This window comes from Peteryoungia aggregata LMG 23059 (assembly GCF_030814435.1).
Taxonomy (GTDB): Bacteria; Pseudomonadota; Alphaproteobacteria; order Rhizobiales; family Rhizobiaceae; genus Allorhizobium; species Allorhizobium aggregatum.
In genome coordinates this window covers 281,956-397,298 of the sequence record NZ_JAUSUW010000004.1, presented here as the reverse complement: position 1 = coordinate 397,298, position 115,343 = coordinate 281,956, and the positions used below count along the sequence as shown (strand labels likewise).

The window sequence follows — 115,343 nt, the reverse complement described above, 5'->3', positions numbered from 1 at the left end:
CACCAAGAAGACCCTGTTCATCGCCTATCTCATCTGTGCCTTCCTGGCCTCGGTTGCCGGCATCCTGCTCACGGCACGTGTCGAGAGCGGCGAAACCAATCTCGGCGGCTCGATTGCGCTCGAATCGATCGCCGCCTGCGTCATCGCCGGCGTGTCGCTGCGCGGCGGGATCGGTCGTGTCGAAAGCGTCGTGCTTGGCGCCTTCTTCATCGTGCTGGTGCAAAACGGCATGAACCTGATGCAGATCGGCTCTTATATGCAGATGGTCCTGCTCGGCTCACTTCTCATTCTGGCCGTGGTCATCGACCAGTTCCGCTATCGCATGCTGGTGGGCGGGCGATGACGAGTTGCCGCTGTTCGGGCGGAATCATCAACCGAAGGCGCGGTAGCGGTCAGTAGACGTGTAGCAGCGCCTGAGGCTACTCCGCGTTCACGGTGCGGCGCCGACCAGGTGGGCGGCGCTGTCTCGGGTGGCGGGCGTGCCTCATTGTCGGCTTGGCACCTGGGGGGGCCGTAAAGGCTTGGAAGGCTTCCTAACCCGGCGCGAGTCGGTTAACCCTTGCCCATGATATCGGGGCCGTTCAGAACAACCAGACACGATCCTCTCCTGGTTTTGCTGAAAAGCAGGGGAGGATCGTGCGCGTCCTGGTTCCGCTGGCGGTGATGTACAACGGCGCGCTTGCCATCATCAACGCGCATGTCATGCCCCTCGGCTTTGCTCATGTCGCGCTCGTCGAAATCACGCTGGTCGGCTTTTTTGCTTTGGCGACGGTCTATAGCTCGACCGCAAATGGCATGCTGTTCGCGGCCTCTTTCCCCAACGTGCGGATCGTCGCAGGCCTTCTGCCAACTCGGCATTGATAACCAATTGGCGGAGCCTTGATGTCGTCATTCGAATCTCGTGTCTCTTCATCCGCTCGATGTTGCTGGTCGAGATTTTTGTCACCTATGGCTGTGGGATCCTGTTAAATCCGGCGCTCTGTTGGACTAACACGCGCAGTGTCGAGCAGAGTGGTTAAGACCGCTACCTCTGATATGCAGCAAAGATCTGGTATAGTTCTCGCGGAGAGATTCGTTCGCATTGGGTGCCGTGATAGACAAGTACAGCACAGAGACACGCAACAGCTATGTGATCATCGTCGCGGCTTCGTCTGTGCTTTACAACTGCGTGCTCGCAATCATCAACGCACATGTGGTGCCGCTGGGTTTCTCTCATGTGGCTCTGGCGGAAATTCTGGTCTTGTTCGCGGGCCTCGTCTTCATTCTGCGGAAGGGCCTTGGTGAGGAGGATGCTGGCGCTCTCTTCTTCACGGCCTTCACGCTGGTGATGGCGATCTACATGTCGGCAATCAACCTCATGGTCTTCGTCGATTATCTCCGGAACATACTGATCATTTTTTGCTTTGCGACCCTGGGGTCATGGGCGAACCGGAGAACGGTCAAAGCTGCGTTCATGTTTTCGCTGGCGGCGGTCATGCTTGTGCTCATGTGCGAGATATTTGCGCTGGCGCTTTATGCTGACATCTTCGAGCCCGGATATTACTTTGAAACGACACGTGGGCTAAAGCCGCCGGAGTGGGATACCACTGGCCTATTCGGCAATGCGCTCGGCTTTGAGGGACGGCTCAGCTTCGGCTTGATTGGGCACCGGGCTTCGTCCCTTTTCCTGGAACAGGTATCGCTTTCCAACTTCGCTGGCATCGTCATGATGTATATGTTGTATTTCTGGGATGAAATGAAACGCGGAATGAGAATCGTGCTCATCGCCTGCGTGGCGCTCATTCTGCTGACAACAGCGTCGCGCACCATGCTGACCTTCTCGGCCATTTGTGTCGTGGGCTACTTCCTATTTCCGTTGGTGCCGAAGCTTGTCAATCTGTTGACCATGCCCCTAATCCTACTTGCCGGCACTATGATGTATGTGTTGCAGCCAGACGCGAAAGGCGACAATCTTAGCGGACGCATTGTTCTCACCATGCGTCACATATCCGAGATGGATCTCTATGGGTTTCTTGGCTTTTACGCCGACAAGGCTGCCTTCTTCGCCGATAGCGGCTACGTTTACATCGTATATGCTGGTACGGTTTTCGGGATGCTAGCCTTCTGGCTGTTTGTATCGCTTTATCCGGCGGGCGATACTCCCGCACAGCGACGGTTGGCACAGGCGTTGCCGATCTTCATGTTCTTCAACCTGATGATCGGCGCAACGCCTGTATTTACAGCTAAGATTGCCGGGCTGTTGTGGCTCCTCGTCGGTCACGCTCGCCACCAAACGGCACCGCGAGCAGTTTCCCTGTCGCAGTCTGCGAATACTGCGCTTCCGCGACAAAGCTTCCAACGTCTCGACTACCCTTGACCTCTCTGGCCTCTGTCGTCGTGCGATACAATTTTGGGGGATGCGTTGCCGTCGGCGGGTGGTTGGACTTAGTCGTCCTAGGATCTCAGCGGCCTGCTAAGTGACCATGCCTGCTTTGTTTGATGGCGAAACCGAGCGTCGAGCATTTCGCAATGTTCGTCCGGGGCTACGTCTCATTGCAGGCTGCAGATCATGAGAACTCGACGTTCTCCAAGACTTGTCACTTTATCCGTTCCGCTTTTCCATTGTATGACGGTGTCGCCAGCTGGTTGACTGTCGTGTTGCCATGTAGGTTGTTGGACATGTTTCAGTTGCACACACGTGATGGTGGGGAGGCTTGAGTGAGCGCCGGTCACTGGGCCGGGTCTTCCCGCTGGTCCTGCTCTGGGGCTGTTGCAACTTCGTATGCTGAGTTACACACATCAAATCAACGCGTTTCAGGCAGCTCGTGAGGCAGAATCTGGGATGAACGCCTCCGTGATGATGATGGCAGGACTTAGACGCATGCTTCTCTGCAGCAGTCTAGCGTCACTGATCGCCGCTCCCGGGCAGGCTGGTCCTGCCGACCTCTGTTTTCGAGGGCTAAATATTTCGGGTGCCGAGTATGGCGAGATCGACGGTGTCGAAGGGGTGAACTTCATCTACCCTTCCGCTGCAACGGTTTCCTACTTTGCCGGCAAGGGCTTCGACACCGTGCGTTTGCCGTTCAAGTGGGAACGCCTTCAGCCGTTCCTCGGCGAAGCCTTCCAGCGCGACGAGCTGGAGCGTCTGAAGGCGAGTGTCGCAAGTCTGAGGGCTAAGGGCTTCACCGTTATTCTTGATCCGCACAACTACGCCTATTACTCGGGCCACAAGATCGGTTCACCGGAAGTCTCCGCCCGACAGTTCGTGCAATTCTGGATCCGGCTGGCCGCCGAGTTCGCGAACGAGGATGGCATCGCGTTCGGGCTGATGAACGAGCCGCATGACGTTGCCCCCTCCGTGTGGCTTGATGCAGCGAACCAGGCGATTGCCGGCATTCGTGCGGTGGGCGCACGCAATCTCGTTCTCGTACCCGGGACCCACTGGAGCGGTGTCGTCACCTGGGGCGAGGATTTCGGTCGCGGTTCGAACGCCAGCGTGATGCTCGGTGTCATCGATCCGATCGACAACTTTGCCTTCGAAGTGCACCAGTACATGGACAAGGACCTGTCTGGCACGAACGAGGCTTGCGTGAATGCGGACCTCGCCGTTGATGGTATGGTCAAGCTGTCCGAATGGCTGCGAAGCCATGGTAAGCAGGCCTTTCTCGGTGAGTTTGGTGGATCCAAGGATCCGCAATGTCTCGAAGGTTTGAAACGCATGACAGACCAGATGGCCAAGGATTCCGATGTCTGGCTTGGCTGGACCTATTGGGCCGGCGGCGACTGGTGGTCTGAAGAGGAAGGCAACAATATCCAGCCGACGGCGCAGGGCGACCGCGCACAGCTCTCCGTTCTACTTCCCGCGCTTGAGCCGGCTTCCCCAGATCCCGGTTCCTGCGTGCGTATTCCGCCTGCGGGCTAAGACTTAATTAACCGTAAATACTCATAGTTCGGCAAGAAACGGGCGTCTCGCGGACCTCCGCGGGACCTCTGCATGCATGGGCAAGACAATCGTGAAGGATTCAATCCAAGGGATGGCCGAATTCATTTCCCGACACCGTGACACGGTCGCGCCGTCCATGTCCCAGGTCGGTGGGGCATCTGTCAGCTTGCGTCGCTATCTCGACACGACCCTCGAAGAGGAGGGCAGCCCAGATCGCCGCGCTCGCCGCCCGCTGACCATGGACGACATCGAGCGGCGCACCCGGGAGCGGTTCGGATGGCACGATGCGGACGAGACTGAAGCCGGTGAGAATGAGCCCCGCCTATCTGCTCGCGATACCTTGCCCGTCGATCGCCCGACCGTGTCAGAGCGTGTGGATGCCAGTTCCGGTGAGCCGCCTGTCATCGACCTGAAATTCGTCGCGCTTGCCGCGTGGAAACATCGCAAGGCCGTGCTTGCGGCCGCGCTTGTCTGCGCCCTTCTCGGCGGTGTGATGACGACACTTCTGGCCAAGCGCTACAGCGCGACCGCGACACTCTATTTCGATCCGCAGAAGCTCGCGATCGAGCTCGTGGAAAGCGACAGGCCCACGTCGCCGGAAGTGCTCAATGCCACGATCGACAGCCAGACCCAGATCATCACCTCGCGCACCGTTCTGGAGACGGTTGCCACCAATCTGAAGCTCACGGCGGATCCCGAATTCCTCGGCCGGCCTTCCGACAATGCCGCAATCGATATGAACAGGGTCATTTCCGGTTTGCAGAAACAGGTCGTGGTGTCGCGTCAGGAAGGCACCTTCATCTTCCAGGTCAAGGTGACGACTGCAGAGGCGGATAAGTCGGCGGCGATCGCGAACGCCCTCGTTGCTGCCTATCTCAAGGATAGCCGCGTCAACGCCGAAGATAGCTTCGGCAGCGTCAATACGAGCCTGGTCAACCAGCTGACCGAGCTTCGCAAGGCTGTCATCGCCGCCGAGGCCGAGGTTCGCGACTTCACGTCGAAAAACGACCTCTTTGCCGTGGGGGGCGACCAGATTGCGGACAAGCGTCTGCAGTCCCTTGATGACCTTCTCGTCGCGGCGCAGCAGAAGATCATCGAGGCCAAGGCGCAACTCGACACCGTGTCACGGCTCGACATCAACGATGTGCTCGTGGGTGACGCGGCAGCCTCCCGGACGCTTGGAGATCTGCGGAACCAGTATGCGAGCCTCTCTGCCAATGTGAGCAGCCTGACGGAGCGTCTCGGCCCGCGGCATCCTCAGTTGCAGTCGGCCAAGGCCTCGTTGACGGATATCGAGCGTCAGATCCGTCTGGAACTGGAGCGCATGGTGGTTGCAGCCCGCAGCGCCTACGAATCGGCCCAGAAGGAAGAAGCCGACCTGCTCAAGGAACTCAATGTTCAGAAGGCATCGCAGGCCACCAGCTCGACAGCGCTCATCGAACTCAGCGAGCTCGAGCGCAAGGCCAAGGCCGCGCGCGACGTCTACGAGGCAGTGCTCAAGCGCAGCGAGGAAACAGCGGCCGAAATGAGCCTCTATTCCAGTAATGTCCGCATCGTCGCCGAGGCCTTCCCGCCCCAGGTGCCCGATGGCCCTGGCCGAAAGGTGCTGCTCGTGGCCGGCACCTTCGGTGGTGGGCTCTTTGGCCTTGGCCTGGGGATTTTTGCGGCGGCGGCTTTCGCCCTCTACCGGCAGGTCAAAACGCGGTCGCAATCCTTCGGCGCTTAGCGAGACCTATCTTTCGCTCGCGGCCTCACTGATGGCGCCGCTTCGGTCCGCAAATCGTTCCCGGCGCTGTCGATCCGTCCTTCTGAGCGTTACTCGATGACTATGGCCCTGAAATCGTTCACGTTCGTGCCGGTTGGCCCGGTTATGAACAGGTCGCCGATCGCTTCGAAGCCGCTATAGCTGTCGTTTTCCATGAGGAGTCTGCGCCCGTCGAAGCCTTTTGCCGTGAGACGCCGGATCGTCTCGCCGTCGACGAAGGCACCGGCATGGTCTCCAACACCATCGATGCCGTCCGTATCGGCAGCAAGAGCCGTGACCGGCAAGCCGGCACTCGCCGTTGCAAAAGCCAATGCGAACTCGCTGTTGCGTCCGCCGCGTCCGCCCTTGCCGCGCAGTGTCACAGTGGTTTCTCCGCCGGACAACAGAACAGCTGGTGTTTGGAACGGGCGTCCACGACTGACGATTTCGCGTGCTATAGCTGCATGGACGAAACCGACGTCCCGGCTTTCTCCTTCGACCGAATCCGACAGGATATGGGCTTCAAAACCGTGATCGCGCGCCACTTTCGCGGCAGCTTCAAGGGAGACGCTGGCGGACGCGATGACCCGATGTGTATTGCGGGCGAAGGCGGGATCCTCCGGGACTGGTGCGTCGGCGGCTGGTGATGCCAAATGCGCGAGCATCTTTGGCGTGAGTGGAAGCCGATAGTTGTCCACGATCGCCAGTGCGTCATAGCGTGTCGTGGGATCCGGAACGGTTGGGCCCGATGCGACAAAGGCTGGATTGTCGCCGGGAATATCCGATACGATCAAGCTTGCCACCCTTGCTCGCGTCGCAAGCGCGAGGCGGCCTCCCTTGATGGTAGAGAAATGCTTGCGCAGCACGTTCATGGCGGAGATCGGCGCGCCGGACGCAAGGAGTATCTGGTTCAAGGCGATTTCATCATCGAGGGCAAAGCCCGCAGGAGGGGCGGGCAGGAGCGCCGAGCCCCCGCCGGAAATCAAGGCAATGACGAGGTCGTCCGGACTGAGAACTGAAACGAGCTCAAGCAGGCGTTGAGAAGCCGCAAGTCCAGCTGCATCGGGAACCGGATGTGAAGCCTCGACCACTTCGATGGAGCGGGTTTGACATGCATACCCGTAGCGGGTGACGACGAGCCCCTCGAGTGGCCCCTGCCAGACCGTTTCGAGCGCTGCCGCCATTTGGGCTGCGCCCTTGCCGGCACCGACCACGACGGTGCGTCCGCCTGCCGGCTGCTTTGGCAGATGGGCTCGAATCCCGACGAGGGGATCCGCCGCGTCCACCGCAGCGCTAAACAGTTTCTCCAGCAGTTCGCGATGCTTCATCGTGCCATCGTCCTGGTCTCATCATGAGGGTTAAAGATGCCAAGGCCTATCCTAGCCGCAGGCTGCTCCCCCCATCCTTTATAGAGGAGCCTTGTCCGCTGAGGAATGACACATGCAACTGCTGGAGGCTATTTGCTGGGCAAGTCCCAGCGCGGTCAGCGGCGTCAGCTCCGCAGGTTTCAGCACCATTGTCGAGCCGGCCGCCAGTGCGGGAGCAGACTTCCACGAAGCCATGAGAAGAGGAAAGTTCCACGTGGTGAGCGCACCTGCCACTCCTACGGGTTCCGGCTGCGCGCTTGACTCCTGATGCCTGAATAGTTACGACTGATGAAATTCATTTTTCGTCAGTCGTAACAATCATGATCCAGAACGCTCTATCATCAGTCGACACTGCGGACACCGCCACGCGCATTCTTGAGGCTGCGGAGGCGCAGTTTCGCCATTACGGCTACAGCAAGACAACGGTTGCCGATGTCGCGAAGGCACTCGGCATGTCGCCGGCAAACATCTATCGCTTCTTCGCCTCGAAGGCGGAGCTGTTGGAAGGGGTTTGTGCGCGCCTTCTCGGACAAAGTCAGAAACTCGCCGAGGACTGTGCCGCCTTGCCTCTGAGTGCCGAGGAGCGACTACGGCAATACACAATGGCCCAGTTTCAGTTCACCGTGACAACCATGATGGACGAACGTAGGGTTCACGAGATGGCCGTGGCTGCGATCGAGCAGAGTTGGGGCGTCATCGACCGGCATATCGACGAAATCCAAGCGATCCTTGCCCGAATCATTGCCGAGGGCATGGAGGCCGGTGAGTTCACAAAAGGTGACCCAGCGCATGCCGCCCGCTGTTTCGGTGCTGCGACTTCACCGCTGCATCACCCGCAGATGGTCGCGCAATGCATCGGCAAGGACAACCGGGCGCAGCCCGAAGATCTGACTGAATTCGCCATCCGAGCCCTCAAAGCCTGACACGCCCCGCCGGGGAGGAAGCTATTATGTCCGCCACTGTCCGTCTTTCGAAGATCGCACTGCCGCTGCTGTTCGTCCTTGGCCTTTCAGCCTGCACCGAAGGAGGGGCCGAGGTCGTTGAGGAACCCGATCTTCGCCCCGTGAAGGTGATTGAGGTCGAGGCACCGTCGACCGCGCGCGAACTGCGCTATTCCGGCACCGTCAAGGCCCGCAGCGAAGCTGCTGCCGGCTTCCGTGTCGCGGGTAAGATCATCGAGCGCCATGTCGATATCGGTGATCGTGTTGCCCCGGGTGATTTGCTTGCCCGTATCGACGTCACAGACTATCAACTTCAGGTTCGAAGTGCAGAAGCGAGCCTGGCTGCCGCCGAGCGTCAACTCGAGACGGCGGATTTCGCCTTGAAGCGTGCGGATGCCCTCTACCGGCAACAGGTCACGACCAAGGCCCAGCTTGAACAGGCCCAGCTTAGCTTCAACCAAGCCCTCGCCACCCGCGACAGCCAGCGCTCCTCGCTGGAACAGGCCCGAAACCAGGTGGCCTATGGTGAATTGAAGGCCGACAAGCCCGGTATCGTGACCACGATCAGTGCTGATGCCGGCCAGGTCGTTGCCGCCGGAAGTCCGGTCGTTACCGTTGCTGCTGATGGCGAGAAGGAGGTCCTGATTGCAGTTCCGGAAAACGAGATCTTTGCCTTCTCACCGGGCAAGGATGTCGATGTCGGTTTCTGGTCAAAGGACGGTCTGACCCTGAAGGGTACCGTGCGTGAGGTCGCAGGGAGTGCCGATGCCACGTCACGAACCTTTGCCGTCCGGATCGCGCTGCCAGATGATGCTGCGGTCCTGCTCGGCATGACGGCGCGAGTCACGGCAATGGCGCCTTCCGACAAGAGCCTGTTCGAACTGCCGCTTTCTGCCCTGACCCGAGATGCGGCAAAGCAGACCATCGTCTGGACCGTCGATAGGATCAACGCCACCGTTCATGCGCGCCCCGTGACCATCGACACCTTCTCGGATAGCGGGATCGAGGTTTCGGCTGGACTGAATGCGGGCGATCTTGTGGTCGTGGCCGGGACCCAGTTCATGGCGGAAGACTTGAAGGTGAAACTTGACGACGCGGCATTGTCGCGCGCAGCTGTCGCCGATCCCTCGTCTGTTGCGCCTGCCGCCGCCACCCGTTGAGCCCCAGGCCCCTCATCGTCGAGATCAGAACATCATGACCAATTCTCCTGCCGACCCGGGCTCTTTCAACCTGTCCCGTTGGGCGATCGGCCATCCTAGCATCGCTCGCTTCCTGTTCGGCCTTATCATCCTCACCGGTCTCTTCGGCCTCATGCGGATGGGGCAGAAAGAGGATCCCGATTTCACCTTCCGTGTCATGGTTGTCCAGGCCTTCTGGCCCGGTGCATCGCTGGCCGACATGCAGGACCAGGTCGTCAACAAGATCGAGCGCAAGCTGCAGGAGACGCCCCATCTCGACTGGGTCAAGTCCTATACGCGGCCGGGCTCCGCCATCATCACCCTTCAGGTCAAGGGCAATACCGATGCGGCTGATGTTGCGGATGCCTTCTACCAGGTGCGCAAGAAGGTTGGCGATATCGAGAATGAACTGCCTGAAGGCCTGCTTGGGCCCTATTTCAACGACGAGTTCGGCGATACCTACATAACGCTTCATGCGCTGACAGGGGACGGCTACAGCTATCCTGAACTGAAGCAATACGCGATCCAGGCGCGCGACGTGCTTCTCTCTACGGAAGGGGTCGAAAAGGCGGTCATCCTGGGTGATCAGCCGCAGAAGATCTTCATCGAGGTATCCTCCAAGGCACTCGCCGAGCGTGGCCTGACATTTGCGGACCTGCAAAATGCACTGTCCGGGCAGAACGCCATCGATGCTACGGGGGTGATTGACACTGGGTCCCGTTCGGTGCGCATTTCCGTCGACGGCGGCTTTTCTGCTGCCGACGACATCCGCGAGCTCAGGCTCAATTCCGGCAGCCAGGTGACCCGCCTCGGCGATATCGCGACCATCACAGAGGGGCTAGAAGATCCCTATCAGCGCAAGTTCCGCTTCAACGGAAAGGATTCCGTGCAGGTCGGGGTGGTCATGGCGCAGGGCTTCAAGGTTACCGATGTCGGCCGCTCCGTGCAGGAAACGCTCAATCGCTTTGAAGCGACACTGCCGATTGGTCTCGAAGTGTCGCAGATCTCCAACCAGCCGGAAGTGGTTCGCGAGGCGATCGGCGAGTTCATGAAGGCGCTTGGCGAGGCCCTGCTGATCGTGCTCGTTGTCTCTTTCGTGTCCATCGGTTGGCGCTCGGGTCTTGTTATTGCGATCGCCATTCCATTGGTTCTCGCTGCCACATTCGCCGTGATGTACGAGTTCGGGCTCGACCTGCAGCGGATCTCGCTGGGTGCCTTGATCATCGCGCTGGGCCTGTTGGTGGATGACGCGATGATCGTCGTCGAGATGATGGAACGAAAGCTGGAGGAGGGGCTCGACAAGCTGGATGCCGCGAGCTTCGCGTATTCCTCGACCGCCTTCCCGATGCTGACCGGCACGCTGATCACGACCGCCGGCTTCATCCCCGTCGGCTTTGCCGAATCCACTGCCGGTGAGTATGTTCGATCACTCTTCTATGTCGTCGGCATATCGCTGATCATTTCGTGGTTCGTTGCGGTTTATTTTACGCCGTGGCTCGGCTACATGCTTCTGAAGCAGCGTCATCACGGGGGCAGCCATCAGGACGTCTTCGACACAGCCTTCTACCGGCGTTTGCGGTCGATCGTTTCCTGGGCAGTCAAGCACCGGATCATCGTCATCTCGTCGACCCTCGTTGTTTTCGTGATCAGCCTCTGGTCCTTCCAGTTCATTCCGAAGAACTTCTTTCCGCAATCGTCTCGGCCCGAGATTCTTGTCGACATGTGGTTGCCTGAAGGCACCTCGATCAAGGAGGTCGAGGCCGAAGCAAAACGTCTGGAGGCGACACTCCTGACAGACGAAGATCAGCGGTTTGTTGCGACTTATGTCGGGGAGGGCGCACCCCGCTTCTTCCTGCCGCTCGACCAGCAGCTCCGCAATCCCAACTACGCGCAGCTTCTTGTGATGGCGAAGGATGAAGATGCCCGCGAGCGCCTGATCACCAAGCTTCGTCTGACGCTCGCCGAGGACTTCCCCTCCGTGCGCGGCAAGGTCGATCGCCTGTTCCTGGGGCCTCCTACCGGTTGGGCAGTCCAGATGCGCGTGAGTGGACCGGAGCGAGATGAGGTGCGCCGCATCGCGGATCAGGTGAAGGCGCGTTTCAACCAGAACACGCTTCTCCAGGCCGTGCACGACGACTGGCTCGAGCCGGTTCCGGCGATGACACTCGTGGTGGATCAGGATCGCGCGCGTGCGCTCGGCGTCTCCTCGCAGCGCCTGCGCCAGATGTTGCAGGCGACGATGAGCGGGGCTCCGCTCGCCGATGTCCGGGCCGGAGAAGAAACGATTTCGATCGTTGCCCGGGAACCTGAGGAAAGCCGCAGGCTTCTCACGGCGGTCAACTCGATCTATGTGCCGACGGATCTCGGCGCGTTCATCCCGCTGTCGCAGATCGCCAAGGTTGTTCCGACGCTGGAGCAGGGGATCGAATGGCGCCGGAATCGCCTGCCCACGATCTCCGTTCGCGCAACCGTGCCTGATGACGTTCAATCGAACGACGTCACGCTGAAGATGTTCGAGGAGATGAGGCCGCTCAGGGACAGCCTGCCGGCAGGGTACTCGATCGAGATCCAGGGTGGTGCGGAAGACAGTGCCGAAAGTCAGAATTCGATTGCCGCCAAGGCACCGATCATGCTGCTCGTCATTGTTGTCCTGCTGATGATCCAGCTGAAACATTTCGGCAAGGCGATGCTGGTGCTCGCCACAGGCCCGCTGGGCATTATCGGTGCTGCTGCGGCACTCCTGATCTCCGGTGCGCCCTTCGGATTCGTCGCCATCCTCGGTGTCATCGCGCTTCTCGGCATCATCATCCGCAATTCGATCATTCTGATCGACCAGATCGATCAGGATATCGAGGCCGGCATGGAAAGGCGCGAAGCGATCATCGGCTCTGCGGTCCGGCGTTTTCGACCGATCATGCTGACGGCACTGACTGCGGTGCTCGCACTGATCCCGATTTCGCGCGGTATTTTCTGGGGGCCGCTTGCCTATGCGATGATGGGTGGAATTCTTGTCGCGACCGTCCTGACGATCCTCGTCTTGCCGGCCGCCTATGCCTTGTTCTTCGGTCGCTCTCCCCACAAAGCGTGACCGAGTGGGAGGAGGAGGGGATCCCCAAGCCTCTTCTCCTCTCTTCCTTTTCTGCCCTTGTTCTCCGCCTGATGTCTCTTGATCCGTGTTTGCTGTTTCTATTTTTTGACTGATTGATAAAATTTTCCGACCTTGCTAGACAGCGTCCGCACGCCGCAAAACTGTTTTCTGTTTGCGACGCAGCATCAGTCGAGGTGCTGATTCTGCTGATTTATGCAAAATCTCTAATTTTCAATAGATTGGCCAGAGAGACGTTCTAGTGGCAGAATTTTCGCGCTGACTTTATGCAAATATGGCGAAAACCAGACCAATTCTGTGACCGAATTGAGCCGAATCTCTCTTTACAACGTTTCCGAAGGCGATATGACACTGCAACAGTGATCGCACGGATGCTTTTTACCGCTTGTCAAAATACGACGCCGGCCGGAAGCCTCTTCAGATTGCCGGAAGATCGGTTGAAAGCCGACCTTCTCAAAACACGGGCGCGATCCACGCGCCGCGGGACCAAAAGAACCGGCGAGGACGGTCGTCCTTCGCCTTTGGGAGACTGCTCATGAAAACCAAGTTCGCACTTGCCGCCGCAGCACTTGCCGCGGCCACCTTCCTGTCGGGCGCTGCCAGCGCCAAGACCTTCGTTTACTGCTCGGAAGGTTCGCCTGAGGGCTTCGACCCCGGCATGTACACCGCCGGCACCACCTTCGATGCCTCTGCGCATCCGATCTACAGCCGCCTTATGGAATTCAAGCCCGGCACGACCGAAGCTGAAGCCGGCCTGGCTGAGAGCTATGAAGTCAACGCTGAAGGCACCGAATACACCTTCAAGCTGCGTTCGGGCGTCAAGTTCCACACCACCGAGTTCTTCACCCCGTCGCGCGAATTCAACGCTGACGACGTCGTGTTCTCGCTGGAGCGCCAGCTGAAGGCTGATCATCCGTGGAACCAGTATGTTGCTGGCACCTCCTGGGAATATGCCGCAGGGATGGGCTTCCCCGAGCTGATCAAGTCGATCGAAAAGGTCGACGACATGACGGTCAAGATCACGCTCAACAAGCCGGAAGCGCCGTTCCTCGCGAACCTCGCAATGCCGTTCGCATCGATCGTGTCGAAGGAATACGCCGACAAGCTCGAAGCTGAAGGCAAGAAGGAACAGCTGAACCAGATGCCGGTCGGCACGGGTCCGTTCTCCTTCGTTGGCTACCAGCAGGACGCCGTCATCCGCTACAAGAAGAACGCCGACTACTGGGGTGGCGCACCGAAGATCGACGATCTGGTCTTCGCGATCACCACGGACGCCGCCGTTCGTTACCAGAAGCTCAAGGCTGGCGAATGCCACCTGATGCCGTTCCCGAACGCTGCCGACGTCGAGACCATGAAGTCCGACCCGGCTCTGACGGTCATGGAGCAGGAAGGCCTGAACGTGGCTTACCTCGCCTACAACACGACCCAGGCTCCGTTCGACAAGCCGGAAGTCCGCAAGGCTCTGAACAAGGCGATCAACAAGGAAGCCATCGTCGACGCCGTATTCCAGGGCATGGCGACACCGGCTAAGAACCCGATCCCGCCGACAATGTGGTCCTACAACCAGTCCACCCAGGACGACGCATACGACCTGGATGCTGCCAAGAAGGAACTCGAAGCAGCTGGCGTCACCGGTCTGTCGATGAAGATCTGGGCCATGCCGGTTTCGCGTCCGTACATGCTGAACGCACGTCGCGCCGCTGAAATCATGCAGGACGACTTCGCCAAGATCGGCGTCACTGTCGAGATCGTTTCCTACGAATGGGCCGAATACCTCGACCGTTCGAAGGCCAAGGATCGTGACGGCGCCGTCATGCTCGGCTGGACCGGCGACAATGGCGACCCGGACAACTTCCTCGACACGCTGCTCGGCTGCGAAGCTGTTGGCGGCAACAACCGCGCTCAGTGGTGCAACGAGGAGTTCAACGCCCTGGTGAAGAAGGCCAAGGTCACCTCTGACCAGGCCGAGCGCACCAAGCTCTACGAAGAAGCACAGGTCGTCTTCAAGCGCGAAGCGCCTTGGGCCACGATCGACCATTCTCTCTCGATCGTCCCGATGCGCAAGGAAGTCTCTGGCTTCGTCCAGAGCCCGCTTGGCGACTTCACCTTCGAAAACGTCGACATCGCCGAGTAATCGAAACACGCAATCTTTCGCCGCGGGCCTTGGCCCGCGGCGTTTGTCGTTGATGCAAGACCAATCTCGCGTCATGCTCGAAAGCTCAGGTGAAGCATTTCGGGTAACCATAGACGGCCTTGGTGCCGTGGTTCGACCTCCCTTAAACAACAGGTCTCACACATGTTTGGCTTTCTCCTGCGACGGCTCGCCGTCTTGATCCCGACCTTTATCGGCGTCTCGATCATTGCCTTCGCCTTCATCCGGCTTCTGCCGGGCGATCCGGTCGCGCTGCTGTCTGGCGAGCGCGTCATGTCGCCCGAGCGCCACGCGCAGATCAGCGCCCAGCTTGGCCTCGACCGTCCGCTCGTGGTCCAGTATTTCGATTATCTCGGCGGCGTCCTGACCGGTGACTTCGGCACTTCGATCGTCTCGAAGAGCCCGATCATCGACCAGTTCTTCGCGCTGTTTCCGGCCACCGTTGAATTGTCGCTCTGTGCGATCCTGCTGGCTGTCGCGATCGGCGTTCCCGCCGGCATCATCGCCGCCATCAAGCGTGGCTCCGTCTTCGACCAGACCATGATGGGCATTGCCCTTGTCGGCTATTCCATGCCGATCTTCTGGTGGGGCCTTCTCTTGATGATCCTGTTCTCCGGCATCCTGCAATGGACACCGGTATCGGGCCGTATCTCGCTGATGTTCTTCTTCCCCCCGGTCACGGGCTTCATGCTGATCGACAGCCTGCTGTCGGGCCAGAAGGGTGCCTTCGGCTCGGCCGTCAGCCACCTGATCCTGCCCTCGATCGTGCTGGCCACCATCCCGCTTGCCGTCATCGCGCGCCAGACCCGCTCGGCCATGCTCGAGGTGCTCTCGGAAGATTATATCCGCACGGCACGGGCCAAGGGCCTTTCGCCCTTCCGCGTCGTCGGTCTGCATGCACTGCGCAACGCCATGATCCCGGTCATCACCACGATCGGTCTGCAGATCGGCGTCATGCTCGCAGGTGCCATCCTCACCGAGACGATCTTCTCCTGGCCGGGCATCGGCAAGTGGATGGTCGACAGTGTGTTCCGCCGTGACTACCCGGTCATCCAGGGAGGCCTCCTCCTGATTGCCGGCATCATCATGGTCGTGAACCTCATCGTCGACCTGCTCTACGGCCTGATCAACCCGCGCATCCGCCACTAGAAGGATAAAGTCCCATGGCAGAGACACCAACCAGCCAGCCGGTTTCGAGCGCTCAGATGCGCCGCCAGATGCTGGCCGAATTCTGGTTCTACTTCTCCGAAAACCGCGGTGCCGTGATCGGCCTCGTCGTCTTCGTTGCCCTCGTGCTGATCGCCGTCTTCGCCGACGTGATCGCACCCCATTCGCCCTTCGAGCAGTATCGTGAAGCGGTTCTGCTTCCGCCGGCCTGGCTCGAGGGCGGCAATTGGAGCTTCGTTCTCGGCACCGATCCGGTCGGCCGCGACATTCTCTCGCGCCTGATCTACGGGTCCCAGTACTCGCTCTTCATCGGCGTCTTCGTCACCACGCTGTCGCTGACGACAGGCATCGCGATCGGCGTCATCGCCGGCTACTACGGTGGCTGGCTCGACACGGCGATCATGCGCCTGATGGATATCATCCTGGCCTTCCCGTCGTTGCTGCTGGCACTTGTGCTAGTCGCGATCCTCGGCCCCGGCCTGACCAACGGCATGATCGCGATCGCACTCGTCCTTCAGCCGCATTTCGTCCGCCTGACCCGCGCTGCGGTGATGTCGGAAAAGACGCGTGACTATGTGACGGCGGCACGACTTGCCGGTGCAAGCCCGCTTCGTCTGATGTTCAAGACGATCCTGCCGAACTGCATGGCTCCGCTGATCGTTCAGGCGACGCTCTCCTTCTCCAACGCCATCCTCGATGCAGCCGCCCTCGGCTTCCTCGGCATGGGCGCCCAGCCGCCGGCTCCGGAATGGGGCACAATGCTCGCCGAAGCCCGCGAGTTCATCCTGCGCGCCTGGTGGGTCGTCACCTTCCCGGGTCTTGCCATCCTGATCACCGTTCTCGCCATCAACCTCATGGGTGACGGCCTGCGCGATGCGCTCGATCCCAAGCTGAAGAGGTCCTGATCATGGCACTTCTCGATATCCAGAACCTCACCGTCCAGTTCGAGACGGCCAGCGGTTGGTTCAAGGCGGTCGACGGCGTTTCGCTGTCGGTCGAGCCGGGCGAAGTTCTCGCCATCGTCGGCGAAAGCGGCTCCGGCAAGTCGGTCGCCATGCTCGCGGTCATGGGCCTTCTGCCCTGGACGGCGAAGATCACCGCCGACAAGATGGAATTCCAGGGGCGCGACATCCAGAAGATCTCGGCCGCCGAACGGCGCAAGCTGATCGGCAAGGATGTCGCCATGATCTTCCAGGAGCCGGTCGCTAGCCTCAATCCTTGCTTCACCGTCGGCTTCCAGATCGAGGAAGTCCTGCGCTTGCACATGGGCCTCGGCAAGAAGGAGCGCCACGAGCGCGCCATCGAGCTGTTCAAGCTGGTCGGTCTGCCCGATCCGGCGGAGCGCCTCAACCACTTCCCGCACCAGATGTCGGGTGGTCAGTGCCAGCGCGTGATGATCGCGATCGCGATCGCCTGCAATCCGAAGCTCCTGATCGCCGACGAACCGACGACCGCGCTCGATGTGACGATCCAGAAGCAGATCCTCGATCTGTTGATGAAGCTCCAGGCCGAGACCGGCATGGGCCTCATCATGATCACCCACGACATGGGCGTAGTGGCCGAGACCGCCGACCGCGTCATCGTCCAGTACAAGGGCCGGAAGATGGAGGAAGCCGACGTGCTCTCGCTCTTCGAAAACCCGAAGAACCCCTACACCCGCGCGCTGCTTTCCGCACTTCCGGAAAACGCCACCGGCGACCGCCTGACCACGGTCTCCGACTTCCTGGCCGCCGCTGAAACGGGAGGTGCCGCATGACCGCCGCAACCCAAACCCCGATGCTTGAGATCCGCGATATCAAGCGCGACTACCGCGTGCCGCAGGGCATGTTCAAGCAGGACAAGATCGTCCATGCGGTCAAGGGCGTGTCCTTCAAGCTCGACAAGGGCAAGACACTCGCCATCGTCGGCGAAAGCGGCTGCGGCAAGTCGACCCTTGCCCGCATCCTGACCTTCATCGACGAACCGACGGCGGGTGAACTGCTGATCGACGGCCAGAAGGTCGATACCCGTCCGGGCCATCTGACAGCCGACATGCGCCAGAAGGTGCAGATCGTCTTCCAGAACCCCTATGGCTCGCTCAACCCGCGCCAGAAGATCGGTGATGTGCTCGGCGAACCGCTGCTCATCAACACCAAGATGAGCGCTGCAGAACGGCGCGAACGGGCAACCGAAATGCTGGTCAAGGTCGGCCTCGGTCCGGAGCACTACAACCGCTATCCGCACATGTTCTCCGGCGGCCAGCGCCAGCGCATCGCCATCGCCCGCGCCCTGATGCTCAATCCGAAGCTTCTGGTTCTCGACGAGCCTGTGTCTGCACTCGATCTCTCGGTCCAGGCCCAGGTCTTGAACCTGCTCGCCGACCTGCAGGAAGAGTTTGGCCTCACTTACGTCTTCATCAGCCATGACCTCTCGGTTGTTCGCTACATCGCCGACGAGGTGATGGTGATGTATTACGGTGAGGCCGTCGAATACGGCACGCGGGATGCGGTGTTCTCCGACCCGCAGCACGAATATACCCGCACGCTGTTCACAGCGACGCCGCGTGCAGACGTGGAATCGATCCGCGCCCGCATGGCAAAGCGCAAGCTGGTCGTATCAGGCTGACTGAAATGAAAAGGCCGGAGGGAGCGTCTTCGAGACGGCTCCCTCTCGCCATCAGCCCCGCCTCGACGACTCCTCCGCCGCCTCGGCGAGGATTTCGATGAGCTGCCGACGGATGGCAGGCGGGCTGAGCGTATGGTCGGCGTTTTCCAAGAGAATATGTTTCAGGCCCGGAAAGGCACGCTGCCCGGATAGCGACTTGCCGAAATAGAGCTGTTGCTGGGCAAGGCTGCCATCGGTGCGGCATGAGATGAAGGTGACCGGAACCTTCCGCTCCTCCAGCCGTCTCAGGATGCCGAACAACTGGCCGCGCAAGCGCCCGAGTTTTGTCAGTCCGCCGAGATAGGGGGAGACCCCGCGCGAAAGCCTGTCCTTGGCGTGGCTGGCAATGTTGCGAGCCGCCTTGGGAACGTCCACGTCACCGCTTAGAACACGTTTGTACGTGCCGAGGCTGAAGGCGCGTCGCTTGTAGTCGCTGAGCGGACGCGCACCCGCCATCAGCAGCGATTCCACGTCCTCGTCGGGATCGAGCACGAGCCGCAGCTGGTTGATCGAGACGATGCCCGCCACGTCTGAATTGGCAGCGCCGGCATACAGAGCAGAATGCGCACCACTGCAAATGCCGGCGAGAAGAATGGGCGCCTTGCTCATGCTGCGGACATGGCGGATGACGGCCTGCACGTCGTTCAATTGCGTCTCGGAATAGACGACCTGATCGGGCTCGCGCGGGTCGGCCGGGCTTTCGCCGATATTGGAGAGATCGACCCGGAACGTTGCAACGCCCTGATGCGCTAGCGTTCGCGCCGTGTCGACCCAGATATTCCCCCAGCCATTGTGCGGAGCATAAGCCATGTTGAGCAGAATGATCACGGCACTTTCGGTGCCGGAGGCAGGCTGGCACAAGACACCGAAGAGACGTGAGTCGACGATCTCCGCCCGCTCCCGGAACGAGGCTGCGCTGAGCATCGCAGGCTCAGCCTCCACAGCATCGGAAGGGCTGGAAACGGCCTCGGCCGGTATTGTCCGGCTGAACCAGTCGCCGATCGTCTCGATGAGCGCCATCGGCATCGGCGATGTGACGACACCATCCAGCATGGCGCCATAGCCGATGAAATCCGTGCAGGTGACGGAAGCTCCGGCAGCGCCCAGCGCCTCCGTAAGGTCCCGGTCGGCGGTATTTTCCGGCCTGGCCAGAACGAGGACAGGCAGGTTGGGCGAAACGGCATCGACGGCCACAGTGACGGCCTTCAGGTCGGCCGCCAGTCTAGGGTCCATGATGAAGGAGGCAAGCACGGTCGAGCCCTGCGGATAACCGAAGTCGATGCCAATACCGTCCTCGATGGCCTTTTCCCGAAGTGCCACCTCGCGAAGATAGCGCCGTCCGCTGAGCGCGGAAGCCGCAAGCATGTAGCCGGCCAGTCTCTCGTCTTGCCGTCCTGCCTGGAGCGCGACCGCAGCGCCGATGCCCATGCCGTAATAGAGTATTTGCGTGCAGCCTGTCCGGCTGCGCAATTCCGCCGCCGCTCGGACTGCGGCGTTGACCCAGGTCGCAAAGGTCGATTCCTCCTGGACAGGCAGTGAATCGCCTTCGCCGGGATAGTCGAACCGGATCGAGGGGAATCCCCGGCGGGCGAGATCGTCTGCGATCAGCCGGTGAAACTTGACCGTACACAGCGCATCGAAGCCCCAGGGTGAGCAGAATACGATCCCAGTCGAACCCGACGCGTGGTGCAAATGCCCCATCACGCCGTCCATCGTCACCGCCATGGCAGGAGATGGTCCGTTGCCGTGCAAGAGGCCTGGATTTCCGCGTGCGAGGTCAGATTGCGTCAATGAGGCTACCATGGGGTCTGATGTCAGAAACGAGCGCGCTCGTGCCAGCGCTCACCATGGACAAAACCCCTTAACACATTAGCAAAGCTCGAGCGGAAATTCGTATCTCAACGCTGCCAGATCGCGGCTTTGGGAAATCTCAGGGCAGATAGCCGTAGGAGATCTTCGGGCTGTCAAAAACCATCGTCGACCGCATGGTCTTGATCTCGGCCAGACGATCGAATTCCTGCCAGATCAGCCGTTTGAAATCTGCCATGTCCCGCACCGAGATTTTCAGCAGGAAGTCGAAATCTCCTGCCACGGCGTGAATCTCGATCACCTCCGGTAATCTGCCCACATGTTCGATAAAGCGCTCGCCGACCTGCGGCGTGGTGCGATCGAGCGTGATCTCGACGAAGGCTTGCAGGCCGAGGCCGACCTTTGGCGCGTCGATGACAATCGTCTGCCTGATGATGCCCGTCGCATAGAGACGTGAGAGGCGGCGTGACAGGGGAGCCGCCGTCAGCCCCACGCGCTCGGCGAGCTCGGCGTTGTTGAGGCCGGCATTTTCGATCAGGCAGGCGATGATCTTACGATCGATCCTGTCCAGCGTAACCGTGACCGCTTCCAATATCTGTTTCTTTCATGCTCATCTGTGCAAACTTCTATCGCAGAATCTGATTTATCCGCAATAGACACACATTGGCGTCCGGCTGCAGGTCCAAATCCGCAGAGACTTTGCGCCGGAAACTTGGTATCCCTCTGTCAGTACAACCGCACCGCCGAAGGTCCGTCATGTTCGAAAAGCTCGCCTCCCAGCCCAATGATCCGCTGCTTGCCCTGATCGGCCTCTACAATGGCGATCATCGTGCCGACAAGATCGACCTCGGCGTCGGTGTTTATCGCGACGATCAAGGGCGCACGCCGGTGCTCCGCTCTGTCAAGGCGGCGGAACAAGAGCTCCTGGAGAAACAGGAGAGCAAGTCCTATGTCGCACCGGAAGGCGACAGGGTGTTCCTTGATCTGCTCTGGGAACTTGTCGGCGGCCATGGCTACGGCAAGTTCGCTGCAGGCGTCCAGACGCCGGGTGGCTCGGGCGCCTTGCGGCTGGCTTCGGATCTCATCGCACGTGCGGGGAGCGGTCGCTTGCATCTGGGTCTGCCGAGCTGGCCTAACCATGCTGGCATCTTTGGCGCGACAGGGCTGAATGTCGAGACCTATACCTATTTCGACGTGCCGACCCAGGAGATCCGTTTCGCCAGCATGATGAAGGCACTGAGCAGCGCACCGCGTGGCGATGCTGTGCTGATCCATGCAAGCTGCCACAACCCGACCGGTGCAGCCCTCAGCGCCGCGCAGTGGGAAGAGCTCGCGGCAATCATCGCAGAGCGTCGATTGGTTCCCTTGATCGATACAGCCTATCAGGGTTTCGGAGCGGGCATCGAGGAAGACGTCGCCGGTCTCAGGGCTCTCATCGCGGCAGTGCCAGAGGCGCTGGTCGCCGTCTCTTGCTCGAAATCCTTCGGAATTTACCGCGAGCGCACTGGTGCCATCTATGCGGTCGCCGAAACGCAGGAGGCAGCGGACACCGCCCGCTCGAACCTCGTCACAATGGCGCGGACCAGCTATTCCATGCCACCCGACCATGGGGCCGCCGTTGTCCGGACGATCCTGTCCACGGAAAGCCTCCGGCAGGACTGGGTCGACGAACTCAACAGCATGCGCGACCGACTGAATGGCCTACGCCGCGAATTGGCGGCTGCACTCGGTGACGGCTGGCAACTGGCGCCCCAGATCGCCGAACAGCAAGGCATGTTCTCGCTGCTGCCGCTGAAGGAAGCCGATGTGCTGTCGCTGAGGAAACATCATGGCATCTACATGCCAACCTCCGGCCGTATCAACATTGCGGGCCTGAAGAGCGCGGATATTCCGCGCGTGGCAAATGTGCTGAAACCGCTCCTGGGCTGAGACCATGACCACAACGACAGTGAACCAGGCGGGTGCCGAGCGCCACCGCCTCTATGAAGACGTGCTCGCGATGATCTCGGGTACGATGTTCGTCTCACTTGGAACGCTCATCTACACCGAAACCATGTTGACGGTCGGATCGAGCGCGGGGCTGGCGCTGCTGCTTTCCTATGTCAGTGGCTTGGGCTTCGGGGTGATCTTCTTCATCGTCAATCTGCCCTTCTACATCCTTGCCGTGAAGCGTATGGGCTGGGCGTTTACGGCAAGGACCTTCACTGCCGTGGCGCTCGTCTCGGTCTTGTCGAAGCTGAACGGCCAGTGGATCGATTTCTCGCATCTCGACCCGATCTATGCGACCGTGATCGGTGGAGGGTTGATTGGAACGGGCTTGTTGATGCTGTTTCGCCATCGAACCGGCCTCGGCGGCATCAACATCCTCGCCATGTACCTTCAGGAAAGGACAGGGCTGCGGGCCGGCTATTTCCTTCTCGGCGTCGACCTCGCGATCCTTGCTGCCGCATTCTTCGTGCTGCCGGCGGACAGATTGGCGCTGTCGGTCCTCGGTGCGGCCATCGCCAACCTGATCATTGCCATCAACCACAAGCCCGGACGTTACATGGGCCTCAGCTGATAATGGCTTCGGCAACTAGGTCAGGGCCGCATCGACGATTAAGAGAGGGCGACCCAGCGTGCAGGTCTCGATCCTCGCCTCGACGTGATAGACCTCGCGCAGCAGGGCAGGGGTGATCACCTCTCCTGTCGCGCCGCTCGCCACAAGCTGCCCATCAGCCACCACCAGCGCGTGCTCGCAATAGCGCATGGCATGGTTGAGATCATGCAAGGCGATCAGAACGGCAATACAGGTCTCCTGCGCCAGACGCTGCATGAATTGCAGGACTTCGATCTGGCGGAACAGATCAAGCGCCGAGGTCGGCTCGTCCATCAGCAGGATTTCCGGCTTGCGCACGAGGGCCTGGGCAATCGCCACGAGCTGGCGCTGCCCTCCCGACAGGGCGCCGAGATCGCGAAATGCGAGATCCGTGATGCGCAGTGACGTCAGGATACGGTCGATCTCAACCAGTTCGTCCTCGGCGACCTTCCAGCCGGAGCCCTGCTTGGAGGCAAGAAGAACGCTTTCATAGACGGTGAGCACGGCGTTGGCGCCTGTATCCTGTGGCATGTAACAGATCGGGCGCAGGCTTTCCTCGCCACTGACATGCACGACGCCATCGCCTTTCAGCAGGCCGGCGATCCGCTTGAACAGCGTCGATTTTCCAGCCGCATTGGGACCGATGACAGCCGTCAGCGCGCCGCCCGCGATATCGCCGGTGCTGATATCCGAGAAAACGCGGTGGCGACCATATTGCGCGCCAAGGGCTTCGAGCCTGAGGGCTACCATGCGCGCCTCCTGTTGGTGAAAATGAGGGAGAAGAAGAAGGGGACGCCGACAAGAGCGGTAATCACCCCGATCGGCATGATCGCGCCGGGAATGATCGTCTTTGACACGACCGACGTGACGGACAGAAGAAGCGCGCCGCACAGAACCGATCCCGGCAGGAAGAACCGCTGGTCTTCGCCCACCAGCATCCGGGCGATATGCGGGCCGACGAGGCCGATGAAGCCGATCGTGCCGACAAAGGAAACCGGAATGGCGGCAAGCAGGCTGACCAGCATCATGGTTTCCAGCCTGAGGGCCTTGACGTTGACGCCGAAGGAGGCAGCCTTGTCATCTCCGAGGCGAAGCGCTGTCAGCGCCCAGGCACGGCGGGCAAAGAGCGGCACACAGACAACGAGCACGGCCAAGGTCACCCCGACCTTGGCCCAGGTGGCCTTGGTCAGCGAGCCCATGGTCCAGAAGACCACAGCAGCGAGCGCCTGTTCGGACGCGAGGTATTCGAGCAACGAGAGCAGCGCGTTGAACGTAAAGACAAGGGCGATCCCGAGAAGGATGATCGTTTCGACCGTCACGCCCCGGAGCGTCGAGACGCTGTAGATGAACAGGGATGCAAGCATCGCCATGAGGAAGGCATTGATCGGCACCATGTATTGAACGGCGGCCGGAAAGACCGCGACGCCCGCGACAAGGCCGAGTGCTGCACCAAAACCGGCGGCAGCCGAAATGCCAAGCGTAAAGGGGCTGGCCAGCGGGTTGGCGAGGATAGTCTGCATCTGCGCACCGGCCAACGACAGGCAGGCGCCGACCGTCACCGCCATCAAGGCGATCGGCATGCGGATGTCCCAGATGACGACGCGGAGCTGATTGCTGGCACCTGCCGGATTCCAGATCGTCGAGATGACCTCCGTCAGGCTGTAGCGGGCCGGGCCATAGGCCATATCGACCGCTATGCTGAGAAGCAGTGCCAGGACCAGCAAACCGAGAATGCCAGTGCGGCGTGCAGCGATGGCGCGGTAGCGCGTGCGCCCCTCCGCCATTTCGACGCCTTCAATTGCGGCCGCCATCAGTTCGTCTCCTCATTCAGAGAGGCAAAATATCCGGATTTGTAGGGTACCGGCAGGAACCGTTCGTGAAGGTCCCGGAAGGTTGCCTCCGGATCGAGATCGGCAAAGAGATCGGGGTGGAACCATTTGGCAAATTGCTGGACTGCCACGAACTCGTAAGGCACGCCGTAGAACTGGTGCCAGACGGCATGCACATGGCCGGTCTTTACGGCCGTCAGCTCGGGAAACCCGGTGCGTTCCATCAGGGTCTTCAGCTTCGCCTTTGCAGCGGCAGGATCGGCACCGCGACCAACATGGACGAAACGGTTCGTCTTGGATTCAGCCGCCCAGTTCGAGCCGGTGGCAATGTAGAGATCAGGGTCCTCGATGATCAGCTGCTCGAGATTGATATCGCCAAACGTGGTCTTGATCACGTCGGCTGCGATATTGTGCCCGCCGGCCTGTTCAACCATTTCGCCAAAGTTATAGGGACCGAAGCTGCGGCAGCAGCCGTTTTCGGCATCATTGCCGGGAGCCCGCTCGATAAAGACCTTGGGTCGTACAATATCCGCCACCTTCGCCAGCCTGTCGGTGACCCGTGCCAACTGTTCGCGGCGATAGGCGATCAGATCCTCTGCCCTGCCGTCTGCGCCGAAGATCTGGCCCAGGATGCGAATGCTGTTTTCGGTGTTCTTTGCTGCATCAACGCGGAAATCGACATAGACGATGGCAATGCCAGCAGCGGCGGCCTTCGCCTCCATGCCGCTTTCAACCGCAACCTTCTGGGATTCGATATTGAGCGTGATCACATCGGGCGCAAGCATGATCGCCGCCTCGAGATCGAAGGTGCTGTTTGCGACATAGCCGAAGCGGGGAAGGGTCGCGAGCGCGGGGAAGCGCTCGGCATAAGCCTGATAGCTGTCGGGATCCTTGGTGAAGAAGTCATCTCGCCACCCGACGATGCGGTCGAGGAGATGATCGCCGGTCAGGGCCGCGATCGTGTGGATCTGCCGGGCTTCACCGACCAGGACACGCTTGGCCGGCAGGTCGATCTCGACCTTGCGACCGGTGATGTCGATGACCTCGGCAGCCAGCACAGGGGAGCCAAAAACGGCTGAAAGGGCGATCACCGCCCCGAGAAACTTCGCCAACATCATGCTGTCATCCTCGAAAGAGGCCGGCACCCGGAAAGTTGGAACGGGTGCCGGCGATAGGGTCGTTAGGAACCAGCCTTCAGCGAGGCAAAGTAGCCGGAATGGTATTCAACCGGCAGGAAGCGCTCATGCATTTCCTTGAAGGTTGCCTCGGCATCGACGTCCTTGAAGAGATCCGGATGGAGCCACTTTGCGATCTGCTGGACGGCAACGAACTGGTAGGGGCTGTTGTAGAACTGGTGCCAGATGGCGTGAACGTTTCCGTCCGTGACGGCCTTGATGTCCGTGAAGCCGGGGCGCTTCATCAGTTCGGAGAGCTTGCGTGCGGCTTCAGCCTTGTCGGCGCCCGGGCCGACGCCGACCCACTTGCCGCCGGGAACATAGAGCTCCCAGTTCGAGCCGGTCACGATGACCTGGTCCGGGTTCGAGGCGATGATCTGCTCAGGATTGACGGTACCGAAGGTGCCAGGAATGATGTCCTTTGCCATGTTGATGCCGCCGGCAAGTTCGACCATCTTGCCGAAGTTCTCGTTGCCGAAGGACATGCAGCAATCGTCGGAATAGCCACCGGCGCGCTCCATGAAGACAACCGGCTTCTTGAGGTCGACCTGCTTGGCCAGCACGTCTGTCACCTTGGCGATCTGTTCATCGTGGAACTTGACGAAATCTTCTGCACGCTCTTCCTTGCCAAAGAGCTTGCCGATGATGCGCATGGAATCATCGGTGTTTTCCATCGGCTTCTCGCGGAAGTCGATATAGACGAGCGGAATGCCGACGGCGGCGAGCTTTTCGATATAGCCGCTCTCTTCGGTCGCGGACTTCGCTTCCGTGTTCATGATGATGACGTCGGGCTTCAGCGCAACAGCCTGCTCAATGTCGAAGGTGCCGTCCTTCATGCCGCCGAAAGTCGGGATCTTTTCCATCTCCGGGAATTTCTGGAGGTAGATGTTGTAGCCGTCGAGATCGGCCTTCTTGAAGTCGTCGCGCCAGCCGACGACGCGGCCGAACGGATTGTCGGTGTCGAGCGCTGCGGTGAAATAGATCTGGCGACCTTCGCCGAGGATCACGCGTTCGACCGGAACGCTCACCTCGACTTCACGACCGGTGATGTCCTTGATCTTCACAGTCTCGCCGGCCAGTGCGACGCTTGAAAAAAGGACGAGCGAAATCGCGGCGGCAGAAGCCACCTTCTCCATCTTGAACACGATCAGTTCTCCTGCTTGTGATTGTGCCGTGATCTATGTTTTTATGACTTCCTCAGTCAAGAAATATCTTTTAGAAGGGTTCCAACCTCTTCGAACCGATCCGGAAGAACAAAACAATGCAAGCAGTTAGCGCCCTTTCCAATCATGATCTTCGTGACGAAATCAAAGCCTATTGGTCATTGCGGGCAGAGACGTTCGACAACCAGCCGGGACACGAGATCTTCTCCGAAGAAGAGAGAGCAGCCTGGCATGCGCTTATCTTGAAGCACCTGGGTCCGGGAGAGGGGAGATCAGCCCTCGACCTCGCCTGTGGCACCGCCGTCGTTTCACACCTGTTGGATGATCTCGGATTCCGGGTCACCGGACTGGACTGGGCGGAGCCCATGCTCGAACGCGCGAAGGCAAAGGCAAAGGCGCGTGGACGTCAGATTCGCTTCCTGGTTGGGGATGCCGAGCGGACCATGGAGGCAGATGAGAGCTATGATGCGATCACCAACCGGCATCTGGTCTGGACCCTGGTCGATCCGCTGGCCTGTTTTCAGGAGTGGCATCGCCTGTTGAAAACGGGAGGCAAGGTGCTGATCGTCGATGGAGATTTCGTCAACACTTCGGTGCTGACCAGACTCATGAAGCGGCTCACGCAGATGGCCGCCAAGCTCGGCCTTGCCCGGGATGCGGTGCACGGCGCACCGAACCGCGACATGGCCGAGACGCATAATCGTATTCTATCGCGCGTGCATTTTTCTCACGGTGCGCATGCGAACGCCGTCGCGGAGCTGTTGCGGGCGGCCGGATTCTCGAAAGTCACGGTCGATCAGGACATGGCCGCAATTCATCGGGCTCAACGCAGGAACTTCTCGTTCTTCAAAGGTCTCGAGCGGGCGACCCAGCATCGTTATGCCATCAGCGCGGAGAAATGAGCAGGCATCTCGTTCGTCGCGGTACAGGTGATCCTCGCCGTGACGAGCTTGTCTTTCGTTCCCGTGGCGGATGATCCGCTCGTAGAGGCCTCCATGTTCTCCGCGTTGGAGGCCGTGGCCTTTGATCGATCTTGTCATCCCATCAGGCGCGGTCGGTTCGCTGGCGGCCCAGCAAGCATCTCGCTCTTTGCTGCTGAAGCCGTGAATGAGTACGCCGATTAGCCTCGCTTCCCCGCGGCGCTGGCTACTAAGGCCTTATAGAGCACGACGAGAAGGACCAATCACGAACGGAAGACGTTTCGCTCGACGTCATCACCGTGCCGGTTGCTCTGCATTCCGAAGACCGGTCGATACCCTCGCGACTGCTTAATCCAGCGGATATGGCGTCGTCTTCGTGAGCCTCTTGCATCGAACTGGGGCCGTCCACAACTCAATCGGTTTACAGATCCTGATATCTGAAATATTAGTATATCAGTTGTGGAGGGGCGCATGGTGGAACGAGACAAAGGCGGGCGGCGAACCCGATCCGTGCCGACGGAACACCATCGGGGCCGTACGCGTGACGGACGCGCCGCCACCCATATTCACGCTGCCCTTCGTGACCAGATCGTGCGGATGGAATTGAAGCCGCTCGACATGCTGAACGAAAAGCAGCTTGGCCAGCATTTTGGCGTCAGTCGGACGCCCGTGCGCGAGGCCCTGTTGCGACTGGCCGACGAGGGGCTCGTCGAAATCTATCCGCAATCGGGTACCTTCGTTGCCCGTATCCCCCGACGAGCGCTCTATGAGGCGATCCTCATTCGAAAGGCGCTGGAGGCAACGACGGTCTCACTGGCGGTCGCTGCCGTGCAGGATGAGCGGCTGGTCGAGCTGAACGCCAACCAGGTGGCTCTCGAAACGGCCGCACAAGCCGGAGACATCGCGGCTTTCCATCGGATTGATTCCGACTTCCATCAATTGATTGCCCAAATGGCCGGCTATCCAGGCATCTGGACGGTGATTGCGCAGGTCAAGGTACAGATCGATCGCTACCGCTATATCACCTTGCCGCAGGCGGGGCGGCTCGACCTGGTGATTGCCGAGCACGCCGCAATCATCGACGGAATCAGTCGCCGCGACGGCAGTCAGGCGGTCCTGTCGATGAGCCAGCACATCGGTCGGATGACCGAGGAACTGCAGGATATCGAGCATCTCGATCCCACACTGTTCATCGACGAGACCTAGCGCTGCAACGGGCGACTTTCACTACACACTTCGGGAGTTCCATCATGACGTCATCCTTCGATCTTTCCGGCCGTACGGCCATCGTTACCGGCGCCAATACCGGGATCGGTCAGGCCATTGCTGTTGCGCTCGCGGGTGCGGGCGCCGCCGTTCTCGGCGTCGGTCGATCGAGCATGGGGGAAACGCAGAAGATGATCACCGATATGGGCGGTCGGTTCGCTGCCTTCTCGGCGGATCTCTCGACGATCGAGCCGGTCGACGCCATCGTCGAGGCAGCGATCTCGGCCTTCGGATCCGTTGATATCCTTGTCAACAATGCCGGCATCATCCGTCGCGCCGATGCCCTCGACTTTTCCGAGGCCGACTGGGATGCGGTCATGGATGTCAACCTGAAGACGGCCTTTTTCCTGTCTCAGGCGGCCGCCAAACGCATGATCCCCAATGGGCGCGGGAAGATCATCAACATCGCTTCCATGCTCTCGTTTCAGGGCGGTATCCGCATTCCGTCCTACACGGCATCGAAAAGCGGGCTTGCAGGACTGACCCGTCTTCTCGCCTGCGAATGGGCTGGCAAGGGCATCAACGTTAACGCGATCGCGCCGGGATACTTCGTGACCAACAACACGACGGCGCTGCGTGAGGACCCGAAGCGATCGAGAGATATCCTGGCGCGAATCCCGGCCGGGCGCTGGGGCAATCCGGAAGAACTCGGTGGTGCCGCGGTCTTTCTCGCATCCGATGCCTCCGCTTATGTCCATGGCACGATCCTGCCCGTCGACGGCGGCTGGCTGGCGCGTTAAGCAGGACCGGAATGAGAAACGGGGTGGCGAATATGGGACGGATTGTCTCTATCGGCGAATGCATGGGCGAGCTTTCGGAGGCCGAAATGCCAGCCCTGCTGAACATGGGTTTCGCCGGTGATACGCTGAACACAGCCTTCTACCTTCGCCACAGTCTCGGGTCCGACTGGCAGATCGACTATCTGACGGCGGTCGGCACGGACGGTCTTTCAGACAGGATGGTGGATTTCTTCCGGGCCGAGGGAATTGGCACGGACCATATCCGCCGCCTCTCCGACAAGACGATCGGCCTCTACTACATCACGCTCAAGGATGGGGAGCGGAGCTTCACCTACTGGCGCAGCGACAGCGCCGCGAAGAGGCTTGCGAGTGATCCGGAAGCTCTTGGTCGCGCGTTGAAAAATGCGGATATCGCCTACTGGTCGGGCATCACGCTGGCGATCCTCTCAAACCAGGATCGTCTCGCCTTGATCGAGGCTCTCAGTCACTTTGCCGGCCGCGGAGGCACGGTCGTTTTCGACCCCAATCTGAGGCCTCGGCTCTGGGACAACACGGAGGTCATGCGCGGCTGGATTCATCGCGCAGCGGCGATCAGTGACCTCTGTCTGCCCTCGTTTGAGGATGAAGCGACCTGGTTTGGAGATACCGATCCGCAAGCAACGATCAGGCGCTACCTAGCTGAGGGTGTGCGACGGGTTGTGGTCAAGAACGGAGCGGGAGCTGTGACGTTCACCTGCGAAGACGGATCGATTGCCACTTTGGCGGTGCCGTCTGCAGAGCGCGTGGTCGATACCACAGCGGCTGGAGACAGTTTCAATGCGGGGTTTCTCGCCGCCGAAATCAACGGCGCAACGACCCGTGAGGCGATTGCATCAGGGGCAAGCCTTGCGACAAAAGTTATCGGCGCACGGGGTGCCTTGGTGCGGGAGGCGACAGGCGCCTAGCACCTGTTCAACGTTCAGGCGGTGGCGCCGCCGCCGCCAAGCAGGGTGAAATAGAGCCAGGCTCCGACGAAGGCGAGGAGAAGACAGAGCCAGATCAAGGCCTTCCTAAGTGCAGGCGAGATCGCTTTCTTCTGCTTCGGTGCCTCTGGTTCGGGTGGACGCTCGAACTTGATGACGTTCGACATTTTCTGCTCTTTCGTTTTGCCTTCGCCAACGCGTATGCCCTTTACCTGCCATGATCACAGCGTTGCGACAAGGGCGATGCCCGGTATTCGTCGAGGGCAAAGGCGACTGCAGTCGGTATGGTAAACTGCAAGAACTCGACCGGGGTCGTCGTTTCCGGATGCAATAGGGTCTTCTCACCTGTCGCATTCCTGTCGCCCCCGGGGCCTTGAGCTGCAGGAAATGCTTGTCGCCGAAGCGGCTCGGCATTAGCGTTCTTCTGCAAGCGAGATGCCGCATGGTGAATGGAGCGGTGTCCCGCGCCGAAAGCAGGACGGACCAGACTGAACCGAAATGAGAAGTTTTCTTGACCCTTCCGCTCAGGCCGATGTGACATCTGGTCAGGATAGCGACCAGGCCAACCCTTCTCGCAGGATGCAGGGGGTTTCGTCAGCGCATTTCCTGAAGCTTATCGAAGAACGGGGTGCGACCGGCTTCTGGACCTGCGATCTCATGACCGGAGAGTGCACATGCAGCCCCGGTGTGAGCCGCATTATCGGAGCGGAAACGCCGCAGCCATTCCGCATGGTCGATATCCTTGAGCGGGTCCATCCAGAGGACAGGGTGCTCTGTGAGGATCTATGGCCGCTAACGCGGTCCGGTGTTCCCGTGAACCGCAACTTTCGGATCATCCGGGGGGACCGGACCGTGCGCTGGATCGAATTCCATTCCGAGGTCGTGCTGGATGCCGAGCAGCGTCCGGCGCGCGCCGTGGGTCTCCTGCACGACGTCACGCTGCAGCACGAGTATCGCCAGACCCTTGACGAAACGCTTGGCCGATATCGCGCTCTGGTCAGCTCCGTCGCCACGATGGAATGGCGCGCCACCGCGAGCGGCGAACCGATCTTTTCCCACGGCTGGACCGCACTGACAGGACAACTTGAGTCGGATGTATTGCGCGGGAGTTGGGTCGAGGCGATCCATCCCGAGGACAGGCCAGCAATGGTGGCGGCTTGGGAGCATGCCGTCGCCACGCTGACACCCTATGTGATCAATCACCGTATCCTGCAGGTCAACGGAGAGTATGACTGGTTTCATTCCCGTGCCGTACCCGTCCTTCACAAGGGCGGGCGTTCTCATGAATGGCTGGGAATGATTGTGCGCCACCGGGATTTCGGCAGCCCTGCCACTCACGGCGGCAGCAACGCGGGCACATTGACGGCCATGCAGATCCGCGCTGCGCGCGCGATGCTGCAGTGGACTCTTGAGGATCTTTCGCGTGTTTCCGGGGTCTCTGTTTCTTCCATTCGTCGTATCGAGGCCGAGGGGGAGCGTGCCACGCGCGCCAATTCGCTCACGGCCATTCGTGATGCCTTCGAAAGGGAAGGGCTTGCCTTTTCGGACGGCACCGCTGTCTCTCAGCGCCGCCGCCCTCCCACCCGCGATTGAAAGGCAAGACCGACGCTTTCCGTCAGCTCGACAGCCGCGGTGTGGTGATGATCTTCAGGAAGAGTGCGTTCATCGCCGAGGATATACCCTGGCTCGGGCTGACTTCGAAGTAGAGGCCCGGTGACGCGCAATCCTGCATGCGGTTCGGGATCTCGTCCTGGAACGGACTGATCCACTTGTTGTACCAACCGTTGGTCGGCAGCGGCAGATATGTCGTGTAGAGCACGGCGATGCGGTAGCCCTTGTTCTTCAAAGCCTGGCATTGCGTCGTATCGATCGGCTCCTGGCAACGGCCCCCCGTCGTCTTCTTTGTGCAGGTGCTCGGCTTGTAGGCGTCTCCTACGCCGTCCGAGACGAAGAAGAGGATCTTTTCCGGATTGGCCGCCGACGAGCCTGTGCCCGCCGTGCCCATGAGAGCGCCAATGTTCTTCAATGCGCGATCGAAATCAGTCTGCTGGTCATTGTCGTAACCCTGCCAGGGGATCGACATCAGGCCGATCTTGGCGGCCTTGGTTCGTACATGGTCGAGATCGTCTGTCAGTGACGCGACCTCGAGCAGCTTGGTGTCCTCAGCCTTTTCGCCAAAGGTGTAGACGGCCATCCGGTACTGATTGGGGCTCTTGCGGGCGGATTTCGCCGTATCCATCAAGGCCGCAGTGGCCTGGGCAACAACGTCAATACGGATGGTGACGCCAAGTTTCTTGGCGAGATAATAGTAGCTGTTCTTGTCTTCCACGCCATCCTTGACGATGTGGCAGGCGAAAGCGCACTTGTCGCCGGTATTCTTGACCATCTTGTCGACATCTCCCGGTGTCGCCCCGACGCCCATGGATGGAGTATTGTCGAGCAGCAGATAGAAGTCTCTGAACGTGTCGGTCTGAAAGACCGCTTCCGCCTTGCCGGCAATGGTGACATCTGGTTGTCCCAGAATGCGGGCGAGTGTTGTCGGAACGGTTGCGTCGAACGTGAAAACTGCCTTCAGCTGCGTTCCCGACTTCACCACATCCACATCGAAGTTCTTCAGCTGGTAGTCTTCGGACATCTTCGCGTGGCCCATGAAGACCTTCTTGGCGTCCGCGATGGCAGCCGACAGCTGTCCGTCGGACTGCATCTGCATGGCTTGCATTACGCCGGCAGATACTTCCCCCACCGCTGCGATCGCTGCGGCGTCGGCCGCTGCCTGAAGTGTGCTGCGGACCGTCAGTGCGTTGTTGATGTCAATCGCCAACCCTGCGACGCCTATGATCGGCACAAGGACGAGCGCCGTCATCATTCCGAAGTTGCCGCGCCTGTCGCGCCAAAATTCACCCAGCATAATTCACCCCCAAATTTCTAGGGCAAATTATGCGTTGCTTCTGTAGATTCCGTTGATTTAAATGGTTTACGATGCCTTCCACATTCGTGCGCGAAGCCTCCGCGTGGAAAGCTTTTCAGCCGACTGCCACCTTCTTCTTTGCCGGGGGGTTGTCTGAATCATACTGCCGCCGCGCTTCACTGATCCGGCCATGGTGTTCTGCAGTCCAGACGACAAGCGCTGCAACGGGTCCAAGAAGTGACTGTCCCAGTTCCGTCAGGCTGTACTCGACGCTCGGCGGTTGCGTTGGAAATACCTTGCGATGAACCAGGCCATCACGCTGCAGGCTGCGCAGCGTTCCCGTCAACATCGCCTGCGAAATGTCGGGGATCGCCCGCTTCAATTCCCCAAAGCGGTGAGGCTTGTAGCCCAATGTCTGCAAGATGAGTGACGCCCATTTGTCGCCAATATGCGCAAACACATCCCGAACGGGACATTGCGATGCATCGAAGACCGTCGAGATGGGTGCCTTGATCATTTCCATGACCGTGTCGATCGCCATGGTGTAGTCTGGCTTCATGTTCGCATGCGCTGTCATTGGTACCAACCTCAGAACCTGGTTCTAAAAAACTGCCTACTTTACGCCGGCATCCTGATCTGCAATCTACACCTACTCTGAAAAATAGACCAGCCAGAAAACAACCATACGAATGGATATCTCATGACTGCAAAATATCTCGTCACAGGCGCTTCGGGCCAACTCGGTCAGCGTGTCCTGCATCACCTCCTCGCCACCTCGGGTGTCGCCGCAGGAGACGTCATCGCGGCAAGCCGCAAGCCCGAACAACTCGCTGACCTTGCCGAGAAGGGTGTCCTGGTCCGTCGCGTCGACTTTGATGATGCCGCCTCCATGGAAGCTGCCTTTGCAGAAGCTGAAAAGGTTCTGATCATCAGCACCGACAGCCTCGATCGCCCCGGACACCGCCTCGTGCAACATCGCGCGGCCATCGCGTCCGCCGAAAAGGCGGGGGTCAAGCATCTGTTGTATACCTCGATGCCCGAGCCGGCTAACTCGCCGCTGCTCTTCGCGCCGGACCATGAGGGAACGGAAGCCGCGATCGCGGCGAGCTCCATTCCTGCCTGGACGATCCTGCGCAACAACTGGTACTTCGAGAACGTCATGATGAGCGCCGGCCCGGCTCTCGCCTCGGGGCACTGGTATTCGGCTGCCGGCAACGGCAAGGTCGCTCACATCGCCCGTGACGACATTGGCCGTGCCATCGCAGCCGCGCTCGTTGCCGCCACCGATGCCAAGGTCACCTATACCCTGACGGGTGCGTCGTCCTACACACATGCCGAGATGGGAGCTCTCGTCTCAAAGGCTTCCGGTAAGGACATCGCAGTCATCGACGTGCCTGTCGAAGGCCTCGTTCAAGGCATGGTTGGCGCCGGTCTGCCGGAACCGGTCGCACGCGTTTTTGCCTCGATTGATACCATGGTGGGCAGCGGCGGTCTGTCACGCATCACCGGCGACTTCAAGGCGCTCACGGGTGTGGAGCCGCAGAGCTTCGAGACCTGGGTTGAAAGCCAGGCCGGCGCGTTCAAGTCCATGATCCCCTGATCAGTATCGGCCCCGCTAGGCCGGTCGTGATCCTGCCGCGCCCACAATGGCAGGATCATGCAGGCCGCCCGTCACCCCCGGCGGGCGGCTTCTTCAAGACGTCATCACGCCTGCACTCCCTCTCCATCCATCGTTGTGTCGCTGTCTTTCGCGTTCGGCGGTCGTTGATCCCGGGTAGGAAAAGGGTGGCGGGGCGTGAATCGATTTCAGTAGAACGGAATGAGCCTGTTCTGGCGTTCCATCCTGCCTCATTCAGAAGCAAACATGATGGTTTTTGCGGCAGGCGATTTCCTGCAGCGCTGGAGCCGTCCGAATTCGCCTGAAAAACAGCGTTCTGCTCAACTGGCATACCCCTTGCTTCACCACTTGTAGAGTTAGCCGCTAGGGTTCCGGCGCCGCAAGGCGCGGCTGGTCCGAGAGCGGCTCCCGATGGAGAGACATCCCATCGGGTGCACGGCGGGACAAAAGCCCGGGAGACCTCGTAAGCCAAGGGATTGGCGGCGCGATGGTCCATGCCGATCCCTTTTCGAAGACGCAAAAGGGGAATTTCTACATGCAGACTGTCAAGACACTCCTGTCGATCACGGCTCTGGCCGGCGCTCTCGCCTTCAGCCAGATGACACCGGCCGAAGCTGCGCCGAAGAAAGATTTCAAGGTCGCCTGGTCGATCTATGTCGGCTGGATGCCCTGGGGCTATGCCAATGACACCGGCATCGTGAAGAAGTGGGCCGACAAATACGGCATCAACATCGAAGTCACGCAGTTCAACGACTACGTGGAATCGATGAACCAGTATACTGCCGGTGCCTTTGACGCCGTGACGCTCACCAACATGGATGGTCTGTCGATCCCCGCTGCCGGTGGCGTCGACACGACCGCCGTCATCGTTGGCGACTTTTCGAACGGCAACGACGCGCTGATCCTCAAGGGCAAGGACAAGCTCGAGGATGTGAAGGGCCAGAACGTCAATCTCGTCGAGTTCTCGGTCTCCCATTATCTGCTCGCCCGCGCCCTCGAAAGCATCGGTTCCTCCGAGCGTGACGTGAAGGTGGTCAACACCTCGGATGCCGACCTGGTCGCCGCCTACCAGACGCCTGATGTTACGGCGGTCGTGACCTGGAACCCGCTGGTCGCCAGCATTCTGGAAGATGCGTCGGCAAAGAAGGTCTTCGATAGTTCGCAGATCCCGGGCGAGATCATCGACCTGATGGTCGCCAATACCGACGTGCTCAAGGACAACCCGGACTTCGGCAAGGCGCTTGCCGGGATCTGGTACGACACGATGGCCGTCATGACGGCAGATACAGAAGAGGGCAAGGCAGCCCGCACGGCAATGGGAACGGCGTCCGGAACGGATCTGGCGGGCTTCGAAGCCCAGATGGCCGCCACCAAGCTCTTCGACAAACCCGCCGATGCCGTGGCATTCACCGCCTCGCCGGATCTGTCCAAGACCATGGATATCGTCCGCAACTTCCTCTTCGAAAAGGGGCTTCTCGGCAGCGGTGCGCCGTCTGCCGATGTCATCGGTATCGAACTGGCGGATGGCGCGGTCCTCGGCGACAAGGAAAACGTCAAGTTCCGCTTCACCACGACCTACATGGACGCGGCCGCCAAGGGCGCGCTCTGAGGCAGACCATACCGCCCGGTTGACGATGTCATCCGGGCGGCTCCCGTCTCCCTGAAATCCTGGAGTGGTCGATGCGCTGGATCAATGCTCATCCTGGAAATGGCGCGCGCCTGACGCTGGTGCTTCTGCCCTTCGTGCTGGTGCTGGCCGCCTACATGATCGGCTCGGCCGAACGGCTAGCAGAAAACCCGAACGACAAGCTTCTGCCCGGTTTCGCTACCCTCTGGGAGGCTGTCAGCCGGATGGCCTTCACAGCTGACGCCAGAACCGGCGAATACCTGCTTTGGTCGGACACCTGGGCGAGCCTGGGGCGTCTGTTCGCAGGGCTTGGCATTGCCACCGCGATCGCGCTGCTCCTCGGCCTCGTGATCGGCATTCTGCCCTATGCACGGGCAGGTCTCTCTCCCTTCGTCGGCGCCATCTCCATGGTTCCGCCCTTGGCGCTCCTGCCCATCCTTTTCATCGTCATGGGGCTCGGCGAGGCATCGAAGATCGCGCTGATCGTTATCGGTGTCGCACCGATCATGATCCGTGACCTGGCGCTGACCGCCGTTTCCCTGCCGCGCGAGATGATTGTCAAAGCGGAGACCCTCTCGGCCTCCTCCTGGCAGATTGCGCTGCGTGTGGTGCTGCCGCAGATCCTGCCGCGCCTGATCACCACGCTCCGCCTGCAGCTTGGCCCTGCCTGGCTTTTCCTGATCGCGGCCGAAGCGATCTCCTCCGACAGCGGCCTCGGCTACCGCATCTTCCTCGTCCGCCGCTATCTGTCGATGGACGTCATCTTCCCCTATGTCCTCTGGATCACGCTGCTTGCGATCCTCACCGACATCCTGCTCGATCGCCTGCGCATCGCTGTCTTCCCCTGGTCCGAACTGGAGAAGGGCAAATGAGCGCGCTCTCCATCAAAAACCTCTGGAAGGAATATGGCGACCAGATCGTGCTGGAAAACGTCTCGATCGAGATCGAATCCAGAGCCTTCGTCGCGCTGGTCGGCCCTTCCGGCTGCGGAAAATCCACCTTCCTGCGCCTGTTGCTCGGCCAGGAGCGCCAGACCAAGGGTGAGATCCTGCTCGATGGTCTGGCCTTGCCGAAGGAGCCGGGGCCGGACCGCGGCGTCGTCTTCCAGCGCTACTCGGTCTTCCCGCATCTGACCGTGCTCGGCAATGTCATGCTCGGCAAGGAGCTGAAAGCCTCCCGCTTCGCCGCCCGCCTGTTCGGTGCCGCGAAGCGCGAGGTCGAGGACGAAGCCCGCGCCATGATCGCGGCGGTCGGGCTTGCCGGTTCCGAGGACAAGTATCCGGCCCAGCTTTCCGGCGGCATGCAGCAGCGGCTGGCGCTCGCCCAGGCGCTCATCATGCGGCCCAAGGTGCTGCTGCTCGACGAACCCTTCGGCGCGCTCGATCCTGGTATCCGCGCCGAAATCCACACGCTGATGAAGACGCTCTGGCACGAGGCGCCGATGACTGTGGTCATGGTCACCCATGACATGCGCGAGGCCTTCACGCTGGCTACCCGCGTTGTTGCCTTCGAGCGCCCCCGCGATCGCCCCGAGGAAAAGCTCCGCTACGGCGCGACGATCACCCGCGACATCGCCATCTGGCCCCCCCGCAAGGCGGGCGAGGCCTCCCTCTTTCGCCCCGACCGGGACGGCCCGGTCTCTTCAAAGGGTCAATAGCCGGGACGACCCGGCCAACGAAACCACTGGAGATGACAATGCATATCCGACGTTCCCCCGAAGAGATCGCTGCCAACCGGGCGCGTTACGAGGAGCATCAGAAGAAGGGGCTGGAATTCGCACCGAAGGCGCTGCCAGCCAAGAGCGCAAAACCTGCGCCCGCAATCGCTGCTGACGCGATCGTGCACCAGGAAAAGCTGCCCGGCGGCTGGTATTGGTGGACCCGCGTCAAGGCCGGCGAAACGCTGCGCATCGCGCTCGACGAAGGAGTATCAACCGTATCGGTCGTGGCCTGGAATGCCGAAGACCCGACCGAGCGCATGAACCTGCCGGACACCGTCAAGGTGCAGTGGACCACCGGGCTTGGAAAGGGCCGTGTCATCTTCTCCGACATGGGCAAGGTGATGTTCTCGATCACCGAGGACAGCTCCGGCGCCCATGATGTGCTGATGGGCGGCTCGACCGCCTCATCGAACGCGAAGAAATATGCCGGCCAGAATGGTCCGGCGCTGCGCAATACCCGCGACAACTTCGTGCTGATCGCCACCAAATCAGGCCTCGACAAGCGCGACATTCCGGCGGCTCTCGCCCTTTTCGCCCCCGTCCGCGTCGATGCCGATGGCAAATTCGAGTGGAAACCGGATCTCGTTGAAGATGGCGACTATGTCGACTTGCGCGCCGAGATGGACATGATCGTCGGCTTCTCCAATTGCCCGCATCCGCTCGACCCAAACCCGGTCTATGCCCCCAATCCCGTCAGCATCCTCAGGATCGCGGCTATTGAGCCGACGGCGGATGATCTCAGCCGGACCGCAACCGCCGAAGCCGTCAGGGGCTTTGAAAACAACGCTTTTGCGGCTCTGTGAGAGGAGAGGCGATCATGACAAGTTTTATCCAGACCGCTCCCGCCCGCACGCTCTCCAACACCGCGCAGGATCACTATATCGCTGCCGAAGCGCCCTTCTCGACCTTCATCAAAAAGGGTCAGGTGGTGCGGATCGAGGACACCTATGGCCAGCAGGCCGTCGATACGTTGTTCTACAACGCCCATGATTTCTCCGAGCGCTATTCGAGCCAGGACACCATGCGCGAGCAGGGTGCTGCCTACATCTCCACCGGCACCAAGGTGATCTCCAACGAAGGCCGGGTGATGCTGACGGTCACCGCCGACAGCTGCGGCCGGCACGATACCTCTGCCGGCGCCTGCTCCTGCGAGAGCAACACGGTCCGCTTCGGCCACTACACGAAATACCTGCATGCCTGCCGCGACAACTTCGTCATCGAGGTTTCCAAACACGGCATGAGCAAGCGCGACGTGGTGCCGAACATCAACTTCTTCATGAACGTGCCGATCGAACCGTCAGGCGAAATGACCATCGTCGACGGCATTTCCGCCCCTGGCGACTATGTCGAGCTAAAGGCGGAGATGGACGTGCTGCTCGTCATCTCCAATTGCCCGCAGATCAACAACCCCTGCAACGGCTTCGATCCCACGCCCATACGGGTGCTCGTCTGGGACGACGAGGCGGCCTGATGTTCAAGAAGGTCCTGATTGCCAATCGCGGCGAGATCGCCGTGCGCGTCATCAAGACGCTGCAAAAAATGGGGATCGCAAGCGTTGCGGTCTATTCCGATGCCGACCGCTTTTCGAAACCCGTTCTGATGGCCGACGAGGCGGTGCGCCTCGGCCCCGCACCCGCCAGCGAAAGCTATCTGAACGTAGAGGCCGTCATCGCCGCCTGCCGTCAGACCGGTGCGCAAGCCGTCCATCCCGGCTATGGTTTTCTCTCGGAGAACATCGGCTTTGCCGAGCGGCTGAAGGCGGAAGGCATCACCTTCATCGGCCCGACGCCGGACAACATCTCCGCCTTCGGCCTGAAGCACACGGCCCGCGAACTGGCCCAGGCGAGCGGCGTGCCGCTCTTACCCGGCTCCGGCCTGCTCGACAGCCGGGAAGAGGCGCTCTCCGCAGCGGAGCAGATCGGCTTTCCGGTGATGCTGAAGTCGACAGCCGGCGGCGGCGGTATCGGCATGCAGCTCTGCGACAGTGCCGAGGCGCTTACTGCCGCCTTCGACACCGTCCAGCGCACGGCGAAATCCAGTTTCGGCGACGCCCGCGTCTATCTCGAACGCTTCGTCTCCAAGGCCCGCCATGTCGAGGTGCAGATCTTCGGCGATGGCAAGGGGAGGGTGATCGCGCTCGGTGAACGGGACTGCTCGCTGCAGCGCCGGAACCAGAAGGTGATCGAAGAAACGCCTGCCCCGGGTCTGTCCGATGCCGTGCGCCAGCGCCTGCATGCGGCAGCCGTGTCGCTCGGTAGCCAAGTGGCATACGCCTCCGCCGGCACGGTCGAATTCATCTATGATCCCGCCCGCGAGGAATTCTATTTCCTCGAGGTGAACACGCGTCTGCAGGTCGAGCATCCGGTCACGGAAGCCGTCTTCGGTGTGGATCTCGTCGAATGGATGATCCGCCAAGCCGCTGGCGAAGATGTGCTGACGGGCAGGCAAAACCTCGTGCCGAAGGGTGCAGCGATCGAAGCGCGCGTCTATGCAGAAATGCCCCATGCCGGCTTCCGCCCGAGTGCCGGCCTGCTGACCGAAGTTGTCTTCCCAGAGGGCGTCCGTGTCGACGGCTGGGTGGAAACGGGAACCGAAGTCACGCCTTACTACGATCCGATGCTGGCCAAGGTGATCGTCTCGGGCACGGATCGGGATACGGCCATTGCGGCGCTCTCGTCCGCGCTGGAAAAAACCTCGCTTGCCGGCATCGAGACCAACCTCGAATACCTGAAAGCCATTGCCGCCTCTGATCTGTTCCGCAGCGGCGATGTCGCGACCACGGCCTTGAAGGATTTCGCCTTCGTGCCCGATGTCGTCGAGGTGATCGCCCCCGGCGCGCAATCGAGCCTCCAGGAACTGCCGGGCCGCCTCGGCCTCTGGCATGTCGGCGTGCCGCCATCCGGCCCGATGGACGAACGCTCCTTCCGCCATGCCAACCGGCTGGTCGGCAACCACGATCATACGGCGGCCCTGGAGCTCACCGTGTCCGGGCCGGTGCTGAAATTCTTCTCCGATACCGTGATCGCGCTCGCCGGAGCGGCAATGCCCATGAAGCTCGACGGTGTCGAGTTGCCACACGACGAGGCGGTCCAGGTGAAAGCGGGCCAAACGCTGGCCATCGGCAGCATCACCGGTGCCGGCCAGCGCGCCTATCTGGCGGTCTCCGGCGGCTTCGACGCGCCTGTTGTCATGGGGTCCCGCGCCACCTTCGGCCTCGGCCAGTTCGGCGGCAATGCCACCGGCACGCTTCGCGCAGGCCATGTCTTGCGCCTGGCCCGCCGAAACCAGACCGATGTCCTGCCGGCAACCGAACCGGCGGAACTGACGCGCGAATGGTCCGTCGGCGTGCTCTACGGCCCGCATGGTGCGCCCGACTTTTTCCTCGAAGACGATATCGAGACGCTGTTCTCGACGCCTTACGAGGTGCATTTCAACTCGGCGCGCACGGGTGTGCGTCTGATCGGCCCGGCACCCAAATGGGCGCGCACCGATGGCGGCGAGGCGGGGCTTCACCCCTCCAACCTGCATGACAACGCCTATGCGATCGGCGCGATCGACTTTACCGGCGACATGCCGATCATCCTCGGTCCCGACGGCCCAAGCCTCGGCGGCTTCGTCTGCCCGGCGGTCATCGTCCGCGACGAGCAGTGGAAGATGGGCCAGTTCAAGCCGGGGGATAAGATCCGGTTTCATGCCGTTGGGCGGGAGGAGGATGGTGTCCTTTCCGCAGGCGTGGTGCCCGGTTTACCCCCCTCTGTCCTGCCGGACATCTCCCCCTCAAGGGGGGAGATTGGCAGGGAGGCACCCTCGGCGCTTTCAGAAGATAAGCTTTCCCCAGGATCCAGCATGCAGGCAGGCAAAACGGCTGCCTCTCCGCTCTCCCCCCTTGTGGGGGAGATGCCCGGCAGGGCAGAGGGGGGTAAAACTTCGCACTCCGCCATTGGCTCCCCGATCCTCGCCTCGAACGATACCGGCCCCATCTCCGTCGTCTACCGCCGCCAGGGCGATGACAATCTGCTGGTCGAATACGGCCCGATGCAGCTTGATATCGGCATCCGCATGCGAGTGCACCTGCTGATGCAGGCGGTCAAGGCGGCGAGACTTCAGGGCCTGATTGATCTGACGCCTGGCATCCGCTCGCTGCAGATCCATTATGACAGCACCACGCTGTCCCGCTCGAAACTCCTCGCCGCCCTCGCCGAGATCGAGAAAAGCCTCCCCCCGGTGTCCGAGGTCAAGGTGCCGAGCCGGACCGTCTGGCTGCCGCTGTCCTGGAACGATCCGGATGCGGAACTGGCCATGCGCAAGTATCAGGAACTCGTGCGCCCCAATGCGCCCTGGTGCCCCTCCAACATCGAGTTCATCCGCCGCATCAACGGGCTCCCCGACGAGCAGGCGGTGAAGGATACGATCTTCAACGCCTCTTATCTCGTGATGGGCCTCGGTGATGTCTATCTCGGCGCGCCGGTCGCAACCCCCATCGATCCCCGCCACCGGCTGGTGACGACGAAGTATAATCCGGCCCGCACCTGGACGCCGGAAAATGCCGTCGGCATCGGCGGCGCCTATATGTGCATCTACGGCATGGAAGGGCCGGGCGGCTATCAGCTCTTCGGGCGCACGATCCAGGTCTGGAACACCTGGCGGCAGACGGACGTCTTCGCCAAGGACAAGCCCTGGCTGCTCGATTTCTTCGACCAGATCCGCTTCTTCCCCGTGAGCCATGAAGAACTGACGGAGGCCCGCGCCGCCTTCCCGCATGGCGGCTATCCCATCCGCCTCGAGGAGGGCACCTTCTCCTATGCCGACTACGAGGCGGAGATGGTCCGCAATGCAGAGAGCATCGGCGCCTTCAAGCAGGGACAGCAGGCGGCCTTCGAGGCCGAGCGAAAGCGCTGGAAGGATGAGGGGCTCGACTCGTTCCAGGTCGATGACGGCGCGGGCGTTAGCCTCGGCGGCGATATCCCCGAAGGCTGCTTCGGGGTGGAAAGTGCTGTGCCCGGCAATGTCTGGAAATTGCTGGTCGAGGAAGGCCAGTCGGTGCAGGCTGGGGATACGCTTGCCATCATCGAGTCGATGAAAATGGAAATCACCGTCACCGCCCATGCCCCCGGCACAGTCCGGGATCTGCGTGCCGGGCCGGGTCGCAACGTCAAGGCCGGCGATGTCCTGGTCATCTTGGAGGATCTGTAATGCTGCCGACTATTCTCGATCTCGCTTCGCTGAAGGCCGCCTATGCCAGCGGGCTCACCCCGCTCGATCTCGTCGAAGAGGTGATCGCCCGCCGCAAGGCCTCCGATGATCCGGCGGTCTTCACTACAGAGACGCCGGATGATGACTTGCGGGCAGCCGCGAAGGCTCTGATAGCGCGTGCGCCGGAGCCGAACAGTCTGCCGCTCTGGGGCGTGCCCTTTGCCGTGAAGGACAATATCGACGTTTCAGGCCTGCCAACCACCGCAGCCTGCCCGGCCTTCGCCTACCAGCCGGAGATGGATTCCACAGTCGTTGCGAGACTGAAGGCTGCGGGTGCCCTCGTCATCGGCAAGACCAATCTCGACCAGTTCGCGACAGGCCTCAACGGCACGCGGTCGCCCTATGGCGCCCCGCGCTCCGTCTTCGACAAGGCCTATGTCTCCGGCGGCTCCTCGTCCGGCTCGGCGGTTACGGTTGGGGCGGGGCTGGCGAGCTTTGCGCTGGGCACCGATACCGCCGGTTCCGGTCGCGTGCCCGCCGCCTTCAACAACCTCGTCGGTATCAAGCCGACGCCCGGCCTCGTGCCGAATGTCGGCGTCGTGCCGGCCTGCCGTAGCGTCGACGTCGTCACGGTCTTTGCTGCAACCGTCGGCGATGGGGTCGCGATCCGCAAGGTCATGGATGGCCATGACGCCGGCGATCCCTATTCCCGCAAGGCGTCGCCAGCGGCCCTGCCGGGTTCAGGCCTGCGCATCGGTGTGCTCGAAGGAGCCGAGCGTGAATTCTTCGGGAACAAGGAGGTAGAAGCCCTCTACGATCAGGCCATCGAGCGGGCAAAATCACTCGGCGCTGTGATCGTCCCCTTCGACTACGCGCCGTTTCGACAGGCGGCCGAACTGCTCTATAACGGCCCCTGGGTGGCCGAACGTCTGGCGGCAGTGAAGGAGTTCATCGGCACCAATGCCGATGATTTCGATCCGACCGTGCGCACCATCATTGAGGGTGCCAGGGGTTACGACGCGGTTGCGGCATTCGAGGGCCAGTACAAGCTTGGCCATCTCGGCCAGAAGACGCTTGTCGAATGGGAAAAGCTCGACGTCCTGATGCTCCCGACCTCGCCGACCACCTACACGGTCGAGGCGATGCTGGCAGACCCGATCGTCAAGAACAGCCATTTCGGTCGCTACACCAACTTCGCCAATCTCTTCGGCTATGCGGCCATCGCCGTGCCGGGCGGCTTCGGCTCGGATGGCCTGCCCAGCGGCGTCACCTTCTTCGGTCCCTCCTTCTCCGACGATGCGCTGGCGCCCTTTGCCGATGCCATGCATCGCGCCGCCCGGTCCGGCATGGGCAAGGACAAGACAGCAGTCCTGCCGGAAGGCTCGAAGGTTGCCGAGCCCGACGATGGCCTCGTCACCATCATGGTCGTCGGCGCGCATCTGACCGGCATGCCGCTGAACCATGAACTGACGGGCCCCGGCGGCAGACTGGTGAAGACCTGCCGCACCGCCGGCGACTACCGCCTCTTCGTCCTGCCCAACACCACGCCGCCCAAACCGGGCCTGATCCGCGAGCCGGGTTTCTCCGGCAAGGGACTGGAGGTGGAGGTGTGGAAGGTCACGCCATCAGCCTTCGGGCGCTTCGTCCAGAACATCCCCGCACCGCTCGGCATCGGCAAGGTCACCCTCGACGACGGCGCCCAAGTCTCGGGCTTCCTCTGCGAGCCCTATGCCATAGAGGGTGCGCAGGAGGTCACTGATCTCGGCGGCTGGCGCGCCTATATCGCGTCGAGGAAGTAAGGGTTCTGTTGGCGCCTGCCTGAGCGCAGGCGCCAATGCGAGACTTGGACTTAAGGAACCTGCGCGCCCCGCGTCGCGGTATAGATCGCATAAAGCGAGGTCGACGCGGTGATGAACAGGCGGTTCCGGCGTGGCCCGCCGAAGGTCAGGTTGGCGACCGCCTGCGGCACCAGGATCTTGCCGAGCAGCGTGCCGTCGGGATGGAAGCAATGCACGCCGTCGGCAGCACTTGACCAGATGTTTCCTTCCACATCCGTCCGCATCCCGTCGGGAATGCCCTTGTCGATATGGGCAAAGACGCGTCCATTCGTCAGCCGTTTGTCCTCGGTGACATCGAACACCCTGATATGCCGCGGGGCGTCCGGTTTATGGCTGGCGCCGGAATCGGCGACGTAGAGCAGTTTCTCGTCTGGCGAGAAGCAGAGCCCGTTCGGCTGCAGGAAGTCGTCGATCATGACGGTGAGTTCGCCGTTCGAGGGATCGAGCCGGTAGACATTGCGGCTCGCCTGTTCCTCGTCGGCCTTGTAGCCCTCGTAATCGGAGAGGATGCCGTAGGACGGGTCGCTGAACCAGACGCTGCCGTCGGACTTGACCACAACGTCATTGGGGGAATTCAGCCGCTTGCCGGAGTAGTGATCCGCAAGCGTGGTGATCGTCCCGTCGATCTCGGTGCGGATGACGCGGCGCCCGCCGTGTTCGCAGGACACGAGCCGTCCCTCGCGGTCGCGGGTATTGCCGTTGATGAAATGCGACGGCGCGCGATAGACCGAGATGCCAGCACCCTCGATCCAGCGCAGCACGCGCTCGTTGGGAATATCGCTGAACAGCAGATAGCCGCCATCGTTGAACCAGACGGGACCCTCGGCCCATCGGCAGCCGGTGTAAAGTTCATCCAGGCCGGCGCTGGACACCAGCAGGTCGCAGAAGCGGGGGTCGCGGATCTCGTAATGCGGGTTTTCCATGGGACGATCCTGGCAGGGCTTCAGGTTTTGCTGGCGCTGCGCGTGGTCGGCAGCATGATGACGGCGATGATGATGAGACCGGTGAGAATGAGGCGGATGCCGGCTCCAAAACCGTAGGTATTCAGCATCGAAACGACAAGGAACATGAAGAGCGAGGCGCCCCATATCCCCGGAACATTCGAATTGCCGCCGGCAACCGCCGTGCCGCCGATAACGACGACCGCGATCGACATCAGGAGATATTCCGTGCCCATGTTGAGGGCTGCGCCGCCCGAGAAGCTGGCGAGCAGATAGCCGCAGAGGGAAGCGAGCACGGCGCAGAGCAGGTAGGTGACAAGCCGCGTGCCGTCGATCGGGATGCCGGCCATGCGGGCGGCGCGGATGCTCTGGCCGATCGCGGCGATCGAGCGTCCATAGACCGTGCGGTTGATCACGTACCAGACGAGTACCGAGAGCACCAAGGCAACGAGCGAGACATTCGGGATGCCCGCAGTCGAGGAGGTGGTGAAGTCGGCAAGCCAGCTTGGCGGCTTTATGCGCAGTCCCCGGTTCGTCCAGATCGCCGTCGACTGCACGATGAAGCTCATCGATAGCGTCGCGATGATCGGCGGAATGCGGAGCAGTTTGATGAGCGCATAGTTGCCGATGCCGATCGCGATCCCGACACCGATGGCGACCAGCAGCCCTGTCAGGATCATGCTGTTCTCGACATTCATGACCTTCAGCGAGACGGTCGCCGCAAGTGTCATATTGGCGGGAACCGAGAGGTCGATATTGCCGGGGCCAAGCGTGATCACCAGCATCTGCCCGAGACCGACGAGCACCGAGAAGGCGCCGAAGGTGAGGGCAGCCTGTGCAAGCCCGACCGTGCTTGCCCCGCCGGTGAAGACGATGGTGACCAGGAAGACGCTGGCTGCTGCGATGAACGACCAGATCCAGGTCCGGGAGAAGAGCATGGAGAGGTGCTTGCTCATGCCTTGCCCTTCCGGCCTTCGGCGCGATTGAGGACGACGCGCAGCGTCAGCACCAGGATCAGGATCGCCCCCTGAGCCCCGATCTGCCAGTCCGGCGAGATCCTGAGGAAGGAGAGGAACGAGCCTGCCAGCGTGAGGGTCAGCGCACCGATCACGGCACCGATCGGCGAAACGCGACCGCCGACGAATTCGCCGCCGCCGAGAATGACACCGGCGATCGAGAGCAGCGTATAGCGCAGCGCGATATTGGCGTCCGCTGAGGTCGTGAGCCCCACCAGCGCCATGCCGGCGAGCACCGCAAAGAACCCGGCGAGACCATAGACGGCCGCCCGTGCTCCGATGATCGACCATCCGGCCCGGGCAACCGAGCGGCTGTTGCCGCCCACCCCGCGCAAGACGACACCGAATGATGAGCGCATGATGACATAGTGGCTGACAACGGCGATCAGGATGCTGGCCACAATCGCCATGGGAAGCAGCGGCGGCTTGACCGTCATGATCGTGCGGATCCAGCCGGGCGCTTCACCGCCCGGTGCTGGCAGGATCAGCACGGCAAGCCCGCCCCAGACAAAGCTCATGCCGAGTGTCACCACGATCGAGGGCAGGTCCCGGAGGTGGATCATCACGCCGATCAGGGCGTAGACACCGATTGCTGCCATCAGAATGAGGACACCCAGCAGCGGAGACGACTGCAGGAAGGTTGCCGTCACGCAGGCGACGAAGCTGACAAAGGTGCCCATCGACAGATCAAGGTCGTTGACCGTCATGATCAGCATCTGCGCAATGGTGGCGAGCGCGATCGGGACAGCCAGGTTGAACAGCAGATTTAGCCCCGTGTAGCTCATGGCCCGTGGCTGCAGATAGAATACAGCTGCGAGGAGCCCGACCAGCGAAAGGGCGGGGATCAGCAGGCGCAGACCTTCGGCGGAGAAGAACTTCGTCATGCGGCCTCCTGGAAGGAGGCGGAGAGGATGTTTTCTTCCGCCACCTCGTCCCCCTTCAGTTCGGCAACGATGCTGCCGTTGTTGAAGACATAGACGCGGTCGCAGAGGCAGACCTCGTCCATCTCGGTCGAGTACCAGACAAAGGTCCGCCCTTGATCTGCCTCCTGGCGCAGGATCGCATAGACCTCCTGCTTGGTGCCGAAGTCCACCCCGCGCATCGGGTCATCCATCAAAACCACGGGGGCTCGGCTGGCAAGCGCCCGGGCGAAGAGAACCTTCTGCTGGTTTCCGCCCGAGAGCGACAGGATCTGATTGTCCATGTCGGGGGTGCGGATACCGATCCGCTCCTTCCAGGTCTGCCCCAGCATCTCTTCCCGATTGAAATCCAGGGTCTGCAGCCGCGACAGATCCGGCAGGATGCCAATACTGAGGTTTCTTAAGATGCTCCACAGCGTGAAGGTGCCGTTGACGGCCCGGTCGCCGGCAACGAAGGCGACCTCGGGGTCATCGGCCCGCAGCCAGTTGCCGGTTCGGGATTCGAAGAGGCCGACCAGCATGTCCGTCTGGCCATGGCCGCCGAGACCGGCGAAACCAACGATTTCACCCTTCATGGCCTGGAAGGGGAGGCCGCGTCCGCGCACCGGCGTTGCGGTCAGCACACTCGCCGTGTCGGTCCTGTGCAGGTGCGTGCGCGCCTCGCGCGTCTTCACCACGCTGCCCATGGCCTCGATCAGGCCGTGTTCCGAAAATTCCTCGGCCGGCCTCTGGCTGACCACCCTTCCGTCCTTCATGACGACAATGCGGCTGGAGACCGACAGGATCTCGCCGAGAATGTGCGAGATGAACAGGATCGAGCCGCCATCGCGGACAAAGCGCTCGACATAGGCGAGCAGTTGCTCGGCAAGCCGCGCATCCAGCGAGGAAGTCGGCTCGTCCAGAATGACGAGGCGGACGGGGCTGCCGATCTCGCAGAAGGTAATGGCGATCTCCACCATCTGGCGTTCAGCAATGGTGAGCGTGCCGACGGCCTCGTGGCAGTCGATCGAATGTCCCGGGAAGATCTCCTGCAATTTGCTCTCGATCAGGGCAGCACCCCGCTTGCGCCAGCCCCAGCCTTGCAGGCTGCGATGCATCACGCGGGTGTTCTCCACGATCGTCAGGTTCGGGCAGAGCGACAGTTCCTGGAAGACGCAGCGAATGCCGGCCTCGCGCGCAGCATTGATGCTATGGCCTCCGCTGCCGTGACCGTATCGGATGGTCCCCTCATGCGGGCTGAGCCCGCCATTGATAACGTTGACGATGGTGGATTTGCCGGCGCCATTATGGCCAACAAGGCCGACGCATTCTCCAGCCCCGATCTCCAGCGTGACGCCGTCGAGCGCCTTCACCGCGCCGAAACTCACTCTTGCATCGGTAACGCTGACGACGGGCCGTCCATCGCCCTTATCGAGCATGGCATTCATTCTGAACAACTCTCTCACTCATGCGCCAAGGGTTCCCCATCCCGCCCGGCCCGAAGGCCGGACGGTCCGGGGAGGTTTTCCATTCGATCACTTGGCGGACGCGATCACCTTCTGGGCGTCTTCGAGCGAATACTCGACATTGGCGACGCCGCCGGCCTGGGTGTTGGCCAGGTTTGCTTCGAGGTTGTCCTGGTCGATGCGCAGGAAGGGCACGACGAGGTCCTTCTTGACTTCCTTGCCGTCAAGAATCTGCTGGGCGACCCAGAAGGCAAGCGTGGATACACCGGGCGCAATCGAGACCGACATGGTCTCATACTTGTTGGCGTCCTTCTGTTCCTTCCACCATTTCAGCTCGTCTTCGCGGTTGCCCATGACGATGACGGGCATCGGACGGTTGGCAGCCGCAATCGCCTGGGCCGCGCCATAGCCATCACCACCCTGGGTCACGACGCCGACCAGTTCCGGCAGGCTCGGCAGGATGCCGGCGACGGCCTTCTGGGCCACGTCCTGCGCCCAGTCGCCATGCACGGAGCCGACGATCTTGAACTGCGGGAACTGCTTCACGCCTTCATGGATGCCGGCCGAGATTTCGTCATCGACGAAGACGCCGGCAAGGCCGCGGATTTCGAGCAGGTTGCCGCCCTGCGGCAGCTTGCCGGAGAGATATTCGACCTGGCTGCGCCCCATTTCCTTGAAGTCGACGGCGATGCGCCAGGCACAGGGTTCGGTGACGATGCCGTCGAAGGAGACGACGGTGATGCCGGCGTCACAGGCCTCCTTGACGGCGCCGTTCAGCGCCGTCGGCGAAGCAGCATTGATGACGATGGCATCATAGCCCTGCAGGATCATGTTCTGGATCTGGGCTGCCTGTTCGGTCGCCTGGTTTTCGGCGGTGGTGAAGGCGTCGGCGGCTGCGACCTGTCCGGCCTTGACAGCCTCGCCGGTCACCTTTTCCCAGCTGGTCAGCATGGCCTGGCGCCAGGAATTGCCGGCATAATTGTTCGAAAGGGCAATCTTCTTGCCCGAGGTGTCGGCCAGTGCGGGCATGGATGTGGCGAGAAGGCACAGTGCCGCGCTCGCCAGAAGGTATCTGCTGGTCTTCATGATCTCACTCCCTGTTGTCCGGCGCGCTTGTCGCCGGTTTCCTCCAAACAGCCGGGTGTCTCCCGGTCTGAATTCCCCGCCGAGTTCCTCTTCTCGGCGGGATGAGGATGGATGGAATGGCGCCGACTGTCGAGGTCGCGCTCGGCAGGACGTTTGCGGGATCTACGCAAGAACATGCGGGATCTCGCAAGACGACGGAGAGGTGGCCATGTGTTATGAGGGGGAGTGCGGTCAGGGGAGTGACCGCGCGGGAGGATGACCATGCTCAAGATCGCGCCACCGGCATTGCTCGATCATTATCTTGGCATATCACGGCTTTTGGCCGGACAACTCGATTTCCGATCCGCCATCAAGGCCGTCGGCGTCGAAGTATCGCATATCGTGCCGCATGACCACCTCGATGTCTGCATCATGATGGTAAACGGGCTGTACCATACCGCCTATGAAAGTGGCTTGGACACCTTTTGGGGTCAGACGGCACCGGCTCCCGTCACCAGCAGCCCGATCCGAACCCTGCTCTGGGGCGAAATCGATTTCCTGCTGACGCCCGATGCGCAGCAGGAGAGCCGTTACCACAGCGACACGCCCTTCACCCGTCCGATCTTCGAACACAATCTGCGCGGACGCATCCACGTGCCGCTCAAGGTCGGTGGCGAGGTCATCGGTGCGCTCAGTTGCTCCTCGCATCAGGTTGATTTCTATACGCCCCAGGATGTCGAAAACGCCCAGTCGATCGCAGACCTCCTGTCGCCCTATTTCTTCGCACTCCGCGCCGCCGAACAGGCCAAGCAGTCGGCGATCATTGAGGCCGAGGCACGGGCACGGGAGGAGGGTTTGCGACTGGGAGCCCTCAACCTGACGGAGGCGCTCGAAGGCGAACGGCAGCGCATTGGCATGGATCTGCATGATCAGACGCTCGCCGACCTCACGCGGCTGTCGCGCCGGCTGGACCGGATGATGCAGGAAAAGGACCTGAGCGGGGAAATGCTGGAGCCTGTTTCCCGCAGCCTGCAGCAATGCATGCAAAACCTCCGCGAGATCATCGAGGAGGCAAAGCCCGCGGTCCTGCAATTGTTCGGATTCGCCCATGCCATCGAGAACCATCTGGACCGCGCCGTCCGTGACCAGGGGGCGACGCTCTCCTGGCGTCTGATAGACGAGACCGAAGCGGCGATCGACCTCCTCGACCAGACGGTCCGGATCGCGCTGTTCCGGATCACCCAGGAGGCGATCAACAACGCCGTCAGGCATGCCCATGCCGTAAGCCTCGACGTGCGCCTGCGTGCGAGCAGTTCGTCCGTGATCATCGAAGTCAGCGACGACGGGCGCGGCCTGTCGCGGGGCGCGCGTGGTGAAGGCGGCGGGATCGACAACATGATGACCCGCGCACGCCTGATCTCGGCGAAGTTTGCCATCGGTGCCAACCGTGAGGGGGAGGGGACGACGGTGCGCGTTCAGCTGTCGCTGTCGATACAGGCGACGAAGGCCAGGGGAGACGAAGCATGAAGGTCCTGATTGTGGAGGACGATCCCCTGCATCGCTCCTATCTGCTGGAGGCGGTCTGTGCTGCCCTGCCGGAATGCCGGGATGTGCTGGAAGCGGAGAATGGTGCCGACGGAGAAAAGATGGCCCGCGAGCACAAGTCCGCCCATATCGTGATGGATCTGCAGATGAATGCCCGCAATGGCATCGAGGCGGCGCGAACGATCTGGAAGGAGCGGCCGGATACCCGCATCCTATTCTGGTCGAACTATTCGGATGAAGCCTATGTGCGCGGCGTTTCCCGTATCGTGCCTGACGGGGCTGCCTATGGCTATGTCCTGAAATCCGCCTCCGACGAACGCCTGAAGCTCGCGCTGCGCAGCATTTTCGTCGAGGCGCAATGCGTGATCGACCGCGAGGTTCGCGGCATGCAGCAGAAGAGCCTTGGGCAGGTGAAAGGCTTCAGCGACAGCGAATACGAAATCCTCGTCGATATCGCGCTCGGCCTCACCGATCGTACCATCGCCCGCCGCCGTGGCCTGTCGCTGCGCAGCGTGCAAAACCGGTTGCAGCAGCTCTACGAGAAGCTCGGTGTCTACCAGATGTCGACGGAAGAGGCGGACGAGGGGCGCTATAACCTGCGCGCCCGCGCCGTGACGGTTGCTCTTTTGCGTAAGCTTCTGAACTATAGCGCCCTTGAACGCGCAGAGGCCGAACTCGCGGATTGGCTGAGGTCGCACTGACGGTCCCCGCCGCGTCGCTTCATGGTTGACGACGACCTGGGAAGCTGGGAGACGGGGTTATGGACGCTTCCTCGGACACCAACGACAACCAGCCCACGCCACGGATGCTCGCCTGGGCGAAGAATTCCGCTGCCTACCGGCTCGCCAAGCGTATGATGACGGAGCGGGAACTGGCCGATGCCATCAAGCGCAAGGCCCGGACGAAGTTTGAGGATATAACCGAGGCGCAGGTCAATGCGCTGGCAGAAACGGCGCTCGCCTTCGGCCGCAGCATGAAGGCGCTCGACGATCAGAATTACGCTGAGATCCGGGCGAACTCGGCTGCCCGCAGCGGTCGCTCCAAACGGGCAATCGCCCGCAAGCTCGCCGAAAAAGGTGTCGACAAGAGTATTGTCACATCGGTTCTTCTTGATGCCGATGATCTACGCGCAGCCATCGTCTATGCCCGCAAGAAGGCCTTCGGCCCCTTCCGGCGCCCCGATGTGGAAGCGGATGAAGCGCGCTGGACGAAGGAAATCTCCTCCTTTGCGCGACAGGGCTTCAGCTTCGATCTCGCAAAGCGGGTTCTCGACTTGGAGCGTGACGAGGCCGAGGATATCCTCCTCGGCTCGCCGTGATCGGTGGCTTGCAGAATGCGAACGAGAGCGTTTGCGATTTTATATCCCATTGCCGGCAATCCGGTTGCCATTCGGGATATCGCCTGACTGCACCCATGAGCAGGTGACGCGGTTGCGACCGTTCGCCTTGGATCGATAGAGAGCCTCGTCCGCACGACGCAGTGCATCTGCCAGACTCTGGTCGCTAGGCTCAAACATGGTGACACCGAAACTCGCTGTCACAGTTCCATCCATCTCCGGACAGCGCGAGGCCTCGATCGCCTGTCGCAGACGTTCGGCAATCGCAAATGCGCTGTTGGCCGTTGCGCCCGGCAGAAGAACGGCGAATTCCTCACCCCCCAGCCGCGAGATCACGTCGCAGTCACGCAGGGCAGTCCTGCAGACATCCACCACCTCGATCAGCACCCGATCGCCGGCCAGATGCCCAAACCGGTCGTTGATCTGCTTGAAGTGGTCGATATCGAAGCTGATCAGGCCGATCGACGGAGGCTCTTCGCGTTCGACGAGCCGTTCCACTGCGGCCTGGAAAGCAAGGCGAGACGTGGCACCCGTCAGCCAGTCTTGATCGGTTTGCCGCCGGAGTTCCATTTCCTTCATGACAAGGCCAGCGAGCGATTGGAGGATCGCCTTCTGTCGCTCGTCGAAGCGCCGCGGTTCGCGATCGATGACACACAGTGATCCCAGGCGCGCTTTCTCGGGCGTCACAAGTGGCGCGCCTGCATAAAAGCGAATATGCGGGATCCCGGTCACGAGTGGGTTTCGCGCCGTCCGGATGTCGTGTTCTGCGTCGGAGATGACCAGAACCTCATCGCTGCGGATGGTCTCGTTGCAGAAGGCCTGCTCGCGCGGTGTTTCGCGAAAATCGACACCGATATTCGTCTTGAACCACTGACGCCGGTCGTCCACGAATGAGATGAGCACGATCGGGGTTTCAAAGATCAGGCGCGCCAGCGCCGCGATCCGTTCAAAGGGTTCTTCGTTCGGCGTATCGAGGATGCCGTATTGACCGAGTATGCGTAAGCGTTCGACTTCGTTCATTCGGGCATGCTCCCTCGCCATCCGGAGACCATAAATCCCAAACATTTCCGTCCGCTTAAATTAGACGAGTGCTTCCTCACGGGAAACATCAGTCCTTCGCGCGTTGCAGCATGCCGAACAGGTCGCGCGGATCGTCCGGGTCGGCGATCAGGTCAACGGACTGGAAGAAGGCCGTGCCACGGACGCGGTCACGCACATAACGAAGAGCCGAAAAATCCTCGATCGCAAAACCGACGCTGTCGAACAGGGTGATCTGCTTTTCATCGCGCCGACCCGCCGCCTGGCCGGTGACCACCTGCCAGAGCTCCGTCACGGGATAATCAGGCGCCATCTGCTGGATCTCGCCTTCGATCCGCGTCTGCGGCGGATATTCGACGAATGTTTCGGCGCGCGAGAGGATGTCGCGGTGCAGTTCCGTCTTACCGGGACAGTCGCCGCCGATCGCGTTGATATGCACGCCGGCCCCGACCATGTTGTCGGTCAGGATTGTCGCATACTGCTTGTCGGCGGTGCAGGTCGTGATGATCTGGGCGCCCTCGATAGCAGCCTGGGACGTCTCGCAGGCCATGACAGTGAGGCCGGAGCCTTCGAGATTCCGACGTGTTTTCTCGGTCGCCTTGGGGTCGATGTCGAACAGCCGCACATGGGTAATACCAAGCACCGCCTTCATGGCCAGCGCCTGGAACTCCGCCTGGGCACCATTGCCGATCATCGCCATCGTGGTCGCTCCCTTTGGAGCAAGATGACGTGCCGCCATGGCGGACGTTGCGGCGGTTCGAAGGGCGGTCAGCAGCGTCATCTCGGTCAAGAGGACTGGATAGCCGGTGGAAACGTCGGCGAGCAGGCCGAAGGCGGTCACGGTCTGCAGACCCTCCGCCATGTTCTTCGGGTGACCGTTCACATACTTGAACGAATAGATCTCGCCATCCGATGTCGGCATCAGCTCAATGACGCCTTCCCGCGAATGCGAGGCAACGCGCGGCGTCTTGTCGAACAGCTCCCACCGCCTGAAGTCGGCCTCGATAACGTCGGTCAGCTCGGTGAGCACCCGTTCGATGCCGATATGATGCACGAGCCGCATCATGTTCTCGACGCTGACAAAGGGGACGAGGGCTTTTTCCGAAGGGGCTGGCGCTGTCATGATCCACCGGTTGAAAACGAGGCTGGACGAAGTCTAGCGGTGGTCTGGGTATGCCGAAACGGCGATAATCTGTCATTTTGCACGATCTTATGCGCAATTAGCTGCATCGGCATGCGCAAAGTGCGCAGGCGCAGCTACAAAAAAAGCAGGGGCCAAAGCCCCTGCTGTCAAATCCCTCGAACGGACGAGGGCGGAGGATCACTTGAACTGCGCCGGCAGCCAGAGCGAGATCTCGGGAATGAACGTCACCATCAGCAGCACCGCCACGCAGGCTCCGAAAAACGGCCAGATGGTCTGCATCGCTTCGCGTATGGAGATCTTGCCCACGGCGCAGCCAACAAAGAGCACCGTGCCCACCGGTGGCGTGATCAGGCCGATGCCGGCATTCAGGATCATGATGACACCGAAATGCACCGGATCGATGCCGAAGGCCTGGACGATTGGCAAGAAGACGGGCGTTGTGATGATGACCAGCGGGGCCATGTCCATGAATGTGCCAAGAAGAAGCAGAGCGACAGTGATCAGCAGCAGAACCACCATCGGATTGTCCGATACCGACTTGACCACCTGTATCAGGGTCATCTGAACCTGAAGAAATGACATCAGCCAGGCGAACGCGGCAGCCATGCCGATCACCAGAAGCACCAGCGAGGTGGTTTTCACGGCGCCGAGAATTGCTTCGATGAAGCCGCTCCAGTCGAGTTCGCGGTAGACGAGAACGGCGACCAGAAACGCATAGATGACGGCGATGCAGGAACTCTCGGTGGCTGTGAAGACGCCGGAGCGGACACCGCCGAAGATGATGGCGATCAGCAACAGGCCGGGCAGAGCCGCAAAGAAGAAGATCAGCAGCTTTCCGAAACCCGGAAAGGGTTCGGCGGGGTAGCCACGCTTCCGCGCGACGACATAGGCCGTGATCATCAATGCGACGGTCAGCAGAAGGCCCGGAATGATGCCGGCGGTGAACAGATCCGCGACCGACACGGTCCCGCCGGCCGAGATCGAATAAAGAATCATGTTGTGCGATGGCGGGATCAGCAGGGCTATCAGCGCAGAACTGATCGTCACATTGACGGCGTATCCGCGGTCGTAACCACGCGCCGCCATTTGCGGCACCATGAGGCCACCGATCGCCGAAGCGTCGGCGACGGCCGAACCTGAAATGCCGCCGAACAGCGTTGACGACACGATGTTCACCTGACCGAGACCGCCACGCATGTGGCCGACGAAGCCAGATGCGAAACGCACCAGACGGAAGGCGATGCCGCCACGCACCATCAAGTCGCCGGCGAAGATGAAGAACGGGATCGCCATCATGGCGAAGACATTCATCCCGGAGTTCAATTGCTGGAAGATAACGATCGGCGGGATACCGATGTAGAGCACTGTGGCCAGCGAGGCGATGCCGAGGCAGAACGCGATCGGCATGCCGAGGACCATCAGAAAGGCAAACGTGCCGAAGAGAATTGTATAGGCCATCAGAGTACCTCAGCCTGAGCGTTTTCGCCGGCGACCGCTTCGACCTGGCCGATGAACGTATCAATGAAACGTTCGAGCGCGAAAACGGCGATCAGCGCCCCGCCGACAATGAGAGGAATGAAATCGATCCCGCCCGGCCATCCGAGAACCGGAATGCGTGCCGTCCAGGTGCCCATGGCGAGCTGCGTGCCGTAGTAGGACATGGCGCCGCCAAAGATGCAGATCAGGCCAAGGCTGATGAGATCCATCAGGCGCTGGACGCTGGGCGGCATGTTGTAGCGCACGATATCGAGCCCCAGATGCACGCTTTCGCGCACGCCGACAGCTGCACCGAGCAGAATGAACCAGGACATCAACTGCAGCGACAGGGGCTCCGACCAGCTGGGTGTGTCATTGAGTACGTAGCGGCCGAACACCTGCCAGCCGATGATAATGGTCATCAGGACGACGCCGAGGCCGGCAAGATACAGGCAGGCGAGGCTCAACCAGCTGAGGCCGGGGCGAATAGCCCGCATGAAACGCGACATGGATCCCTCCGAAATCCAGAAAATGAAAAGACCGGCCGCATCAGGATGCGGTCGGTCCGTGTGCTGCTTACTTGACGGCGCGAACGCGCTCGACGAGTTCCTTCATCTTCGGGTCGGTCACGAACTTGTCGTAGACGGGCTGCATGGCAGCGACGAATTCGTCCTTGTTCGGGGTGATGATGTTGGCACCCGAAGCGCGGATCTTCTCTTCGGCGGCCTTTTCACGGGCCTGCCACAGCTCGCGCATCTTGCCGACCGACTCCTTCGCAGACTCCCGCAGGATCTTCTGATCTTCCGGTGTCAGCTTGTCCCAGGTGATCTTGGAGATCGCGAGGATTTCCGGGGTCAGGGAGTGTTCCGTCAGCGTATAGCTCTTGGCCACTTCGAAGTGACGTGAAGACTCGTAGGACGGCCAGTTGTTTTCGGCCGCGTCCACGACGCCGGTTTCGAGCGACGAGTAGACTTCACCGAAGGGCATCGGCGTCGGGTTGGCGCCGAAAGCTTCCATCATCGCGATCCAGAGATCGGACTGCTGGACGCGCACCTTCATGCCCTGGAGGTCTGCAAGGCTATTGATCGGCTTCTTGGTCGAGTAGAAGGAACGGGCACCCGAATCGTAGAAGGCAAGCCCGATCAGGCCATGCGGTTCGAAGGCGGCCAGCACTTCGTCACCGATCTCGCCGTCGACCACCTTGTGCATGTGTTCGGTGTCGCGGAACAGGAAGGGCAGGCCGAAGACTACGGTCTCGGGAACCAGGTTGTTGAACGGCGCGCTGTTGACGCGGTTCATGTCGATGACGCCGAAGCGGGTCTGTTCGATCGTGTCCTTTTCGGTGCCGAGTGCGGCGTTGTTCATCACCTGGATCTTGATGCGGCCATTGGTCTTCTGCGAGACCAGCTCACCCATGAACTTGACGGCGTCGACCGTCGGATAGCCGTCTGGATGAATGTCGGCGGAGCGCAGCGTGATTTCCTGGGCGAAGGCGGCGCCCGAACCAAGGGTGAGCCCCATGGCGAGGCTGAGCATTGCGGCAGTCTTCATTGGTCTTCCTCCTCTTTGATTGAGCCGCCGAAACCTCCCGTTTCGGCGGATTGCAGTTCGACAACCGGCCCTAGGGCGCGATGCCGAAAAGTTCTTGCGGGTTCTCCACGAGAGCGAGATGGCGGGCGGCTTCGTTGGGCAGCCAGCCGAGTACGGTGTCGGCGAGTGCCGCATCATCGGGATAATCGGCCTGCGTTCGCGCGAGATTGTGTGGCCAGTTTGATCCCCAGACGATGCGTTCGGGCGCATGGGCGGCAATCGAGCGGGCAACGGCTGCGACATCGGTAAAGTCCGGTCCGCCGGTCTTTGAAGATTCGTAGGCACCTGCGAACTTGAACCAGCAGCGGCCGCCATCGATCAGACGCTTCGTCGCCTGCACCTGCGGGCTGTCGGGTGTGACGCCGCAGAAGAACTTGCCGTGGTGATCGAGAACCCAGCGCGATTTCAGTTTCGAGAGCCGCTCCTCATAGTGGAGGATGTCGCTGCCATCGAACTGGATGGCGATCATCCAGTCGCGGCTGGCGGCAATCGCGTCCACTTCCTCGAGCTTGGTCAGATTGGCCGCGCCGCCCGGCAGGTTCATGATGCGTGCACCGCGAACGCGGGCGGCAGAAAGACGGTCGAGTTCCGCTTCGCTGGTCGTCGCATCGACAGCGGCGATGCCCCAGGCGATGTCGCCGAAATACTCAAGGCAGGCAATCAGGTTGGCGTTGTCGAGTTGATGCGCCATGCCCTGCGTGACGATGAGCCGGTCGATGCCGATCCAGTCCATGAACTTGCGGTATTGCTCTGGCGTCGGCAGATCGCCTGCTGGCAGTCCCGGACCGCCAGGCAGCGCCGGATGGGCCGGCAGATAGGCATGCATCTGGGTGTCGATCGCACCCTTTGGCAGGGTGATCGCTGGCTTGGCGCCGGAAAGGGTGCGGATCAGGCTCATGCCTCGTCCTTCATCTTGAATTCCTGGAGGGCATCCCGGTTGATTTCAATGCCAAGGCCGGGACCATTGGGAATGGCGACTACGCCATGCTCATGTTCGATCGGCACCTGAAGCACCGCCTGCCGGAAAGGGTTGTCAGTGCGATCGAATTCCAGGATCGGCTCGATCGGATTGACGCGAACGGGATCCGGCACCATGGCCGCGATGAATTGCAGCGCGGCTGCGATGTGGACTGCCGTTCCCCAGACATGCGGCACGACGCGAATGCCATGCAGCGCGGCGAGATCCGCCACACGCTTGGCCTCGCTGAACCCGCCGACGCCTGCGAGGTCGGGCTGCACGATGTCGATTGCCCGGGTCTCGATCGGCTCCTTCATGCCCCAGCGGCTGTGCCAGGTTTCGCCGCCCGCGACCGGGATCGGCTGCTTGCTGCGCACTTCTCGGTAGGCCGCAAGCTGTTCCGGCACGACAGGCTCCTCGAACCAGTCGAGGCCGTAATCTGCCGCACGCCGACCGAATTCGACGGCTTCGAGAACTCCGTAGCCATGATTGGCATCTGCCATCAGGCGCATGTCCGGACCGGCGGCTTCACGGGCTGCCCGGATGACCCGCAGATCTTCCTCAATGCCGAAACCGACCTTGATCTTCGAAGCATGGAAGCCCTGCGAGCGGTAGAGCGCGATGTCGTTGGCATTGTCTTCGACACGGTCGACGCCATCACGCTTGAAGCTGCCGGTGGCATAGGCCTTCACACTTTCGCGGAAACGCCCGCCAAGCAGCGTCGACACGGGTGCGCCGAAATGCTTGCCCTTGATGTCCCAAAGCGCGATGTCGATGCCCGACAATGCGGTGAGTGTCAGTCCCCGCTGGCCTTGATCACGAAGTGCGTTGTAAAGCACCGCCCAGACCTTCTCAGTCTCCAGCGGGTTCATGCCGATCAGCCAGTTGCGATAGGCCGCGACGACAGTCGCATTCGGCCGGGCAGGGCCGAGGCATTCGCCCCAGCCCGTCAGCCCGTTATCGCAGATAATCTCGACGAGCACATGCGCCCGGCGATCAAAGCGCATGGAGGCGCTCTGAAACGGAACGGTGAGCCTGTGCTCGAGAAGATGGGTGCGAACCTCTGCGATCTTCATCTTGGGCGTCCTCTGCTCAGCGCTTCCACGGGGCGATGAGCTTTGCCATCATCTCTTCCTCTTGCGCCGTCAGGTCATCAAGGGGAGGGCGCACCTTGCCGGCTGCAAAACCCTGCAGACGCACACCGGCCTTCACCGCAGAAACGGCATAGCCTTTCCGGCGGTTGCGGATCGCCATGAACGGATAGAAGAAATCCTTGAGGATCGTCTCGCAGCGTTCTCGCTCTCCGGCGCGCAGCGCCTTGTAGAAGTCAACGGCAAGGCCTGGCACGAAGTTGAAGACTGCAGACGAATAGGTCGTGAAGCCGGCCCCGAGATAGGCCTCCGCGAAGAGTTCTGCCGTTGGCATGCCGCCGAGATAGGTCAGACGATCGCCCATGGTCGCGGTGATCTGGCGCACGAGGCCGATATCGCCGGTGCCATCCTTGAAGCCGATCAGGTTGGGGCACTCGTCACACAGCCGCTGCAGGGTCTCGACGCTGAGGACCGAGTTGTCACGGTTATAGACCATGACGCCGATGCCGACGGATTGGCAGATGCGCTTGACGTGCTGGTACATGCCCTCTTGCGGCGCGTCGATCAGGTAGTGCGGCAGGAGCAGAATGCCATCGGCACCAACCTCCTCGACGGATTTTGCAATCTCGATGGCGACTTCGGTGCCGTAGCCGCAGCCGGAGACGATGGCGGTCTTGCCGGCGGCTTCCTTGGCGGCAGCGACAATGCGAGGAACTTCCGATGGCGTCAGCGAGAAAAACTCACCCGTTCCGCCAGCTGCAAACAGCACCGGCGCATCGAACCCGGACAGCCACTCAACATGCTCTGCATAGCTGTCAGACTTGAAATTTCCCTCGTCGTCAAAATGCGTGACAGGGAAGGAGAGCAGGCCGGCGCCGAGCGCGACCTTTATTTCTTGCGGCGTCATATTCGAATGTCCTCTCTTGGCCTCCTCCGGCCAAGTTGTCATACGTATTAATGGCGCCTATGTCAAATGTTATCGTACAGGTTGGCGCTGCTCTCGCAAAAGCGCGCGGTAGCGGGCCTGGCTGCCACGGAGATGGCGGCGCATCGCGTCGCGCGCTGCGTCTTCGTCACCTTGGGAAATCGCCTCGACGATGTCGGAATGCTCGGCATCGATCAGCCGCAAGTAGGCCGACTGATCGTCCTCGTTCTCCTCATCGCGGAGCGCCGCGCGCGGGATCACGTTTTTGCCGATCATGGCCAGGAACTCGCGGAAGCGGGGATTGTTGGTCGCCTCGGCGATCGCGAGATGCAGGGCGAAATCCGCATCTGTGGTCGATTGTCCGGCCTCAAGACAGGCGCGTACCGCATAGTGGCGCTCCAGGATGACCTCTTCCTGCGCCGGTGACCTGCGAAGGGCCGCAAGACCTGCCGCTTCGACTTCCACGGCGGTCCGAAGTTCCAGGAGTTCGATCATGGAGGAGACGCGCGCGGGATCTATGCTGCCGATCAGGAGTGGTGCGGGTGCCGGTTCCTGTGGTGACAACACGAAGACGCCTGCACCTTGGCGGGCCTCGACCAGCCGATCGGCCCGAAGCGAGGCGATCGCTTCACGCACGACGGTGCGTGACACGCCGTGGGCCTCCGACAACTGCGCTTCGCTTGGCAGCTTGCTGCCGGGCGGAAACTGGCCGGCGCCGATGGCCTTTCTCAGTGTGTCGCCGAGCTTCTGCACGAGCGTTCCCGAGCCTGCTTCGTTCCTTGCCTGCAATGCCATGCTTCGCTCCCCGCCGTGTTCATCCCGACCGGACATGCTGAGACCCGGTGTCCGAATTTGCAAGTCCGTCCGGCGACAGGTTTACGATATTGACCGCCTCGGGGCAACCTGTATGATAAGTTGACAATTCATATCAGGGAGGACGGCGTGAAGAGACTATTGCTGACGGGGGCGGCTGGAGGTTTGGGCAGCGCGATGCGCGGACGGCTCAAGGGACTGGCGGAGATCGTCAGGGTTTCGGATATCGTTGAACTCGGCGCGGCCGCAGCCCATGAAGAGGTTGTGGTGTGTGATCTCGGAGACCGGGCTGCTGTTGATCGTTTGGTCGAGGGCTGCGACGGGATCATTCATCTGGGAGGGGTCTCCGTCGAGGACAAGTTCTCGAAGATCATGAATGCCAATCTGCTCGGCCTCTACAATCTCTATGAGGCGGCAAGGGCGAACGGGATGCCGCGCATATTGTTCGCTAGTTCCAATCACACGATCGGCTTTTATCATCAGGACGATTATCTCGATCATGCCGTGCCTTTGAGGCCGGATGGGCTCTACGGGGTATCCAAATGCTTCGGCGAGGCGCTGGCCCGGATGTATTTTGAAAAATTTGGCCAGGAGACGGCGCTGGTGCGCATCGGCAGCTGCATGGAGAGGCCGAAGAACCACCGGATGCTCTCCACCTGGATGAGCTATGACGACTTCCTGTCGATGATAACCTGCATCTTCCGGGTCCCACGCCTCGGCTGCCCCGTGATCTGGGGGTGCTCCAACAATGACACACGCTGGTGGGACAATTCCCACGTTTCCTATCTGGGATGGCATCCCCAGGACAATGCCGAGCTCTTCCGGGCGGAAATCGACGCTACGGTTGCTAGACCTCAGCCGGACGATGCCATCGCGATCTATCAGGGTGGCCCCTTCGTCAACGATCCGATCTTCTCCGAAGACTGAAGTGTAACGCCTCGGTCAAAGAATAGAGCCGGGCTCCTGACTGGAGCCCGGCTTTCGCATGCCTTGCGCGTCGAGCCTCTAATCTTTGCAGCGCGCGCGGCACGGCCTTTCCAGGCGAGCGGTCACACGTCGCGGAGTGGTTGGTTTGGGATCGCTAAAGTTTGAGTAAATTACCGAAATAAAACGCTTTTTCGGCCCGGAATTAACTTCTTTTTCAATAATGGTCGCTGCAAGCATAACCGGTTATATCTTCAGGGTTAAGAAAGCGTTGCGCCTGCCCCCTAACCGCGATTTAACTGCGATCAACTTGTTAAGGGGTGAGTTACCATGTCCATCGAAGATCCGCGCCTGTCCAGCATCGACAATACTTCCGCAGCCGACGATTTCGACTCTGCGGTCGAGCAGCATCTGGGTTTCGTCAGCGAGAGCGTAGACGGCATCGAAGTCGCGCAGGCCGAAACGCCTGATGCCGGTCGCACCGATCGGCTTCCCGTTCAGACGGCGGCGGCCACCATTCCGGCCGAGGTCGCTCCCGACCAGAACAATGTCGTTACGTTGCCGGCTGGCATCGAGCTCGACAACCTCGAATTCCGCGTCGACGGCGCAAACCTCGTGCTCGTCCTCGCCGACGGCACCGAAGTGGTTGTCCTCGGCGGCGCTGCCAACATCCCGACCTTCGTGATCGGTGATGTCGAGCTGCCGCAGGTCGCCCTCTTCGCCGCCCTTGAGGGCAGCAACATCAACGTCGCGGCTGGTCCCGACGGCAACTTCTCGGCCCAGGGCGCGCCTGTCGCCAGCCGCAACTTCCAGGACGACCCGATCGACGCGGGTCCGGAAGATCTGGCGCTGGCAGACCTCTTGGGTGACACCGCGTTCGGCGACGAACTGCGCACCGGCACGCTGGAAGGTGATGACGGCGAGCCGTCTATCCTGGAGCCGCTGACCGAATCCTTCATCTATGACGAAGCTGTCATTGCCGACAGCGACGAAGGCAACCAGATCATCACCGGCACGCTGCCCTTTGAGCCGGGTCCGGATTTCGGCACCATCACCGCGATCAACTTCGTTGGTGCCAGCAATGTCGACGAGGGTGACGGCTCGACCGTGCTGTCCGGCTTCACCTCGGGTGGTCTTCCGATCACGGTGAACAGCATTGGCGCGCCGTCCGATGGCACGATCAAGGTCTTCGAGGCCATTCAGGCCGTCGATTCCGAGGGCGAAGTCGTCTTCACGCTGAGCGTCAACCGCGAGACGGGTGAATTCACCTTCGAACTCAAGGGCCAGCTTGAGCATCCCGATGCCGGCGCCGATGGCAGCCAGGACGACATGGATGACCTTCTCCGCCTCGCTTTCACCTACACCGTGACGGACCTCGACGGCGACAGCGTCACGGGTTCGTTCAACATCGACGTGATGGACGACGCGCCGACCTTCGGCGGCGCCGAAGATGGTGCGGTGGATGAGGACTACCTCTGGAACGGAAATCCGAACGACGGAGGTGAGGGCGAAGGCGAGGAGGATATCGATGATCTTCCGCCTGAATCGGAGCAGTTCCGGGCGCTTGAGGCTTCCGAACCGTCCTCCGGCACCCATACGTCGGGTTCCCTCGGCATCAACTGGGGTGCGGACAAGGGCAATGCAATTGCCGACGGTGGTCTTTTGACCGAGGCCGTGAATGATCGCGGCGTCGGGTTCACCGAGGCCGACGTGGCCAAGCTGGTAGACCAGAACCTGACGTCTGACGGCGCGACCCTCATCTATATTCTGTCGAACAATGGCACGACACTGACCGCCTACAAGGTTTCCGACTATGGTGGCGACAAGCGCATGCTTGCTGCCTTCGCCGATACCGGCAGTGAAGAAGCCACCATCATTGATAAAGGCGAATACTATGGCGAGCGTGTCTTCTCGGTAAGCCTGTCCGACGATGGCGCCGGCTCTTATGAGTTCAACCTCTATGGCAATCTCGATCACGTCCCGACGAAGACCGAGGAAGGCTCAGACGACGGCTCTGAAGAAGGTTTCGAGGAGTCTCGGCTGCTTTCGACCGAAACGGTCGAAGAAGACCTTTCGATCACCTTCCATTTCACGGCCAAGGACAGCGACGGTGACTCGGCAGGCTCGACCTTCGTCGTCAAGGTGAACGACGACAGCCCGATCCTGGTTGATGAGCCGCTGGCCGTGACGCTGACGGTCGACGAAGACGATATCGAGACCTCTACCTCGCTCGGTACTGCACCGAACGACGGTGACGCCGAGGACGGTTCCTTCACCGGCACGCCGGGCGTCGACAACGGCGGTCCTGCAAATGCCACGTCGACCTATGGAAGCCTCCAGAGCCTGGTTCGGATCGGCGCGGATGAGAAGTTCAGCTTCTCGCTGGTTTCGATCGACGATGCCCGCGCCTATCTGGAGGGCCTCGGCCTGACGTCGAACGGTCTGCCGCTCGGTTTCGATATCGACGCATCCGGCAAGATCACCGGCTTCGTCAACAGCCAGGAGCCTGGCCAGGCAGTTCCGGGTCAGGAGTATAATGCAGGTCCCGACCGCCTCGTCTTTGAATTCGAAGTCAATGCGGACGGCACGTTCGAGTTCTCGCTCCATGATCAGCTCGACCACGACAAGCTTGAAGGCAATGACGAGTCTCTGACAATCGATTTCGGCTCGGTTCTGCAGGCGAACGATGGCGATGGCGACAGCGTTTCGCTGGAAGGCCTTGTGAAGGTCAACGTCACCGACGACGCGCCGGAACTGAGCGGCAACACGGAAGCCCGCATCGTCGACGAAGACGACATCTCGACCATGGCGGATGGTCTTCCCGGCGGTTCTCTCGGCACCTCTCCGGAAGACAACAACACGATTGATGGCTCCTACACCGGCAGCCCGAGCAGCAACACGACAGGTCCGGCTTTCATCTCCGGTTCGCTCTCCAACCTGATCAAGGGTGGCGCTGACGATACGGTCAAGTTCACCTTCATCAATGAAACTGAGGTTCGTGCTGCACTGACCTCGCTTGGTCTGACGTCGAAGGGCGGAAACCTGAGCTTCGACCTCCAGGGCAAGGTTCTCTACGGTTTCGTGGATGCCGATCTGGCCGTTGCCCAGTTCTACCAGCCGGCAAACGGCGACCGTCCGGTCTTCAAGCTGACGCTGAACGAGAACGGCTCGTATGAGTTCGAACTCCTCGACCAGCTCGACCATGACCTGGGCGCCGGTCAGAACACCGGCCTGCAGGGCAGCGACGCCAACGCGATCAACTTCGGCGCCGTGATCCAGGCCACCGACTTTGACGGCGACAGCGTCTCGCTGAACAACGCCTTCTCGATCACGATCACCGACGATGTTCCGGTCCTGAGCGGCACCAAGGAAAATCGCACGGTCGACGAAGACGACATCTCCACCATGGCGGACGGTCTTCCCGGCGGTTCTCTCGGCACCTCTCCGGAGGACAACAACACGGTTGATGGCTCCTACACCGGCAGCCCGAGCAGCAACACGACAGGTCCGGCCTTCATCTCCGGTTCGCTCTCCAACCTGATCAAGGGTGGTGCTGACGATACGGTCAAGTTCACCTTCATCGATGAAGTCGCGGTTCGTGCTGCACTGACCTCGCTTGGTCTGACGTCGAAGGGCGGAACGCTGAGCTTCGACCTTCAGGGCAAGGTTCTCTACGGTTTCGTGGATGCCGATCTGGCCGTTGCCCAGTTTTACCAGCCGGCAAACGGCGACCGCCCGGTCTTCAAGCTGACGCTGAACGAGAACGGCTCTTATGAGTTTGAACTCCTCGATCAGCTCGACCATGACCTGGGCGCCGGTCAGAACACCGGTCTGCAGGGCAGTGACGCCAACGCGATCAACTTCGGCGCCGTGATCCAGGCGACAGATCACGACGGCGACAGCGTATCGCTGAACAACGCCTTCTCGATCACGATCACCGACGATGTTCCGGTCCTGAGCGGCACCAAGGAAACCCGCACGGTCGATGAGGACGATATCGCCACCTCGCAGTCGACCGGCACCTCGCCCGACGACGACAACACGGTTGACGGCTCTTACACCGGCAACCCGATCAGCAACACGACGGGTCCGGCCTTCATCTCCGGTTCGCTCGGCAACCTGATCAAGGGTGGCGCTGACGACACCGTCAAGTTCTCCTTCATCGACGAAGGCGTGCTTCGCCAGTCTCTGGCTGGTCTCGGCATGAGCTCGAAGGGTGAAGTGCTGAGCTTCGATCTTCAGGGCAACGTGCTCTACGGCTTCGCCAATGTCGGTGGTCCGACTGGTGTCAGCTTCGACCCGCAGCTGGGTGACCGTCCGGTCTTCAAGCTGACGCTGAACGAAAACGGCTCCTACACATTCGAACTGCTCGATCAGCTCGACCATGACCTGGGTGCCGGCCAGAACACCGGTCTGCAGGGCAGCGACGCCAACGCAATCAACTTCGGCGCCGTAATCCAGGCAACAGATCACGACGGCGACAGCGTCTCGCTGAACAACGCCTTCTCGATCACGATCACCGACGATGTTCCTGTCCTCAGCGGCACCAAGGAAAATCGCACGGTCGATGAGGACGATATCGCCACCTCGCAGTCGACCGGCACCTCGCCCGACGACGACAACACGGTTGACGGCTCTTACACCGGCAACCCGATCAGCAACACGACGGGTCCGGCCTTCATCTCCGGTTCGCTCTCCAACCTGATCAAGGGTGGCGCTGACGACACCGTCAAGTTCTCCTTCATCGACGAAGGCGTGCTTCGCCAGTCTCTGGCAGGTCTCGGCATGAGCTCGAAGGGTGAAGTGCTGAGCTTCGATCTTCAGGGCAATGTGCTCTACGGCTTCGCCAATGTTGGTGGTCCGACGGGCGTGAGCTTTGACCCGGAGTTGGGTGACCGTCCGGTCTTCAAGCTGACGCTGAACGAGAACGGCTCCTACACATTCGAACTGCTCGATCAGCTCGACCATGACCTGGGTGCCGGCCAGAACACCGGCCTCCAGGGCAGCGACGCCAACGCGATCAACTTCGGTGCCGTGATCCAGGCAACAGATCACGACGGCGACAGCGTCTCGCTGAACAACGCCTTCTCGATCACGATCACCGACGATGTACCGGTCCTCAGCGGCACCAAGGAAAATCGCCTGCTCGACGAGGATGACATCAAGACCAGCCAGTCGACGGGCACAAACCCGACTGATGGCAATGGTGATGGCTCGTGGACCGGTGGCCCCGGCCAGAATGGCAATGGTCCGGCCTTCATCGACGGCTCCCTGGCCAACGTGATCAAGGGTGGTGCAGACGATCGGGTGAAGTTCTCCTTCATCGATGAAAGCGCGGCCCGCGCGGCCCTCGACAATCTCGGCCTTTCGTCAAAGGGCGCCGAGTTGAGCTACGACATCCGTGACGGTGTTCTCTATGCATTCGACAATGCTGGCCCCTTCAAGGGCGACAGCTTCGATGCCGACAATGGTGACCGTCTCGTCTTCAAGCTGACGCTGAATGACAACGGGTCCTACACGTTCGAACTCGTCGATCAGCTCGACCATGACCTCGGCAAGGGCCAGAACACCGATCTGCAGGACGATTTCCGGTTCAAGGACGTCGAGGCGATCGACTTCGGTGCGATCATCAAGGCGACAGACAACGACGGCGACAGCGTATCGCTGGGTGGTGCCTTCTCGATCACGATCCGCGACGACGTTCCGGAACTGAGCGGCTCCAAGGAAACCCGGATCGTCGACGAAGACGATATCCGTACCTTCCAGTCCACGGGCAACAACCCGAACGACGGCGATGCAGACGGTTCCTTCACCGGCAATCCGATTGGCAACAATGCGGGCCCGGCCTTCGTTTCCGGCTCCTTGGCCAGCCTGATCAAGGGCGGTGCCGACGATACGGTCAAGTTCTCCTTCATCAGCGAAACGGCTGCTGTTTCCGCTCTCGCAGCCCTCGGCCTGTCGTCGAAGGGTGCAGAACTCAGCTACGACATCCAGGGCAAGACGCTTTTTGCCTATGACAATGATGCCGGCAACTCTGGTTATGGCCAGGGCGACCGCCTTGTCTTCAAGCTGACGCTGGAAGACAACGGTTCCTACACGTTCGAACTCGTTGATCAGCTCGATCACGATCGCCCGATGTTTGGCCGCGATGAGAACACCGACCTCCAGGATGACGTGCGTGGTGACGTAGAGGCGATCGACTTCGGCGCAATCATCAAGGCGACCGATTTCGACGGCGACAGCGTGGTGCTGACAAACGCCTTCTCGATCACGATCCGCGATGACGTTCCGGAGCTGAGCGGGAAGACAGAAGCGCGCATCGTTGACGAAGATGATATCAAGACCAGCCAGTCGACGGGCACGAGCCCGGCAGACTTCGACGGTGACGGTTCCTGGACCGGTGGCCCGGGTCAGGGTGGCAATGGTCCGGCCTTCATCGATGGTTCGTTGGCCGGCCTCGTGAAGGGTGGCGCTGACGATACGATCAAGTTCTCCTTCATCGATGAAACCGTTGCTCGCATTGCACTCTCTGCGCTTGGTCTGAAGTCGCAGGGCGAAGCCCTGAGCTACCAGATCCAGGGCAACTCCCTCATCGCCTATGACAACAATGGCGGCCCGGGCTATGGCCAGGGCGACCGCCTCGTCTTCAAGCTGACGCTGAGCCAGAACGGTGACTACACGTTCGAACTGGCCGACCAGCTCGATCACGACCGTCCTGCCTCCGGCGCCGACGAAAACTACGACCTGCAGGACGGCCTCTGGTTTGCTGACATTGCGGCGATCAACTTCGGTGCGCTGATCAAGGCCACCGACAATGACGGCGACAGCATCTCGCTGAACGGCGCCTTCGAGATCAAGATCCGCGACGACATTCCGGAAGCCTCGATCGTGACCGACCAGACCGTCACCATCGACGAGACCAACGGCAACCAGAACAGCGACACCACCGATCAGGCCGTCGCTGCCGTGTTTGCAGGTGTCTCCAATCCGGCATCTGACCTCGACATGCAGCAGTCGCCGATCTTCGCTAAGGCCGATGTGATCGACACGACCTTCAAGTCGGGTACCGACGAAGGCGTGACGACGACCCTGGCACTGCGCATCGACAACGCCGCCTCCGGTCTCCAGACCACTGCCGGCCAGGACATCACGCTCTACCTCGAGAACGGTCTCGTGGTCGGTCGTGTCGGTGGCCCGCAGGGTCAGGCCGCCTTCGCGATCGCGATTGACGCCGACGGCAATGTCTCTGTCGCACAGTACACGTCGCTCAAGCACCCCGACACGACCGCTGCAGATGAAGGCATCGATCTGACCGGCAAGCTGTCGGCAGTCTTCACCGTCAAGGATTTCGATGGTGATGTCGTCACCAAGTCGGTGTCGATCGGCAACAAGATCGCCTTCGAAGACGATGCTCCGGTTGCGACAGGTGAACAGGCATCGGTCCGCGAAGCCGATCCGGCATCCGGTGGCAACCTCGTGTTCGCCTTCGACGTTTCGGGCAGCATGAGAGACCGCATCGGCGGCCCCGGCAGCGATACCCGCCTTCAGGTGGCAAAGGACGCCGCGATCAATCTGATCAACGCGACCAATGCAGGCCTGGTGCTGATCGTGACCTTCGCCGGCTCGGCTTCCGCCTCGCAGTGGATGACCAAGGAAGACGCTCTGGACTTCATCCAGAACGATATCCCCAACCCCAACGGTGGCACTGATTACGACGACGCGATCGACGCCATCAAGGATGTCACGCCACCGAGCGCTCCGACCTCAGTCTACTTCTTCTCCGATGGCGAGGTCACGGGCACCGACAAGCTCACCGGCCAGGATCGCCAGCAGTGGGAAGCTTATCTCAACCAGAACGACATGAAGTCTTATGCCGTCGGCGTCGGCAACGACATCGACTCCCAGGATGAAGACCTGCGGGATGTTGCATGGCCGGGTGAGCCGATCCTGATCACTTCGCCGACCGATCCGATCCTGCTCGCCACGGTCGTCGCTCCGGTGCCGACCACGGCTTCGGGTAATGTGCTCGAGAATGACAGCTTCGGTGCTGATGGCGTACGTATCCAGTCGATCACGATCGGTGGAGTCACATACACCTGGGATGGCAACGCGACCATCACCAAGTCGGGCTCCGAAACCGGCGAGATCAGTGGCTTCAGCATGACCGTTGCCAGCCCGCTCGGTGGCTCGTTTACCTTCGACTTCAAGACGGGTGCCTGGAGCTATGCCGCTCCGTCCGAACTGGTGATCAACTCCTCCGAAAGCTTCAACTATATCCTGGTTGACGGTGACGGTGACACGACGCAGGCCGCGCTGACGATCAACCTCGAAGCCGTCAACGATGCCCCCGTGAATACCGTTCCGTCGTCGCTCACCGTCGCTGAAGACGTTGAGCTTGCGATCACCGGTCTTCAGGTGGGCGATGTCGACGCCAATGGCGGCAACCTCACGGTCAAGCTCGAAGTGGAAGACGGCAAGCTGACGCTCGCCACCTCCGACGGCGTGACCGTTGCTGGTAACAACTCCGACACGGTCACGCTGACCGGTTCGGTCTCCGCGATCAATGCGGCGCTTGCCGGCCTGAAGTACAAGGGTGACCTCAACTTCAACGGTGCCGACCAGCTCAAGATTACCACGACCGACAACGGCAACAGCGGTGTTGGCGGTGCCAAGACAGACACGGACACGGTCAATATCACCGTGACGCCGGTGAATGATGCGCCGCTTCTGTCGCCGGAAACCCGGACGATCGAGTTCACCGAAAACGGCAACGGTCGTTATCTGTTCAGCAACGTCAATGTCAGCGACGTCGACAAACCGTCGAACTTCAACGGCGGAACCATTGAGATCTCGCTGGGCAACACCGCAGTTGCAGGAGATCAGATCTTCAGTGACGGCTGGTCGCGCGTCAGCGGCGGTAATGTCCAGATCGCGACCTTCGGCGGCTGGGTGACCATTGGCACGCTGGTGTCCGGTGGCCTGGGTGGCGCCTCGATCAAGATCAACCTGACGTCGGGTGCTACGGAAGATCGTGTCGAGTTCTTCCTCGAGACGATCGCCTACAAGTCGACATCCGAGAACCCCACCGATGCCGACCGCACCGTAACGGTGACCTTCAGCGACGGTGGCAACACCGGAGCGGGTGGTTCGCAGTCCGATACCTCGATGATCACCGTGAAGGTGAACCCGATCAATGATGCGCCTGTCGTTGCCAACGCCATCGCCGACCAGAGCATCCAGGAAGAGGGAACAGTGAACTTCACAGTTCCGGCGAACGCCTTCACCGATGTTGACTCGGCGCCGCTGAGCTACACTGCCACGCTCGTCAACGGCAATGCACTTCCGTCCTGGCTGACGTTCAACGCTGCCACTCGGATGTTCAGCGGTACTGCGCCACTGGATTACAACGGCGCCATTGACGTGAAGGTTACGGCATCCGACGGTTCGCTCAGCGTATCGGACACGTTCAAGCTGACTGTCACCCCGGTGAACGATGCACCTGTCGTTGCCAACGCCATAGCCGACCAGAGCATCCTGGAAGAAGGCACCGTCAACTTCACGGTTCCGGCGAACGCCTTCACCGACGTTGACTCGGCACCGCTGAGCTACACGGCAACGCTCGACAACGGCAATGCGCTTCCGTCCTGGCTGACGTTCAACGCTGCCACCCGGACGTTCAGCGGTACTGCGCCTCTGAACTACAACGGCGCCATTGACGTGAAGGTCACTGCTTCGGATGGTTCGCTCAGCGTATCGGACACGTTCAAGCTGACGGTTAACCCGGTCAACGACGCACCTGTCCTCTCCGACGTCGGTGGAACGCTCGCCTACACTGAAGGAAACGGTGCAAAAATCGTTGATGGTTCGATCACGATCGCAGACGTCGATGATACAAATATCGAAGGCGCTACCGTCAAGATCACGGGCAATTTTGCCAGCGGTCAGGACGTGCTTCTGTTCACGAACCAGAACGGCATCAGCGGCAGCTACGATGCATCCAACGGTACCTTGACGCTGTCGGGCGCCTCCTCGAAGGCCAATTACGAACTGGCTCTTGAGAGCATCCGGTACCAGAACACGTCTGATAACCCGTCTTCTGCAGCCCGTACGATCAGCTTCTCGGTGACCGATGGCGAGGCGACGAGCAATATCGGGACGGTCTCCGTTTCTGTTACGCCGACGGCGAGCAAGATCGAAGGCAACGTGTTCCACAACACGCTCTCTGGCACGGCCGGCGATGATACCATTCTGGGTTACGAGGGTGATGATGATATCTCCGGTGGTCACGGGAATGACATCTTGGCCGGTGGTCTGGGTTGGGACACGGTCTCAGGTGGCAGCGGAAGTGACACCTTCATTTTGGATGGCACTTCGCTGGCGTACGATGTGATCACCGACTTTGTGAGCGCGGCTGACATCCTGAATTTCGTCAGCTTCAGCCTCGCAAATCATTCTGGCACTGGGGCGATCAACTCGGTCGTCACGATCAACGGCAATGGCAACCTTGGCAACAGCGGCAGCGACACAAGTATCGCTGCTGCCGACTTGGTTGTCCTGAATGTAAATGCGCAAGACGCAAACAATGCGTCTGAAATCAACGCGATACTTGACGGTCAGAGGGGAACGTTCAACGGTGGCGTTTTTGTGCTTGCCTACGCGGTATACGACGGCGCAAACAGAGTTGCGTTGTACTACGATGGCGACGCGGATGGCACCTCCACTGGCGCCAGACTCGTCGCGATCTTCCCGAACTACAATAGCGTCACAACCAATGGCGTGCCGAATATCGCAGCGGACTTTGCGTCCATTTCGAACATCGCCGACCCGATCATCCTCGACCTCGACAAGAACGGCTTCGCCTTCTCGTCGATCGACAACGGTGTCACGTTCGACATCGATGCCGATGGCAAGGCGGACCAGATCGCCTGGACCAGCGACGATGGCATCCTCGCCTATGACGTTGATGGCAACGGCCTGATCGACAACGGCTCGGAAATCTTCACGCCTGATTTCAACGGGGGCAAGTTTGCGAGCGGCGTGGCGGCTCTCGCCTCGCTCGACAGCAATGGCGACGGCAAGATCGATGCCAGCGACGAGGCCTTCTCGAAGCTGCAGATCTGGGTCGATGCCGACAATGACGGCGTCAGCGACCAGGGCGAGCTTTCGAGCCTGTCGGCCAACGGTGTTGCCAGCATCTCGCTGACAACAGACCAGACGGGTGGCACGGAAGACGACCAGACGATCTTCGCCGAGGGTGAATTCACCTTTGCCGATGGCTCGACCGGTAACTTCGTCGAAGTCGGTTTCGACACGATCTTCGGTTCGGATCTCACTGATGGCCTTACCGTCATCGGGACAGACGGGGATGACGTGCTGCATGGCGGCATGGGCCAGGTGATCATGACCGGCGGCGCCGGCGCCGACACCTTCGTCTTCGACGGAACCGCGCTTGATGAGCTCGACGTTGCCGACGTCATCACCGACTTCAATTCGGATGAAGGCGATGTGCTCGACGTAACAGCGCTGCTCGACAGCCTGCTCGGTGAGCAGGCGACTGCCGAAACCGCAGCCTCGCATCTGCGGGCCACGGTCGAGGACGGCAACACCACTGTCAGCGTCCAGACGGCTACCGACACCTGGAAGGATGTCGTGACGCTGCAGGGCCATACGGAAAGCGTGAAGATCCTGTTCGACGACAAGCACGCCGTTACTGTCCCGCACGACTGAGACGAGAGTGGTTCTTGAATGAAAGAAAGGGCGCCACTTCGGCGCCCTTTCTGCTTTTGATGTCTTAGGGCCCGGGTTTACTTGGCGCACGGGATGGAAGACTCACTTGTCCGGATCAGGCTGCTGGCGGGCGACTCGCGTTGGGGCGTTTCGACTTCTGTTGCGCCCGGGAGACACTTAGGCAGGAACTTCAGTCTTTCTTTGCGAAATCATACCAAAACTTGCCGAAGGGTTAATGGCCGGGATCGCAATAGCTTTTGTCTGAATCAGATAATCTTGCAGATGTTAGCGCTTTGATTCTGGGCTGTTGGTATAATGTTTCCATAGATCCGGTGTTTCGGGCTGTTTTATTTCAACAGATCAAAATTGGGTGCATCTTTTGGACGGGTCGATTGGACTTCCCACCGACAGCTGCACCGGTATATATGTTTGCCCAAGGAAGATTTGGGTAGGGGCACTCCGTTGTTGACCAAAAAGACTTTATTCGCGGCCTTGTACACCTCGGCAGCCTTCACCATTGCGTCCTGGACACCTGCGAGCGCCATGTCGCTTCAGGAGGCCATACAGAAGGCGCTGACCACCAATCCGCAGATCTCGCAGGCGGTCGAGAACCGCGAGGCGGTCGAGTTCGAGCTGCGCCAGGCGCGCGGTCTCTATCTGCCGTCGGTCGATCTCGAGGCGAGCGTGGGAAAGCGCCGGCTCTCGAACGAGAGCACGGGAACGCTGACGCAGGACTACGAGACTTTTAACTCTTCGGAAGTTGGCCTGACGGTGACGCAGCGCCTGCTCGACGGTGGTGGCCGTCGTGCGCAGGTCGATCAGCAGGCTTCGCGCGTCGATGGCGCATCCTTCCGTGTGCTGGAGCGGTCCGAGACGGTTGCCCTGCAGGTGGTGCAGGATTATCTCGAATACATTCTCCAGGCGAAGATCGTTGGCGTCGCCAAGCAGAACGTCGACTTCCACAACGGTATCCTCGGCGACATCAACCAGGGCATTTCCGGTGGTGCGTTGACCGAAGTTGACGCATTGCAGGGCCGTGAACGCCTTGAGGCTGCGCGCGCTCGTCTGCGTGAAGCGCAGGAAGAGCTGGAGCTGACCAAGATCCGCTTCCTGAAGACCGTCGGCGAGCCGATCACGAACGCCAAGGTTCCAGCTTCCGTTGGCAAGTTCATTCCGCGCACGCTGCAGGATGCCATCGCGACTGCCAAGAGCAGCAATCCGCGCATCTATTCGGCCCGCGCCGACATCGACGCTGCTGATGCGGCCGTGCGCGCTGCTCGTTCGAACTATGCGCCGACCGTCGATCTCGAAGGTCGCGCCAGCGTCGGCAATGATGTCAGCGGCAGCCAGGGCAACACGAACGACGTTCAGGTTCGTCTCGTCGCCCGCTGGAACCTCTACCGGGGTGGTATCGATCAGGCCCGCGAGCAGGAGCAGATCCGTCGCGCCAGCGAGCAGCGTTACGCATCCGACCAGGTTCACCGCGAGCTCGAAGAGTCCGTGCGTTCTGCCTGGAACGAGCGCAGCAGCCGCGGCGAACTCTCGCAGATCCTGAACTCGCAATCGTCGCAGAACGCCCAGCTCGTCTCGTCTTACAGTGAGCAGTTCAAGATCGGTCAGCGTTCGCTGCTCGACGTTCTCGATGCCCAGAATACGCGCTTCAACACCAGCATCGTCGCAGAGACGGCCCGCGTTGCGGCCCTGTTTGCGGAATACAAGATCCTGGCGGCGTCGGGTTCGCTGCTGAAGACGATGAACGTCAAGGCAGTCGAACAGACCGACGCTTATGCACGCAACGAGTTCTCCGTGAAGACAACCCCGAACGGGGCCTATGTCGAGCGGGATCCGCGGCAAAAGGCGGGAATTCCGATGGACCTCCTGGCGCCGCTCCAGTAAACGACCATCCGATAGGATGACATGTTAAATTCGTTGATCGAACCGGCGGGCCCTCGTGCCCGCCTGAGCTTTCGTGCATCCTTCAAGGCTGTTGCCGCGTTTTATGGCCGGCCCAGCTCCGATACCGTGTTGTTCTCCGGTCTGCCGGATGAAATCGTCGAGTCTCTTGAGCTCGACGATGTGGAGCATGTTGCCGAACGTATCGGACTTCAGGTCATACGCGTCGCCGAGCGGGCCATTCGCGAGAACGATTTCGACTGCCCGGCGATCGTCGTCCTGAAGGATGGCGGCACCCTGCCGCTGCTCGAGGTCAGCGATGACGGCGTCTACACGCTCGACATCCGCGAGGGAACGGCGGCCGTGCGGCTGAGCCATCAGGAATTGCTGGCGCTGGGTCCCGAATTCGCCTTCGCCTTCACACTGTACTATCGCAACGACCGCGAAGAGGCGCAGATCGGGGCTGCCGACGAGATCGAGAAGCGTCACTGGCTCGTCCGGGCCCTGATGCCGTATTGGCGGACCTATCTCCGCGTCATCGTTGCGGCGCTGTTCATCAACCTGATCGCGCTCGGCTCGCCGTTGTTCACCATGAACGTCTACGACCGCGTTCTGCCGAACAAGGCAATTCCGACGCTCTGGGTGCTCGCTGTGGGCATCCTCATCGCCTATCTCTTCGACTATCTGTTGAAGGAGGCCCGTGCTGCCCTCATCGATCATGCCGGACGAAATGCCGACCTGCGCCTGTCGCAGATGATCTTCGACAAGGTGCTCAACACGACGCTTGCATCCAGGCCGCTGTCGACCGGCGAATATGCCAACCGCGTGATGCAATACGAGTTCGTACGCGAGTTCTTCACCTCGAATACGATCGGTCTTATGATCGATACGGCATTCGTCTTCATCTTCCTGATCGTGATCTATCTGATCTCAGGCTGGCTCGCGATCATCCCGGCCGTGGCACTCATCCTCTCCGTCGCCATCGGGCTTCGTGCGCAGGCGCAGATTGGCCACCGTATGGCCGCAGCGGCCAACGAGGCTTCGAAACGACAATCACTGCTGGTGGAGACGATCTCGACCATCGAGACTCTCAAGAGCCTTCGCGCCGAAGCGACAATGCTGCGTCGCTGGCAGGAACTGATGAAGCACTCGAGCCGCACCAGCGAGGAAATCAAGCATATATCGACCAATGCGATCAACCTGACGGCGCTTATCCAGCAGATCGTCGGCGTGCTGATCGTGATTGCCGGTACCTACGAGTTCTCCGAGGGCCGTCTGGCGATGGGCGCAATCGTCGCGACAGTGATGCTCGCCAGCCGCGCCGGCGCTCCTCTCGGTCAGATTGCCATGACACTTGCGCGTTTTCGTCAGGCGACGCTGTCACTTCGTATCCTCGATCAGGTTATGGAGCAGCCCGAGGATCGGCCTTCGACCGTCGGGTTCGTCAATCGCGAGATCAATCAGGGCGGCTTCAGCTTCCAGGACGTGACCTTCCAGTACCCGGGCTCTGACAACCCTGTCATCAACAAGCTGTCACTGACGGTGCAGCCCGGCGAGAAAGTCGGCATCATCGGTCGTATCGGATCCGGGAAGACGACGCTTGGTCGCCTTCTCGATGGCCTTTTCGTGCCGACTGAAGGGCGTATTCTGATCGATGGCGTCGACATTCGTCAGTACCACATGTCGGAGGTGCGCTCGGCCGTCGCGGTTGCGGGGCAGTCGTCGGATCTCTTCTCCGGAACGGTCAAGGAGAATCTGCTGATTGGCCGCGCCGATGCCACAGATGAGGAGTTGCTCGAAGTTGCCCGTATGACCGGTGTGGAAGAATTCGTCTCGCGTCACCCGCGCGGCTTCGACATGCCCGTCGGCGAGAGGGGTTCCAATCTGTCGAGCGGCCAGAAACAGGCGATGACGATTGCGCGCCTCCTTTTGACCAAGCCGAAGATCGTTTTCCTCGATGAGCCTTCCGGAGCGATGGACCTCGCCAGCGAGCGCCACCTGATCAACCGGCTATCGAGCGCGTTCGACAAGGATACCACCCTCCTGATCGCCACCCATCGCTTTACCATGCTCGATCTCGTTGATCGCCTCATCGTGCTGGACAAGGGCCGTGTTGTGGCTGATGGCCCGAAAAAGCAGGTCATCGAAGCGATGCAGAAGCGGGGTGTGAAGCCATGAGTCGCCCGATCGCCGATACCCCTCCCTTCATGGCGCGGATTATTGTCGCGCTGGTTGCGGCATTTATCGTGATTTTCCTCGCCTGGGCGGCGATTGCGGAGATCGATGAGATTGCTCGCGGGGAAGGCAAGGTCATTCCGGTCTCCAAGACCCAGATCGTTCAGTCGTCGGAAGCCGGGGTGGTGCAGACCATTGCGGTGCAGGTTGGTCAGGTGGTACGCAAGGGCGAACTCATCGTGCAGCTCAACAACACGACCACCGAGTCTTCCCTGGGTGAGGCGGTGGCCAAGGCCCGTGCGCTTGGAGCGAAGGTCGCGCGTCTCGCGTTGGAAGAGGTTGGCGCATATGAGGAAGCCTTCGTCTGCCCGGAAGAGGTGCTGACGGTCGCGAGCAAGGTGTGCGAAAATGAAGAGCGGCTGTTCGCTGCCAACAAGGCGAGCTACGTCAACAAGCTCGGCGTTCTTCAGGAACGGGTTAATCAGCGCGAGAACGAGCTGAGCGAGGCGCAGGCCAACATCGTTCGGCTGGAGCAGAACATTGCCCAGGCAACCCGCCAGTATGACCTGATGAGCCCGCTCGCCAAGCGAGGTCTCGTCGCTCAGACGGAGGTCATCGCGCTTGAGCGTGAGCTTACGGATCAGCGAGGCCAGATCACGGTCTACCAGGAGAGCCTGGAGCGACTGCGCGGGGCCGTATCGGAAGCGCGGCTTCAGGTGGAAGAGCTTGCCCTGCAGTTGCGCCAGCAGGCGCTGACGGAAAAGGGGCAGACCCTTGCGGAACTCTCTGTCATCGACGAGACCATTCGAGGGGCATCCGATCGTGTGAGCCGTACAGATATCCGTTCACCCGTCGATGGTATCGTCAACACGCTTGAAGTGAATACAATCGGCGCCTATGTCGATCCGGGGACCGTGATTGCCGGTATCGTGCCGACGGCCGAGACGCTGCTGGTAGAAGCGAAGATTTCGCCGCGCGACGTGGCTTTCATCACGCGTGGGCAGAAGGCGATCGTCAAGGTGACCGCCTATGACTTCTCGATCTTTGGTGGGCTCGAAGGAGAGGTTACCAACGTCTCCGCTGACAGTATCGTCGACAAGGAGAAGGGCGAAACCTTCTATCTCGTCCAGGTAAAGACGGACAAATCCGAACTTGTGCGCGACGGCAAGTCCTATCCGATCATTCCGGGTATGGTCGCCTCGGCGGAAATCATGACGGGTCGCAAGACCATCCTCAGCTATTTGATGAAGCCGATCAACAAGGCGCAATCCGTCGCCCTGACCGAACGGTGAGACATGTCCTTCTCCGACCGGCATCTGATTCCGGCAGAGCAGACCGATCTCAGTCCATCGGCGCTGCAGCAGGTCGAGGAATATGATGCTGAACCCAAATTCCGGGCGATCATCGGCAAGGGTGGTACCCGGCGGGGAATTCGTCTTGAGAGTGTCTACTGGGACGGCCTGTCATGGCTGATCAATGGATCCCGTCAGTCGATGGGCGATGTGGTGGACCAGGCCGCTGCCCAAGTTGGTGAGAACAGCAACCTTGCCTCCATGCTGAGGGTCGTGGCTTTTCGGTGGATGTGGCGTCGGCTGGCGATCATGGAAAACGTCTATTCAACGGAAAACCTGAACACCCTCATTCAGGCCTGTCCCACGCCGGCAATCGTATTGACCCGTGACAAGAAGATCCAGTTCTTCAACGAGTCCTTCATGACCATGCTCAAGCAGAGGCTGGCGCTGGGCAACATCGCGCAGCTGTCCGCTGGCTTCCGCTTTGTCCTCGACACCCAGGTCGATGACGCGATCCAGAGCCTCTCGGCAAAGGGCAAGATGGTAACGACGGGCTTCACGGCCACCTGTGCCGGAAAACAGCTTTCCGGCCAGATCAACCTCGCGATGGCGCCCAGCCACCAGAAGCAGATGGTGATCGGTTACGTCGTTCGCGGGTGAGGCCGAAGCAGACCTTAGAGTTCTCCGCCTTCGCCTGGTGCGATGCTGTCGAAGCTCTTCATGGCCATCGCCTTGCCCTTGGTCCGTGTGCCGTGGAGGAAGCCACGGCCATCGGAGATCGAAAACAGCGGCTGGTAGTCCGGAAGCCGGCTGTCGGCGAGCACCTGGTTCCGCATGTTGTCCAGAATGTAATGGGTGCCCTGCACTTCAACCGAGAGAACGGCGTGATAGAAATGCCGCTTCTTGTCATAGAGAATGACGACCGTCATGTCCTGCAAGGAAAAGCCCTGGCTTTCGAGCACGGCCATCTTGAGCAGCGCATAATCCTCGCAATCGCCGAACCCGGATTTCAGTGTTTCGGACGGCGATGACCATTGGTCGATACGGCCGTGGCTGTCGGTGTCCTTGCGATAGGTTATACGACGGTTCACCTCGAGATTGACCAGGTTGAGCTTGTCGCGAACTGAGGACATCCCGCTTCCGGCAGCGGTGCGGTGGATCAAGGCGTCGGTATCGAAGCAATTTGCGCTGCCGCAGCGCAATGCGGTTCCCTGGGCGATTTCGGCAAAGGTCGGCGCAGCCTTCTTCAGCGCGCCGAGCTTCTTGAACGGAATGGCGACCGAGCCAAAGACGTCGTCGGTCTGCGGCGACTTGCGGATGGCCGGCGCAGACTTCGGTGCGGGTGCAACCGTACCAGTCGACATCAATTTGTCATTGGGAATGAAAGCGGCGGTTTCGGCGGGGCGGCGCTGGTCCAGGAGCCGTGTCGCCTCCTGCCAGCCTTCGGCGATCTTCCACGTCAGGTTCTGGCCAAAGGAAGCCGTAAACGGGCTCATGCCAAGAACCAGAGTCTGGGCCACGGTTGAGTATGAGGTCAGTGTCCCCGGCAGGATAGGGGCCGCCATCGAGTTGGATGATAGCAGCGAGGCTGCTGCGAAAGTCGAGACTGCGACAATGCTTTTCTTGTTCTTGAACATCGCTATTCTCCGATTGTTACTCGGAGACTAGTCGTATTGATTGAATTATCGGTTCCAATACATCGGAACTATACTATAAATTTATTTGGGTACATTGAAGTAAAAATCGAACATTCTGTGTAATGGTTTTTTAATCAGCCGCGCCCGACGCCCGCAAATGCGCGCGATATGCAACCCTTGCGCTTGCGCGTGGCTGCCTCGTTGATCTTGCTGGTGGTTACCATATTCTCAATCTGCCCAGATATGGGACGCCTCCACACTTGCATCCGGGCATGCCAGTGCTTACGGTTCGGGCAGGGGTCGGGAGCGAAAAGTAGCCGCAATCATGGTCGGATCAAAAAACACCTCGCGGAGATTTCTCGGCGCCGGCGCGATGGCCGTGGCGCTCTTGAGCCTTGTGTCCTGTCAGACCGATGACTTCAAGCCGGCGAGCGATGAGCGGGCATCCGCTGCGGTAGCGGGTGCCGGCGATACCGGACTTTATAACCAGACGCTTGGCTCCGGGTCGGTCAAGGTTGCCTATCTTGGTATTCGACGGGCAGATCAGCCGAGCCGGCAAGCTGACAGCGAGTATCGCGACGGCGCGGCACTGGCTGTCAACACATTGGGTTCGGATGTCGTAAAGCTGACGATGGTCGAAACCACCGAGAAGCCTGATGCGATCGAGGCGACAACCAAGACCCTCGCCCGTCAACAGGTTTCGCTGATCATCACCACAGCCCGTGGAGCGGAATTCGAGATCATCCAGCGAGGTCTTGGCGGCCTTCAGATCCCGATCGTCTCTTTCCAGGCGAATGACGTGGCCCTGCCGCCGAATGTCTACGCCTTTGTCTCAAGCCCTACCGATAGTCTGATTGAAAGCGCCTCCTTCGCCATGGCCGAAGGTGCGACACATGCCGTCATCCTGGCTTCGTCTGCAGCCGAGAAGATCGAAGCCGAACGCATCGCCCAGCAGATCAAGGCTTTCGGCGGCAAGGTTGAGCCAATCGTCGAACTTGCCGGTGGTGCGCTGCCACCCAAGGCACTCGTATCCTGGAGCAAGGCGGACATGGTCGTGCTGATGCCCGGTATCAAGTCTCCCGGCGAGGTCTTGAAAAAGGCGGACGCGGCCAAGCCTCCGCGTCCTGGCCGCCGGATCGTCGCGAGTGCCGTTCTGACGAGCCAGGATCTTCATGATCCGAAGCTTACCGGCAGCATCGTCTGCCGATATGACCAGAATGTGCAGGCGCGCATCGGCAGCCGCTTCATGGCGAGTTACGGCATGCCGGTCTCGGCCCATGCCGGTTACGGCTTCGACGCCATGGCCATGGCGATCGGACTTGCCGGCCGCTTCGGTGACGCCGGCTTTGCGCCGGAGCGCATCATGTCGCCGGATGGCTTCTCAGGTTCTCTGGGCGTTTTCCGTCTCGAGGGTGAGCGGAAGGTTCGGCGCAACTGCGACATATTCAAGGTTGCCAAGGGTTCCTATGTCTTTTTCCAGAAAGCGCCGCCGACGCTTTGATCACCACAGTGTGACCTGATCTGCGGACTGTCATCTCCCGTTTACATTGTCGTCAAACAGACACATCCTATGTCAGCTGTCACTGAAACGACACGAGGCGGGATGTTCCTGGCGCAGGTCGCCGGGAAATGGGGAATTGTGGAATGAACGGTGCGCACATGACGGGTGGAGATCAGCGTTACGCAGGTCGGCTGAGGATCTTGCACTGGGTGATCGCGGTCCTCGTTCTTGCCACGTGGCCGCTTGGCCTGATGATCGGTTTCGTCAAGGACGATGTGAAGCTCGATTTCTATCTCGTGCATGAGAGCCTCGGCTTTCTCGTCCTCTGGCTTATGCTGGTGAGGATCGGAGCAAGGCTCACCAGTCAAGCGCCTCGGGTCGAGGCACCGGTCGCTGAAAAGGCCGCTGCCCACGCGGTTCACGGCCTGCTCTATGTCTTTCTGATCGTGATGCCGGTGTCCGGATTTCTCGCAACGAACGCGCATGGCTTCCCGTTGAACTGGTTTGGTCTCGTCACGGTCTGGAGCCCCATCGGCAAGGCCCCCGACATCGCATTCACCCTGTCTGCAATCCACGCCTGGAGTGCATGGATCCTTTTGGCCCTGTTCGCGTTGCATTTTGCGGCGGTGGTCTTCCACCACGTGATCCGCCGCGACGCCACACTCTATCGCATTTTATGAGCTTTCAGGACAGGATCTCGATGCGCAAGATCGACATGACGGACCAGCTCTGGGCGCGGCTCCTGGCGATGCGGGGCAGCGCTTGTGCAAGCGCAATGGATGATGGGGACCCGGCCGTCGCTCTTTATGCGCCCATCGCTGCGGCACCTGCAGGCTTCGTCCTCGCCCAGGTCGGCCAGTCACTCGACGGGCGGGTTGCTACACCTTCAGGGGATGCCCGCGATATTTCGGGGCCCGATGGCATTGCGCATCTGCATCGCTGTCGCGCGCTCGTGGAGGCCGTCATTGTCGGGGTTGGCACAGTCAAGATGGATGATCCGCGCCTTTCCGTGCGGGCAGTCAAGGGCCCCAACCCGGTGCGTGTCGTCATCGATTGTCACGCCGAGTTGACGGGCGAGGAGCGCCTTTTTCGCGATGGCGGTGCGCCGGTCATCCTGGTCCAGGGGGACGATGCCCCGGCAAAGTCCTACAAGGCCGATATCCTTCGTGTCCGGCCCGGTGAGGGTGGGCTTGATCCTCATGACATTCTTGATGCGCTTTCGGCCCGTGGCCTGACGCGCATACTGGTCGAGGGTGGTGCCCGCACGATCGCCCGCTTCATGGAAGCAGGCCTCGTCGACCGCCTGCATGTGGCGATTGCGCCGCTCATCATCGGCTCGGGGCCTGCCGGCATCGCGCTGTCGCCAATCGAACGTCTTTCCAGTGCCTGTCGTCCAGAAGCCAGGGTCTATGCACTCGGCAGCGACATTCTCTTCGACTGCGCATTGAAACCTTCCGACCGCTCAGCGTCGCGGGAGAGCCAGGATGTCCGTGTGGCCGACCACGCATGAGCTGCCGGGCTCCGCGATCGTATCGAGCCTGAAGCGGAGCCACCTTCCGATCTCGCTATCTGTGAGACTGCCGACCTCCACGAGCGGCTTTTCGAGACCTTCGAGAAAGGCCACTTGGAGATCCCGTTCGTCCGGCCCCATCAACCATGGGCTTGTTGCTACTGCGGTGCTGTAGCGAAGTGCCTCGAAAGCCAGTCGCAAGTGTTCGGTTGCATCCGGACCGAGGGCCGGTCCGAAACCCTTGTCGAAACGCTGGTGGCGATTGAAATCGAGGACGACCTGTTGGTCGAGTGGGTGCGGGATCGACCATTCCATCATGCCGTCGTAGTTCAGGGCTGCGTAGAGGCCGGTCCTGCTTTTGGCCAGGGTTTCGGCAAAGCGATTGCAGAAATCCGCCGAACAAAGGTCGAAGAGCGCCGATGCGGTCACTACCGTGACGTTGTCGAGCGGCAGATCTTCGATTTGATTGAGGTCGAACTGCCTGAACGTAACCGCTCCACCGCTGCCGCCCCCGATGCGTCGCTCTGCTTCGGCGAGCAGCAATGGGTCATAGTCGAGCAGGTGCCACTGTGTTGTGCGCGGAACCCGTGCTGAGAGGCTGCGCCATGTCGAACCCGTCCCGCTGCCGATATCGAGGATTACCGGTACCGCATTGGCCTCTACGTGGCGTGACAGGCGCTCGACGAGCTGCATTGCTCTCGCCTTCACGTCCACCGGTTCCCGCAGCGCGAGCCAGTTCTTGTCGAAACCGCTCATGACACCTCGTCCAATGAATTCGAAATGATCCGCGCAGTCTGTGACCAATCCGGCAATAGTGCGCCGGCATGTCTCGCGGCCTTGGAGCGCGCCTCGCGTTCGCCCTCATCCTGGAGCAGCCGGCGAAGGGCCGCGGCAAAAGCGCTGACGTCATCGACCGGCACGAGGATGCCCGCTGCATCGGGGACGACCTCGGGAACGGCGCCGGCATTGCAGGCAACGATCGGTAGCCCGTGCGACAGAGCTTCCGCAAAGACCATGCCATATCCCTCGTAGCGACTCGCCAGCGCAAAGATGTCAGCTGCCATGAAGTAGGGGCGGGGGTCATCGATCTGACCCGCCAGCTGGACGCGTCCGCCGAGATCAAGACCTTCAAGCTGTCGTTCAAGCGCACCGCTCGTCTCGGGGTCCAGCGTCTTGGCCCCGACGATGGTCGCTTGCCAGTCAAGATCCTCCACTGATTTCAGGGCAGATAACAGCACGTCATGTCCCTTGCGCCGCGACAGGGTGCCGACCGAGAGGATCTGAGGGGTTGTGTTTTTCGTGGTGGAATACGCGCCCGGCTCGGTCCCGGGGAGCGCGACAGTTATCCGTCCCGGCTCGACGCCGAAATTGGCGGAGAGCTCACGTGCAGTCATCGGCGACGTGACGATCACATGCCGTGCCGCCGCGAGCGCACGGCGCTCGCTTTCGTGGAGCCGCTTCTGATCCAAGTCCGCGATCCCTGTCTCCAGGGCGAGCGGATGATGGACGAGCGCGACAATTCGCAACCGGCCAGCATGGGCCTCCGCCCATGTGTCGAGCACGCCGAAGGCGAGACCATCGATGAGGACGAGACTGTCATCGGGAAGGCTGGTCAGCAGGTATTCAGCTTGCTGTAGCGTGTGTGGTGATGGCACAGGAAAGCCCTCTCCCAGGCAAAGGAGATCCACTTCCCATCCACGCGCCCGCAGACCCTCGATGAGCTGGCGATCATAGGCGTAGCCGCCGGTCTTGAGAGAAAGGTCGCCGGGGTAGGCGAAGGTGAGGGATCCGGTCAAAGATCCGCCTCATACCATCCACGCGCCGCGTGGGATTCATGCAGGGTCACCTTGAGCCGGCAGATCCGATGGCTGCCCGGTCCGAGGCGCTTCTCGGAAACGGCTGCGGCGAGTTGATCGAATATGTGCCTGGCTATCACTTCCGTGGTGCTGACCTTGCCCTTGAAGACCGCGAGTTCGTCCAGATTCTGATAGTTGAGGGGTTTCAGGACCTCCGAAAGCACGGTGGTCGCCGCCCCGATATCCACCGCGAGCCCGTCTTCGTCGACATCGCGTGTGAAGAAAGCCGCATCAACGACGAAGGTCGCGCCATGCATCCCCTGTGCCGGACCGAAGACCGGGCGGGGCAGGCTGTGGGCGATCATGATATGGTCTCGAACTTCAACGGCGAACATGAGCTCTCTTTCATCAATAGCGAATGCGATGGCACAAGGTGTCCTGTGCAGACAGGATACGTGCATAGGCGGCGGGCAGTTCAGAAAAAGCCGTTTCTCCTGAAATCAAGCGGTCAAGGCGGATGTCGAGCAGGAGTTCCATGGCCTTTGCCATCCGGCGCGAAAAAGTCCACCGCGCGCGTCGCTTGGCCGGGATCGCGCCAACCTGAGAACTGACAAGCGAGAGCCTACGCGAATGGAAGGCGCCGCCGAGCGGTATGGCGACCGAACGATCGCCATACCAGCTCGCCTCGACAATGCGCGCCTCGAGGCCGGCGTGTGCAATCGCATTTTCCAGCGCTTCGGCTGACGCCGTCGCATTGACGAGAACGTCGAATTCGCCCTCTAGCCCCCCGGATGGGGCGAAGTTCAGGCCGAGCTCCATCGCCAGACCTCTTCGGTTCACATCGCGGTCGACCAGCACCGTCTCCGTCCCGGCAATCCGCGAGGAGAGATAGGCGACGAGTGCCCCCACGACACCGGCGCCGAAGACCGCAACCCGGTCCCCGGGCTGTATGCCGGCGTCCCAGACGATATTGAGGGCGGTCTCCATGTTGGCAGCGAGTACTGCCCGTCTTGCTGGCAGCCCGTCTGGAAGCGGGGTCACGTGGTCGGCTGGAAGGATGAAGCGATCCTGGTGAGGGTGAAGCGCGAAGACGACCTTGCCCAAAAGGTCGGATGGACCTCTTTCGATCTCTCCCACGGCTGCATAGCCATATTTGACCGGAAAGGGGAAATCGCCTTCCATGTGCGGCCCGCGCATCCTCTCGAACTCGCTCTGCGGAACCTGACCGTTGAAGATCAGCGCCTCGGTGCCGCGGCTTATGCCGCTATAGAGCGTGCGTATCTCGACATCACCCTCGCCGATGTTTGCAAGCGGTTCGACGCGCAGCTTGCAGATGCCTTCCGCTTCGAACCACAAAGCAGACGCCTGCGCGATCTCGGATACTGTCTGTTCATCCATGTCGAGCTTCAAACTGTCCTCCCCGGGACCTAGATTCTCATCCGAACGGAACGTATTGCGGTTAAAGGCATTTTGTTCCGTAACCGGCATCAAAATAATTTTATGACGGTCGCGCAAACCACCGCCAGAGCGCCGGCGTATTGATTGGTACTGAATAGGGAGAGTAAGCCTCATGTCAAAGTCCAGCCAGCCCGCTTTCCAGTTTGCGACTGCAGAAATCGAAGTGGAACGCGCCGTCGCAGAACTCCGCTATGGGCGGCCGGTGGTGATCACTGAAGGTGACCGAAAGCTCGCGGCCGTTGCACTCGACTGCGTGGCGCCCTCCCTCTACGATCAGTTTGCTGCAGCCACTGATGGGTTCCACAACCTGCTGCTGACCGCACCGCGTGCCGGCCGTCTCGGCATTGCGGGAAGCCGCGATGTGATCACGCCTCTTGCAGGCCTGGGCTTCGATGATGCCTCGCGGCTTGCCTATGCGCTCGGCGCCGAAAAGCCTTCGTTGTGGCAGCCTGCCGATGCCCTGGCCTCGCAGTCGGCCGAACTTGCGCGCATCGCTCTCCTTCTTCCTGCCATGGTGCTTGCGGACGTGAGTGCGACGAGCGACCGTTTCGCCGGATGCTGCGAGATCGCTGCGAGCCGGTTGAAGGGTGCTGACGTGGCGCGCCAGCGATTTGACAAGGTCGTTCGGACCCGCGTGCCGCTCAAGGACTACGGCGATGCTGACTTCGTCGTCTTTCGCGGAGGTCTCGCCCAGAAAGATCAGGTCGCCATCATCGTCGGCAAGCCTGATACGTCCAAGGCGGTTCCGATCCGCATCCATTCGTCCTGCATCACGGGTGATCTTTGCGGTTCGCTCAAGTGCGACTGCGGCGACCAGCTCCGCAATGGACTGGCCCTCCTGAAGCAGGCGGGCGGCGGCGTGCTTCTCTATCTGGACCAGGAAGGACGTGGCACGGGCATCGGTGCCAAGATGCGCGCCTATGGCTATCAGCATCTCGGGCTCGATACGATCGACGCCGATGCGGAACTGGGTCTTTCCGAAGACCATCGGCGCTATGAAGCAGCCGTGGCCATGCTGCGCCACCTGAATATCTCCAAGGTCGCCGTCTACACCAACAACCCGACCAAGATAGCCGGCCTCAAGCTTGGTGGCATCGACGTCGAGGCCCGGGCGGCGGTGACCGGTCGCGTGACGGCGGAAAACGAGAACTATCTGCGCACCAAGACCCTGCGCGCCGGCCACATGATGGATCTGGAAACACTGGTCGCTGCAGAGTAATCTCAGGCGGGCAGGGAGGAATTCGAGATGGCAAGCGAGCCGGAACGGCTTGGTGGCGGCGGGTTCGATGGATCCTGGGGGTTGCGGAGACATGCCTTGTTCCAAGGGGCAACTGTTCGCCGAGAGCTGCTTGTAGACACACTCGCAACACTGTGCGGTCTGTTGTTTGGAACGGCGGTCGTCGCGCTGATCGTTTCGTTCCGGCTCCCGCTCGGTTGGGATTTTGTCGCGTCCGTCATTCTCTCGTTGGCACTGATGTTCGCCTTGGTCGTCCATGCATTGCCAAGCCACCCCCATCTGCGTTTCGGCTATGCCAACCTGGTCACTGCCGTTCGCGCTTCGCTTGTCAGCCTGACCGGAGCAACAGTCCTGTGCTTCGAGAGCCTCGCTGCAACAGATCTCGCGCTCTGGACGTTGGTCTGCGTGGTTCTCGTAGCTCTTGCGCTGGACGGCGTTGATGGTTATCTCGCGCGCCGCTATCGGCAGGAATCCGCCCTGGGTGCCCGTTTCGACATGGAAATCGACGCGCTGCTGATCCTGATCCTGTCACTGGCAGCGGCGCTTCTCGACAAGGCCGGTCCGTGGGTGGTGATGATTGGCTTGATGCGCTACGGGTTTGTCGCCGCAGGCTGGATGCTGCCCCGTCTGAATGGGGCGCTGCCTCCGTCCTTCCGTCGCAAGCTTGTGTGCGTTGTCCAGATCGCGGCCCTTTGCATCATTGTCGTACCCTTCGTCATGCCACCCTATTCGACTGCGATCGCAGCTGCGGCGCTCATCGTCCTTGTTTACTCCTTTGCGGTGGACGTGCTGTATCTCCTGCGCCAGCCGGTTGGGCCATGAGCGGGTTCTCCGAGCGTTTCTCGACTTCGCTCGGGCTCGCCCGTTCGCTCATCGTGTATTACGGTCAGCCATGGCGGCGCTCGGCCCTCAGGCGATTTTATGCCTCGATCGTCAAGCCAGGTGACCTGGTCTTCGACGTCGGAGCCCATGTCGGTAGCCGTAGTCGTACATTGCTGGATCTCGGAGCTAGGGTGGTTGCTGTTGAGCCGCAGCCTGCCTTTGCCGATTTCATCGAAAACCGCTTCTCAGGCTCGTTGACCGGCTTTGAGAGGGTTGCCGTCGGTCGCGTTGCCGGAGAGATGGATCTCCTGATTTCCAGCCGCCATCCGACGGTGACCAGCATATCAAGCCGATTCGTGGAAACGGTGAAGCAGAGCAAGGGCTTTGCTCAGGTGGTCTGGGACAGGAAGGTCACCGTTCCCATGGTGACGCTTGATCATCTCGTCTCGAAATATGGCATGCCCGCCTTTTGCAAGATCGACGTCGAGGGTGCGGAGGCCGAAATCCTGCACGGGATGACGAAACCGATCCCGCTCATCGCCTTTGAGTATATTCCCGCCATGCCCTCGGTCGCTTCGAACGCGATCGATCGCCTGATGGGGCTCGGGGGCTATCGGTTCAACCGCGTGATAGGCGAACGCCATCGTTTCGTCTCGGATCGCTGGAAGACGGCGGACGAACTTCTTGTAGAGCTCTCTCAAATGCCGGCGGATGCGCCTTCTGGTGATGTCTATGCCCGGATCGAGACCAGGTGATGCGAGGCTCAGGCGCGATGGGGCTTACCACGGATCGCTTCAAGGGTGATCAGCGCCAGGCCCGGCAGGGCGCCGGCCAGCGACAGGCCACCATAGACGAGACTTGCGGCCAGGCCCTGGGTTGCGGAAGCGCCGACCAGCGGCCAGAGCGCAATCGCAGCAGCTTCACGCGTGCCCCAACCGCCGAGACCTGCCGGGATCAGCATGGCAATCAGGCACAGCGGGATGATGGTCAGTGTCGCAGTCCAGGGAAGGGTGGCCCCGACCGCATCGCTGGCGACAAAGAACGTGGCGACGTAGGTCGACACGATCAGCAGGCTCATCGTCGACTGTATCAGCCAGGCCTTGTTGCGCAAAAAGACTACGGCGATGTCTTCGCTGATCTGTGCTGCCTTGGGATAATGCCTCCTGGCGCACACCAGCCCGATGGCGGCAGCCAACACCAGAACCCCGACGCCAAACGCCAGCTGCAGCGAAAGACGCCGTGCGTCCTCCGCGCCTATGACGAATGGCCAGGCGCCGAGGCCGGACAATGCGAGCAGGAAGAAGGCCATCTGTCCGGACAACCTTTCGAATACGACTGCTTTTGCCGGACCTTTCCAGCCGCCGGGGCCGGCGTTGCGCATCCGATAGGCACGGATGGCATCCCCGGCCATGCCGCCGGGAAGGCTCTGGTTCAGGAAACTGGCCACGTGATATTCCCCGATTGCGAGCGGAATCGGGATCTGCTGGCCAAGCTGCTTTGCGGTGAACCGCCAGCGAAGCGCCGATACTGCGATCTGAATCTGCACGAGAGCCAGACCTGCAATGACGTGCCCAATAGATATCTCAGACATCGCCGACTTCAGAGCGTTGACATCCGTCCGCAATGCCAAAAAGCCCAGGAGAGTGATCAGCGCGAGCGGTGCAAGGAGACGCAGTATGGGCAAGCGGCGGGGCTTTCATCATTCGATCTGAACTCGTCAGTGAACTATACGCGAAAATGGACGGGATGGACCTTAATCAGTTCAACAATGGACGGCCAGGTCTCGCGGTCCGAATGCGGGGGCCTGTAGCCATGACGGCTCGACTGCAGATTCGGACTTTTGCCGGAACCCTTATCGTCTCGATCATCGCATGGCTCGCCTTTACCCTGCCGGATCATCCGGATGCGATCGGCTGGCAGGCGTTTTTCCGCCTGCCGCTTGAATGGCCACTGGCCATGTTGCTTCTGCTCTTCAGTCCTCTGCGGCTTCGAAAGTCTGTCGCACTCATTTCCGGGCTCTTTCTTTTCCTTGTCCTGTTCCTCAGACTGGCGGACATCGGCACGCAGGCGGCCTTTCAACGTCCATTCAATCCCTATCTCGATATCAAGATGATGGCGGATGGCTGGAATCTGATGTCGGGGACGGTCGGGACGCTTGCGGCCTTTGCGGGTGTCTTGGTTGCTGTTCTTTGCCTCATCCTCCTCCCGCTCGTGTTTCTACGCGCCGCCCGCTGGCTTGCCGAGACGCCGCGTCCGACGCGTTCTTGGTTGATCCTGGCATTTGCTGCCGTTGCGCTTGCCGGTGGCGCCGCCTATCTCGGCAACGTCCCGCGGATCGACGCCCGCATGCCGTCCTATCTGAGCGCGCGCCTGGCGCTCGTGGTCAAGTCGATCGAGGATATGCATGTCTTCGAGATCGCCCTGGCCAAAGGGGTGGAGCCCCGTCAGGGAAACGGTTTGTTTGCCGGGCTGAAGGGCCGGGACTTCGTTTTGATCTTCGTCGAGTCCTATGGTCGTTCGGCCATTGAAGATCCGCGCTATGCCGGCCTTGCCGTGCCTCGGCTGGAGGCCGTTGAAAGGCAGATCAGTGAGGCTGGCCTGGTTTCTGCCAGCGCCTGGGTGACATCGCCCACGGTCGGAGGCCTGAGCTGGCTTGCCCATGGCACGCTGCTGTCGGGTCTCTGGATCGACAGCCAGGCCCGCTATGATCGACTGATGATCAGCAATCAGCCCAGCCTCAACCGGCTTTTTGCCGAAGCCGGCTGGAAGAGTATCGCAGCGATGCCTGCGATCACGATGGATTGGCCGGAGGCGGCCTATTACGGTTATCGCCAGATACTGGCCGCTGCCGATCTGCAGTACCGCGGCAAACCCTTTAACTGGGTCACGATGCCGGATCAGTTTACGCTGGCGGCCTTCGAGCAGTTTGGCCGCGCGCCGGCCCGCTTGGCTGGCGAGAAGGTGATGGCGGAAATCGCCCTCATTTCAAGCCATGCACCCTGGACGCCGGTGCCCCGCCTCGTCGCCTGGGAGGCTGTCGGCGACGGGAGCGTCTTCAACGAGCAGGCGACCAGTGGAGATCCGCCGTCCGTCGTCTGGTCTGATCCGCAACGGGTACGGCGGCAGTATATCGAAACCATAGACTATTCGCTCCAGACACTCGGCAGCTATGTGACCCGTTTCAGCAAGGATACGGTATTCGTCATTCTCGGTGATCATCAGCCGGCCGCCATCATTACCGGCCCGAATGCTTCGCGTGCAGTACCCATTCACGTCATCAGCGCAGATCGGGACTTCATCGCTCGCTTCGAAGCCCAAGGTTTCGACGCCGGCATGGTTCCGGGTGAGCGGGCACGCGAATGGCCGATGAACGAGATGCGGAAGGTCCTCATCGACCTGTTCAGCGCATCGTGACCCTCATGGATCCGTCATCGCGCGAACCGAGACGGACCTGCTCACGTTCCCTCCACTCGCGCGGTGTCGAGCCGGTCTGGCGGCTAAAGAAGCGCGAGAAATAGGCGGGATCGGAAAAGCCGAGCCGAAAAGCCACTTCCTTTACGCTTCCAGGGGTGAAGATGAGCTCGCGCTGCGCTTCTTCGATCAGGCGTCGTGCGATCAACTCCTGGGTACCGAAGCCGGTCTTTGCCTTGAGCACACGGTTGAGGTGGGTCGGCGTGATGCCGAGTGCCGTCGCATAGAAGGTGGCGGGCCGATGGTTGCGGATTTCCCGATGCAGGAGCGTCGAGAACGCCTCGATCCTTCGGTCGTTGTCATCGGCAGGATCGGCTTCCGACAATTCCTGGGTCGCGATCCTGGCCGTCAGGGCGAGCGCGGTCGCCAGCCCCGTTTCCATCAGCACGGTTCGCCCGCTCAGACGGCCCTCCCACTCTCTGGCCACCCGTTGAAGACAGGTCTGAATGAGCGCTCCGTCTTCCACGCCCGGTTCGAGGCGTGTCACCTGCGGGGTTGACAGGAAGTGCCCCAGCGCCCCGGGCTCCCCCGGCCGGACGGGTAGGCGACTTGCGAGGAAGGTGAAGACATAGCCGTCGATGTCGGGTGAGAAGCGGAACCCGTGCCCGACTGCCGGCGGCACGGTGACCACAGAATTCGGTTCGAAACGGACAATCTCCGAGCCGAAAACGGCATCTCCGGAGCCTCCTGTGATGAGGAGGATTTGGAAGTATTGTTCATGACGATGAAGGCCGATTTCCCAATGATGCAGCGCGCTTCGGGCTGGAATCGTTTCGCAGTGTACCCAAAAGCGCGATCCTGCCGCATCCTCCTCACCGTAGAGTTCGTAGGTCGGTATGGGTCGAGCTTGATCGTTCTTGCGCTTCATCATGTTCGATATGTGCAACAAAACACGTCATCCGTCCATTGTTGCCGGGGCCTCCGACGACCAAAACTTGTCCTAAGCCAAGTTCTATGTGCCATGGGAGGATACATGCGTACCAAAGTCGCCATCATCGGGTCAGGGCCATCCGGTTTGCTGCTCGGACAACTCTTGAGCAATGCCGGCATCGACAACGTGATCATCGACCGTGTCGGCAAGGATCACATCCTGTCGCGGGTTCGCGCCGGCGTTCTGGAGGACGGTACGGTCGGGTTGCTGGACCGTGCCGGGGTCGGTTCCCGCATGCACCGCGAAGGCTTGCCGCATGACGGCTATTCGCTGGCCTTCGATGGGCGAGACCATCGTATTGATCTGTTCGACCTGACGGGTGGCAGGCGCGTGATGGTCTACGGCCAGACCGAACTGACACGCGATCTAATCGAAAAACGAGAACAGCATGGTGCTGTCACGATCTATGATGCCGTCAACGTCACTCCCGCCGGCTTCGATGGTGATAAGCCCCATGTGACCTTTGAAAAGGATGGCGTGACCCAGCGCCTCGATTGCGACTTCATCGCTGGCTGCGACGGCTTCCACGGCGCGAGCCGCAAAGCCGTGCCCGACGGTGCGATCAAGACGTATGAGAAGATCTATCCGTTCGGTTGGCTGGGAATTCTTGCCGAGGTGCCGCCGGTCAACCATGAACTGATCTATGCCAACCATCCACGCGGTTTCGCGCTTTGCTCGATGCGCTCCGAGACGCGCAGCCGGTACTATGTCCAGTGCCCGCTCGACGACAAGGTCGAGATGTGGTCGGACGAGCGTTTCTGGGACGAGATCCGCCGCCGGCTGCCCGCTCATCATGCGGAGGCCATGGTCACTGGGCCGAGCTTCGAGAAATCAATCGCACCGTTGCGTTCCTTCGTTGCCGAGCCGATGCGTTTTGGCCGGCTTTTCCTGGTGGGCGATGCAGCGCATATCGTCCCGCCGACGGGTGCCAAGGGCTTGAACCTGGCGGCTTCGGATGTGCACTACCTGATCAGCGGATTGCTGGAACACTATCAGGAGAGTTCGCAAGCAGGCCTCGATGCCTACTCCACCCGCGCACTCAAGCGTGTCTGGAAGGCGGTGCGCTTTTCGTGGTCGATGACCACCTTGTTGCACAGATTCCCGGATACCGGTGACTTCGGACAAAAGATCCAGGAAGCCGAGCTCGACTATCTAACGCAATCCCGGGCCGCCTCCACCGCCATGGCGGAGAACTATGTGGGCTTGCCATATTGACCGGCCGGAGGTCGGTCGAATGATCACTTGCCAAACATCAATTGTTTGCTAGACTTACAAAATAAGCGGGATCCTTTGGAGGGATCCCGTTGTGAACGTAGCTGCTCTGCCCGGGTGGGGGTCGGTATCAACCGACGGGGTCGAGTAGAAAGGTCGCAGGCGGGTGACCCGGCGTGCGAGCGAAACAACACAAGGAGGAGATCTCATCATGAACATGCATATCTCGCTGTTGATTAACGGTGCCGAAAAAGCGGCCGCAGGTGGGCGGACCTTTACCCGCATCAATCCCTTTACGCAGGAAGTGGCCACTACGGCTTCGGCTGCAAGCCTCGAAGATGTGAAGGCCGCCGTCGACGCTGCTTCTGCCGCGTTTCCGGCTTGGTCCAAGACAGGTCCCGGCGAGCGCCGCAAGATCCTTCTGAAGGCCGCCGACGTCATGGAATCGAAGACGGCCGAGTTCTCCGAACTCGTGATCGCCGAAACCGGCGCCACCGGCCATTGGGGTGCCTTCAACGTCATGGTCGCCGCGAGCATGCTGCGTGAAGCTGCCTCGATGACCACCCAGATCTCGGGCGAGGTCATCCCGTCGAACAAGCCGGGCTCCCTGTCGATGGGCATGCGTCAGGCCGTTGGTGTCTGCCTTGGGATTGCGCCCTGGAACGCTCCGATCATCCTGGGTACCCGTGCCGTCGCGATGCCGCTTGCCTGCGGCAATACGGTGATCCTGAAGGCCTCCGAGCAGTGCCCCGGCACCCATCGTCTGATTGCCCAGTGCCTTGTCGAGGCGGGCCTTCCGACCGGTGTCATCAGCGTTATCACCAATGCTCCGGAAGATGCGCCCCAGATCGTCGAGGCTCTGATCACCAATCCCGCCGTCAAGCGCGTCAATTTCACCGGCTCGACGAAGGTTGGCAAGATCATCGGTGAGCTCTGCGGTCGCCACCTGAAGCCTGCCCTTCTGGAGCTTGGCGGCAAGGCACCTCTCGTCATCCTCGACGATGCAGACATCGATGCAGCCGTCAATGCGGCAGCCTTCGGCGCCTTCGCCAACATGGGCCAGATCTGCATGTCGACCGAGCGTATCATCGTCGACGAGTCGATTGCGGAGGAATTCGTCACCAAGCTCGCGGCCAAGGCCTCCAAGCTTCCGGCTGGTGATCCGAAGGGTCATGTCGTCCTCGGCTCGCTGATCAGCCTGGAATCGGCGAAGAAGATGGATGAGTTGATCGCGGATGCGGTATCCAAGGGCGCCAAGCTGGTGGCCGGCGGCAAGCGTGAAGGCAGCGTTGTCGAGGCCACGTTGCTTGATGGCGTGACCCCTGAGATGCGCATGTATTCGGAAGAAAGCTTCGGACCGGTGAAGCCGATCATTCGCGTGAAGGGCGAAGAAGAAGCAATCCGCATCGCCAATGACACCGAATACGGTCTTTCCGGCGCTGTGTTCAGCCGCGACATCCGCCGTGCGCTCGCTGTTGCTGCGCGCATCGAATCCGGTATTTGCCACATCAACGGACCGACGGTGTTCGATGAGCCGCAGATGCCCTTCGGTGGCGTCAAGGGCAGTGGTTACGGTCGCTTCGGCGGCAAGGCTGCGATCACGGAGTTTACCGAGTTGCGCTGGATCACCATCGAAGATCCGAACCAGCACTATCCCTTCTGAGGGACTTCATAAGACGGCCGCCCCCAGGGCGGCCGTTTTCGTTTGAGGCTTTCTCGGTTTCAGTCGATATCGCCCGTTCCAGGCACGATGTCGGAATAGATGCGCTTCAGGCCATTGATGAAGTGTTCCAGTTCTTCGGCTGAAAAGCGTGAGGTGAAGCGCAGTTCGTGCTGCTCCTGAATATTCCGGGCCTGCTTGAGGATCTCGATCCCGGCCGACGTCAGGAGAAGCTCCTGGCGTCGCCTGTCTACCGAGGAAGGTCGCCGTTCAAGCAGGTTTCGGCTTTCAAGACGGTTGACCAATGCCATCATCGTGGCACGATCCATGCTGAGTTGGTTGGCGATGTCGATCTGGCTGACCTTCGGGTTTGCGGCAATCAGTTCGAGCACGGCGAACTGCTTCTGCGTTAGCCCCAGGTCTCCCATAGCTGCCGAATAATCCTGGTAGATTGCGACATTAGCCATGCGCAGATGGAAACCGAGGATCTCGTCGAGGCGCCCCGTGCGCAAGGGGGCACCGACTTCGAAAACACCGTCGTCATTGGCTGGCTTCAGGTCATTATGTCGAGTCATTGCTCTTCCACTTATGTGGCATCGAATATGCTCCTCATTCATGAACACTTTCGACTGCAACAGTCAAATTCACTCTTGTCAAACTTCAGAATGCAAAATAGTATGCATAACATACAAATCGCCCTGGAGACCCTGAGGGGTGGCGATCGGGAGGAAATACATGCAGCCTGAATTCCTGTCGGCCACGACGGAGGTGGGTGCCGTTGGTCTGGAGACCGACGATCCATTGACATATCGCGCCAAGGTCAGCCCGGATCGCTCGGCAGCGCTGGAGATTGCCTCCGGCCGCAACGAGACCTATGCCACGCTTGATGATCTCGTTGGACGAGCGGCGGGACTGCTTGCGAGATTGGCCACATCCGGCGTGGCCGCTCAGCGGATCGCGTTTCTCGGCCGCAATTCCATCGAGCAGATCGTCGTCTGTCTCGCTTGCCAGCGAGCCGGTCACGTCTTCGTGCCGTTGAACTGGCGGTTGGGTTCCGCCGAACTCGGGCAGATCATCGCGGATTGCGAGCCGACGCTCATTGTCCACGACAACGAATTCGAAGCGGTTCTGGCCGCGATCGGTGATGTCTTGCCGCCGATCATGGCCATTGATGGCGATGGTGGCTGGCGGCAGGCCGTATCTCGAACGGAGCGGGCAGACTCGGTGGCTGTTGACGCGGACGCTCCCTGCATCATGCTCTATACCTCCGGCACGACCGGTAGTCCGAAGGGTGTCATCATCACCCGGCGCAATGCATTTGCTTCAGCGGTCAATTTCGCCATCGTGGGGGAAGTGACGACCCGGACTGTGGCGCTTTGCGACCTTCCCTTCTTCCATACGATCGGTCTCGTCGCGATCGGGCGTACGACCCTGATGATGGGTGGACGATTGGTGATATCCGATCGCTTCTTGCCGGATCGCACTCTGGCGACGCTTGGGGATGCGGCACTCGGCGTGACGCATTACTTTGCAGTGCCCCAGATGGCAGCCGCACTCCGCAATGCACCTGGCTGGGACCCCAAGGCGCTCAAGGCCCTGCAGGCGATCTTCATCGGCGGCGCTCCCCTTTCTCCGGCGCTGATCGAGACCTTTCTCGAAGATGGTATTCCGCTGGTCAACGGCTATGGCATGAGTGAAGCGGGTACTGCGATCCATATGCCGCTCGACCGGGATGCGGTTGCTCGTTATCCCGGCAGCGTCGGTTTTCCTGCGCCGCTGCTTGCCGTCCGCCTCGTCGGCGAGGACGGCCAGGACATCCGGGATGGCGAGGTCGGAGAAATCTGGGTCAAGGGCCCCTCCGTCACTCCCGGCTACTGGAACAAGCCTGATGACACAGCCCGCGCCTTTGTCGGCGACTGGTACAGGACCGGCGATCTCGGCCGACGCGACGAAGGTGGCGTGATCCACGTGCCTGACCGGCTGAAGGACATGTACATTTCCGGTGGCGAGAACGTGTTTCCCGCCGAGGTCGAGGCCGTGATCGGCGCGCATCCGAAGGTCCGTGATGTCGCTGTGCTTGGGCTTCCCGATCCCAAATGGGGTGAGTGCGGTGTAGCCTTCATCGTGGCACTGGATGAGCCGCCTTCCCCTGAGGAAATCCTCGCCCACTGTGCTGAACGTCTGGCGTCGTACAAGCGTCCAGCCCGTATCGTATTCCTCGACCAGATCCCGCGAACAGCATCCGGCAAGGCGCAAAAGCACATCCTGCGCCAGGCTCATGCCAGCAACTGAACAACCAAGATCGCGTATCAACGCCCAGCGACATGCCACAAGGAGCCAATCATGACTGACACGAACATCAAACCAGATCCGGTGCTGGTCGAATTCGACAACGGTATCGCCTTTGTGACGCTGAACCGTCCGGAGAAGCGCAATGCGATGAGTCCGGCGCTCAACGTTCGCATGCTCGAAGTGCTCGACGAACTCGAAGCCGACGATCGCTGCGGCGTACTGGTCCTGCGCGGCGCCGGCCAGTCCTGGTCGGCGGGCATGGATCTCAAGGAATACTTCCGTGAAAACGACGGCAAGGGTCGCTCTGCCGTGCTGAAGAGCCGACGTCAGTCCGGTGGCTGGTGGAATCGCTTGATGTATTTCGAAAAGCCAACCATTGCCATGGTCAATGGCTGGTGCTTTGGCGGCGCCTTTACGCCGCTGGTTTCCTGTGACCTGGCAATTGCTGCCGACGAGGCCGTGTTCGGCCTTTCAGAGATCAACTGGGGCATCCTGCCGGGCGGCAACGTCACGCGCGCCGTGGCAGAAGTCATGAACCATCGTGATTCGCTCTACTACATCATGACGGGCGAAAATTTCGGCGGCCAGAAGGCTCGGGAGATGGGCCTCGTCAACGAGTCAGTGCCGCTCGCGGATCTGGAAACCCGTGTGCGTGCCTTGTGCGCGAGCCTCCTGGAAAAGAACCCGGTGGTTCTCAAGGCGGCCAAGGATACGTTCAAGCGTGTGCGCAACATGCCCTGGGAGCAGGCGGACGACTACATCTACGCGAAGCTCGAACAGATGCTCTTCCTCGACAAGAGCAATGGCCGCGCCGAAGGCCTGAAGCAGTTCCTCGACGACAAGTCCTACCGCCCGGGTCTCGGCGCCTACAAACGCTGATGCTGGCCAGACGTTGACCATGGAACGCCCGCGCCTGACGCGGGCGTTTGCTTTTCCGGTACCGCTCAGTCCTCGAAGCGGGCGATTTCCGCGCCTGCCTGAACATAAGTGCCGATGCTGGCGACTAGCTTCACGCGTCCGGCGCGCAGAGCCGTTACCTGTGTTTCCATCTTCATCGCCTCCATGACGGCGACGAGTGCGCCGGCCTCGACGGTTGCGCCGTCTTCAACCTTGAAGGCCTGCAGTGTTCCGGAAATGGGTGCCGTGATGCTGGACGCATCTTCGGCCTTCGCCGATGACGATCCGGCGTCGCCGTCGCTCCCGCCGGCCAATCCGCGGAGGCCAGACAGGAGAACCGTGGGGATGGCCAGTTCGTGCCGCCTTCCGTCGATTTCCACATGCGTGCGGATCAGGGAGGCTTCGAAAAGCGGCTCGGGACGGGCGGCGGGCGTGAGCATGTCGGCAAATTCGGTTTCGATCCATCGGGTATGGACGCCGAAACCGTCCTCACCGGTGAAGTCCCGGCTCTCCATCGCTGCGCGATGGAAGGGCAGGACCGTGGCCACACCCTCGATCCGGAACTCGGCAAGGGCGCGACGGGCCCGTGCCAGCGCCTGCTCGCGGGTCGCTCCGGTGACGATCAGCTTGGCCATCAGGGAATCAAAGGTGCCTGGCACTGTCGAGCCGCTGGTCACACCGGTATCGAGGCGAACCCCAGGACCAGACGGCGGATCGAAGCGCGTGATGCTGCCGGGTGTTGGCAGAAAGCCACGGCCCGGATCTTCGGCATTGATGCGGAACTCGATCGAATGACCGCGCGGGGCGGGGGTCTCTGTTACCGAGAGCCTTGCGCCCTCTGCAATCCGGAACTGTTCAATGACGAGGTCGATACCTGTCGTCTCTTCGGTGACCGGGTGCTCCACTTGCAGGCGAGTATTCACTTCGAGGAAGGAGATCGTGCCGTCAACGCCGAGCAGGAATTCCACGGTCCCGGCGCCTGAGTATCCTGCCGCAGCGCATATGCTGCGGGCTGCCTCGTGGATTGACCGGCGTTGCAGGTCGGTGATGAAGGGGGCCGGTGCCTCTTCGACGAGCTTCTGGTTTCGGCGCTGGAGCGAACAGTCCCGTGTCCCCAAGACCACCACGTTGCCGTGTCTGTCGGCAAGGACCTGGGCTTCAATGTGACGCGGCCGATCAAGGAAGCGCTCGAGGAAACACTCGCCGCGACCGAAGGCGGCCTTTGCCTCGCGAACTGCGGACTCGTAGAGTTCCGCCACCTCCTCCATCTTCCAGGCGACCTTCAGTCCGCGCCCGCCGCCGCCATGGGCGGCCTTGATGGCAACCGGGAGCCCGTGCTGTTCGGCGAAGGCCACAACTTCAGCCGCCGACTCCACCGGTCCGTCGCTGCCGGCCACCAGTGGTGCGCCGACGGACAGCGCGATCCTGCGTGCTTCCACCTTGTCGCCGAGTGCTTCGATCACATGTGGATCCGGGCCGATCCAGGTCAGGCCTGCCTCCTGCACCGCGCGAGCGAATTCCGCCCGTTCCGAGAGAAATCCATAGCCCGGGTGGACGGCATCGGCACCCGACTTGCGCGCAATCTCCAGAAGCTTTCTGATATCGAGATAGGTTTCGGATGGCTGGCTGCCGCCGAGACCATAGGCTTCGTCGGCGAGCGCCACAAACATCGCGTCCATGTCAGGATCCGCATAGACCGCGACCGACTTGAGGCCATGGTCACGACAGGCGCGGATAATGCGCACCGCAATCTCACCGCGATTGGCGATCAGCACTTTCTTCATCGGGGTCTCCTCACTGTCTCTTTGCGGCTTCATCGTCTGCATGCGTCGGTTCAGCCCCTCGCTGGGGTGATCTCCGCGAACTGCGTCACGGGCCGGAATCTGATTTTGGCATTGACCGGGATCTGTCCGGCAAGGTCGTGATGATATTCCGCAACCGTTGCAATCACCGGATATCCGCCGGTCAGGGGATGATCGGCGAGAAACAGCACTGGCTGGCCGCTGTGGGGCACCTGGATGGCGCCGGTGGCCGTTCCCTCGCTGGGAAGCTCTGTCTTGTCCTTGCGCTCCAAAGGCTTGACGCCGGAGAGACGAATGCCGACGCGGTTGGATTGCGGGGTCACGTCGAAGACCTGGGTCGCAAGCGTCTCGATCCCGCGCTCCGTGAACCAGTCGCTGCGTGGTCCCATGACGACGTCGAGGGTTACCGTTTCTCCAGCTGCCGGCGGCTCGAATGCCCGGGTCTCGTTCAATGAAACGGGGACAAGGCCCGCAGTTCCCGCGCAGATGGCGAGAATCGTCCCTGAACCAACAGGATCCGGACCGACGAGCGCCAGCGTATCTGTCGAGGCACTGTCCAGAACCGGTTGCACGGCAAGTCCCCCGCGGAATGCGAGATAACTCCTCGCGCCTGTCTGGGCGAAGCCGAGGCTCACGACATCGCCAGGCTCCAGTGAGACTGGCTGATAGCAATCGGCATTCAACATGCGACCGGCCTTTTCGCGGATCATGATCGGGCATGGGGCGCCTGTCAGAGCCATAACCGCGCGCTGGGAGACCTCGAAGGAAAACCCGCCAAGCGTGATCTCAAGACAGGCCGTGCCGACAGGGTTGCCAACCACGCGATTCGCAGCCCTGAACGCACCTTGGTCGAGAGCGCCGGATGACGACACGCCCTGGCCCGCCTGCCCGAAGCGGCCGAGATCCTGCACGAGTGCAGGCATGGGGGCTGCGATCACCGTGATGGTTGCGGCAGGCTCCAGCGTGTTGCCGACGGCCGGCGCCGGCCGGATCGTCGCAGTCGCAGTCGCAGTCGCAGTCGCAGCCTGTGGCCGTTTTGCCGTGTCGACGAAGCGCACCCTATAGCCCGGCTGGAAGAGTGCGGGAGGATCGCGTGTGAGATCCCACATCTTGAGCGGCGTCGTACCGATAATCTGCCAGCCGCCAGGGCTCGCCTGAGGATAGACCCCGGAAAAGGCTCCTGCGAGTGCCACCGAGCCCGCGGGAATTCTGGTGCGCGGGCTCTGCCGGCGCGGTACCTGAAGCGCAGGATCGCCGCCGACCAGATAGCCGAAGCCGGGGGCAAAACCGCAGAAGGCGACCGTGAACTCGCTAGCAGTATGCCGCTCGATCACTTCGTTGACGGAGAGCCCGGTGAGATCAGCGACGTCGTTCAGGTCCTCCCCGTCATAGGTGACTGGGATTTCGACCAGCATGTCGGACGGCGGGATCCTGGCAGACAGGTCGCGATGCGCAATCTCTGCAGCCAGCCTCTCTGCCGATAGCGTCTGGGGATTGAAGCGGATCATCAGCGTGCGGGCCGCAGGCACGACATCGATGAGACCGGCCACAGGTTCGGCCTCAAGCGACGCGAAGAGCGCCAGCGTTTCGTCGAGATCCTTCAATTCGACGATGAGGACAGTCAGGCTGACGGGAAGAAAACGCATCGGGGCCTCAGGCGTGATAGGCAGAATCAGGGATGTCGGTGATGAACATGTGACCCGGCGCATGCGTGATGGCAAATGGGACTTTGGACGCCATCACCGCCGCCTGGGGCGTGACGCCGCAGGCCCAGAAAACAGGGACTTCGCCCGGCTTGATTCGCACGGCATCACCGAAATCGGGCTTGCCGAGATCTGATATGCCGAGCTCTTCCGGAGCGCCCACATGCACGGGGGCGCCATGAACGGCGGGGAAACGGCTGGAGATTGTCGCCGCATCGGCCACGCGCGACGCCGCGATATGCCTCATCGATACAACCAGATTGCCGTGCAGCCGACCGGCAGGACGACATGGGCGGTTGGTCAGATACATCGGTACGTTCGACCTGTCGATGATGTGGCGGATCTCTATGCCCGCCTCCATCATCGGCGTCTCGAAGGTGAAGCTGCAGCCGATCAGGAAACTGACGAGATCGGCATGCTCGGTCCAGGCCACGGTCGCATCCGTGACTTCCTCGACAAGCTGGCCGTCCCGCCAGATGCGATAGAGCGGTACATCCTTGCGCAGATCGGCGCCCCTGGCGAGCACGGTCGCATGTGAGCCCGGATCGGAAACGTCAAGCACGGGGCAGGCCTTCGGATTGCGCTGAGCATAGAGCATGAAGTCGAAGGCCCAGTCCCTCGGCAGGACGATCATGTTGGCCTGGGTAAAACCCGGTGCCACACCGGAGGTTGGTTCGATTGCGCCGGTGCGATAGCGTTCGCGGGCCGTGCGTGCCGCAGCCGGATCGACATGACGCAGGGTCTCAAGAGCAATCATGATGTGTCTCCCCGAGGAGCGTCAGCGATTGAGGAAGGAGCGGACGGCAATACCGTCCTTCTCGAAGGCCTGACGGATTTCCCGCGCGATCGCGACCGCCCCTGGGCTGTCGCCATGGACGCAGATGGACTGTGCGTCGATCTTGATGGTCGAGCCATCGATCGCCTCGATCGTACCCTCATGCGCGAGCTGCAGCATGCGCCGGGCAATGAGCCCTGCATCATGCAGCACGGCCCCCGGCTCCCGGCGGGAAACGAGCGCACCTGATGGTGTGTAGGCGCGGTCGGCAAAAGCCTCCGCGACCACCTTCAGCCCGGATGCGCGGGCGAGCTCCAGGATCGGTGAGCCTGCGAGCCCCATTATCACCAGCTTCGGATCGATCGCCCGGATGCCGTCGATGACAGCCTGTCCCTGTTTCGGATCATGGGCGATGCGGTTGTAGAGCGCGCCATGCGGCTTGACGTAGCCGACCGTAACACCAGCGGCTGCCGCGACGCCCTTGAGCGCACCGATCTGGTAGATCACATCGGCGGTTAATTCCGCCGATGTGACATCCATGTCGCGCCGACCGAAGCCGACGCGATCCGGGTAGGAGACATGCGCACCGATTGAAACGCCCCGCTCTGCGGCAGCCTTGACGGTCTTCAGGATACCGACCGGATCGCCGGCATGGAAACCGCAGGCGACGTTGGCGCTGGAAACGATGGAGAGCATCGCCTCGTCGTCGCCCATGGCCCAGGCGCCATAGCTTTCGCCGAGGTCACTGTTCAGGTCGATGGCGGTCATGTCTTCCTCCCTGTTGTCGTTCTCAGGCCGCAGACAGCAGCGCGAAGATCGGTCCGATCGATTTGTAACCCATGTACCAGGTGAGCGCGCAAGTGATCGCGCCCAGGACCAGCAGCCAGCGCGGATAGCGATAGCCACCCATAAGGTCTGAGCGTGCCCAGGCCGCATAGATGAAGATCGACAGACCGATCGGCAGGATGAGGCCGTTCAGACCACCGACGAAGACCAGCATCTGCGCCGGCGGCGTCGTGATGATCACGTAGAAGAACAGCGAAACGGCGATGAAGATGACCGTTGCGATGTTGCGCCCGCGCTCGGTGATATCAGGCTTGAACACGGTAATGAACGACACCGATGTATAGGCAGCACCGATGACCGAGGTGATCGCAGCAAACCAGAGCACGGCGCCGAAGATGCGAAGACCCACGTCACCTGCAGCGGCCTGGAAGGCTTGTGCTGCCGGGTTGGCACCCTTGCCGGATACGTCGATCACGACGCCGCTGGCAACGACACCAAGGATCGCGAGGAAGAGCACGTAGCGCATGACGCCGGTAACGGCGATGCCGGAGAGAGCCGCACGGTTGACGGCGCTGAGGTTCTCGATGCCGACCGTGCCCTTGTCGAGCAGGCGGTGCGCGCCGGAATAGGTGATGTAGCCGCCGACCGTGCCGCCGACGATGGTGGTGATCGTCGCGAAGTCGATCGTCGAGGGAAGGAAGGTCTGGAACAGCGCATCACCGACGGGCGGCTGTGAGACGAAGGCCACATAAACGGTCAGGATGATCATGGCGACGCCTGCGACGACGATCAACCTGTCGATCGCGACACCTGCCCGGTGTGACAGGAATATTCCGATGGCGATCAGCGCGCTGAGGCCGCCGCCCCATTTGGGGTCGAGACCGAGCAGTGCGTTCAGACCCAGGCCCGAGCCACCGATATTACCGATATTGAAGAAAAGTCCGCCGATGATGACGAGGACCGCCAGCAGATAGCCGGTGCCGGGAATGGCGGCGTTGGCGATGTCCGAGGCACGCATCTTCGTCAGCGTGACGATGCGCCAGATGTTCAACTGCACCACGAAGTCGATCAGGATGGAGGCGAGGATCGCAAATGCAAAGGCAGCGCCCAGTTTCGTCGTGAAGGTCGCAGTCTGGGTAATGAAACCCGGTCCGATGGCTGATGTCGCCATGAGGAAGATTGCAGCGATCAAGGCACTGCGGCGCGTCTTGGCGGACATGCCGCCGGATACGGCTCCGTCGGGAGCTGTCGAATTCTGTTCCATGTTACCCTCTCGGTTGACCTGTCTCCCGGCTTACGCGGGGCTTGTTGTTCACCTGCGAGGTCAGCCTCTCGTGGTTTCACAATTCTGTCAATATTGTTCAACGATTTTATTTTATCGTTCTACTTTCTGCTGAGTTATTGGGCATTTTGCCTTCCGTAAAGGTGGTGGAAGGCCTCCTTTCGAACAATTTTTGGTCGCTTTCGACTCCGCTTCTTGCTGCTGTTGCGCGCATGGAAGATAAAGCGGCTTGATCGATGTCGATCTCTCCAGGGGTTTTTGAGCCGTCGACGGAGAAGAATCGATGGGGCCAGGCCAGCTGAGGACGTTCATGGCAGAAACAGATCATACGGCGGCCCTGGCGCCTCGCCTGGCCGAAGCAATTCGCGACAAGCTGATCAGTGGAGATCTCAAGCCAGGGCAGCGTCTGTCGGAGGCTGTCCTGACGGTTGACTTCGAGGTCTCCCGCAATTCACTGCGCGAAGCCTTTCGCCTTCTGACGAAGGAGGGGCTTCTGCATCACGAGCCAAATCGGGGTGTGTTCGTCGCGACGCCGAGCATGGCTTCCATCATCGATCTCTACCGTGTGCGCCGTGTCGTCGAAGGCCAGGCGTTGGCCAATGCCTATCCCAACCACCCGGCTGTGGCACGCATGCGCCTGGCTGTTGCCGCAGCGCGCGCGGCGCGCGACCGGAACGACTGGACGGCCGTCGGCAGCGAGAACATGAAGTTTCATGCGGCGATCGTCGACCTCGCCGACAGCCAGCGCCTGAACAGCTTCTATGCGCAGATCGCTGCAGAACTGCGTCTGAGTTTCGGCCTTCTCAAGGAGCCCGAACCGCTCCATGCGCCCTATGTCGAGATGAACGCCTCGATCCTCGAAAAGCTTGAGGCGGGCGACCCTAGCGGCGCGGCAGCGGCGCTGGAGGCTTATCTCCTGCAGTCCGAACGCACGGTGCTTGCCGCCTTTTCCAGGATTTAGTCAGGGTCCCTCAGGGACGGAGTTGCTCCACGAGCAGATCACGGAGCTCCTCGATATCTTCGGCAACACGAACCTCACCCCGGCTTTCCGCAGCGTGAAAGATCCCGTCGAGGTGAAGGCCGATGAAGCGCGCCAGTTTGGGCGCTCCGACCGGCCGGTAGCGCCCGTCTGCCATGCCGGTTTCCAGGGTCGAGACAACCAGTTCACGTTCGAAGCGATAGAAGCCCTGGACCAGCGCATCGAGCTCTGGATCTTTCACCGGCTGAGCTGCCTGGTCCGACATGAGCTTGACCATTCTCGACATCATCGTGGGCGCCATCATTCGATGGGTCGCAAACCATGCGCCGATATCTGCCAGAAAGTCGGCGCGGTGCTCTTCGCGGCGCCTCTCATAGTCATCCGTAATCTGTCCGAGGGCGCGGGCCAGCACCGCACGGATCAGTTCATCCTTGCTGCTGAAGTAGTGGTAAAGCAGGGCAACGTTTACGTTACAGGCAAGCGCAATGTCACGCATGGTGACGACACTGAAATGTGACGTGCCGACGAGGCCGAGCGTCGCATCGAGAATGAGCTCAATCCGTTTTTCCGGATCCAGTCTCTGTCTTGCCACCTTGTTCAACTTGCCGGCTTCCTCATTCGGTTGTTGTCGAGCCGTTACCGCCACTTTTGGGACAAGGCCAGCAGAAATTGACTGACTGGAATATGTGCAGCGCAGCATCTCTGGTCGCTCAAAAAACGAACTATCTCCTAAATATTTGATTTCGTTTGCCCAAAAATTGATCTTCGTCATTTTTGCACTTGCGAAGCTATTAAACGCTTGCTTAGTTAAGCGCAACTCATCCCGCTACCCGACCTGGAGAAAAGCCGATGACGTCTTCATTGCGTGCCATTGCCCAGTCCATCACCCTGGCAGCCGCGCTGGCGGTTGCCTCTATCCTGCCGGCGCAGGCCGCCGGGAAAACCAGCTTCAAGGTCGGTTACACGATCTATGTCGGCTTCATGCCGATGGGCTATATGAAGGAAAGCGGAATTCTCAAGAAGTGGGCGGACAAATACGGCATCGAGATCGAGATGCTCGCCGTCAACGATTATGTAGGCTCGATCAATCAGTTCATCGCCGGTGACCTTGATGCGGTCGGAGTGGCGGGCATGGATGCACTCACGATGCCGGCTGCCGGTGGCGTTGACACCTCGATCTTCCTGATCACCGACTACTCGAACGGCAACGACGTGCTGATGTCCAAGTCGGCCACCTCCGTGGCCGATCTGAAGGGCCAGGACGTCTACCTCGTCGAGTACAGCGTGTCCCACTATCTCTTGAACAGAGCGCTCGTCATGAACGGGCTGAGTGGGGTCGGCGAGGTGAAGACGATCAACATCTCCGATGCCGATATCGCCGCCGCCTATCTCGCCAATCCCGATATGCAGAACGCAGCCGCCTGGAAGCCGATGTCGGCGGATATGCTGGCCGGCTCCACGCAGAGCAAGGTGCTCTTCGACAGTGCGCAGATCCCTGGCGAAATCATGGACGTCTTTATCGGCAATACACAGGTGTTGAAAGACAATCCTGCCTTCGGCAAGGCTTTGACGGGCGCCTGGTATGAGACGCTCGCAGCACTGAAAGCCGGTGGCGCCGAAGCCAAGCCTGTCAACGACTACATGGCGTCTGCATTGGGAACCGACGAAGCGGGCCTCAAGACCCAGATCGATACGACCTTCTTCTTCTACACCCCGGCCGAAGCGGCGACCTTCCTGACCGATGCCAAGACGGGCATCATCATGGATGACATCCGCAAGTTCTCCTTCGACCGCGGCCTGTTCGGTCAAGGCGCCACCTCGGTTGATGCCATCGGTATCGAGCTGGCTGACGGGACGGTGCTTGGTGACCCCGCCAACATCAAGCTGAGGATCGACGCCTCCTACGCCAGGCTCGGCGCAGAAGGCGGGCTCTGAGGTTGAAGGGCGCGGGACGGGCAAGGGGACGAACCATGAAGCGGATCATCAACTACCCACCGTCCCGAGGCCAGCGTCTCTTTCTCGGTGTCCTGCCCTTCATCCTGATTGCCGTCGTCTATCTCCTGGCATCCGAAGCCCGTTTGGCGGTCAACCCGAGCGACAAGCTGATGCCTGGCGTTGTGTCCTTCCTGTCGGCCATGCAGCGCATGATGTTCGAACAGGATCGTGCCAGCGGCATGCTGCTTTTCTGGTGGGATACCTATCTCAGCCTCTGGCGGCTCTTTGTCGGTCTCGGCCTGTCCGCGTTGATGGGGCTGGTTCTCGGAACGCCGATCGGCTTCATCCCGCAGCTTCGGGCAGCCTTTGACCCGGTGCTTGCGGCGATCTCGCTGGTGCCGCCGCTTGCCGTCCTGCCGATCCTCTTCATCCTCTTTGGCCTCGGTGAAGTCTCGAAGATCGTGCTCATCGTTTTCGGGGTCGCGCCCTTCCTGATGCGCGATGTTGTGCTGCGTGTCGACGCCATCCCGCGCGAACAGATCATCAAGGCCCAGACGCTGGGTGGGTCCACCTGGCACATGCTGATCCATGTCGTCCTGCCCCAGGTCATGCCGGGCCTGATCAACGCGGTCCGCCTGTCTCTGGGCGCCACCTGGCTCTTCGTCATCGCAGCCGAAGCGATCACGGCTGAAGGCGGCCTCGGCTACCGCATTTTCCTCGTTCGGCGCTATCTCGCGATGGATATCATCCTGCCCTACGTCATCTGGATCACGCTTCTGGCTTTCGTCATTGATCTTGCACTCCGCAGACTGTCGGCCCGGCTCTTCCCCTGGTCCGTCCTGAGGGAGAGTTGAGATGGTCGAGATCGTCTTCGACAAGGTCTGGAAGGAATATGGCGACGCCATCGTCCTGGAAAATGTCAGTCTGACGCTGAAGGACCACGAGTTCCTGTCCATTGTCGGCCCGAGCGGTGTCGGCAAGACGACGCTCTTGCGCCTGCTGCTCAGTCAGGAGGTTCCGACCCGAGGTGAGATCCGCATCGATGGCCAGCTGATCGCCGGCGAGCCGACCGAGGATCGCGGTGTTGTCTTCCAGCGTTACTCCGTCTTCCCGCACAAGACAGTGCTCGGCAATGTCATGCTTGGCCCGGAATGGCGTAGCTCGGCCTTTCTTGGCAAGCTCTACGGCTCCCGCCACAAGGCGCTTTTGGAGCGCGCCCACGCACTGCTCGAACGTGTCGGTCTGAAGGACGCCGTCGACAAGTATCCGCAGCAGCTGTCCGGCGGCATGCAGCAGCGGCTGGCGATTGCGCAGGCCCTGATCATGCAGCCGAAGGTACTTTTGCTAGACGAGCCCTTCGGCGCGCTCGATCCGGTCACCCGCAAGAGCATGCATGTGCTGATCCGCGAATTGTGGACCGAGCGACAGATGACCATCGTTATGGTGACCCACGACATGGGCGAGGCCTTCGAGCTTGGTACGCGCGTCATCGCCATCGACAAGCACCGCCATGATCCGCAGGCACCTGAACGGTACGGCGCCGGCATCATGTCCGACTTCGAGGCCAAGCCGAGGATCGTGCGCGAGTCCGCCCTCTTCGAGTTCAACCGTTCCAAGATCATCCCACTCCAGACTGCCCGTTGAAAGAGGAGAGCCCTATGGCCAAAAAGATGCACCTCGCCTGGTTCATGAACTTCACGCCGGACGAATGGCGCGAACCCTTCGGCCAGGGCGGTAATCCCTGGGACGGGCGCTTCTACATGGAAATGGCCCAGACGCTGGAACGTGCCTGCTTCGACTACATCATGATCGAAGACAAGCTGATGGTGCCGCAGACCTATGGCGGCTCGCGCGATTTCGCCTTGAAGAACGCAATGATGGTGCCGAAACACGATCCGGCACCGCTGGCCACTGCCATGGGCATGGCGACCTCACGGCTCGGCGTCGTCGCCACGATGTCGACCATGGCCTATCCGCCCTTCCTTCTCGCCCGGCTCTGCTCGACCATCGACAGCCTGACGCGCGGCCGCTTCGGCTGGAACATCGTCACCAGTGCCGAGGACCTCGCTGCCAAGAACTTCAACATGGACAAGCTGCCGCTGCGCGAAACGCGCTACGAGATGGCAGAGGAGTATATGGAGGTCGTCAACAAGCTCTTCGACAGCTGGGACCACGATGCCGTCGTCCTCGACCGGGAGAAGGGCATCTATGTCGATCCTTCAAAGGTCCGCACCATCGATCACGTCGGCAAGCACTACCAGGTGCGCGGACCGCTCAACACCGTGCCGTCGCCGCAGCAGCGACCCATCTATGTCCAGGCCGGAGCTTCACCGCGCGGTCGCGATTTCGCTGCCCGCTTTGCCGATTCGATCATCTCTGTGGCCTCCGGGCCTGCCGAGATGAAGGCCTTTCGCGACGATATCCGGGGCCGCGCTGCAAAGGTCGGTCGCGATCCCGACGAGATCAAGGTGCTCTTCTGCGTTACGCCGACACTCGGGGAAACCGAATTCGAGGCGCAGGAAAAATACAAGCGTCAGGTTTCTTCGGACTATTTCATCACCGACACGCTTGCCTCGATCTCGGCGATCACCGAAATCGATTTCTCGCAATTCGACCTCGACAAGCCGCTGCCGGAAAAACTGGTCACCAATGGCGAATCCGGCTCGCTGGACAAGTTCCAGCAGTGGGGCAGCGGCAAGACATTGCGCGAGCTGGTCGTCTCCGGCGGCGGCGGCCTTGTTTCATCGGTTGAGCTGATCGGTACGCCTGACCAGGTTGCCGAGCGCATGGGCGAGGTGATGGACGAGGTCGGCGGCGACGGCTTCCTGATCACCACGCCAGTGCTCCGTGTCTCTCGACGTTATCTCACGGAAGTGGCCGATGGTCTGGTGCCGGCGTTGCAGAAGCGCGGGTTGGCCCGCACATCCTATGCCCACGAACTCCTGCGCGACAACCTGCGGGAATTCTGAGAGCGGCGACCGATCGCTGCTCGTGAAGGCTTGTCCCCTCAACCCAAAGACAAGGATCCGTCATGACAGAGCTTCATCTCGCTCCCTTGGGCTCCAGGCTCCCTCTGCCGCCCGTAACGCGCGAAACTTACCGCAACGGCATGGCTTCGCTTGCCGCAGCCGTGAACCTGATTGCAACGGACGGGCCGGCAGGCCGCGCGGGCTTCACCGCAACCGCCGTCACCAGTGTCACCGACGATCCGCCGACTTTGCTGGTTTGCCTCAACCGGGCCAGCTCTGCGACGCCGGCGGTGCTGGAAAACAAGGTCGTGTCGGTCAACGCGCTGGCACCCGGCCATGAAGCCGTCTCATCTCTCTTCGGTGGCAAGACACCTATGGAGGACAGATTTGCTGCCGCCCGCTGGACGCCGGGCCAGACGGGCGCACCGCTGCTCGAAGACGCTCTCGTGTCATTCGACTGCGAGGTGACAGAGACTGTTGAAGTCGGCACACATTTCATCCTTATGTGCCGCGTTGTGGATGTGAAGGCCGGCGATCGGGAAGCGGCGCTTGTCTATTTCCGTCGCGCCTATCAGGCCGTCAGTACCTGATGGTACCGAGCGGGGTCGGCTATGCCGCCTTCGACATCGCGAATGTCTTTCGGTTAAGGACGAGCTGTCCGGCACCCTGAAGTGCTGCGCTTAGTCGTTCGAATGCGCTTCATCGGCAGTTTGACTTGCTTCCTTGAAGCGTGCCTCGAATTCGAGGCGCAGCGCCCGGCGTGTTTCCGCGGCACGTTGCCGACGCTTGCGGACTTCGCTCTGTGGAGCATAGGTGGGAACGGCTGTCGGCCTGCCTTCGGCATCGACGGCAACCATGGTGAAGTAGCAGGAATTGGTATGCCGCCGCTCGCCGGTCCGGATGTTTTCGGCCTCTACGCGAATGCCGACTTCCATGGAGGTGCGACCTGCGTGGTTGATCGAGGCCCGGAAGGTCACGAGTTCGCCGACATGGATCGGCTGGCGGAAAACGACCTGATCGACGGAGAGCGTGACCGCATATTGTTGCGAGTAACGGGAAGCGCAGGAATAGGCGACCCTGTCGAGGAGATTGAGCAGGGCTCCGCCGTGTACCTTGCCGGAAAAATTCGCCATGTCAGGCGTCATCAGTACAACCATCTCGAGCTGGCTGGTGTCGTGTGTCTCTTGCATTCATACCCCTCGGAGCCATTGTATCCGCAGAGCTTATTGCGCTGCAGCGATAGTGCAAGCACCACAGGCCGGTAGAAGGGTAATCCGGCGCAGAATCAGGCCGAACGCTGCGATCCGGTTTCGACCTGGTCAGCCGTCTCGCCCGCCCAGCCCCAGAACTTCAGGTGAAAGTCGCGTATATCATCCAGCATGCGCGGGGTCAGTGCCGTGCGGTGACTACGGCGCTCCTGAAGAATGAAACCAGAGCTTTCTGCTGCGTTCAGGACGTTGCGGAGATGAGAGTGGGAAATCCCCAACCGATCGGACAGGTGTCGTGATTCGATCGAAAACCAGCGCTGCCCGATGTCGCCCGGATGCTCGTAATGCGCTCTGACGAGCGCGAGCGCGATGCGATCGCCGCAATCGAAGCTGTCGAACCATGGCCAGGCCCCAGTGCCGGCCAGATAGGTTCGAACGTGACCGAGCATGAGCCGGGCGGCCGCAATGTAGCGCAGCGCGAACTCGTCATCATGCTTGATCCGGTGAGCGGTTCCGGTCGGCACGAGACCGGCGACCTCGGCGCAGGCCAGATGGTGGGATAGCCACGTCTTCAACCCGTCCAGGAGGGGTGGTTTGGCC

The 115,343-nt window shown here is 60.9% G+C and carries 93 protein-coding genes, 4 pseudogenes and 1 riboswitch (2 of these 98 only partly in view); of the genes and pseudogenes, 56 read left to right on the top strand and 41 right to left on the bottom strand.

Features of this window, described 5'->3' with window-relative positions:
• The 5 genes from J2045_RS09260 to J2045_RS09240 all read left to right on the top strand — a co-directional run.
• Nucleotides 1–343, top strand: partial view of an ABC transporter permease gene (locus tag J2045_RS09260; protein ID WP_307371936.1) — the end only. The gene continues 692 nt to the left of window position 1, outside the view; only the last 343 of its 1,035 coding nucleotides appear in the window; its start codon lies off the left edge, out of view; its stop codon occupies nt 341–343.
• A gap of 293 nt (nt 344–636) precedes the next feature.
• Complete coding sequence (locus J2045_RS09255) at nt 637–861, top strand: hypothetical protein (RefSeq protein WP_307371934.1); 225 nt, start codon at nt 637–639, stop codon at nt 859–861.
• Nucleotides 862–1,090: 229 nt separating this feature from the next.
• Entirely contained in the window at nt 1,091–2,356 is a 1,266-nt protein-coding gene (locus J2045_RS09250; RefSeq protein WP_307371990.1) for a hypothetical protein, read from the top strand.
• A 504-nt stretch (nt 2,357–2,860) separates the two neighbouring features.
• Complete coding sequence (locus J2045_RS09245; protein WP_307371932.1) at nt 2,861–3,901, top strand: glycoside hydrolase family 5 protein; 1,041 nt, start codon at nt 2,861–2,863, stop codon at nt 3,899–3,901.
• Nucleotides 3,902–4,013: 112 nt separating this feature from the next.
• Nucleotides 4,014–5,648, top strand: a complete 1,635-nt coding sequence (locus J2045_RS09240; RefSeq protein WP_307371930.1) for a GumC family protein — start codon at nt 4,014–4,016, stop codon at nt 5,646–5,648.
• An 89-nt stretch (nt 5,649–5,737) separates the two neighbouring features.
• Here the strand turns inward: J2045_RS09240 and J2045_RS09235 are convergent, their stop codons facing one another.
• Nucleotides 5,738–6,994, bottom strand: coding sequence for a glycerate kinase type-2 family protein (locus J2045_RS09235; RefSeq protein ID WP_307371928.1), 1,257 nt, complete (start codon nt 6,992–6,994; stop codon nt 5,738–5,740).
• A 138-nt stretch (nt 6,995–7,132) separates the two neighbouring features.
• Nucleotides 7,133–7,294: pseudogene (locus J2045_RS09230) on the bottom strand (aldehyde dehydrogenase family protein); the annotation flags it as partial.
• 59 nt (nt 7,295–7,353) lie between these two features.
• Between J2045_RS09230 and J2045_RS09225 the strand changes: the two are divergent.
• From J2045_RS09225 to J2045_RS09190, 8 genes are all read left to right on the top strand, one after another.
• Nucleotides 7,354–7,956, top strand: coding sequence for a TetR/AcrR family transcriptional regulator (locus J2045_RS09225; RefSeq protein ID WP_307371926.1), 603 nt, complete (start codon nt 7,354–7,356; stop codon nt 7,954–7,956).
• A 26-nt stretch (nt 7,957–7,982) separates the two neighbouring features.
• On the top strand, nt 7,983–9,134 hold the full coding sequence (locus J2045_RS09220) for an efflux RND transporter periplasmic adaptor subunit (protein ID WP_307371924.1): 1,152 nt from the start codon (nt 7,983–7,985) through the stop codon (nt 9,132–9,134).
• A 34-nt stretch (nt 9,135–9,168) separates the two neighbouring features.
• A complete protein-coding gene (locus tag J2045_RS09215; protein WP_307371922.1) occupies nt 9,169–12,240 on the top strand; it encodes an efflux RND transporter permease subunit in 3,072 nt (1,023 codons plus the stop codon).
• Between the two features lie 553 nt (nt 12,241–12,793).
• Nucleotides 12,794–14,392 (top strand): ABC transporter substrate-binding protein, encoded by a 1,599-nt coding sequence (locus J2045_RS09210; protein WP_307371919.1) that lies wholly within the window; start codon nt 12,794–12,796, stop codon nt 14,390–14,392.
• A 162-nt stretch (nt 14,393–14,554) separates the two neighbouring features.
• Nucleotides 14,555–15,559 carry an ABC transporter permease subunit gene (locus J2045_RS09205; RefSeq protein WP_102019044.1) on the top strand — a complete coding sequence of 335 codons (1,005 nt, stop codon included), beginning with the start codon at nt 14,555–14,557 and terminating at the stop codon, nt 15,557–15,559.
• A 14-nt stretch (nt 15,560–15,573) separates the two neighbouring features.
• The gene (locus tag J2045_RS09200) at nt 15,574–16,482 is read left to right on the top strand and encodes an ABC transporter permease subunit (protein ID WP_102019045.1); all 909 of its coding nucleotides are present in this window, start codon (nt 15,574–15,576) and stop codon (nt 16,480–16,482) included.
• A 2-nt stretch (nt 16,483–16,484) separates the two neighbouring features.
• Nucleotides 16,485–17,333 (top strand): ABC transporter ATP-binding protein, encoded by an 849-nt coding sequence (locus J2045_RS09195; RefSeq protein WP_307371915.1) that lies wholly within the window; start codon nt 16,485–16,487, stop codon nt 17,331–17,333.
• Nucleotides 17,330–18,181 carry a dipeptide ABC transporter ATP-binding protein gene (locus J2045_RS09190; RefSeq protein ID WP_307371912.1) on the top strand — a complete coding sequence of 284 codons (852 nt, stop codon included), beginning with the start codon at nt 17,330–17,332 and terminating at the stop codon, nt 18,179–18,181. The genes J2045_RS09195 and J2045_RS09190 overlap by 4 nt, the downstream gene beginning before the upstream one ends.
• A 51-nt stretch (nt 18,182–18,232) precedes the next feature.
• Here the strand turns inward: J2045_RS09190 and J2045_RS09185 are convergent, their stop codons facing one another.
• Nucleotides 18,233–19,945, bottom strand: coding sequence for an alpha/beta hydrolase (locus J2045_RS09185; RefSeq protein ID WP_307371910.1), 1,713 nt, complete (start codon nt 19,943–19,945; stop codon nt 18,233–18,235).
• 205 nt (nt 19,946–20,150) lie between these two features.
• Nucleotides 20,151–20,621: an Lrp/AsnC family transcriptional regulator gene (locus tag J2045_RS09180; RefSeq protein ID WP_307371908.1), complete on the bottom strand. Its 471-nt coding sequence runs from the start codon at nt 20,619–20,621 to the stop codon at nt 20,151–20,153.
• A 164-nt stretch (nt 20,622–20,785) separates the two neighbouring features.
• On the opposite strand from J2045_RS09180, the gene J2045_RS09175 reads away from it, so the two are divergent.
• Together J2045_RS09175 and J2045_RS09170 are read left to right on the top strand one after the other, a co-directional pair.
• Nucleotides 20,786–21,958: an amino acid aminotransferase gene (locus J2045_RS09175; protein ID WP_307371905.1), complete on the top strand. Its 1,173-nt coding sequence runs from the start codon at nt 20,786–20,788 to the stop codon at nt 21,956–21,958.
• Between the two features lie 4 nt (nt 21,959–21,962).
• Nucleotides 21,963–22,589, top strand: a complete 627-nt coding sequence (locus J2045_RS09170) for a YitT family protein (protein WP_307371903.1) — start codon at nt 21,963–21,965, stop codon at nt 22,587–22,589.
• Nucleotides 22,590–22,604: 15 nt separating this feature from the next.
• Here J2045_RS09170 and J2045_RS09165 read toward each other — a convergent pair whose 3' ends face one another.
• The 4 genes from J2045_RS09165 to J2045_RS09150 all read right to left on the bottom strand — a co-directional run bounded on the left by J2045_RS09165 (nt 22,605) and on the right by J2045_RS09150 (nt 26,747).
• Nucleotides 22,605–23,357, bottom strand: a complete 753-nt coding sequence (locus J2045_RS09165) for an ABC transporter ATP-binding protein (protein WP_307371900.1) — start codon at nt 23,355–23,357, stop codon at nt 22,605–22,607.
• Entirely contained in the window at nt 23,351–24,418 is a 1,068-nt protein-coding gene (locus tag J2045_RS09160; RefSeq protein ID WP_307371898.1) for a FecCD family ABC transporter permease, read from the bottom strand. Before J2045_RS09160 ends, J2045_RS09165 begins: the two co-directional genes overlap by 7 nt.
• Complete coding sequence (locus J2045_RS09155; protein WP_370873054.1) at nt 24,418–25,554, bottom strand: ABC transporter substrate-binding protein; 1,137 nt, start codon at nt 25,552–25,554, stop codon at nt 24,418–24,420. Before J2045_RS09155 ends, J2045_RS09160 begins: the two co-directional genes overlap by 1 nt.
• A gap of 62 nt (nt 25,555–25,616) precedes the next feature.
• Nucleotides 25,617–26,747 (bottom strand): ABC transporter substrate-binding protein, encoded by a 1,131-nt coding sequence (locus tag J2045_RS09150; RefSeq protein ID WP_307371986.1) that lies wholly within the window; start codon nt 26,745–26,747, stop codon nt 25,617–25,619.
• A 125-nt stretch (nt 26,748–26,872) separates the two neighbouring features.
• Between J2045_RS09150 and J2045_RS09145 the strand changes: the two genes are divergently transcribed.
• The 4 genes from J2045_RS09145 (at nt 26,873) to J2045_RS09130 (ending at nt 30,644) form a co-directional block, all read left to right on the top strand.
• Nucleotides 26,873–27,676, top strand: coding sequence for a class I SAM-dependent methyltransferase (locus tag J2045_RS09145; protein WP_307371895.1), 804 nt, complete (start codon nt 26,873–26,875; stop codon nt 27,674–27,676).
• A 489-nt stretch (nt 27,677–28,165) separates the two neighbouring features.
• On the top strand, nt 28,166–28,900 hold the full coding sequence (locus J2045_RS09140; protein ID WP_307371893.1) for a GntR family transcriptional regulator: 735 nt from the start codon (nt 28,166–28,168) through the stop codon (nt 28,898–28,900).
• Nucleotides 28,901–28,944: 44 nt separating this feature from the next.
• Complete coding sequence (gene kduD, locus J2045_RS09135) at nt 28,945–29,700, top strand: 2-dehydro-3-deoxy-D-gluconate 5-dehydrogenase KduD (protein WP_307371891.1); 756 nt, start codon at nt 28,945–28,947, stop codon at nt 29,698–29,700.
• A 32-nt stretch (nt 29,701–29,732) separates the two neighbouring features.
• Nucleotides 29,733–30,644, top strand: coding sequence for a sugar kinase (locus tag J2045_RS09130; RefSeq protein ID WP_307371889.1), 912 nt, complete (start codon nt 29,733–29,735; stop codon nt 30,642–30,644).
• Between the two features lie 14 nt (nt 30,645–30,658).
• Here the strand turns inward: J2045_RS09130 and J2045_RS09125 are convergent, their stop codons facing one another.
• On the bottom strand, nt 30,659–30,829 hold the full coding sequence (locus J2045_RS09125) for a hypothetical protein (protein WP_166601603.1): 171 nt from the start codon (nt 30,827–30,829) through the stop codon (nt 30,659–30,661).
• Nucleotides 30,830–31,160: 331 nt separating this feature from the next.
• Between J2045_RS09125 and J2045_RS09120 the strand changes: the two genes are divergently transcribed.
• The gene (locus J2045_RS09120) at nt 31,161–32,255 is read left to right on the top strand and encodes a PAS domain-containing protein (RefSeq protein ID WP_307371886.1); all 1,095 of its coding nucleotides are present in this window, start codon (nt 31,161–31,163) and stop codon (nt 32,253–32,255) included.
• Between the two features lie 22 nt (nt 32,256–32,277).
• Here the strand turns inward: J2045_RS09120 and J2045_RS09115 are convergent, their stop codons facing one another.
• Both J2045_RS09115 and J2045_RS09110 read right to left on the bottom strand, forming a co-directional pair.
• Nucleotides 32,278–33,570, bottom strand: coding sequence for a TadE/TadG family type IV pilus assembly protein (locus J2045_RS09115; RefSeq protein WP_307371883.1), 1,293 nt, complete (start codon nt 33,568–33,570; stop codon nt 32,278–32,280).
• A gap of 115 nt (nt 33,571–33,685) precedes the next feature.
• A complete protein-coding gene (locus J2045_RS09110) occupies nt 33,686–34,111 on the bottom strand; it encodes a winged helix-turn-helix transcriptional regulator (protein ID WP_166601702.1) in 426 nt (141 codons plus the stop codon).
• Between the two features lie 159 nt (nt 34,112–34,270).
• On the opposite strand from J2045_RS09110, the gene J2045_RS09105 reads away from it, so the two are divergent.
• The 10 genes and pseudogenes from J2045_RS09105 (at nt 34,271) to atzF (ending at nt 45,527) form a co-directional block, all read left to right on the top strand.
• Nucleotides 34,271–35,170: an SDR family oxidoreductase gene (locus J2045_RS09105; protein WP_307371880.1), complete on the top strand. Its 900-nt coding sequence runs from the start codon at nt 34,271–34,273 to the stop codon at nt 35,168–35,170.
• Nucleotides 35,171–35,389: 219 nt separating this feature from the next.
• Nucleotides 35,390–35,542 (top strand): hypothetical protein, encoded by a 153-nt coding sequence (locus J2045_RS09100; RefSeq protein ID WP_307371878.1) that lies wholly within the window; start codon nt 35,390–35,392, stop codon nt 35,540–35,542.
• Nucleotides 35,541–35,648: riboswitch (guanidine-I (ykkC/yxkD leader) on the top strand. Its footprint overlaps the gene before it by 2 nt.
• Nucleotides 35,649–35,723: 75 nt before the next feature.
• Nucleotides 35,724–36,797 carry a putative urea ABC transporter substrate-binding protein gene (locus J2045_RS09095; RefSeq protein WP_307371876.1) on the top strand — a complete coding sequence of 358 codons (1,074 nt, stop codon included), beginning with the start codon at nt 35,724–35,726 and terminating at the stop codon, nt 36,795–36,797.
• 71 nt (nt 36,798–36,868) lie between these two features.
• Nucleotides 36,869–37,687, top strand: coding sequence for an ABC transporter permease (locus tag J2045_RS09090; RefSeq protein ID WP_307371874.1), 819 nt, complete (start codon nt 36,869–36,871; stop codon nt 37,685–37,687).
• Nucleotides 37,684–38,506, top strand: a pseudogene (locus J2045_RS09085) (ABC transporter ATP-binding protein); the annotation flags it as partial. The gene J2045_RS09090 and the pseudogene J2045_RS09085, both read left to right, overlap by 4 nt.
• Nucleotides 38,507–38,510: 4 nt before the next feature.
• The gene (locus J2045_RS09080; protein ID WP_307371872.1) at nt 38,511–39,338 is read left to right on the top strand and encodes an urea amidolyase associated protein UAAP1; all 828 of its coding nucleotides are present in this window, start codon (nt 38,511–38,513) and stop codon (nt 39,336–39,338) included.
• Nucleotides 39,339–39,352: 14 nt separating this feature from the next.
• The gene (locus tag J2045_RS09075; protein WP_307371870.1) at nt 39,353–40,006 is read left to right on the top strand and encodes an urea amidolyase associated protein UAAP2; all 654 of its coding nucleotides are present in this window, start codon (nt 39,353–39,355) and stop codon (nt 40,004–40,006) included.
• A pseudogene (locus J2045_RS09070) lies at nt 40,006–42,255 on the top strand (5-oxoprolinase/urea amidolyase family protein); the annotation flags it as partial. The gene J2045_RS09075 and the pseudogene J2045_RS09070, both read left to right, overlap by 1 nt.
• Nucleotides 42,256–42,474: 219 nt before the next feature.
• Nucleotides 42,475–43,728: pseudogene (locus J2045_RS09065) on the top strand (carboxyltransferase domain-containing protein); the annotation flags it as partial.
• Nucleotides 43,728–45,527 carry an allophanate hydrolase gene (gene atzF, locus J2045_RS09060; RefSeq protein ID WP_307371868.1) on the top strand — a complete coding sequence of 600 codons (1,800 nt, stop codon included), beginning with the start codon at nt 43,728–43,730 and terminating at the stop codon, nt 45,525–45,527. The pseudogene J2045_RS09065 and the gene atzF, both read left to right, overlap by 1 nt.
• Nucleotides 45,528–45,577: 50 nt before the next feature.
• Here atzF and J2045_RS09055 read toward each other — a convergent pair whose 3' ends face one another.
• The 5 genes from J2045_RS09055 to J2045_RS09035 all read right to left on the bottom strand — a co-directional run bounded on the left by J2045_RS09055 (nt 45,578) and on the right by J2045_RS09035 (nt 50,974).
• Nucleotides 45,578–46,489, bottom strand: coding sequence for an SMP-30/gluconolactonase/LRE family protein (locus J2045_RS09055; RefSeq protein ID WP_307371867.1), 912 nt, complete (start codon nt 46,487–46,489; stop codon nt 45,578–45,580).
• Between the two features lie 20 nt (nt 46,490–46,509).
• Nucleotides 46,510–47,463, bottom strand: coding sequence for an ABC transporter permease (locus tag J2045_RS09050; protein WP_307371865.1), 954 nt, complete (start codon nt 47,461–47,463; stop codon nt 46,510–46,512).
• Complete coding sequence (locus J2045_RS09045) at nt 47,460–48,407, bottom strand: ABC transporter permease (RefSeq protein ID WP_307371863.1); 948 nt, start codon at nt 48,405–48,407, stop codon at nt 47,460–47,462. Before J2045_RS09045 ends, J2045_RS09050 begins: the two co-directional genes overlap by 4 nt.
• Nucleotides 48,404–49,861 (bottom strand): ATP-binding cassette domain-containing protein, encoded by a 1,458-nt coding sequence (locus J2045_RS09040; protein ID WP_370873053.1) that lies wholly within the window; start codon nt 49,859–49,861, stop codon nt 48,404–48,406. The genes J2045_RS09045 and J2045_RS09040 overlap by 4 nt, the downstream gene beginning before the upstream one ends.
• Nucleotides 49,862–49,957: 96 nt before the next feature.
• Nucleotides 49,958–50,974, bottom strand: coding sequence for an ABC transporter substrate-binding protein (locus J2045_RS09035; RefSeq protein WP_307371859.1), 1,017 nt, complete (start codon nt 50,972–50,974; stop codon nt 49,958–49,960).
• 261 nt (nt 50,975–51,235) lie between these two features.
• On the opposite strand from J2045_RS09035, the gene J2045_RS09030 reads away from it, so the two are divergent.
• The 3 genes from J2045_RS09030 to J2045_RS09020 are packed head-to-tail and all read left to right on the top strand — an operon-like array spanning nt 51,236 to nt 53,816.
• Nucleotides 51,236–52,480, top strand: coding sequence for a GAF domain-containing sensor histidine kinase (locus J2045_RS09030; protein WP_307371857.1), 1,245 nt, complete (start codon nt 51,236–51,238; stop codon nt 52,478–52,480).
• Nucleotides 52,477–53,199, top strand: coding sequence for a response regulator transcription factor (locus J2045_RS09025; protein ID WP_307371854.1), 723 nt, complete (start codon nt 52,477–52,479; stop codon nt 53,197–53,199). The genes J2045_RS09030 and J2045_RS09025 overlap by 4 nt, the downstream gene beginning before the upstream one ends.
• Before the next feature lie 59 nt (nt 53,200–53,258).
• On the top strand, nt 53,259–53,816 hold the full coding sequence (locus J2045_RS09020) for a regulatory protein RecX (protein WP_307371852.1): 558 nt from the start codon (nt 53,259–53,261) through the stop codon (nt 53,814–53,816).
• A gap of 39 nt (nt 53,817–53,855) precedes the next feature.
• On the opposite strand, the gene J2045_RS09015 is transcribed toward J2045_RS09020, so the two are convergent.
• The 9 genes from J2045_RS09015 to J2045_RS08975 form a co-directional block, all read right to left on the bottom strand.
• The gene (locus J2045_RS09015; RefSeq protein ID WP_307371850.1) at nt 53,856–54,854 is read right to left on the bottom strand and encodes a GGDEF domain-containing protein; all 999 of its coding nucleotides are present in this window, start codon (nt 54,852–54,854) and stop codon (nt 53,856–53,858) included.
• Between the two features lie 88 nt (nt 54,855–54,942).
• Nucleotides 54,943–55,995 (bottom strand): ornithine cyclodeaminase, encoded by a 1,053-nt coding sequence (gene ocd, locus J2045_RS09010; RefSeq protein ID WP_307371848.1) that lies wholly within the window; start codon nt 55,993–55,995, stop codon nt 54,943–54,945.
• A gap of 198 nt (nt 55,996–56,193) precedes the next feature.
• Nucleotides 56,194–57,474 carry a TRAP transporter large permease gene (locus tag J2045_RS09005; protein WP_307371846.1) on the bottom strand — a complete coding sequence of 427 codons (1,281 nt, stop codon included), beginning with the start codon at nt 57,472–57,474 and terminating at the stop codon, nt 56,194–56,196.
• The gene (locus J2045_RS09000; RefSeq protein ID WP_307371844.1) at nt 57,474–58,001 is read right to left on the bottom strand and encodes a TRAP transporter small permease; all 528 of its coding nucleotides are present in this window, start codon (nt 57,999–58,001) and stop codon (nt 57,474–57,476) included. The genes J2045_RS09005 and J2045_RS09000 overlap by 1 nt, the downstream gene beginning before the upstream one ends.
• Before the next feature lie 67 nt (nt 58,002–58,068).
• Nucleotides 58,069–59,043: a TRAP transporter substrate-binding protein gene (locus tag J2045_RS08995; RefSeq protein WP_307371841.1), complete on the bottom strand. Its 975-nt coding sequence runs from the start codon at nt 59,041–59,043 to the stop codon at nt 58,069–58,071.
• 70 nt (nt 59,044–59,113) lie between these two features.
• Complete coding sequence (locus J2045_RS08990; RefSeq protein ID WP_307371838.1) at nt 59,114–59,980, bottom strand: amidohydrolase family protein; 867 nt, start codon at nt 59,978–59,980, stop codon at nt 59,114–59,116.
• A complete protein-coding gene (locus J2045_RS08985; protein ID WP_307371836.1) occupies nt 59,977–61,116 on the bottom strand; it encodes a mandelate racemase/muconate lactonizing enzyme family protein in 1,140 nt (379 codons plus the stop codon). The genes J2045_RS08990 and J2045_RS08985 overlap by 4 nt, the downstream gene beginning before the upstream one ends.
• Nucleotides 61,117–61,132: 16 nt before the next feature.
• The gene (gene kdgD / locus J2045_RS08980) at nt 61,133–62,038 is read right to left on the bottom strand and encodes a 5-dehydro-4-deoxyglucarate dehydratase (protein ID WP_307371834.1); all 906 of its coding nucleotides are present in this window, start codon (nt 62,036–62,038) and stop codon (nt 61,133–61,135) included.
• A gap of 69 nt (nt 62,039–62,107) precedes the next feature.
• On the bottom strand, nt 62,108–62,851 hold the full coding sequence (locus J2045_RS08975) for a FadR/GntR family transcriptional regulator (RefSeq protein ID WP_307371832.1): 744 nt from the start codon (nt 62,849–62,851) through the stop codon (nt 62,108–62,110).
• Nucleotides 62,852–62,998: 147 nt separating this feature from the next.
• Here J2045_RS08975 and J2045_RS08970 point away from each other — a divergent pair, with 147 nt between their 5' ends.
• From J2045_RS08970 to J2045_RS08945, 6 genes are all read left to right on the top strand, one after another.
• On the top strand, nt 62,999–63,796 hold the full coding sequence (locus tag J2045_RS08970) for an NAD-dependent epimerase/dehydratase family protein (RefSeq protein ID WP_307371830.1): 798 nt from the start codon (nt 62,999–63,001) through the stop codon (nt 63,794–63,796).
• Nucleotides 63,797–64,123: 327 nt separating this feature from the next.
• On the top strand, nt 64,124–75,520 hold the full coding sequence (locus tag J2045_RS08965) for a T1SS-143 repeat domain-containing protein (protein WP_307371828.1): 11,397 nt from the start codon (nt 64,124–64,126) through the stop codon (nt 75,518–75,520).
• Between the two features lie 543 nt (nt 75,521–76,063).
• On the top strand, nt 76,064–77,416 hold the full coding sequence (locus J2045_RS08960) for a TolC family outer membrane protein (RefSeq protein ID WP_307371984.1): 1,353 nt from the start codon (nt 76,064–76,066) through the stop codon (nt 77,414–77,416).
• A 21-nt stretch (nt 77,417–77,437) separates the two neighbouring features.
• A complete protein-coding gene (locus tag J2045_RS08955; RefSeq protein WP_307371825.1) occupies nt 77,438–79,591 on the top strand; it encodes a type I secretion system permease/ATPase in 2,154 nt (717 codons plus the stop codon).
• Nucleotides 79,588–80,880 (top strand): HlyD family type I secretion periplasmic adaptor subunit, encoded by a 1,293-nt coding sequence (locus J2045_RS08950; RefSeq protein WP_166600535.1) that lies wholly within the window; start codon nt 79,588–79,590, stop codon nt 80,878–80,880. The genes J2045_RS08955 and J2045_RS08950 overlap by 4 nt, the downstream gene beginning before the upstream one ends.
• 3 nt (nt 80,881–80,883) lie before the next feature.
• Nucleotides 80,884–81,540 (top strand): ribbon-helix-helix domain-containing protein, encoded by a 657-nt coding sequence (locus J2045_RS08945; RefSeq protein ID WP_246699810.1) that lies wholly within the window; start codon nt 80,884–80,886, stop codon nt 81,538–81,540.
• A gap of 14 nt (nt 81,541–81,554) precedes the next feature.
• On the opposite strand, the gene J2045_RS08940 is transcribed toward J2045_RS08945, so the two are convergent.
• Nucleotides 81,555–82,517: a transglutaminase-like cysteine peptidase gene (locus tag J2045_RS08940; RefSeq protein WP_307371821.1), complete on the bottom strand. Its 963-nt coding sequence runs from the start codon at nt 82,515–82,517 to the stop codon at nt 81,555–81,557.
• A gap of 325 nt (nt 82,518–82,842) precedes the next feature.
• Here J2045_RS08940 and J2045_RS08935 point away from each other — a divergent pair, with 325 nt between their 5' ends.
• The 3 genes from J2045_RS08935 to J2045_RS08925 all read left to right on the top strand — a co-directional run bounded on the left by J2045_RS08935 (nt 82,843) and on the right by J2045_RS08925 (nt 85,528).
• Nucleotides 82,843–84,018, top strand: coding sequence for a type 1 periplasmic-binding domain-containing protein (locus tag J2045_RS08935; protein WP_307371819.1), 1,176 nt, complete (start codon nt 82,843–82,845; stop codon nt 84,016–84,018).
• A 143-nt stretch (nt 84,019–84,161) separates the two neighbouring features.
• A complete protein-coding gene (locus J2045_RS08930; RefSeq protein WP_307371817.1) occupies nt 84,162–84,698 on the top strand; it encodes a cytochrome b in 537 nt (178 codons plus the stop codon).
• 20 nt (nt 84,699–84,718) lie between these two features.
• The gene (locus tag J2045_RS08925) at nt 84,719–85,528 is read left to right on the top strand and encodes a RibD family protein (RefSeq protein ID WP_307371815.1); all 810 of its coding nucleotides are present in this window, start codon (nt 84,719–84,721) and stop codon (nt 85,526–85,528) included.
• Here the strand turns inward: J2045_RS08925 and J2045_RS08920 are convergent.
• From J2045_RS08920 to J2045_RS08905, 4 genes are read right to left on the bottom strand one after another with little or no spacing between them, the layout of a single operon-like run.
• Complete coding sequence (locus tag J2045_RS08920; RefSeq protein WP_307371813.1) at nt 85,481–86,284, bottom strand: class I SAM-dependent methyltransferase; 804 nt, start codon at nt 86,282–86,284, stop codon at nt 85,481–85,483. The genes J2045_RS08925 and J2045_RS08920 overlap by 48 nt on opposite strands.
• Nucleotides 86,281–87,324, bottom strand: coding sequence for a glycosyltransferase family 4 protein (locus J2045_RS08915; RefSeq protein ID WP_307371811.1), 1,044 nt, complete (start codon nt 87,322–87,324; stop codon nt 86,281–86,283). Before J2045_RS08915 ends, J2045_RS08920 begins: the two co-directional genes overlap by 4 nt.
• Nucleotides 87,321–87,719, bottom strand: coding sequence for a 6-pyruvoyl trahydropterin synthase family protein (locus J2045_RS08910; protein WP_307371809.1), 399 nt, complete (start codon nt 87,717–87,719; stop codon nt 87,321–87,323). The genes J2045_RS08915 and J2045_RS08910 overlap by 4 nt, the downstream gene beginning before the upstream one ends.
• A gap of 13 nt (nt 87,720–87,732) precedes the next feature.
• Complete coding sequence (locus tag J2045_RS08905; RefSeq protein ID WP_307371808.1) at nt 87,733–88,722, bottom strand: zinc-dependent alcohol dehydrogenase; 990 nt, start codon at nt 88,720–88,722, stop codon at nt 87,733–87,735.
• Between the two features lie 172 nt (nt 88,723–88,894).
• Here J2045_RS08905 and ribA point away from each other — a divergent pair, with 172 nt between their 5' ends.
• The 3 genes from ribA (at nt 88,895) to J2045_RS08890 (ending at nt 91,596) form a co-directional block, all read left to right on the top strand.
• Nucleotides 88,895–90,001: a GTP cyclohydrolase II RibA gene (gene ribA / locus J2045_RS08900; protein WP_307371805.1), complete on the top strand. Its 1,107-nt coding sequence runs from the start codon at nt 88,895–88,897 to the stop codon at nt 89,999–90,001.
• 96 nt (nt 90,002–90,097) lie between these two features.
• Nucleotides 90,098–90,841, top strand: a complete 744-nt coding sequence (locus tag J2045_RS08895) for a CDP-alcohol phosphatidyltransferase family protein (protein ID WP_307371803.1) — start codon at nt 90,098–90,100, stop codon at nt 90,839–90,841.
• Nucleotides 90,838–91,596: an FkbM family methyltransferase gene (locus J2045_RS08890; RefSeq protein WP_307371801.1), complete on the top strand. Its 759-nt coding sequence runs from the start codon at nt 90,838–90,840 to the stop codon at nt 91,594–91,596. The genes J2045_RS08895 and J2045_RS08890 overlap by 4 nt, the downstream gene beginning before the upstream one ends.
• Before the next feature lie 8 nt (nt 91,597–91,604).
• Here J2045_RS08890 and J2045_RS08885 read toward each other — a convergent pair whose 3' ends face one another.
• Nucleotides 91,605–92,525 carry a lysylphosphatidylglycerol synthase transmembrane domain-containing protein gene (locus J2045_RS08885; protein WP_166600525.1) on the bottom strand — a complete coding sequence of 307 codons (921 nt, stop codon included), beginning with the start codon at nt 92,523–92,525 and terminating at the stop codon, nt 91,605–91,607.
• A 128-nt stretch (nt 92,526–92,653) separates the two neighbouring features.
• On the opposite strand from J2045_RS08885, the gene J2045_RS08880 reads away from it, so the two are divergent.
• On the top strand, nt 92,654–94,255 hold the full coding sequence (locus J2045_RS08880; RefSeq protein ID WP_307371795.1) for an alkaline phosphatase family protein: 1,602 nt from the start codon (nt 92,654–92,656) through the stop codon (nt 94,253–94,255).
• On the opposite strand, the gene J2045_RS08875 is transcribed toward J2045_RS08880, so the two are convergent.
• Nucleotides 94,242–95,183, bottom strand: coding sequence for a helix-turn-helix domain-containing protein (locus J2045_RS08875; RefSeq protein WP_307371792.1), 942 nt, complete (start codon nt 95,181–95,183; stop codon nt 94,242–94,244). The genes J2045_RS08880 and J2045_RS08875 overlap by 14 nt on opposite strands.
• Nucleotides 95,184–95,285: 102 nt before the next feature.
• On the opposite strand from J2045_RS08875, the gene pobA reads away from it, so the two are divergent.
• Nucleotides 95,286–96,458: a 4-hydroxybenzoate 3-monooxygenase gene (gene pobA / locus J2045_RS08870; protein ID WP_307371790.1), complete on the top strand. Its 1,173-nt coding sequence runs from the start codon at nt 95,286–95,288 to the stop codon at nt 96,456–96,458.
• A 214-nt stretch (nt 96,459–96,672) separates the two neighbouring features.
• A complete protein-coding gene (locus tag J2045_RS08865) occupies nt 96,673–98,118 on the top strand; it encodes an aldehyde dehydrogenase (RefSeq protein ID WP_307371981.1) in 1,446 nt (481 codons plus the stop codon).
• Nucleotides 98,119–98,177: 59 nt separating this feature from the next.
• Here the strand turns inward: J2045_RS08865 and J2045_RS08860 are convergent, their stop codons facing one another.
• Nucleotides 98,178–98,690, bottom strand: a complete 513-nt coding sequence (locus tag J2045_RS08860) for a MarR family winged helix-turn-helix transcriptional regulator (protein WP_166600522.1) — start codon at nt 98,688–98,690, stop codon at nt 98,178–98,180.
• A gap of 160 nt (nt 98,691–98,850) precedes the next feature.
• Here J2045_RS08860 and J2045_RS08855 point away from each other — a divergent pair, with 160 nt between their 5' ends.
• Complete coding sequence (locus J2045_RS08855) at nt 98,851–100,407, top strand: AMP-binding protein (RefSeq protein ID WP_307371787.1); 1,557 nt, start codon at nt 98,851–98,853, stop codon at nt 100,405–100,407.
• Nucleotides 100,408–100,458: 51 nt separating this feature from the next.
• Nucleotides 100,459–101,286 carry a p-hydroxycinnamoyl CoA hydratase/lyase gene (locus J2045_RS08850; RefSeq protein ID WP_166600520.1) on the top strand — a complete coding sequence of 276 codons (828 nt, stop codon included), beginning with the start codon at nt 100,459–100,461 and terminating at the stop codon, nt 101,284–101,286.
• Between the two features lie 65 nt (nt 101,287–101,351).
• Here J2045_RS08850 and J2045_RS08845 read toward each other — a convergent pair whose 3' ends face one another.
• From J2045_RS08845 to J2045_RS08825, 5 genes are read right to left on the bottom strand one after another with little or no spacing between them, the layout of a single operon-like run.
• On the bottom strand, nt 101,352–103,088 hold the full coding sequence (locus tag J2045_RS08845) for an acetyl/propionyl/methylcrotonyl-CoA carboxylase subunit alpha (RefSeq protein ID WP_307371784.1): 1,737 nt from the start codon (nt 103,086–103,088) through the stop codon (nt 101,352–101,354).
• Nucleotides 103,089–103,138: 50 nt separating this feature from the next.
• Complete coding sequence (locus J2045_RS08840; RefSeq protein ID WP_307371782.1) at nt 103,139–104,752, bottom strand: 5-oxoprolinase subunit B/C family protein; 1,614 nt, start codon at nt 104,750–104,752, stop codon at nt 103,139–103,141.
• Between the two features lie 7 nt (nt 104,753–104,759).
• On the bottom strand, nt 104,760–105,566 hold the full coding sequence (locus J2045_RS08835) for a putative hydro-lyase (RefSeq protein WP_307371779.1): 807 nt from the start codon (nt 105,564–105,566) through the stop codon (nt 104,760–104,762).
• 21 nt (nt 105,567–105,587) lie between these two features.
• Complete coding sequence (locus J2045_RS08830; protein ID WP_307371777.1) at nt 105,588–106,352, bottom strand: LamB/YcsF family protein; 765 nt, start codon at nt 106,350–106,352, stop codon at nt 105,588–105,590.
• 22 nt (nt 106,353–106,374) lie between these two features.
• Nucleotides 106,375–107,634, bottom strand: coding sequence for an NRAMP family divalent metal transporter (locus J2045_RS08825; protein WP_307371774.1), 1,260 nt, complete (start codon nt 107,632–107,634; stop codon nt 106,375–106,377).
• A 328-nt stretch (nt 107,635–107,962) separates the two neighbouring features.
• Between J2045_RS08825 and J2045_RS08820 the strand changes: the two genes are divergently transcribed.
• The gene (locus J2045_RS08820; RefSeq protein WP_307371771.1) at nt 107,963–108,613 is read left to right on the top strand and encodes a GntR family transcriptional regulator; all 651 of its coding nucleotides are present in this window, start codon (nt 107,963–107,965) and stop codon (nt 108,611–108,613) included.
• Nucleotides 108,614–108,623: 10 nt separating this feature from the next.
• Here the strand turns inward: J2045_RS08820 and J2045_RS08815 are convergent, their stop codons facing one another.
• On the bottom strand, nt 108,624–109,403 hold the full coding sequence (locus J2045_RS08815) for a TetR/AcrR family transcriptional regulator (RefSeq protein ID WP_307371769.1): 780 nt from the start codon (nt 109,401–109,403) through the stop codon (nt 108,624–108,626).
• A 77-nt stretch (nt 109,404–109,480) separates the two neighbouring features.
• On the opposite strand from J2045_RS08815, the gene J2045_RS08810 reads away from it, so the two are divergent.
• The 5 genes from J2045_RS08810 (at nt 109,481) to J2045_RS08790 (ending at nt 114,125) form a co-directional block, all read left to right on the top strand.
• Nucleotides 109,481–110,566, top strand: a complete 1,086-nt coding sequence (locus J2045_RS08810) for a putative urea ABC transporter substrate-binding protein (RefSeq protein WP_166600512.1) — start codon at nt 109,481–109,483, stop codon at nt 110,564–110,566.
• 35 nt (nt 110,567–110,601) lie between these two features.
• Complete coding sequence (locus J2045_RS08805) at nt 110,602–111,420, top strand: ABC transporter permease (RefSeq protein ID WP_307371766.1); 819 nt, start codon at nt 110,602–110,604, stop codon at nt 111,418–111,420.
• A 1-nt stretch (nt 111,421) separates the two neighbouring features.
• Nucleotides 111,422–112,210: an ABC transporter ATP-binding protein gene (locus tag J2045_RS08800; RefSeq protein ID WP_307371764.1), complete on the top strand. Its 789-nt coding sequence runs from the start codon at nt 111,422–111,424 to the stop codon at nt 112,208–112,210.
• 14 nt (nt 112,211–112,224) lie between these two features.
• Nucleotides 112,225–113,535: an NtaA/DmoA family FMN-dependent monooxygenase gene (locus tag J2045_RS08795; protein WP_307371761.1), complete on the top strand. Its 1,311-nt coding sequence runs from the start codon at nt 112,225–112,227 to the stop codon at nt 113,533–113,535.
• A gap of 62 nt (nt 113,536–113,597) precedes the next feature.
• Nucleotides 113,598–114,125 carry a flavin reductase gene (locus J2045_RS08790; RefSeq protein WP_307371759.1) on the top strand — a complete coding sequence of 176 codons (528 nt, stop codon included), beginning with the start codon at nt 113,598–113,600 and terminating at the stop codon, nt 114,123–114,125.
• Between the two features lie 90 nt (nt 114,126–114,215).
• On the opposite strand, the gene J2045_RS08785 is transcribed toward J2045_RS08790, so the two are convergent.
• Nucleotides 114,216–114,725, bottom strand: a complete 510-nt coding sequence (locus J2045_RS08785; RefSeq protein ID WP_307371757.1) for an acyl-CoA thioesterase — start codon at nt 114,723–114,725, stop codon at nt 114,216–114,218.
• Between the two features lie 95 nt (nt 114,726–114,820).
• Nucleotides 114,821–115,343 carry the 3' portion of a hypothetical protein gene (locus J2045_RS08780; protein ID WP_307371755.1) on the bottom strand. 323 nt of this gene lie beyond the right edge of the window, so 523 of the gene's 846 nt are visible here — the last part of the coding sequence; the start codon falls outside the window, past its right edge; the stop codon is at nt 114,821–114,823.

Bases quoted from the DNA above. Each gene is read 5' to 3' on its own strand.
- J2045_RS09245 (WP_307371932.1), top strand. From the start codon at position 2,861: ATGCTTCTCTGCAGCAGTCTAGCGTCACTGATCGCCGCTCCCGGGCAG.
- J2045_RS09240 (WP_307371930.1), top strand. From the start codon at position 4,014: ATGGCCGAATTCATTTCCCGACACCGTGACACGGTCGCGCCGTCCATG.
- J2045_RS09235 (WP_307371928.1), bottom strand. From the start codon at position 6,994: ATGAAGCATCGCGAACTGCTGGAGAAACTGTTTAGCGCTGCGGTGGAC.
- J2045_RS09225 (WP_307371926.1), top strand. From the start codon at position 7,354: ATGATCCAGAACGCTCTATCATCAGTCGACACTGCGGACACCGCCACG.
- J2045_RS09220 (WP_307371924.1), top strand. From the start codon at position 7,983: ATGTCCGCCACTGTCCGTCTTTCGAAGATCGCACTGCCGCTGCTGTTC.
- J2045_RS09215 (WP_307371922.1), top strand. From the start codon at position 9,169: ATGACCAATTCTCCTGCCGACCCGGGCTCTTTCAACCTGTCCCGTTGG.
- J2045_RS09210 (WP_307371919.1), top strand. From the start codon at position 12,794: ATGAAAACCAAGTTCGCACTTGCCGCCGCAGCACTTGCCGCGGCCACC.
- J2045_RS09205 (WP_102019044.1), top strand. From the start codon at position 14,555: ATGTTTGGCTTTCTCCTGCGACGGCTCGCCGTCTTGATCCCGACCTTT.
- J2045_RS09200 (WP_102019045.1), top strand. From the start codon at position 15,574: ATGGCAGAGACACCAACCAGCCAGCCGGTTTCGAGCGCTCAGATGCGC.
- J2045_RS09195 (WP_307371915.1), top strand. From the start codon at position 16,485: ATGGCACTTCTCGATATCCAGAACCTCACCGTCCAGTTCGAGACGGCC.
- J2045_RS09190 (WP_307371912.1), top strand. From the start codon at position 17,330: ATGACCGCCGCAACCCAAACCCCGATGCTTGAGATCCGCGATATCAAG.
- J2045_RS09185 (WP_307371910.1), bottom strand. From the start codon at position 19,945: ATGGCGGTGACGATGGACGGCGTGATGGGGCATTTGCACCACGCGTCG.
- J2045_RS09175 (WP_307371905.1), top strand. From the start codon at position 20,786: ATGTTCGAAAAGCTCGCCTCCCAGCCCAATGATCCGCTGCTTGCCCTG.
- J2045_RS09170 (WP_307371903.1), top strand. From the start codon at position 21,963: ATGACCACAACGACAGTGAACCAGGCGGGTGCCGAGCGCCACCGCCTC.
- J2045_RS09165 (WP_307371900.1), bottom strand. From the start codon at position 23,357: ATGGTAGCCCTCAGGCTCGAAGCCCTTGGCGCGCAATATGGTCGCCAC.
- J2045_RS09160 (WP_307371898.1), bottom strand. From the start codon at position 24,418: ATGGCGGCCGCAATTGAAGGCGTCGAAATGGCGGAGGGGCGCACGCGC.
- J2045_RS09155 (WP_370873054.1), bottom strand. From the start codon at position 25,554: ATGATGTTGGCGAAGTTTCTCGGGGCGGTGATCGCCCTTTCAGCCGTT.
- J2045_RS09150 (WP_307371986.1), bottom strand. From the start codon at position 26,747: ATGGAGAAGGTGGCTTCTGCCGCCGCGATTTCGCTCGTCCTTTTTTCA.
- J2045_RS09145 (WP_307371895.1), top strand. From the start codon at position 26,873: ATGCAAGCAGTTAGCGCCCTTTCCAATCATGATCTTCGTGACGAAATC.
- J2045_RS09140 (WP_307371893.1), top strand. From the start codon at position 28,166: ATGGTGGAACGAGACAAAGGCGGGCGGCGAACCCGATCCGTGCCGACG.
- kduD (WP_307371891.1), top strand. From the start codon at position 28,945: ATGACGTCATCCTTCGATCTTTCCGGCCGTACGGCCATCGTTACCGGC.
- J2045_RS09130 (WP_307371889.1), top strand. From the start codon at position 29,733: ATGGGACGGATTGTCTCTATCGGCGAATGCATGGGCGAGCTTTCGGAG.
- J2045_RS09125 (WP_166601603.1), bottom strand. From the start codon at position 30,829: ATGTCGAACGTCATCAAGTTCGAGCGTCCACCCGAACCAGAGGCACCG.
- J2045_RS09120 (WP_307371886.1), top strand. From the start codon at position 31,161: ATGAGAAGTTTTCTTGACCCTTCCGCTCAGGCCGATGTGACATCTGGT.
- J2045_RS09115 (WP_307371883.1), bottom strand. From the start codon at position 33,570: ATGCTGGGTGAATTTTGGCGCGACAGGCGCGGCAACTTCGGAATGATG.
- J2045_RS09110 (WP_166601702.1), bottom strand. From the start codon at position 34,111: ATGGCGATCGACACGGTCATGGAAATGATCAAGGCACCCATCTCGACG.
- J2045_RS09105 (WP_307371880.1), top strand. From the start codon at position 34,271: ATGACTGCAAAATATCTCGTCACAGGCGCTTCGGGCCAACTCGGTCAG.
- J2045_RS09100 (WP_307371878.1), top strand. From the start codon at position 35,390: ATGAGCCTGTTCTGGCGTTCCATCCTGCCTCATTCAGAAGCAAACATG.
- J2045_RS09095 (WP_307371876.1), top strand. From the start codon at position 35,724: ATGCAGACTGTCAAGACACTCCTGTCGATCACGGCTCTGGCCGGCGCT.
- J2045_RS09090 (WP_307371874.1), top strand. From the start codon at position 36,869: ATGCGCTGGATCAATGCTCATCCTGGAAATGGCGCGCGCCTGACGCTG.
- J2045_RS09080 (WP_307371872.1), top strand. From the start codon at position 38,511: ATGCATATCCGACGTTCCCCCGAAGAGATCGCTGCCAACCGGGCGCGT.
- J2045_RS09075 (WP_307371870.1), top strand. From the start codon at position 39,353: ATGACAAGTTTTATCCAGACCGCTCCCGCCCGCACGCTCTCCAACACC.
- atzF (WP_307371868.1), top strand. From the start codon at position 43,728: ATGCTGCCGACTATTCTCGATCTCGCTTCGCTGAAGGCCGCCTATGCC.
- J2045_RS09055 (WP_307371867.1), bottom strand. From the start codon at position 46,489: ATGGAAAACCCGCATTACGAGATCCGCGACCCCCGCTTCTGCGACCTG.
- J2045_RS09050 (WP_307371865.1), bottom strand. From the start codon at position 47,463: ATGAGCAAGCACCTCTCCATGCTCTTCTCCCGGACCTGGATCTGGTCG.
- J2045_RS09045 (WP_307371863.1), bottom strand. From the start codon at position 48,407: ATGACGAAGTTCTTCTCCGCCGAAGGTCTGCGCCTGCTGATCCCCGCC.
- J2045_RS09040 (WP_370873053.1), bottom strand. From the start codon at position 49,861: ATGCTCGATAAGGGCGATGGACGGCCCGTCGTCAGCGTTACCGATGCA.
- J2045_RS09035 (WP_307371859.1), bottom strand. From the start codon at position 50,974: ATGAAGACCAGCAGATACCTTCTGGCGAGCGCGGCACTGTGCCTTCTC.
- J2045_RS09030 (WP_307371857.1), top strand. From the start codon at position 51,236: ATGCTCAAGATCGCGCCACCGGCATTGCTCGATCATTATCTTGGCATA.
- J2045_RS09025 (WP_307371854.1), top strand. From the start codon at position 52,477: ATGAAGGTCCTGATTGTGGAGGACGATCCCCTGCATCGCTCCTATCTG.
- J2045_RS09020 (WP_307371852.1), top strand. From the start codon at position 53,259: ATGGACGCTTCCTCGGACACCAACGACAACCAGCCCACGCCACGGATG.
- J2045_RS09015 (WP_307371850.1), bottom strand. From the start codon at position 54,854: ATGAACGAAGTCGAACGCTTACGCATACTCGGTCAATACGGCATCCTC.
- ocd (WP_307371848.1), bottom strand. From the start codon at position 55,995: ATGACAGCGCCAGCCCCTTCGGAAAAAGCCCTCGTCCCCTTTGTCAGC.
- J2045_RS09005 (WP_307371846.1), bottom strand. From the start codon at position 57,474: ATGGCCTATACAATTCTCTTCGGCACGTTTGCCTTTCTGATGGTCCTC.
- J2045_RS09000 (WP_307371844.1), bottom strand. From the start codon at position 58,001: ATGTCGCGTTTCATGCGGGCTATTCGCCCCGGCCTCAGCTGGTTGAGC.
- J2045_RS08995 (WP_307371841.1), bottom strand. From the start codon at position 59,043: ATGAAGACTGCCGCAATGCTCAGCCTCGCCATGGGGCTCACCCTTGGT.
- J2045_RS08990 (WP_307371838.1), bottom strand. From the start codon at position 59,980: ATGAGCCTGATCCGCACCCTTTCCGGCGCCAAGCCAGCGATCACCCTG.
- J2045_RS08985 (WP_307371836.1), bottom strand. From the start codon at position 61,116: ATGAAGATCGCAGAGGTTCGCACCCATCTTCTCGAGCACAGGCTCACC.
- kdgD (WP_307371834.1), bottom strand. From the start codon at position 62,038: ATGACGCCGCAAGAAATAAAGGTCGCGCTCGGCGCCGGCCTGCTCTCC.
- J2045_RS08975 (WP_307371832.1), bottom strand. From the start codon at position 62,851: ATGGCATTGCAGGCAAGGAACGAAGCAGGCTCGGGAACGCTCGTGCAG.
- J2045_RS08965 (WP_307371828.1), top strand. From the start codon at position 64,124: ATGTCCATCGAAGATCCGCGCCTGTCCAGCATCGACAATACTTCCGCA.
- J2045_RS08960 (WP_307371984.1), top strand. From the start codon at position 76,064: ATGTCGCTTCAGGAGGCCATACAGAAGGCGCTGACCACCAATCCGCAG.
- J2045_RS08955 (WP_307371825.1), top strand. From the start codon at position 77,438: ATGTTAAATTCGTTGATCGAACCGGCGGGCCCTCGTGCCCGCCTGAGC.
- J2045_RS08950 (WP_166600535.1), top strand. From the start codon at position 79,588: ATGAGTCGCCCGATCGCCGATACCCCTCCCTTCATGGCGCGGATTATT.
- J2045_RS08945 (WP_246699810.1), top strand. From the start codon at position 80,884: ATGTCCTTCTCCGACCGGCATCTGATTCCGGCAGAGCAGACCGATCTC.
- J2045_RS08940 (WP_307371821.1), bottom strand. From the start codon at position 82,517: ATGTTCAAGAACAAGAAAAGCATTGTCGCAGTCTCGACTTTCGCAGCA.
- J2045_RS08935 (WP_307371819.1), top strand. From the start codon at position 82,843: ATGGTCGGATCAAAAAACACCTCGCGGAGATTTCTCGGCGCCGGCGCG.
- J2045_RS08930 (WP_307371817.1), top strand. From the start codon at position 84,162: ATGAACGGTGCGCACATGACGGGTGGAGATCAGCGTTACGCAGGTCGG.
- J2045_RS08925 (WP_307371815.1), top strand. From the start codon at position 84,719: ATGCGCAAGATCGACATGACGGACCAGCTCTGGGCGCGGCTCCTGGCG.
- J2045_RS08920 (WP_307371813.1), bottom strand. From the start codon at position 86,284: ATGAGCGGTTTCGACAAGAACTGGCTCGCGCTGCGGGAACCGGTGGAC.
- J2045_RS08910 (WP_307371809.1), bottom strand. From the start codon at position 87,719: ATGTTCGCCGTTGAAGTTCGAGACCATATCATGATCGCCCACAGCCTG.
- J2045_RS08905 (WP_307371808.1), bottom strand. From the start codon at position 88,722: ATGGATGAACAGACAGTATCCGAGATCGCGCAGGCGTCTGCTTTGTGG.
- ribA (WP_307371805.1), top strand. From the start codon at position 88,895: ATGTCAAAGTCCAGCCAGCCCGCTTTCCAGTTTGCGACTGCAGAAATC.
- J2045_RS08890 (WP_307371801.1), top strand. From the start codon at position 90,838: ATGAGCGGGTTCTCCGAGCGTTTCTCGACTTCGCTCGGGCTCGCCCGT.
- J2045_RS08880 (WP_307371795.1), top strand. From the start codon at position 92,654: ATGACGGCTCGACTGCAGATTCGGACTTTTGCCGGAACCCTTATCGTC.
- J2045_RS08875 (WP_307371792.1), bottom strand. From the start codon at position 95,183: ATGATGAAGCGCAAGAACGATCAAGCTCGACCCATACCGACCTACGAA.
- pobA (WP_307371790.1), top strand. From the start codon at position 95,286: ATGCGTACCAAAGTCGCCATCATCGGGTCAGGGCCATCCGGTTTGCTG.
- J2045_RS08865 (WP_307371981.1), top strand. From the start codon at position 96,673: ATGCATATCTCGCTGTTGATTAACGGTGCCGAAAAAGCGGCCGCAGGT.
- J2045_RS08860 (WP_166600522.1), bottom strand. From the start codon at position 98,690: ATGACTCGACATAATGACCTGAAGCCAGCCAATGACGACGGTGTTTTC.
- J2045_RS08855 (WP_307371787.1), top strand. From the start codon at position 98,851: ATGCAGCCTGAATTCCTGTCGGCCACGACGGAGGTGGGTGCCGTTGGT.
- J2045_RS08850 (WP_166600520.1), top strand. From the start codon at position 100,459: ATGACTGACACGAACATCAAACCAGATCCGGTGCTGGTCGAATTCGAC.
- J2045_RS08845 (WP_307371784.1), bottom strand. From the start codon at position 103,088: ATGAAGAAAGTGCTGATCGCCAATCGCGGTGAGATTGCGGTGCGCATT.
- J2045_RS08840 (WP_307371782.1), bottom strand. From the start codon at position 104,752: ATGCGTTTTCTTCCCGTCAGCCTGACTGTCCTCATCGTCGAATTGAAG.
- J2045_RS08835 (WP_307371779.1), bottom strand. From the start codon at position 105,566: ATGATTGCTCTTGAGACCCTGCGTCATGTCGATCCGGCTGCGGCACGC.
- J2045_RS08830 (WP_307371777.1), bottom strand. From the start codon at position 106,352: ATGACCGCCATCGACCTGAACAGTGACCTCGGCGAAAGCTATGGCGCC.
- J2045_RS08825 (WP_307371774.1), bottom strand. From the start codon at position 107,634: ATGGAACAGAATTCGACAGCTCCCGACGGAGCCGTATCCGGCGGCATG.
- J2045_RS08820 (WP_307371771.1), top strand. From the start codon at position 107,963: ATGGCAGAAACAGATCATACGGCGGCCCTGGCGCCTCGCCTGGCCGAA.
- J2045_RS08815 (WP_307371769.1), bottom strand. From the start codon at position 109,403: ATGACGAAGATCAATTTTTGGGCAAACGAAATCAAATATTTAGGAGAT.
- J2045_RS08810 (WP_166600512.1), top strand. From the start codon at position 109,481: ATGACGTCTTCATTGCGTGCCATTGCCCAGTCCATCACCCTGGCAGCC.
- J2045_RS08805 (WP_307371766.1), top strand. From the start codon at position 110,602: ATGAAGCGGATCATCAACTACCCACCGTCCCGAGGCCAGCGTCTCTTT.
- J2045_RS08800 (WP_307371764.1), top strand. From the start codon at position 111,422: ATGGTCGAGATCGTCTTCGACAAGGTCTGGAAGGAATATGGCGACGCC.
- J2045_RS08795 (WP_307371761.1), top strand. From the start codon at position 112,225: ATGGCCAAAAAGATGCACCTCGCCTGGTTCATGAACTTCACGCCGGAC.
- J2045_RS08790 (WP_307371759.1), top strand. From the start codon at position 113,598: ATGACAGAGCTTCATCTCGCTCCCTTGGGCTCCAGGCTCCCTCTGCCG.
- J2045_RS08785 (WP_307371757.1), bottom strand. From the start codon at position 114,725: ATGCAAGAGACACACGACACCAGCCAGCTCGAGATGGTTGTACTGATG.